Here is a 115,343-nt window from a genome sequence, read left to right on the forward strand (position 1 = left end):
TGTTCATTTGTGGCAAACATTTCCACCAGCTCAGCATCAGAATATAGCTGAACCGCTTCTATGTCCTGAGACTTTGCAGGTAAGGCAAATAAGACACCGCTTAGTGCGGCCGCGATTGTCGCTGCTTTATGCCACGTCATGTTCTACTCCGGTTCGCTTAATCAGTCACTACTGTTTGTTATCGGCACAAAGTCGCAAACCCTTAAAGGTTAAGTCATCAATGCGACAGATATTACCACTCAAATGGGAAGCCAGCTGTTCGCTGTCGCCGCCGGTGACAACAACGGTAAACGTCTCATCGTTAAATAACGAGGGAGAGAGTTTGGCCGCCTCGTAAACAACCCCGATTAAGCTAGCCTCAATGCCATGCAGCATGCCTTCGCGGGTACTGACCCCGGGCTCTAGTTTTGCCTGAGCACTCTGCTCGATGGGAACGTTACCTAACTGCGCAGTGCCCTGACCAAGCGCATTCAGCATTAACTGCCGACCGGGTACTATCCAGCCGCCTAAATGTTGCCCGTCGCGGGTTAGCCAGTCCACAGTCAATGCCGTACCGGCATCAATAATAAGCGCATGCCCGGTAATCGCTTTATGACAGCCTAACAAAGCCAACCAACGGTCAGCGCCTAACGCTTCAGGCTTCTCCCGGTACGCGTTCACTACCCCTAACTGAGTCGCGCGAGTACTTTGCCAGCGCACGTTAATTCCAAGTTCGGCCAGCGACTGATTCAATGTATCAACCACTTGCACAGACGCCACACTGACACCTAGGGCTTCTGTCGTCTTTTTAATTTGTTCACGGTTAATCACACCAAGCAAAATATCCTTTAACGAGCGACTCAAATCATTCAACCAATGTTGATGCTCAATAGCCCCCAGCCACTGAATAGAGTCAGTATGCTTGTCCCACCAAGCGAACTTACACCGTGTGTTACCAGCGTCAATGAGTAGCATCTAATGCCCCTACTGTTGTAATCGTAAACTAATTTCACCGCCGAAGTAGCGCTTCACGCCGGTCTCGTCCTGCACCAGCAAGGCACCGTTTTCATCGATACCACGGCAGGTTCCGAGACATTCACGCTGTCCCATAATGAGACGCACCGGCTTATCGAGAAATTGGTCATAAGCACGCCAGCGTTCCTGAAATACACTGAGTCCTGCCGAATCATATTCCGACAAGCACGCGAGAACCGAATCTCTAACCCTTGCCGCTATCAGGTTGCGGGACATGATAGTGGGTATTTCACTGCTTATATCGGTCCATGCCTGGTCAATATGTTGCGCCACACTTTCCGGCATTTTCAGGTTAATCCCAATGCCAATAATGCTGTGCGCAGATCCGTCCGCCAGTGTTTCTAAGTCGACTAAAATACCAGACACTTTTTTGCCTTTTATATAGACATCATTCGGCCACTTTAGGCCAACGCCCTCAATTCCCAGAGACTCAAAACACTCGGCTAAGGCTACGCCAACGGCCAGACTCAAGCCCATAGCACCGTGTATGCCCTCTGCCAGGGGCCAGTAAACACTGAAATATAAGTTACTTCCAAATGGCGATATCCAGCGCTTGCCGCGCCTTCCCCTGCCTGCTGTCTGAGCTTCTGCAAACACCGAATACCCGGCCGCTAACTTTTGTTCTTGCGCCAGCAGTTTGAGCTCATCATTACTTGAGTCGACAACCGAATAAACCGCAAAATCAGGTTCGTTAGTGAAGTGCTCAGTGGCTTGTTTTATCTTTTCTTTATCCAGCAGTTCCAGCTGTTGAGACAGTTTGTAACCTTTACCGCTAACCGAAAAAAGTTCGAGGCCGAGCTCTTCTAACTTATGAATATGCTGATTAACGGCGGCTCGGGAAATATTTAGCTGTTCACCCAACGACTGACCGGAGTGAAATTCGCCATCCGATAACTGCTGAATAAGCTGATCAAGCCGTTGTGACTGCTTCATGGCGTACGTTCCTTCTTATTTGAAGCATTTATAATTCGATGAGTCCCTGAGCACCCACGAGACGAACTTCCGGCTCAAGCTCCACGCCCGTTACATCATACACCCTATCTTGTATCTCTTGCGCTAACGCCAATAGCTCAGCGCCCTGCGCCTGACCATTATTAACCAGCACCAGAGCTTGCTTAGGGTTAACCCCAACATTGCCCACCGATAACGACTTTAAGCCCAGCTTGTCGATAAGCCACCCCGCTGCCAGCTTCACTGAGCTGTCAGAAACAGGATACGACACCACTCCCGGTAACTTTGATTCCAGAGCTTTTAGATGCTCTATCGACACCACAGGATTCTTAAAGAAACTTCCTGCATTCGGCGTCACCGTCGGGTCCGGTAACTTCTGGCGGCGAGTCTCAATGACTTTGTCGAAAATTGCCTGCGCAGTTACAGGTTCCGGAAGTTCATTTAATGGTGCGTAATGCGTCACTGGATGCCACTTTTTCGGCATTAGAAAACTGACTTCCGTGATAAACCAACGCCCTGGCGTTTGTTTGAAAATACTGTCGCGATAACCAAATTCACAGTCCGAAGGCGTAAAGTAAGCCCAATGGCGCTTTTCTACATCCCAGGCTGTCACCAGCTCAATAAACTGTGACACTTCCACGCCGTAAGCACCAATATTCTGCACGGGTGCAGCACCGACAGACCCTGGTATCAAAGCCAGGTTTTCCAGTCCGTTAATATCCATTGAGCGCAACTGCGACACCAGTTCATGCCAGTTTTCCCCGCCAGCAACTGTTACCCTTGTGTATTCGGGCAACTCGTCAACCTGAACACCTTTCAGGGCGTTATGGATAACCGTCCCCTGGAAGTCTTCAATAAACGCCGTGTTACTGCCTTCACCCAATAGATACCAAGGCTCTTGCGGTTCCAGTACCATAAGATTATCGGCGCTGGTCACCTCAACAAAGTTGCGACACTGTGCCGGCAAACGAAATGTGTGTAAGTTCGATAAATCCCTCAAGCGAGGCCTCACGTTAATGCCAATTACTTTCGCATGCTAATATATTTCAAAAAGGCTTTTAACGCAGCCGGTTTTACGGGTTTTGGTAAAAACTGCAGGCCTAATTTTCGTGCAGATTGTTTCACCGCGTCATCACTCATGGCTGTCACTAACGCGGTGGGCACTTTACGCTGCCACTGTTCCCACAAAGTTTCAGCCAACGACAGGCCGTCCCCGTCGCCTAACTGATAATCAACCAGTATGCCGTGCGGCGGCTCATCAGGGGTGCTCTTAGCGTAATCAACCGCCTTAGCAAAACTATTGAAGGTTACCGCTTCGCAGTCCCATTTATTCAGCAATGCACTCACCGCATTCAGGTTTTCATTGTCGTCGTCCACGACCAATAAGCGTAATGACGCATTGGGTCCCTCATCGAGTTTACGTTTGGGTTTATCAATGACTTGAGCCGCATTCCCCAAAGGCACTCTAACCGAAAACCGTGAACCTTTGCCTTCAACAGAGGTCACCTCCACGTCACAGCCCAGTTGCTCACCCATGCGCTGAGCCACACTTAAGCCTAATCCGACGCCTTCAACGTTCTGATTCTGAATACGATAGAACGCATCAAAAACCTTATTTTGCTGTTGCGCTGCTATGCCGGGACCGGTATCCCAAACCGATATTTCCAGCTCGCCCGATTTTTTACGAACACCCAGTAAAACGCTGCCTTTGGGAGTGTACTTAATCGCATTAGAAAGGAAGTTTTGCACAATACGACGCAAGTACGTTGGGTCTGTTAACACCGGACGGTCAACATAAAAGGCTCTGAAATCCAAATGCTTTTGATCGGCCAGCACCGCATACTCTTCCACCAAAGGCTTCAAAACTGAGCTTAGTTGCACATGCCGGAATTTAGGCTGCAACGCCCCCTGATCCATTTTGGCAATGGAAAGCAACGTCGAAAGCAAATGTTCGGTTGAGCCAAGCGCCGTATCGAGCTTACCCAATAACTGCTGGTTTTTATCAGACAGTTCTTTTTCATGTATCGCCGACAAATACAGGCGTGCCGCATTCAATGGCTGCAATATGTCGTGGCTGGCAAGTGCCAGAAAACGTGTTTTTGAGGCATTCGCGGCCTCGGCTTCCGCTTTGGCTTTCTTAAGTTCCTCTTCCACCTCGCGCCGCCGGTCAATTTCCGCCGTTAACTCTTGGTTTATTTCGCGGATTTCCTGTGTGCGTACGTCGACGCGTTGTTCAAGGTCGATATTAGCATCTTCAAGTGCCTGCTGGGTTTCAACGTGTTCAGTAATGTCCGTAAAGCTAGTTACAAAACCACCGGTTGGTAATGGGTTTCCAACCATTTCTATGACCCGGCCGTCGGCACGGCGACGAATGAAACGGTGAGCCGAGCCCAGTTGCATATAGCGCAGTCGCTTATTAACAAGTTCATCGACGTCACCCGGCCCGCATTCACCACGTTCAGCGTTGTACCGTATCAGCGTCGCTATAGGCTGCCCAGGCTTCACCATGCCTTCAGGGTAGTCGAATAAATCTAGATAGCGCTTATTCCAGGCAACCAAACGAAGCTCGGCATCGACAACACTAATGCCCTGTGCCAGATTCTCAAGCGAGCTGAATAGAATTGACTGTTGAGTTTGCAGCGCCTGCGTGGTGTCATCAAAAAAGTGCACCACTTCTTCTAAATTGAGCTGTTTGTCCCGTAATGCCGCATCGACCAAGGAGCGCGCTGTTGCAGACCCAAGAACACCCGCAATGGCCCGCTCTACGAAACTAATAAAGGACTTGTCTGCCAGCTCTTCTGGCAATAACTCTTTATCTTCTGGCTGCTGAAAATACTGCATAAGCTGTTGTGCACGTTGACCTCCTAAGAAGGTTTTCAGCAGCAGCATCATATCTGCGTTGGTTGCGTTATAGTCTTTATGCAGATGTTGCTGTTCCGGCAGTTGGGCTTTCGGTTTAACAAAAGCGGTTGCCTGAATACGATCCACCAGCCTAGGGCGTGCCAACAAAGAGAATGCAATGAAGCTAAACGCATTGAGCGCCAGCGATACCACAGTGCCTCTCGTTATAATTTCGACGTCGGTGAGCTCAGGGTATGAATACAGCGGTATTAACACCGCTAGCATCCAACCAATGGAGCCGGCTCCCAGTCCGGCGTAAACACCGCGGGCATGACTTTTTCGCCAATATAATGCACCCAGTAATGCCGGTAACAATTGCAACACCAGCGAGAATGCCAGCAAACCGATACTAACCAGGTTGGTCTGAGCCGCCCAGAAGTAGTAACACAGGAATGACAACACCATAGTAACCGCAATGGCTACTCGGCGAATTAACAGCAGTGCCCGATCATATTCTCGTTTACGCTGCTTTAACGGCAGCTTAGAGTCTCGTTGCAACAATATCGGCATGATAACGTCGTTGGTTATCATGGTACTTAACGTAACCGACGCAATAATCACCATCGCGGTAGCCGCAGAAATACCTCCGATAAAGATAATGAGCGACAACCACAGTTGGTCTTTAAGCAAAGGTAACTGCAATGAGAACGTTGAGCCGTCGCCGTTATTACCTAAGAAGAAACTGCCCGCAATGGCAATAGGAATAATAGCCGCAGCGGTCAGGCTAAGATAAAGAGGAAACCCCCAACGGGCAGTTTTTAAATGCTTAGTATCGACGTTATCGACCACCGCCACATGAAACTGACGAGGCAGACATAAAATAGCTCCCGCAGCCATTAGCGTTTGAACAATAAACTCGAACTCACCAAACTTAGAAATAGACCACTGAGGAGCTGTTACAGAAGTAAAATTACTAAGTAATGACGGTGAAAGGTTCTCAGCAATAAGTGTCCAGGCAAAGGTTGCTGCGGCTAACAAAGCGATAAGCTTTATCATAGACTCAACCGCTATCGCTAAAATCATGCCGCTGCGATATTCGGTCACCTCAACATGACGCGTACCAAACAACATAGCAAATATTGCCATAAGTGCGGCGGCGCCAAGCTCTTTAATCGAAAACTCTGACATTACGCCAGTACTCTCGGTCAATACAGAGAAACTGACACCTACCGCTTTCAGCTGCAGAGCAATGTATGGGATTATTGCAACAGCGGCAATGGCAGTCACCGCAACCGCCAGCCGTCTTCGTTTACCAAAACGAGACGAGATAAAATCAGCAATTGACGTGATGTTCTGTTGCTTACTGACAGACACCAGTTTCTCTAAAACTCGAATGCCGAAAATAAAGAGTAAAATGGGTCCCAGCAGAATGGGAAAAAACGCCCAACCTTCGGTGGCCGCATTACCCACAGCGCCATAGTAAGTCCAGGAGGTGCAATAAATGGCCAATGACATGGAGTAGATCATTGGCTTATGGCTGATTTTATTCGCCCAAGAGCCTAAACGGTCGCCCCAAGTTGCTACGGCAAACAGAAAAATGACATACGCCAGAGAGGCGAATACCAGCAACCAAGTCATAACTGTAAGCGTTCAGCGACCAGCACGGCTTGAGTACGGCTATAAACTCCGAGTTTACGGAAGATTGCCGTAATGTGAGCTTTGACAGTCGCTTCAGTAATATTCAACTGATAAGCGATTTGTTTGTTTAGCAGGCCTTCGTGTAAAAAATGAAGTACCCGGTACTGCTGAGGTGTCAGCTCAGACACTTTACGCGCCAGTTCCTGGTCTTCGTCAGATATGACATCCAGGCGCTCGCGGGACTCTTTAGGCACCCAGGTTTCACCTTGCAAAATGGTGTCTATCGCCTCTGCTATTTCCGCTGACGGCAGCGACTTAGGAATAAAGCCAAGCGCCCCAAAACCAATGCATTTAGCAACAATTGACGCGTCTTCACTGCCGGAAATGATAGCAACAGGTAATAACGGGTAGTCTTCACGCACCCGAATAAGGCCGTATAAATCGCCACTGCCGGGCATGTGCAAATCGAGCAGCAATAAGTCGACATCGTCGTCTTTGTTTAACGCCGCGAGTGTCGAGTCCAGGTCTTCGGCTTCGCGTAAGGTAAGCTCAGAAAAATGATTCGCGAGAGCGCCTTGCAGCGCCTCGCGAAACAGAGGGTGGTCATCTGCGATTAAAAATTTCGCCATGAGATTCCAAATTAAGTGACATTATTTATTCATTCGATTCTCTATCAATGAATCTACCACACTTGGATCAGCAAGCGTAGAGGTGTCACCGAGATTCTCATATTCGTTAGCGGCAATCTTACGCAGAATACGACGCATGATCTTACCTGAACGTGTTTTCGGCAAACCTTTCGTCCAGTGGATTAAGTCTGGCGTTGCAATTGGGCTTAATTCAGAGCGCACCCAATTACGCACTTCTTTGGTCAGCTCTTCCGTTACTTCCACACCTTCAACAGGTGTGACATAAACATAGATACCCTGACCTTTTAGGTCATGCGGATAACCTACTACAGCCGCTTCAGCTACCGATTTATGAGCAACCAACGCGCTTTCAATTTCAGCAGTACCTAGACGGTGTCCCGATACATTCAGAACGTCATCCATGCGACCAGTTATCCAGTAGTAACCATCGGCGTCACGACGCGCGCCATCACCACTGAAATAACGGTTCTTGAAAGTCGAAAAGTAGGTTTGCTCAAAACGCTCATGGTCGCCCCACAGAGTACGCATTTGACCAGGCCATGAGTCATTAATAACCAAACCTCCTTCGGCTTCGCCTTCCTGCACATTGCCTTCACTGTCAACCAATGCTGGCTGAATACCAAAGAAAGGACGTGTCGCAGAACCGGGTTTTAAATCGGTAGCACCCGGCAGTGGTGCAATTAAAATACCGCCGTTCTCGGTTTGCCACCAGGTATCCATAATTGGACATTTACCATTACCAATCGCGCGGTGGTACCACTCCCAGGCTTCCGGGTTAATTGGCTCACCAACACTACCCAGAATACGCAAACTTTCACGGGTCGACGTCTTCGCTGCTTCGTCACCTTTCGCCATTAAAGCACGGATTGCCGTTGGTGCGGTGTAAAGGATATTGACCTTGTGTTTATCAACAATTTCGCCAATACGGCCAACCCCGGGATACGTTGGCACACCTTCAAACATCAGTGTGGTTGCACCGTTTGCCAGCGGCCCGTAAACAATGTACGAGTGACCAGTAATCCAGCCGACATCGGCTGCACACCAGTAAACATCGTCATCGTGATAGTCGAAGACATACTCATGCGTCATTGACGCATACACCATGTAACCACCGGTAGTATGCACAACCCCTTTCGGTTTTCCGGTCGAGCCGGACGTATAAAGAATGAACAGCGGGTCTTCGGCGTTCATCACTTCTGCCTGGCATTCATCGCTGACATCGCCAATCAACTCATGCCACCAAACGTCACGACCTTCTGTCCAATCAACTTTGCCTTCAGTTACACGACATACAATGCTGTGCTCTAATGAAGGGCAAGCGCCATCAGACAAGGCTTTATCCACATTGGCTTTCAAACCAATAGTGCTGCCGCCACGGCGACCTTCGTCGGCGGTAATTATAGCTTTTGCCTGACAGTCGTTAATGCGATCGGCAATAGCATTTGGTGAGAAACCGCCAAAGATAACCGAGTGCACTGCACCAATGCGCGCGCAGGCAAGCATGGCATAAGCCGCTTCCGGTACCATAGGCATATAAATAGCGACCCGGTCACCTTTACCAATACCTAGTTTTTTCAGGCCATTAGCAAAACGAGATACCTCTTTATGTAACTCGCGGTAGGTGATGTGTTTGTCTACACTAGGGTCGTCGCCTTCCCAGATAATAGCTGTTTTGTCAGCTTTATCAGCGAGGTGACGGTCGACACAGTTATAACAAGCGTTTAAAGTGCCGTCCTCGTACCATTTGATGCTGACTTTACCCGGCTCAAACGTTGTATTTTTGACTTTGTTATAGGGTGTGAACCAAGTAATGCGCTTTCCGTGTTCACTCCAAAAGCCTTCGGGGTCATCAATGGATTGCTGGTACAGTTTTTTATAACCGTCATTGTCGATTTTAGCTTTTGATTTTATATGGTCTGGAACTGGATACAGTTGCGACATTACCTCTTCCTCCTTATTCGCAAGATGGTAACTGTTGTACGTTTTACGCGCGTTAAACACTATTAGACCATAGTCTAGATTGATAAAAATTGACCAATTAACGACACTTAACGGCAATATTTCAACAAACTTGGCTGACATGGGAGAACACACGATGGCCTCAAGTAAAACAAACAAGTTTAAGTATACGGCGGCAGCAGCGGCTGTACTTGGTGTGGCAAGCTTTGGTGCGCAGGCTCAGGAAACGGATTTTGACTTTGGCGGTTACGTAAAGCTGGATATGTTGGTGTCTGATTATGCCGACTATGAATCGGGCAAAAATACTAGCGATTTTGCCACCAGCAGCGGCAGCATTGCCCGCCAACAATATATTCCTAGTGTTACGCCGGTGGGCGGTGACGGCGATGACTTAATCACCGATTTCCATGCCCGCCAGTCACGGTTCTTCTTTACCACAAATACTGATCTGGATAATGGTGAAACACTGACCGGCCATATTGAAATGGACTTTCAGCTAACCCCAGACGGCGACGAGCGTATTTCTAACTCTTACAACCCGCGCTTGCGCCAGGCATTTTTAAAATATGGTAACTGGACTTTTGGCCAAACCTGGTCAAACTTTCAGGATCTGAATATTCTGGCTGAATCAGTCGATTTTATCGGTATCACCGACGGCATTATATTTAACCGTCAGGCACAGATCCGCTACACTTCGGGCGGCTTCAGCGCTTCCATTGAAAACCCCGAGACAACAGTTACAGAAACCCGGGCTAATGGCGCAACTGCGCTGGGCGACCGCATCGTTTCCAGTGATGGATTTATGCCAGATGTCACCTTCAAATACACGGGTAAGTCTGACAACTTGACTTGGCAGGCTTCTGCACTGCTACGCCAGCTGACTTATGACGTGACGCAAACAGGTGATGACGAAACGACTTTCGGTTACGGTGTGAGCTTTGGTGCTAAATACACCTTTGGCATGGACGACATTCGTGCATCCATTACCACCGGCTCGGGTTTAGGCCGCTACTTAGGTCTTAACACCTGGAACGGCGCCTATATCGATGCTAACGGCGAATTAGAAGCCATTGACTCAACCGGTATCTCATTTGCATACCGCCATTTCTGGACTGAGAAACTGCGTTCAAACGTTGTTTATTCACGAGGCTGGGCTGACAACGATGAAGCATTACTGGCTCTTGCTGGTGACATGACTGAATACACTCAGCGTCTGGCGTTTAACCTCATGTATTCACCGGCTTCAAACCTAACCTTTGGTGCCGAAATATCACAAGCCAATCGTGAAACCGAAGCCAATGTTGACGGCGACTTAAACCGTCTACAACTGATGGCGATGTACAAGTTTTAAACGGTATTCCCAACCAAAAACGCCGGTAGCCACAATGGGTTACCGGCGTTTTTTCTGTCTGGACACGCTCTAATCAGAGTCGCGCTTACTTCACAATCTCAATAAGCCGCTTACCAATATCCGTATTGTTCATGTACCCACGAAAATCTTCCGCATAAGGACCTTTAGCAAACACAGGCACATCGACAGCCGTATGGCCACTTGTTGTCCAACCTGTACCGGTAATATCACCGGTAATATAAACTAGCGCATCATGGATTGCGTCTGCTCGCTCTTTACCTTCTTGCTCAGCAGCCAGCGCCAGCTCGTCGATATAGTCCTGAGTCAGCTCGAAGTTCACTTTGTCAGCAACATACTCAGGCCATTTCTCCGCGTCCATGTCCAGAAGTTCACTGCGCATTGTCGCAATAGAGCTTTCAATGGCCATGACTCTATCTGAATACCATGCGTACTCGCCGTCACGCCCCAGAGTTAAACCGCCAGTGGAATGGTCAGCGGTCATCACGAGTAACGTATTGGGGTTGTCTTGCATAAAATCAGCGACAACGGTTAGTGCTTTATTGAGTGAATCCATCTCATGCACAGCACAGGCAATATCGTTAGCATGGCCACACCAGTCAATTTGACTGCCTTCAATCATCAGCGCAAACGGCTTGTCGTCACCTGACAATAAACGCAACGCATTGCTGGTCATTTGAGCCAACGAGCCTTTGCCTTCATCAACTGCATGCGGCAGACCTTTTGGTGCGAACAAGCCCATGACCGGCGCCTGCTCCACTTGATCTAACATTTGCATGTCCTGAACCACCTTCAGGCCATGTTGCTCGAGCAATTCGACCCAATTCTTGTCGTCGCGAATAAAATACTGCTGACCGCCGCCGAGCACGACATCATAAGACGCTTCGTCTTCTATGTACTGCTGCGCCATTAAGTCAGCAATTTGATTGTATTCATAGCGCGAGGGATGATGAGAGAAAAATGACGCTGGTGTCGCATGGTTAATTTGTGAAGTCGACACAGATCCTGTCATATAACCACTATTTTTAGCGTATTCCATGACCGTTTTTAAGGACGTTTTATCGTTATCCACGCCGATAGCACCGTTATACGACTTTTCGCCTGTCGCTAATGCCGTCGCGCCCGCAGCCGAATCGGTTACCCAGGTATCGTCTTCAGGGTAGGTCGTTGCGGCTCCGGTGAGATAGTGATCAAACTGCGTTTCTGTAATCTCTTTGGTGTCTAAGTCTGACATGGCATAGCGGTAAGCACTGATAAACTCGAAGCCCATACCGTCGCCAATCACATAAATAATATTGGGTTTCTGCTCTTCAGCTACTGCACTTGATGCACTCATTGCAAGCCCGATAGCTGCGGCCGTTAATGTTTTTTTCATACAACAACTCCGTCTGGTTCTGTAACGCTCTTTGTATGGCCTGATTATATCAAGCACTTAATGTCAGTGATATGACAACGAACCGCAATTTAATCGCGTCTCGCCGTGAATGAGCTGTCGGCCAGGCGCACATCCACTTGCTCGCCGCTGGCAACATCATCGGCCCGGCGCACCACCGTGCCATTGTCTTTACGAACAATGGCATAACCTCGCTCTAGCGTATTCAGCGGGCTGACCAGGTTCAATGACTGCATCAATTGTCCTTGCCGGGACTTTTTGTCTTTCAGTAAACGCGTCATGACTTGCGGCAAACGCTGCTGAAGCATTGTCAATTGCTGTTGGTATTGTGTCAGCCGTTTTTCCGGATGTACGGATTGCAAGCGCCTCACTAAATGCGTGTGCTGCTGACGCTGCCGCATAAGTTGCTGAGTCAGCGCCCGACTCGCACGCGCCTGTAACTCGTCAGCCAGTTGCGACTGTTGTTGCAGCATTCGTTGTGGATGCTGCTGTTGCAGGCGTGTTTGCAGAAATTGCCATTGTTGTTTGAGGCGTTGTATATGCCTTAACTGAGCCTGTTGCAGCCGCTGCATTAACGCCTGAGCACGCTGCAGTTGCTGTTGCTGGTCTTTCGTTACCAGCTCTGCCGCAGCCGATGGTGTGGGTGCTCGCACATCAGCGACAAAGTCTGCTATGGTGAAATCGATTTCGTGACCGACCGCACTAATCACCGGCATTGGAGCGGTAGCCAGCAGCCGTGCAAAACCTTCATCGTTAAAACACCATAAGTCTTCCAGTGAGCCACCGCCGCGCGACACCAGCAGCACATCCACTTCATTACGCTCAAACGCCATTTGCGCCATAGCTTGAAGCTGCGCTACTGCGGCTTCTCCCTGAACCGACGTTGGATAGATAATCACCTCAACGCTGGGATCCCGCCGTTTCATAACCGCTAATATGTCTTTTATTGCCGCCCCGGTTGGTGAGGTCAGCACACCCACTTTGCGAATGTGCTCCGGTAATGGCCGTTTGCGATCAGCCGCAAAGAGTCCTTCAGCACCGAGTTTTGCTTTCAACTGCTCGTAGCGCTGTTGCAATAAGCCCTGTCCGGCGTCTTCCAGGTGCTCGACAATAAGCTGATAGTCACCGCGCGGCTCGTACAGGGTCACTTTCGCTTTCACCAGGACTTGTGAACCGTTTTGCGGGCGCATGGCCGCTCGCTGATTAGCGCCTCGGAACATAGCACAACGTACTTGTGAGCGCTCATCTTTCAGCGTGAAATACCAATGCCCAGAGCCCGGCGCGGCAAAGTTAGAAATTTCACCCACCAGGCTTATTTGGCGAAAACCCTGCTCAAGTAACTGGCGGATTTCGCCATTCAGCTGACTGACCGAGTAAACCATCGACATATTCGACCTCCATTCAATGCGCTGATACTACCACAGAATTCAAAACAATAATTTCGTATTTGGACGTCTAAATGTCTTGACGGCTTTATATCCATTTATTATTGTCGCTGTATTGTCGTTTCAAATTGACGGAGGCCGCTATGGTTCTTCCTATTGCTCGTTCATTTCACACGCAAACGCCTTATGGCCGCTTAAAAGGATATCGGTATGGCTTTCCCGACGCCCCGGCTATTGTTGTACAAGGCGGTATCAGCGCAACCGGGAAGCTGTGGACACCGTCCGGCGATGGTTGGTGGCAATCGCTGCATAGACTTTTCGCAGACACTGACGATTACCAATTTATTAGCTTTGACTACCTCGGCGGGTTAGGCGGTTCAGACTGCCCGGACACTCCGTTGTCCGTGAAAGAGCACAGCAATGTCATTCACCATGCGGTGCAATCAATACTACCCGATGACCCTCTGCATGGCTGGATTGGCGGCTCATTCGGAGGTGTTTTGGGCCTCCAGTACGCACTGGATAACCCAGAGTCGCTTGAGCGGCTAAGCGTTATTGGCGCGGCTCATAAACCGTCGGTGCACTCGTCTTTATTGCGTTATTTCCAACAAGCACTTATACAACGCTGCAACGATTCACAATTGGGTATTGTATTAGCCAGAGCACTGGCCATGCTCAGCTACCGCAGTGCAAAAGAGTTTGAATCGCGCTTTAGTAGCAGCGATGACGCTTTCGAGTACCTGCTTTATAAAGGTGAACGACTGCTTAAAGAAAACGGTAACAGCTCACGCAACCTGTTCACTCATCTCACCCCCGTGTTGAACGAATACAGCATTAATCCTGAGCCTATCGAAACGCCAGTGCATTTAGTTGACTTCACCAGTGACGCCATTGCGCCGCCAAGCTTAATGGCTGAACTGGAAGCCTTGCTACCTAGCTGTACGTCACGGGTGTCGGTTGAAAGTGAATACGGCCACGACGGATTTATTAAAAACGTGCCTGAGTACGGCACCTCGTTAAAACACTTTTTATTTGAAACGCATTTGGAGACCACATGAAAGACGAGACGTTATCCATTCATCATGGCTACGACACCGACCCCACCACCAAGTCGGTCGCCACACCCATTTATCAAACGGCATCTTACGAGTTCGATAGCGCGCAGCACGGGGCTGATCTCTTCGACTTGGCGGTAGAAGGCAATATCTATTCACGCATTATGAACCCGACTAATGATGTGCTCGAAAAGCGGGTTGCCGCGCTTGAAGGTGGTGTTGCCGGGTTGGCGGTCGCTTCAGGTATGGCGGCCATTGAGTACACCCTAATTACTTTGGCAAGTCAGGGCGACAACATTGTTACCACCCCGCAGCTGTACGGAGGCACCTATACATTGTTTCGCCATATGTTGCCGTCGCTGGGTATCGAAGTACGCTTTGCCGAGTCAGACAATGCGAAGGACATTGACGCACTCATTGATGAGCGAACCAAAGCGGTTTACTGCGAAAGCATTGGTAACCCCGCGGGTAACATTGCCGACTTAGAAGCACTGGCGGAAGTTGCTCACACACATGGGGTACCGCTCGTCGTTGATAATACCGTCGCCACGCCGATTCTATGCAAGCCCATTGAACACGGCGCTGACATTGTCATCCACTCGTTGACGAAATACATTGGCGGGCATGGTAATTCCATCGGTGGGCTTATTGTTGACTCCGGGCGCTTTGACTGGCTGGCTCACAAAGAACGGTTTCCTCAATTCAGTCACCCCGAGCCGGCTTATCACGGTGTGATTTATACTGACGCCTTTGGGCCGGCTGCGTTTATCGCACGAGTCAGGACCGTCGCTTTGCGCAACACCGGTGCCTGTTTGTCGCCCTTTAATGCCTTTTTATTGTTGCAGGGGCTGGAGACTCTGGCTTTGCGGATTGAACGCCATTGCGAAAACGCAAAGGCTGTCGCCGACTATCTACTACAACATCCGAATGTTGAATGGGTGAATTACGCAGGTTTGGCTCAGCATCCACACTATGAACTTGCCGCCAAATATGTGACTGGCGGGTTACCTGCATCATTGCTTACCTTTGGCATAAAAAGCGGTTACGAGGCAGGAGTTAAGTTTTATGACAAGCTTGGCTTGTTTAAGCGGTTAGTGAATATCGGCGATGCAAAGTCGCTTGCCTGCCACCCTGCTTCTACCACTCACCGACAGCTGTCGGAACAGGAGCAAGCTGCTGTTGGAGTTAAACCAGAAGCCATCCGCTTGTGTGTCGGCATAGAGCACATTAGCGATATTATTGCTGACTTAGAGCAGGCATTAAGCATTTAATATACCGAAAAAAGAAAAGCCACCGGACGGTGGCTTTTTAAAGCGAATAAAACAACGCGTGCTCTTATGCGTCGTCTTTTTTCAAATGCACATCCATTTGTGGGAATGGAATACCAATGCCTTCCTCATCTAAGCGATCTTTAATGCGCTCCAGTAAATCCCAACGGGTTGGCCAGTAGTCTTCGTTTTTGACCCACGGACGCACGTTAAAGTCGACAGAAGAGTTACCCAGATTTGTCACCGTCACCACTGGCTCTGGGTCTTTCAGCACTCGCTCGTCATTGGTAATAACGTCCATTAATACTTGCTTGGTTTTCTGCAAGTTGGCGCTATAGCTCACACCAATGACCAAGTCGATACGACGCAGTTCTTCACGGTTGTAATTGGTAATTGGACCACCGATAATTTCCGAATTCGGCACGTAAATAACCTTGCGATCCGGCGTTTTCAGAATAGTCTGGAAAATATTGATTTGTTCGACCGTCCCGGAAACACCACCAGCATCAACATATTCGCCAGCACGGAACGGACGGAACATAATAAGCAATACGCCCGACGCAATGTTTGACAGAGACCCTTGCAGGGCAAGGCCAATAGCCAAACCTGCCGCACCTAAAATAGCTATAAAGGACGTGGTCTCGACCCCAACATGCGACAGTGCCATCATAATAGCGGCAATGAAGATAACGGTTTTTACAATAGCGCTGACAAAGCTAATAACTGCGCCATCTACTTCACGCTTTTGCATGCCTTTGGACATGACTCGGGTAACGCCATTCGCCACTATTCTACCAATAATCAAAATGGCAATCGCGATAATAAACTTAATCGAAAACTCGATAAGCATATCCTGATTGTCGTTTATCCACTGAACGATGCTGTCCATAACATTTCCTTATTTAACAATAACTAAACTATGATTTCCCAAAATAGCGCTTATTATGGCTATTCGCAAACGCATTTAAAGGCGGAACGAGTAACGCCCCTGCGCGTCTGGCCGCCCCATGTATTGAATAAGCTTTGCCAGGCCTTCTGGCGTTCGCGGTGTTGGTTTTACGGTACCGGACGCTTTAATGTCCTGACTATTGATACTCGCATCAACTTCCAGACTTAAATCGTTGTCGCCTTTCATGATTAATGCGACGGAGTTATCGTCATGACACCCCAGCTCGACCGGAAAGCTCCCTAGTGACTGCCATTGTCCATTGACCAGCACCTGAATATTATCGCCGCTGGCACTACCTTCTAAGTTATCGCACCAACGCACAGGCCCCGGTGCTGTCACCACGTATTCATTTACGTCTAATTCCCAGCGACCTCTCGTTTGCAATGGCAGTTTGGTTTGAGCGATATCTAATAACGCGCCTAAACTACCGCTAGCTTTTATGTCCTGCGCACCAACACGGGTCGAGCTAGCTAATAAACGTCCCTGCAACGAAAATGGATTATTCTGTTTTGGCACTTTGACATCAACAACCAAGTCACCAAGGAAAATCGATGATACTTGCCAGTCCCAGCTAAGATCGTTAATGACATTACCATCGACCACGACTTGTCCGGCAGCCCCTTGCCATAGGGTTCCAGACACTTGCGTCAATTGAATGTTATTCGGCAATGGCATCCAGTAAATAACGCGTGCCGGTAACAATACCAACAAGGTTATTAAATAAGCCAAAACAAGCCAGGGCAGCCAACGCTTCAATTTCATGAGACGTCTTTCACCAATAGTTTTCGTAATCGGACACTGCCTGGTTGTTCAAGCCGGGCAATATCAGCACCGGTTAGCTGTAAACCAAAGTCACTTTCCAGCGCATTCATAAACTGAAGCAGTTGATTAAATGGTACTGTGTCCACTGTGACCAGATACTCTTCACCTTGCGGCTGAATACGCGCCAGCTCAATGTCATACTGCGCCGCAGCCTGGTTAATACGCTGGCTGAGGGAGCCCTTCACGGTTGAGCTTTTGGCGCTTCTACCTTCCATGCTTTTATATCGCGCTATCGCCTGTTGCACCCATTGATACTGGTCTTGCTGAGATTTCAAACGGTTCTCCGCCTGTATCACTGACTGAGAACTTGGCAACCAAATAATGAAATATAAAAACGCAATGGCCAATACAATGGCTAATGCGCTTAGCAGGCGCTGCTCACGGCTATTAAACTGCTGCCAACGGTTATACGCAAGCTGACGATAAGGCTCAAAAATTGCTTTAAGTTTATCCATAACGTTACCCCTGAAGCTCTATAGTCAGTGCGCCGGAAACCTGACTTCCGCGGTTACTCATCGACCCAGCTTCTATGGCTACACCGTTATTTTGAGCCGCCCGTTGAAAAGCTTCCAATTGTGAAAAGCTCTCAGCTGTTGCCTGCAGTCGCAATTCATTATTTTGAAAACGCAGCAACTCAAGCTTAACCGACGGCTCGGCCTGAAATGCTGGCTGCAAGCTGTCGAGAGCAGCTAAAACGGAACGGTCTGAGCCTCCAGAGCCGCCAGCTCTATCGACTTTTTGCTGCAACTGTGCTCTTAAATTGACAATACGGGTTTCGTTTGGAAAAACATCACGGTAAAGCTGCTCAGACTTTGCCTGTAACGAAGCGCGCTGCTGCTCCAGTTGCCAGTATTTTATGCCGTTTAGCGCAACGGCCAACACAAATAATACGCTGGCAGCTATTGCTAGCGGCTTCCAGGGCAGGCTTGATGACTGCCGCTGCTTCTTAGCTCGGAAAGCGCCTTGCCGAAGGTTAATTTCGGCGTTGCTTTGCAGCGCTGCCACAGCAATTGTCATGGGAACTTCAATGTCGGCCGACTCTAATACGGTAGGAGGCTGAGGCCAATCCAGCGGCCCATAGTGAACAATTTTTTCCGGCGAGTCATACTCACTGCTTAGAATGGAGGCAAGTTCAGAAAATGCGGCTCGCTCCACCGCAAAGCCTTGCCAGACCGAGGTTCTTACCAGAACGCTATGACCCAATTCAATAGCGTGCCATTCATTCTCATGAGCCGGCAGCAGGAAAATATCAGGCAACCAACGGTTAGACTCAATTCCTGACTCTGACAGAACACCCAACCACTGTTGCATATGTGCTTTTTCTACAACGGCCACCGGTATTGTCGAGGCTTTTGTTTCCGGCCAGGCAAAATGCAGCGTTTCTATGTCTGCCGCAAGTTCTTCTTCCAACGCATACGGAATAACTTTGTCCAAATGCTTTTTACTCCCCGTCGGAAGGGTAACCTGAGTTAAAAAGACATCTTGACCCGGAACAGCAATAACCACATCACTGCGTGACGCTTTATCCGCCAACTGTGACAGCTCTTCGGTTGATTCCAGCTCGCCGCTGGCAATAAGCTCCTGTTGCTGGTTATGCCACAACAACCAGGGAATGCTTTCTGTTGTTCCAAAAGCAGGCAGTCGTATTATTAGCGTTTCCTGCATGTTTTATTCTCCCATCGCACGGTACAAGGTGGCTACTTCGCCGTTGTTAACGTGCAGTACTGAACGGGCTTTCATTTCAACATCGCCCCATTGTATGTATGCGGTTAGCTGAAAGTATTCACTTTCAACATCAAGTTCTGACAGTTCGCCGTTAAGCTCTGATTTCACATTGGCAATAGCTTCAACTTCATCGACCTCTTCATTCGACTCATAGCCTGCTTCCGGCCTGTTCGACAAGAAGGATTGCGCATCTTGTAACGACATTTTACCTTCTGTCACTGCTGTCAGTAATGCAGCTTGCTCTTCTTTAAGCGTATTCACGTTAATCATTAATGCCGTTTCATTCGGTATTACGCAGACATAAGGACGCAGTTTGCGAACGACTTCCCGATTGTATCCCCTAATCATGCGCAGCTCGCTAACGTCCAGTAGTAAGCTGTTTGCCGCTAAGTATGGCTTAGGCAGTCCCTGATAATCAGGATCTTCAGCACCATTTGAACCCGACAGCTGAGTGTCACCGTCTATCCAGTCAACCAGGCTATCGGTTAACCCCTGGGCCTGATATTCATCGAGTTCAACACCTTGCAATAGCGCTTTATACTGTCGCTTACGTCGTTCCAGCGTGCCAGGGTCTTCCTCATCCGTCACCATACTGTTCAAGTTAAAACAACTGGATAAGTCTCTCACACGAGCCGCTATCTGCCCACCTTCAACCGGGAACGGACCGGTTCGGCTGGCCCAGCTTTGTTGGTTATTCGCGACACCATCATTTTCGTTTAACTCGCGCTTTAACACCTCTTTTAAAACATCCTCAGCGCTTAACCACATCCAGTAACTTTGTTCAGCTTGCTGCAAGTTGCCCATGCGGGTTATTTGCATTTGCAGTTTACTACCGAGGTTCACTGCTATCACCGAAACCAGAGCAATAACCAGCATGACCGTTATGAGTGCGGCGCCTTTTTGACGAGAGTTTTTAGTCTGCATTCGACCCTCCCGAACTTTGCGCCTCCACTTGACCTGCACCAGCAACCAAAAATATACGCTTAATTTCGTCATATTGCTCGGTCTGCAAAGTCACCTCAATGGCTTTCGGTAAATCGCCTTCGCTACGCCACTCTGCGTTCCAGCCCTTATCCAATCCACGATTACCATCGCTTTGACCTGCTGCTCTATAAAAGCGAAACGACAAGTCTGTCACACCGCTCAACAACGTCTGCACAGTCGGCTCGTTACTCCTGTCATTCACAAACGAATAACTAACCCGTTGTAACTGGCCATCCATAACTCGATAAATAACCGGCTGTAACTCAGCTCGCGGCAAAACATCACCCGGGTTATCAAAGCCGCTGCGCACAAAAGCTAGAACGCCGCGCTCCGAATCAAAGTAGCCAACGTCATTACTTAAATACTGGTGCGTTACTTCAGTGTCATTGGGGCGCGTCGGCTTAGCGACTAACTGGCGAATGTCTTGTTGCATTAACAGTTGGCTAAATTGCAGTTGCTCCAGTGACTCACGCCGCTCGCTCGACTGCTGCTCGGTACTGACCATTTGGCTTAGCACCTGGTAACTGGCTATACCAATTACCGCAAATATGGCCATAGTCACCAACACTTCAACTAAGGTGAACCCCGACTGTCGGTTGCCGTTAACGTGCATTCCGGTCACCTCTAGCGGCTGAGTCAGGCTTTCTCAAGTAGCGCGTTAACCGATAATGCTCCCGCCCACCTTCCGTTTTTGACACTATCACTGTGACAGCGACCACGTTAGGAGTTACCGTTTCAACCACCTGCTGCTGCCAATGCCAGGTGGTGCCGGCTTGCTCTGCCGTACCTTTTTTATTGTCTTTTACCGGCCATTCCTGGGCCAGGGACACTTCTGCTATCCGATTTGACGCCACATACTGTGCAAAGGTTTTACTTTGTAAGTCACTTAAACTGGTCAGGTGACTACTGGCTGCTTGTAATGCAGCCAAAGCCGCTAACCCAAAAATAGATAGCGCGACCATGACTTCAATAAGTGTAAAACCTTTTACCCTCATTGCTCAGGCGCCTCATTTAAAACTACCAATTGCCAACTGTTTTCAGTTTTCACCCAACGCTCAGCCGCAATATCATTCGCATTTTCAATTTTTAAGGTAAAAGCTGTCATCTCGCCACTTGGCAAAATAAGTACATCCGGACGCTTTACTTCAGAGTCGTCCTGTTCTGAATCATCCCCGCTGCCAAAAACACCGTCGTTAAGTTCTTCATTTTGAGCCAGCTCAGCCATGTCCTGATTTAATAACTGCCAGCTTAATGGCCACTCAGTTTGCTGAGGTTTAAGCCCACGAGTGTTAAAAGATTGCCAGCTTTCCTCCTGCCAAACCAGAAACTCATAACCATTGTCGTTAAACGCAAGCGCGAGAGGTTGCTGCCGCACCATCGCATACTCACGTGCGTATTGAAGTTGCTGCTGTAGCGTTATTGCTGAGTCTTGAGCAGAGTTTTGCTGACGGTTACTGCCCGGTAACGTCAACATAACTGAGCTGGCAATAAGACCAAGAATGGCCATAACCAGCATCAGTTCAATCAGAGTGAATCCTTGTTGCTGGCGCCTATTGGTCACGGTCGTTGTTGCCAATCATCCAACTACCGAAGTCATCTTCAGTACCCGGTTGACCGTCTGGGCCTGCTGAAAAAATATCAATATCGTCGTACTGCCCCGGGTTCAACAACAGATAGTCGTTGCCGTAAGGGTCTTGTGGTAAACGACGAATATAGCCACCACTGCGATAGCTTCGCGGTTGCGGATCAATATTCGGTTCATTCACGAGCGCTTCTAAACCTTGCTCAGTGGTAGGAAACATACCGTTATCAAGGTGATACTGATCTAATGCACTCTCTAATGACACAATGTCGGCAACAACTTTTTGCTGCGCCGCTCTTTCCTGGTTACCCAGCACGTTAGGTAACACCATGGTTGCCAAAATACCAATAATGGCAATAACCACCATAACTTCAACGAGTGAAAAACCAGATTGATTACGTCTCATAATTAAAGTCCTACACTATTATTTAACTGCAATATGGGCTGAATTATCGACAAAACGATAAAAAAGACGATGCCCGCCATGGTGACAATCAGTACGGGTTCGAAGACCTTAAGGCTGACTGTGACTAAGTTCTCAAATTCTTTATCCTGGTTGTCGGCGCAGCGTTTCAGCATCTGCTCAAGCTCACCCGACTTCTCTCCGGCCGCTATCATATGCAGCATCATAGGCGGGAATAGCCCGGTTTCCTGCAATGCAGCCCTTAACGACGAACCTTCTCTTACCCTGTCAGCGGCTTCATCGACCGCTTCTCTTATCGCTAAATTACCAATAACCGATGAGGTAATCCGCAGACCATCGAGTAATGGCACCGCCGATGACGTTAAAATACTCAGCGTTCTGGCAAAGCGCGCAGTGCTAACCCCTCGTATGACTTTCCCCAACATAGGAAGTTTCAGCAAGCGGTAATGATACTTTAACCGGTTTGTGTCTTTTCGAAGCCACTGTCCAAATAACAACAGTAAAACAGCTAACCCAACAACCAGCCAGAGTCCCCAATTCTGCAAAAACTCACTAATGGCTATCATAGCCAACGTGGTGGGAGGTAGCTCTTGCCCCATAGTGGCAAAGTTCTCGACAATTTGAGGCACTATTGAAACCAAGAGAAATACGACAATACCGATAGCCACCAGAGTCAGCATAAGCGGATAAATAAGCGCCTGCGTCAACTGACTCTTCATGTGCTGCCGTTGTTCGGTGTAATCGGCCAGTTCTTCGAGAACCTGGTCCAGATGCCCAGACTTCTCACCCGCAGCCACCATTGCCGTATACAGCGAGTCAAACACCCCAGGGAATTCCGCCATTGCCTCAGCCAGACCATAACCTTCAACGACTTTGCTTCGTACTGACATAACCAGCTTTTTCATGCGTGGCTTTTCAGTTTGATCAGCAACGGCCAGTAACGCTTGCTCAATAGGCAAAGCAGAGCCTACTAAGGTCGAAAGCTGACGAGTAATAAGGGCAAGGTCCTGCGCTTTGACTTTTCGAAATGTGAAGCCCCAGCGATTCTGCGCACTCTGCTTCTTCTCTTTTTCCGCCGCAGCAGAAATAGCAACAGGCATAAGGCCTTGCTCACGAAGCATCTGCCGAACCTGACGTTCAGTATCGGCCTCAAGCACGCCTTTTTTCTTACGTCCATTATTGGCTATTGCCTGATACTCAAATGCTGCCACGTATTACTCCTCGCGAGTGACTCGCAAGACTTCCTCTAGTGTGGTTTTCCCTTCCAGCACCTTTTGCAGGCCGTCTTGTCGTATGCTTGGGGTTGACTGGCGTATGTACTTTTCAATCGCCTGTTCACCGTGACCGTTATGCACAAGTTCGCGCACATGATCATCGACCTGGAGAAGTTCGTGAATACCCGTTCGCCCTCTATAACCTGTATGGTTACATTCCTCACAGCCGCCTGCGCGGTAAACAATATGTTCCGAACTTTTACTCAGCCCTAATATCTGGCGCTCTTCCGCATCGGGTGTATGAGGCTGACGACAGCTACTACATAAAGTCCGAACTAAGCGCTGAGACAACACCGCCAATAAACTGGAGGACAGCAGGAATGGTTCAACCCCCATATCCTCAAGACGTGTGATAGCACCCGCAGCTGTATTGGTGTGTAACGTCGACAAAACCAAGTGCCCCGTCAATGATGCCTGCACGGCAATTTGAGCAGTCTCTACGTCTCGTATCTCACCGACCATGACAACGTCAGGATCTTGCCGCAGAATCGCTCGCAAACCACGCGCGAATGTCATATCAACACGCGGATTCACCTGTGTTTGTCCAATACCGTCGATAGCATACTCGATGGGATCTTCTACTGTCAGAATATTACGGTCTTTCGAATTAATTTCGCTCAGCCCGGCATACAAGGTCGTACTTTTACCGGAGCCGGTTGGGCCAGTCACAAGGATGATGCCATGCGGCTTATGAATCAGCTGCTGAAAGATATTACGGTTTTCCTGCGTCATTCCCAGCTGCATTAGGTTCAAACGTGCATTGTTTTTATCAAGCAAACGCAGAACAACGCGTTCACCATGGTTCGACGGCATAGTCGACACCCTTACGTCGACCGCTCTACCAGCGATAAGCAATGAAATACGACCGTCTTGCGGTATACGTTTTTCAGCAATATCCAGCTGTGCCATGACCTTAATTCGGGAAACTAATAGAGAAGACAACTTACGGTTCGGCTTCAATACTTCACGCAATACGCCATCAATACGGAAGCGAATCAGTAGTGACTTTTCGAACGTCTCTATGTGAATATCCGATGCCCCTTCTTTTATAGCCTCACTTAACATGGCGTTAATGAGTTTGATAATAGGTGCATCGTCTTCACTTTCTAATAGATCTTCGGTTTGCGGTAACTCGTCCGCCAGTGAGAACAAGTCAGACTCATTCCCAATGTCTTCCATCAGCTGTTTTGCCTCTGACGAGTCGCGCTGATATGCCTGCGTCAACAGGGTTTCAAAGTCGTTGGCGGGGTGTTCTTGCAAGGTGAACGGTTGACCCAGTTTGCGTCGCACTTCCCTAAGCGCCTGCGCGGAAACGCCTGCGCGGCAGTGCACAACCATTGGCTCCCCCGACTCCACCACGACGCCGAAGCGTTTGGCAAAACCAAAAGGTAACCGTGTTGTCGCAATAGCACTCGCGTCAGTCATTCTCTTTCTCTGGCTGTTTATTATCCAGGTACTCTTCGAAGCCGGGCGGCAAGGTTAACTCACTGTCCCATTCATTCATTACCGGAGACTCTTCCATTGGCATCAAGGAAATACCGCGTGAACGCTCGTCCAGTTGCAGTGCGCGCATATAGTTGTATTTTGCCGAGCTGATTTCTCGCATGCGCTTGCCATTGCGAACTATCGTGGGGCGAATAAATACCATTAAGTTGCGCTTTTGCTTTGACGTTGAGGTAGAGCTAAACAGTCTTCCTAACACAGGAATGTCGCCCAGCAGCGGTATCTTAGACACTGACTCCTGTACGTCTTCGTCGATAAGGCCGCCCAGAACAATGGTTTCGCCATCGTCCGCCATGACGGTTGTTTTCATTTCACGCTTATTAATAATAACGTCCACTGAGGTTGCGCCACTTAAGCTTGAGACTTCCTGCTCAATAGTCATTTGCACGGCGTCGCCTTCATTAATTTGTGGCGTCACTTTCAGCTTTATACCCACTTCAGTTCGGTCGACCGTCTGGAACGGGTTGTCATTGTTATCGCCAGTCGTTGACCCCGTAATGGTTGGCACTTCCTGACCGACCAAAAAGCTGGCTTCTTCGTTATCAACCGTAACAATGCTGGGTGTCGCTAAGATGTTTGAGTTGGTATCCTGAGTCACTGCTTGGACTACCGCTGCCCAGTCATTCTGAATAGTACCGAACATCATGCCGTTAACCGAGCCTAACAAGTTAGCTAGCAACGAGATATCGCCGGGTTCATCAGGGTTTTCAATAACACGATCATTTTCTGTAATAATTGTTGTGCCTTCACGGTCTCTAGCCTGATAAGCCCCAGCAGCCAAGCTACCGATAGGCACTTGACTACCGTCATTATATTGCACCATACCGCCGTCTTCGCTTATCCACTGGACACCAAAGTTGACGTTATCGCCTTCCATAATTTCGACAATAATAGCCTCAACCTGCACCTGGGCACGGCGAATATCCAGGTCGTGAATGACTTTCTCCAGAGAAGCCATCATGTCCTGCTGAGCCGTTATAACAACTGAGTTCGTCGGTTCATGCGGACTAATGCTCACAGAGTCGTTATTATTGCGTCGGCGAGTTGTGTTGGTATTTGACGTTTGCTGTTCGCTTTCTGCCTGTATTGAACGACTGACGTCATTCAACACTTCAACCACTTCGGGCGCTTTTGCGTATTTCAAATAAAATACACGCGTATTACCTTCCGACTTTAAGTCTTGGTCAAGTTGCTTAATAAGCTTAACAACTCGAGCTCTTGCCCGCGGCTCACCGCTGACAATAACCGAGTTACTGCGCTCGTCGGCAACGATTTTAGGAATCAGCAAAGGTGGTGTTCCATCGTTATTGCTTTTTTCATACAGTGACTGCGCAATACGCACAATTTCACTGGCCGACGCATACTCGAGGTGAATCATATCAACGTCTTGGTCACCTGCCCTGTCGACCCGCTCGATAATCTCGACCAAGCGCTGCACAGTCTCTGAGCGGCCGGTCATCATAATAACGTTTGAAGGGTCGTAGCTAACCACCATACCACCACCACTTTGATCATTAAGCTGGCGCAATAAAGGCGCTAATTCACGTACAGAAACATTTTCAACGGGAACAACGCGAGTGACCATTGCGTCGCCAGAGCCTTGGCTATCAGCGTCCATAACGGGTAATGACGATGTCTTAGCGTCGCGATCTCGAATGACTTTAAGTACGCCAGATTCCATCTCAACCACAGCAAAGCCGTAAACTTCTAGGACGTTAAGAAAGAACTGATAGTACTGCTCTTCATTCATCACGTCATAGCTACGCACATCAATTTTGCCACGCACATTTGGGTCGATAATAATGGTTTTGCCCAAGTTACGGCCAACCACCTGAATAAATTCGTTGATGTCGGTATTTTTAAAACTGGCCGCATATTCTTCTGCCGTTAATGGCGTACTCATTACGCTTACAGCCACCCCCAGGGCTCCGAGCCAATTTCTTAAGCCTCTTTTTGCCACTGACATATTAGTTTTCCTGTTTTTCCGGTAGCTCAAACGACAGCTCCATCCGTTCACCATCGCGCTCTATTTCGATTGATACTTGTTTTTGGTTAGCCAGCTCCTCACTGGCTAACACGGCTTGTTCCATATCGGTTAAGTCGTAGCCATTGATAGCGACCGCCAAGTCGCCATTTTGAAACCCTGCTTGCTGAAAAAGTTCGGGATTTTTTGCCGCCTTTAGTCGATAACCAACAAGCGACCCTCCTTCCATAGCCGGAGAAATGCTCACATACTCCATTATCGAGGACGGATTATCTGCTATGTTACGCAGCTCAGTTTCGACAAATTCTGTTCTGCTTTTATCATTTTCAGCAGAGCCTTCCGGCGAGCGTTCATCAGCGACCGTTTCGTCTACGGTCAACGATAATGCCGGACGGTCCTCACCAACATCTTCCATCACCAGCGTTTCGAGTCGGCCGTTATTGTCGAGGATAACGCGATCAGCGTATATCTCTTCAACCGTCACCCGAGAACTGCCAATGCTTTCGCCAATAATATAGGTGCGCTGTTGGCTACCCTGCTGAATAATAGCGGCAGAGCGCTCTGGATTAGAGCTTGCAGATACCCCGATAAGACGCACATTCAGTGTCGTTTTCGGCGCATTGCGCGAGTTTCTTGGCCCCTGCTTTTCTGACTGACCAAACAGGTGAAGCGCCTGAATACCACCAATGTCGATTGTATTAGCAGACGATGACGTCGAATTAAACTTCGGAACGGTCGGTGGGCTATTTTCCGGCTCATCGGGCGATAGTAACGACCAAGTAAACTCAGCAAGCAACACCGCAACACAAAACCACAGGAATGCGGTAAGCGCGAGCATAAGTCTGCGCCAATGGGCTGAATTCGTAAAATACTGTTGAAGTCTGGCAGTCACTTTATTCTTATTCTTGTTACACTGACAAAAGAGATTCATGCATTCTAGCGCAGCCAACATGAGTCAACAATCGCTTAACACAAACTTTATAACGAAATGATTGCGGTTTTATGACAAAGAAGCAAAAGCATACAACATCTGACACCGGTGTTCGCCTGGATAAATGGCTCTGGGCGGCACGTTTTTATAAAACCCGGGCACTTGCCAGAGAAATGGTCCAGTCAGGTAAAGTACACTACGACGGCCAACGCAGTAAACCCTCTAAAGTCGTTCAGGTCGGTGCCATTATTAAATTACGTCAGGGCTTCGATAGTAAGGAAGTCGAAGTACTGGAGTTAAGTGAGCAGCGGCGCGGCGCGCCCGAAGCGCAGCTTTTGTATCGAGAGACAGAAGAAAGTCTGGCAAAACGAGAAGAAAACGCTGAAGCAAGAAAGCTTAATGCATTGTATAATCCACACCCTGACGGACGTCCGGATAAAAAGCAGCGACGTCAGTTAATTCGTTTTAAAAAGGAGTGACCATGGAGTACCCAACGGATCAATTATCGCGTTATACATTTAACGACCATGACGTGCGCGGTGAGCTTGTCCAGCTAACCAGTAGCTATCAAACGTTAATCCGTGGTCATGACTACCCGGCTCCGGTTCAGGAAGTCTTAGGGCATATGATGGCCGCTGTTTCATTGCTGACTGCGACATTAAAATTTGAAGGGCACATTGCCGTTCAGCTGCAAGGCGATGGTCCTCTGAACTTTGTTGCCGTCAACGGTAACCATAAGCAAGAGCTACGTGGCATAGCTCGTTTACGAGCTGAGTTAAACGATACGGATCTGCGCTCGATGATTGGTAAGGGTCAATTAATTATCACATTAACGCCTGAGACTGGAGAGCGTTACCAGGGCGTTGTCAGTGGTGATGCTGACTCTATTGCCGAAATGCTTGAAAACTACTTTGAGCAATCAGAGCAATTGCACACCAAAGTCTGGCTTCATGCTGACGGTGAACACGCAGCGGGTATGTTGTTGCAAAGACTACCGTCTTCCGGGCAAGACCTTACGGGCTTCGAACACTTGGCAACACTCACTGACACTATTACCGCCAAAGAGCTTTACACCGTACCAGCAGAGGAGCTACTGCATCGTTTATATCATGAGGAAACCGTACACCTGTATCCGGCTCAGCCGGTCAGTTTTGTCTGCGGTTGCTCTCGCGACAAAACATTGGACGCATTAGCCTCGGTTAAGCCTGAAGAATTAAAAGAAATCTTAGAGAGAGACGGCGAAATCGTCATGACCTGTGATTACTGCCTGACTGAGTATGTTTTTAAACCCTCTGATTTTAATTAGGCTTCTTGCTTGATACAAAAAAGCCCGATATTTTCGGTATCGGGCTTATGTTTGTTTTTATTTACTTCTTCTTTTTCAAAAACTTCATTAGACGCTTTCGCTTGCGTTGCTGCGACAGCGTTAATTGGTTTTTCTTGCCGGCAAATGGGTTTTTCGGCTCTTTGAATTCAATTTTTATTGGTGTGCCCATTATGCCTAATGCTTTTCTAAAGTAGTTCATTAGGTAGCGTTTATAAGAGCCTGGTAAGTCAGTCACCTGGTTGCCGTGAATAACAATTCTTGGTGGATTATAGCCGCCAGCGTGAGCGTATTTTAACTTCACACGGCGTCCTCCGACCAACGGTGGTTGATGTTCCTCTTGTGCCATTTCCATTATTTTTGTCAGCTTAGAGGTACCTATACGCTGAGTTGCGCTCGTATAAGCTTCTTCGACCGACTCAAATAAATGACCAACGCCCGTTCCGTGTAGCGCAGAAATAAAATGCAAACGAGCAAAGTCGACAAAGCCTAAACGACGGTCAAGTTCACGTTTTATTTCTTCCTTATGATCACTTTCTAAGCCGTCCCACTTATTCACCGCAATAACGATAGAACGACCGGCATTAAGAGCGAACCCAATAAGGTTTAAATCCTGATCAGTAATCGTTTCTCGTGCGTCAATGACGATAAGAACGACGTTTGCATCTTCAATTGCCTGTAGGGTTTTCACCACAGAGAACTTCTCAATGGCTTCTCCAATACGACCTCGACGACGAACACCTGCTGTATCAATTAAGATGTACTCGCGATCATCACGTTGCATCGGAATATAGACCGAATCTCGGGTAGTGCCTGGCATATCGTAAACGACAACCCGCTCTTCACCCAGAATTCGGTTAGTCAGCGTTGATTTGCCTACGTTAGGTCGACCTACAATCGCCAACTTAAGAGGCAAGGCCTCATAATCGATTTCATCGTGTTCGAGATCTTCAGAGTCCTCTTTCGTCGATGCAATAACATCCGGGTAGTCATCAGCCAACGGCTTAAAGCAGGTTGTCAGCAACTGCTCAACGCCACGCCCATGAGCAGCAGCAATACCGTATAGCTCACCGAGGGAAAGAGAATAGAAGTCTGCCATCGCGGAAGTGGCATCAATGCCGTCAATTTTATTACAGACTAAATAAACTTTTTTGTCTTGTTTGCGCAGATGAGTCGCTATGGCTTGATCACCAACTGTGACACCGTCACGTGCATCCACCATAAACAAAACGACATCGGCTTCGTCGACAGCCAGTAGTGACTGCTTCGCCATCTCTTCATCGATACCCTCTTCATCGCCATGGATACCGCCGGTATCAACAACTATGAATTGATAGCCGTCGTAGTTTGCTTGTCCGTATTTTCTGTCTCGGGTTAACCCGGGAAAGTCCGCTACCAACGCATCGCGAGTGCGTGTTAACCGATTAAACAAGGTGGATTTCCCAACATTTGGGCGCCCCACGAGCGCAACAACTGGTAGCATTATCTATTAATTTCCTGAGTTTATATCAAGGGCGATTATCTCGCCATCACGTGTTTGTACATAAGCAACGTTGTCACTTACCACAGGCGCAGCATAAACGCCGTCACCACCAACATGGTAACGTCCTTTTATTTCACCTGAGTCGTCATCCAACCAATGTAAGTAACCTTCGAAATCACCGACCAGTATATGGCCACGGTGTCTTGCCGGAGCTGACAATTCACGACCAAACAAGCGTGTATTACTCCAACGCTCAATACCACCGCTTTGGTCAAGTGCGTAAATATGGCTATTTACGTCAGTTAAAAAGATTCGACCTGCTGTTACCAACATGTTTTCGAACGATTTATAATCGCGCTTCCAGCGGACTTCACCACTCATTAACTCAAGCGCGACCAATTCGCCGTTATAAGCTACCATATAAAGCGTGGTGCCTTGTGAGGCTGGCGCAGCGTCAACGTCGGCTAAGCGTTCGAGTTCAGTACTGCCACTAGCTTCCCCAATTGTTTGAGTCCACGCTTGCTGACCACTGTCGGCAATTAAAACCATACCATTGCCGTTACTATCGCCAACAATGACACCACCACTAATAATAGCCGGAGACGAAGCACCTCGAACCGACAACATTGGTGTTTGGTACTCATATTCCCACTGTTGTTCGCCCGTCGAAGCATCAAGACTAATCACTTTACCACCACCGGTGTGAACAACGACTCGCCCTTCACCAACGGCCGGGTCAGACATTACTTCGTTACCCACTTCGGTATGCCAAACCAGCTCACCGGTTTCCGCATCCAGAGCAACAACATCACCGTTCTCTGTACCTAAATATACATTGTCGTACTGTGCAACTAAGCCGCCTGAGATTCTCGCGGGGAATGGACTGGCAAATAAGCCTTCAAACCAACCCTCATCACGAGCCTCATCAAAGGTGATGAGGTTGCGTAAGTCAATTTGCCAAACTTTATCGCCATTGGTTTTGTCCATTGCACGAACAATACCTGCTCGGTCAGCCGCGTACACATTGCCGTATTCAACAACAGGGTTTAACCGAGAGAAATATTCACCAATACCACTGCCGACTGACTCGCTCCAAAGTACCTTTGGAGTGACTTCGGCATTAATCGGCTGCAAGGTCGCAAACTTTGGCTCTTCGTCTGAGCTAGAGCAACCAACAGCAATGAGCGCTGCTGATAATAACGCGACACTTTTTACCAGAGATTTAATAGACTGCATTATGATTTAGCCAAACTGTTGATTTTCATTTGCAGCGCAGGAGTCAGAGACTCATCCGCTTCTAAAGCGCGCTGATAGGCTGCACGAGCATCTTCGTTCTGACCTTTATCGGCCAATATGTCACCTTCAATTTCAGCTGCGTACCCTTGGTAAGCCTCGGGATAGGAGCCACGAACCAATTCAAGTGCGGTATCCGCCTGATCTTGAGCAACTAGAACACGCGCCAAGCGAATGCTTGCTAACGCTTTAATATTGTTGTCTTCGGCATTATCTACCACCAGCTGCAGTGACGTTATTGCCGTTGCAAGATCGTCTTTACTGACGGCTTCTTTCGCTAGCTGCAAAGCAACCAAGTGCGCATAGGTATTATCGGAGTTTTCAGATACAAAATTTTGAGCTTCTACCACCGCATTTTCGCTACCTTCAGACAACGCTGTGGTTAATTGTTCATACTTAGCTGAAGCCAGTTGCTGTTGTTCCATAGTGTGCTGATCATAAAAACGCCAGCCATAAAACAAACCAAAACCAATGACCGCACCAGCAACAATCCCCTTACCGTGCTCTTTCCAAAACTCTTTAATTCGTTCGACTTGTTGTTCTTCTGTATCCACCAGGCTACCCTCTTGTCAGTGGCTGCAAACGCTCTATAAGCGCTTGCCAGCTCAAGGTTTCTTGCTGCTCATCAGTACGCAACGGTTTAACCGTTACTTGCTGTTGAGCGATTTCATCGGCACCAATAATCAAGGCGACTTCAGCGCCCGATTTATCCGCTTTCTTCATTTGCTTTTTCATTGCGCCACCGCCGCAATGCGTCACCAGCCTCAAGTCCGGTAACTCGTTTCTCAGCTGTTCGGCAATACGTGGTGCATTAAGTTCCGCTTCTTCGCCTAAAGGCATTAAGTAAGCATCTACGGTGCGGCGTGGCGCGAGCTTATTTTGCTCCTGAAGTAAAAGCACCAGACGCTCCATACCCATAGCAAAACCGACCGCAGGCGTTGCCTTACCGCCTAGCTGTTCAACCAACCCGTCGTAACGGCCACCTGCACATACCGTACCCTGAGCGCCCAACGCTGTTGTCACCCATTCAAATACAGTTCGGTTGTAATAATCAAGCCCACGCACCAAACGCTCGTTTAAAGTGTACTTAACGCCCGCATTCTCTAACCGCATTGTCAGCTGTTTGAAGTGCTCCCGAGACTCGTCATCCCAGTAGTCAGACAACTTAGGTGCATTCTCAAGAAGCTTTTGTGTATTTGCGTCTTTACTATCAAGTATGCGTAATGGGTTTGTTTCCAGGCGACGCTGGCTGTCTTCATCCAACTCGCTTGCATAGTCACTTAAATAGTTCTTCAACGCATCGCGATAGTTCGCGCGTGCCTCGTTAGAGCCTAATGAGTTAAGTTGCAACTCTACCTGGTCAGCTATACCAAAAGCTTTCCATAAGCGTGCCGACAACAAAATCACCTCTGCGTCGGCGTCAGCACTATCAACGCCAAAAGTTTCGATACCGAACTGGTGGAATTGACGATAGCGCCCTTTTTGCGGTCGCTCGTAACGGAACATCGGTCCCATATACCAAAGCCGCTGAATTTGGTTATACAACAAACCGTGCTGATTACCGGCGCGGACGCAACTTGCCGTACCTTCCGGCCGCAACGTCACGCTCTCGCCGTTTCTGTCATCAAAGGTATACATTTCTTTTTCGACGATATCCGTTACTTCGCCGATAGAACGTTTGAAAAGCTGAGTGCTTTCCAGCACAGGCATACGGATTTCGCTATAGCCATAGCTGGCTGCGACATTGCGGATAATTGACTCAACTTGCTGCCAGGCTGGACTTTGATCGGGCAGCAAGTCGTTCATGCCACGAATTGCTTGTATTGTATTCGCCACGGAACCTTCTCGTTTTGGTTATCGCTACAAAAATAAGCGGCTATTATAAGGATTTTCGGGGTGCGGGTAAAATTAACCGTTAATTTCTTTTACGTCGATTTTATTAGCTTCTGCCGCTTTCACTTGCGCTCTAATTTGCGCTTCCAGCTCATCAACCAAATTCGAGTTGTCTAACCGCTGCTTTTGACGTTGACCATCGATATACAGGCCGCTTTTATTCTTGGCGCCAGCTAAACCTACTTTAGAAACTAACGCCTCACCTGGGCCATTCACAACACAACCAATAACGGACACGTCCATTGGGGTCGTAATATCTTCGAGACGTTGCTCTAACTGATTCACGGTATCAATAACATCGAATTCCTGACGCGAGCAGCTGGGGCAGGCAATAAAGTTAATTCCGCGCGAGCGAATGCGCAGAGACTTAAGAATGTCAAAGCCCACTTTAATTTCTTCGACCGGGTCTGCCGCAAGTGAGACTCTTAATGTGTCACCAATACCCTCGGCTAATAGCATGCCTAAACCAACGGCAGACTTAACGGAGCCACTACGTTTGCCGCCCGCTTCAGTGATGCCCAAATGCAATGGCTGATCAATTTTCTTCGCAAGCAGCCGGTATGACTCTACGGCTAAGAAAACATCAGATGCTTTAACGCTGACTTTAAAATCGTGAAAGTCGAGTCTGTCGAGAATATCGACGTGTCTCATCGCCGACTCCACTAAAGCCTCCGCGGTTGGCTCACCATACTTTTCCTGTATGTCTTTTTCTAACGAGCCACCATTAACACCAATTCGGATAGGAATATTTTTTTCTCGAGCCGCATCAACTACCGCACGAATGCGATCTTCTTTGCCAATGTTGCCTGGATTAATCCGCAGACAATCGGCACCGTACTCCGCAACTTTCAGCGCTATACGGTAATCAAAGTGAATATCCGTAACCAGCGGCACGGAACTACGCTGTTTTATTTCTCTGAATGCTTCAGCAGCGTCCATGGTTGGTACAGAAACCCGAACAATATCAGCGCCGGCGCTCGCTAAAGCTTCAATTTGCGCAACCGTCGCATCGACATCGGTTGTTTCCGTGTTCGTCATAGATTGCACGGCAATCGGCGCGCCATCACCAATAGGTACATTACCTACGTATAAACGGCGTGAAGGACGGCGCTTAATTGGACTTTCGTGCATCATATTACTTACTTAACCTCTACAACTATTCAGGTTCTATTATTTTAGTCATTACTCTGACATTGGCACAGTAAATCGTGCAACTCGTTCACGACGGAATTGGCTCATATCAACGTCATTACCATCAAAGGTAATGGCTGCCGCTTCTGGTTTGCACATTGTAATCGAAAACGGAGGCTCACCCGGAACCGCCATTGTATAACCAGCGGCTTTTACACCAACAGCCTGAGTTTCACCCTCTGCATCATCGACTTTCACCCAACATTCCTGGTTGAATTCGAAGACTAAACGACTGACAGCAGCGTCCTCAGCAACCTCTTCTTGAGCAGGCGCTTCTTCCACTTTCGGAGCAGTCTCAGTCACTTCCCTTACTGGCTCTGTGCTCTCTTCTGAAGCGCCTTCTGTCTGCGCAACTGAAGACTCTACCGTTGTTTCAGACGCACTTTGTTCAGAGCTTTGTTCAGTGTTTTTTTCCTTACTACTCTGTTCAGGACTCTGCTCAGAATTGCTGGACTCAAAGCTTGACTCGTTTATCGAGATATTTGTATCCGCTGACGATACGTCTGACTCTAGCACCGCTTCTTCAGTGTTAGGCTCTATCTCCGGTTGCCTAGGCTCTGAATCTATTTCAACCGCACTAACTTCAGCTTCATTATTGCTTTGTGTTGCACTTTCAACGGTTGATGACTGTGCTGGCTCGTCTGAACTCATGCCTGAGTCCTGCCACCACCAAATCACCAAACCTACGACAATAATAATGACAGCGTAGGTAATCAGCATTAGACGGTTATCGCTCTCCTGATGCTTCTTACGACGCGAGAAGCTCTGCATTTGTGTGCTTTGGACTTCCTGGTAACCTTTTGCTTTATAAGCAGCAAAAAGCTTCTCTTCATCAACGTCTAAAAGCCTAGCGTATGCACGCAAATAACCTTTTATGAAGGTAAGAGTAGAAAACGTTTCGTAATCATCCGCTTCCAAAAGCTCGATGATCTGTTTTCGCAAGCGCAGCTCATCAGCAACTTCTCGCTGACTCAGCCCTTTAGCCTCGCGCACTTCTCTTAGAATTTCACCTGGTCCCTGAACTGGCTGTTGTTTTGTTTCTTGTGCCGCGTCAGATTCCGTGGAATTATTCTCTTTATTTGATTCGTTTTCAGCAGTCATGATTGTTAGGGGGTTCCCTGTTAAGGCTGACTTGCGTAATGGCCTTTATTCTTCTCGCACTGAGTTCGGTTTTGTTGACTCTTTGCGTGATAGAGATATTGAGTATCAAGTGTTACTTTATCGAAATACCCCAGAGCTTTTTCCCATTCTCCAGCCATACACAATGCAACCGCATAGTTGTTATACAATGCACCGCTCATAGGTTGCCATGATAATGCCTGTTGGTAAAGTGACAAAGCAGAATCTGTCTCATTTGCCGCTAAATGCCACTGCGCCAGCGCAAATAAGGCATTTAACGAACGGGGGTTACGTTTCATTGCTGCTTGCAAGTGCGGCTTCGCGAGCTCGAGCCTCCCCTTGTTAAGGTAAGCTACGCCAAGCTGTAACCGTACGTCTTTATTTACAGGCAATGGGTCATTGGAACTGGCGGTACAACCCATCAACGCCAGTGCTATCAATAGCAAAGCGGCTCGCATTATCACACTCCTTGTGGTTGCGATTCAGTGTTTTTACGAAGTCTTTACGGCAATAGCGTCGCCGCCGCGCTGCATTTGCTGACGCTTAAGAATACGTTTAGTGCGGTCTATGACATCACCAACCAACTGACCGCAGGCGGCGTCAATGTCGTCACCACGCGTTTTACGAACCATAACGGTAAAGCCGTATTCCATAAGCACTTTAGCAAAGCGGTCAATACGCGAATTGCTTGAACGCCCGTAATCTGACCCCGGGAACGGATTAAACGGAATTAAGTTTATTTTACTCGGGGTATCTTTTAGTGTTTTTGCCAGCTCATGTGCTTGATCTGTTGAGTCATTCACATGGTCCAGCATGACGTATTCAACCGTGACTTTATGTTGAGCTTTAGACTGTTCAACATAGCGTCGGCTGGACGCCAGAAATTCTTCAATATCGTATTTTTTATTGATGGGTACTATTTCATTACGCAGCTCGTCGTTTGGTGCGTGCAGAGAAATAGCCAACATCACATCAATGCGTTCGCGCAGTTTTTCAAGCGCAGGAACCACACCCGATGTACTTAAGGTCACACGGCGCTTTGACAGGCCAAAACCAAAGTCATCCAGCATTAACTCCATTGCCGGAACAACATTGTTTAAGTTCAGCAGAGGTTCACCCATGCCCATCATGACAACGTTAGTAACAGGTTTAATACCCGTTTTACCGTAAGCACCCAGTAATTGGTTTACTCGCCATACCTGGCCAATAATTTCCGCGACCGTCAGGTTACGGTTAAAACCTTGTGCGCCGGTAGAGCAGAAAGTGCACTCAAGAGCACAACCGACCTGAGAGGACACACAAAGGGTTGCGCGATCGCGCTCCGGAATCCAGACCGTTTCTACGTCCTGGCCGTCAAACAGCGTCATTGCAAACTTGATAGTTCCGTCTGACGACTGCTGTTGTTCGCGAATTTCCGGAGCACGTATTTCTGCAACTTGCTTGAGCTTTTCACGCAATTTCTTGTTGATGTTTGACATTTCGTCGAAGTCATCAACACAAAAATGATACAGCCACTTCATAACCTGATCGGCACGAAATGGCTTCTCTCCCATCTCGCGGAAGAACTCTCTCATTCCTTCACGATTTAGGTCGAGTAAATTCACTTTTTTATCAATTGCGTTGGTCATAAAGCTCCGTTCTTAGCGTGTACGTGGGCAGATTTCTTCGTCGCTGAAGAAGTATGCGATTTCGCGCGCAGCTGTTTCAGTTGCGTCTGAACCGTGTACCGCATTTTCGTCGATAGTTTCAGCATAGTCGGCACGCAGGGTTCCTGCCAGTGCTTCAGCTGGGTTTGTTGCGCCCATAATTTCACGGTTTTTCAATACTGCATTCTCGCCTTCAAGTACTTGAACAACGATAGGGCCAGATGTCATGAATTCAACCAAAGCGCCAAAGAAAGGACGTTCTTTGTGTTCAGCATAGAAGCCTTCTGCTTGTTCTTTGCTTAAGTGCATCATTTTTGATGCAACAATACGAAGACCAGCAGACTCAAAACGGTTGTAGATAGCACCGATAAGGTTTTTAGCAACCGCATCAGGCTTGATGATTGATAAAGTGCGCTCTAAAGCCATGTGTATTCACTCCAATAAAGATAGGAAAAATTAGTCGCGCGGATTATACGTGAGAATACGCTCGAGATCGAATCCATAATGATTGTTTTTTCGTTCATTCTGATTTAGCATGGCAAAACAAATTAGCCATATAGACGTCTATTTAGCTTTCAAATAGACAAAGAGGAGTAAATCATGGCAGCGAACAAAGCTGAGCAAGCAACTCTCGGCGGCGGGTGTTTCTGGTGCGTGGAATCCGCTTTCTTACAAGTAAAAGGAATTGAATCGGTGAAATCCGGCTACACCGGCGGCCACACTGAAAACCCAACCTATGAACAGGTTTGTACCGGTGACACGGGTCATGCCGAAGTCGCGCAACTCACCTATGATCCTGAGCAAATCTCTTACCGCCAAATCTTAGAAATCTTTTTTACGCTGCACGACCCGACACAGGTGAACCGTCAAGGTAACGACGTTGGCACTCAATACCGTACGTCAATTTTTTACCACGACGAAGCACAAAAGCAGGAAGCCGAAAGCATTATTGCGGAGTTAGAAAACGATGGTGCCTTCGCTGACCCAATAGTCACCGAAGTGACCAAGCTGGATACCTTTTACCCAGCCGAGGACTATCACGAAAACTACTATGCAAGAAATCAGGAAAATCCGTATTGCCAAGCGGTTATTTCACCGAAACTGGCGAAGTTCCGGAAAACGTTTTCAGGATTATTAAAAAACTAACGCTGCGCCAGGGTCTTATAGGTCGTCAAAATGTGTTCAACCGCATGCTCAATATCAGCTGCGGTTGTGCTACGACCAAAACTAAAACGCAGTGAAGCATGAGCCAGCTCATCGCTGACACCAATAGCCCGCAGAACATACGAAGGCTCAACACTGGCCGATGTGCACGCCGAGCCTGAGGATACAGCCAAGTCTTTAAGCGACATGAGCAGCAACTCGCCTTCAACATTAGCGAATTGTAAGTTCACAATCTGAGGTACTCGTTGCGTATCGCTGCCATTAAGCTTAATGCCCTCGTCCGCCAGTAACGGCGACAAAAACTGCTGACGCATACTCTCAAAACGCTCAATGTCGCGGCTCAGGTTTTCAGCCGCAAGCTCTGCCGCCACACCCATACCTACAATTTGGTGCGTTGCCAGAGTACCTGAGCGCATTCCCCGCTCATGTCCACCGCCGTGCATTTGTGCGGCAATACGAACGCGCGGCTGGCGACGTACATACAACGCGCCAATGCCTTTCGGACCATACATTTTATGCGCAGAAATCGACATTAAATCGATAGGTACATTTGCCACGTCTATCGGTAATTTACCGGCGGCCTGTGCTGCGTCAACATGAAACAAGGTGCCATTCTCACGGCAAATAGCGCCAATAGTGTCTATATCCTGAATCACACCAATCTCGTTATTGACCCACATAACACTGGCCAGAATAGTGTCTTCACGCAGCGCTGAACGCAGCTCATCCAAGTCGATAAGACCGTCTTTTTTAACGTCTAAATAAGTGACTTCGAAGCCTTCTTTTTCAAGCTGTGCACAAGGGTCGAGCACGGCTTTGTGTTCAGTTTTCACCGAAACAATGTGCTTGCCTTTGTCGGCATGAAAATGCGCAACACCTTTCAAAGCCAGGTTATCCGACTCGGTTGCGCCTGAGGTAAAAACAATTTCGCGGGCATCGGCATGAATTAAGTCGGCGACTTGATGCCGTGCAATATCCACAAGCTCTTCGGCTTGCCAGCCATATTTATGAGAACGCGAGGCAGGGTTTCCAAACACCCCGTCCATGGTTAAGCAAGTTGCCATTTTTTCTGCCGCTTCAGGAGCTACTGGCGTAGTTGCGGCATAATCCATGTAGATGGGTTGTTTAGGCACGAAGGTCCTCCTGGTAAGTGCCGTTACAGTTGGCAGTTAACTTTTATGTCTTCATCCGATGCATGGCGCAAATGCTGGCGTTGCATAACGTCGCCTACATCAGAATTTTTCATTAGTTCAGCAAGGGTAATTCCGTCTAAAAAATCGGAAATACGGTCACTCAAACCTTCCCATAATGAATGCGTCAAACAGCGCTCGCCGCCTTGGCAGTTCGCTTTGCCCTGACACCGCGTTGCATCAATTGATTCATCGACTGCATGAATAACCGAACCCACCGATATGTCAGCCGGCTCACGTCCCAGTCGGTAACCACCGCCAGGACCCCGAACACTGTCAACCAAACCGTGCTTACGCAAACGTGCAAACAATTGCTCTAAATACGACAAGGAAATGCCCTGACGTTCTGAAATATCCGCCAGTGGAATGGGGCCTTTTGCTGAAAACAAAGCCACATCAAGCATTGCGGTTACCGCGTATCGGCCTTTTGATGTCAGACGCATAGCAATTTCCTCGGGAAGTGTTATTCGTAAGTTGAAATTCTACATTCCCGACTATTTTAGTCAAGTATTGTCGGCCGATTTATCCACAGACGCGAGCATTCCTCGCAAAATATTGATCTCGCTCTCTTCCGGTCGCGCCCGATTATAAAGGCGTCGCAATTTCGTCATGACCTGCCCCGGATGCTTCGGATTAATAAACCCCGTATTTGTCAGTGTGGCTTCTAAATGATCATAAAAACGTTCTAAATCATCCACTCGCGGGTACTCAGGAATGTCGGCTTCGACTTTCTCCTCCGCCTCAAGCCATTGCATGCGCACTTCGTAACAGACTGACTGAACGGCCATTGCTAAGTTCAGTGAACCATATTCCGGGTTGGTCGGAATATGCAGGTGAAAGTGACTTTGCTGCAGCTCTTCGTTTGTTAAACCACTACTTTCACGACCAAATACCAACGCAACTTTATGCTGAGTGGACTCTTGCAATACTTTCGCAGCCGACTCACGAGGGTCGAGCAACGGCCAGTCTAACGTTCGGTTCCGTGCACTTGTCGCAACCACAAGTCCACAATCTGAAATTGCATCGTGCAAGTTATCAACAATAGTCGCGTTAGCCAGAATATCCGTCGCGCCCGCAGCGAGTGCTGATGCATGACTGTCCGGCTCCTGCACAGGATCAACCAAGGCTAAGTCGGAGAGCCCCATGGTTTTCATAGCACGGGCGACTGACCCGATATTCCCGGTATGAGAGGTGTTCACCAACACAATGCGTATATTGTCGAGCATGAGTATTTCCTTTGCTTTGCGCGTTAACTTCTCGGCTTATTCTGCGAGGTTGTCGAAAAGTTTGGCATGATACCCCAACACTGGTATGATCCGCGACCGAAAATTGTTCTTTTACAGCACAGGTAATTGGTATGCATCCGATGTTAAATATTGCGGTGCGCGCAGCGCGTGCGGCCGGCAAAATTTTAGTTAAAAATTTCGATCAGGGACACCCCGTAGAAGCTGAATCAAAAGGCTTAAACGACTGGGTCACCGACATGGATAAAGCCGCTGAACAGGCTATTATCAATACAATTAAGAAGTCTTACCCCGATCACGGTATTATTGCAGAGGAAAGCGGTACTCAGGCTGGTAAAGAAAACGACTTCCAGTGGGTAATTGACCCGCTAGACGGCACGACCAATTACATGCGCGGTATTCCCCACTTTTGTATTTCTATTGCTTTACTTCACAAGGGCTCTGTTCAGCAGGCCGTTGTGTATGACCCTATGCGCGAAGAACTCTTCACTGCATCACGTGGCGCGGGCGCTCAGCTGAATGGTCGCCGTTTACGCATATCACCTAAAGTTGAATTGAAAGGTGCCATTTTATCAACGGGCTTCCCGTTCAAAATGAAGAGCCGATTACCTGAGTACCTGGAAATGTTCAGCAAGTTGTTCGAGCACTGTGCAGATGTGCGCAGAGCAGGTGCAGCAGCACTAGACTTGGCCTACGTTGCAGCCGGACGCCACGACGCATTCTGGGAAATGGGCTTAAAGCCCTGGGATATACTCGCCGGCGAATTACTGGTTCGCGAAGCTGGAGGCATTGTCAGTGACTTCCAGGGCGGCCATAACTATGTACAGTCAGGCAACATTGCCGCAGGTGCACCAAAAGCCCTCAAGCAAATGCTCGCACAAATTCGCTAAAGCAAAAACGCCGCTTGAAATGAATCACGCGGCGTTTCTTTTTAAAGTTCGATTTCTTCTAAGTCGAGGTCTAACGAGTAGTCCATTTCGGCAAGCTCTTCCCGCAGCCGATACTTTTCTTTTAGTTGTTCTATTTCGCGCCATTTACGTTTTGCAGCGCGACCCTTGCCAGACTTGTCATTTACCTTTTGCAGTTCTTCTGAATGATCCATGGTAAGACCTCCTGCTTTTTATACGACTTTATTCTTATGTTTTTTGCGATGGTGTTAGCGCACTTGTTAACAAAAACACCACAACTCATAAGTACCACACACTTTGATACTTTAAAAGCCTTTTGTTGCAGTTTTGTTAATTAAAAATGGCAAAGCTGTGAAGAATTAGGTGATCAACTCAACTTGGGGATAATGCGTTTTGAAAAATTCGCGGACAGAACCTAGCTGCTGAATGGGGAATAGATGGTCACTCGAGACTTGATAATTAAAAGGGAACTGTAAAATAGCGTATTCTTCGTCGTACTCGCTCACCGCTACGCGTTTCAGTTTTTTATTGGGGACTTGTTCCAACCCAACACGTAACTTGTCACCATTAACATCCAACAACGCCATGATATTTTTAACTTTGTTCTGCTCTCGATCTCCGGGGCTAATGAGCGACGCAGAGGCAACGATTACGGCTACGAACAAAACTGCAAATCCCTGGCCGATAAAGTGCAAGACCATAAAGTAACTAAGGTAAATGGTTAATAACCAAAGCCAGGCAGGAATGCCTTTGATTTTCCGGGTCAGCCTCGCCCTAAGGGGTTGTTCTTTATACATCCTTCAGCTCGTCATTTGCTTAAGTTCTATTAATTGTTGGACGACTTTCTCAACATTTGACGGTGCCCGTTTGGGCTGATAGTTCAAAATATACTCAACCAGCCCTTTACGTTCAAGAACGGGCACGCTGGGTGGTGAAGACAATTTAACTCGTGCGCTGCGGTGCGAGAAAAACACAACGCCGTCTATCCAGGTTGATGCTCGGTTTTTCTTCAAGTGCTCAGCTAAAACATGAACCTGTTTTTTTAGCTGTTTTATTGGATTGCGAACTTTAGCGGTATAACGGCCACCTTTGCGCCCTACTTTATGAGCTATCCAATTAGGAGACTGCTCATCTCCCGTTACTTTTGAGTTGTTGTTTTTCACTTCCACAACAAACACACCGTTAGGACCCACAACAATCAAATCCAGCTCAGTAAAGCCGCGTTTTGCTCGCGAGTTGGGTACATCAACTTGGTTAAACAAAACATAGCTATCAGGGAGCTTCTCTAAAAGCTTCAGTGTTTTTAGTTCGCCCTTGGCACCTGAGCGCTTAGTGGATGCCGCCCCAATAACACTGAATAAGTAGGCTAGCCCAACAATCCACCAGAAATTTGGCAAGTTATACATTAAAAAACCCGCAATAGGCGCGCCAATAATAGCGACCCATACGCGGGCTTTATTCACTTCCTGAGAAAGACGATTTTTAGTTATGTACTGCGTGTCGGCCATGACAATTTGACTGCTTTTCCTTGCTAATGATGGCTCTATTAAACCACCAAAGGAGTCAGTCGTCAGCTTTAATTCTTACTATCCGCTGGCTATGTTGGGGTAAAACAACTCATCTGCAAAACCTTGTTCTATCGTCGTTAATGCCGAGGAAAGCCCATTACCACGGACCTGTCCGAATAGTTCAGTAGCTTCCCCTTTAGCGATAAGTGTTTTTTGAGTTGTTGTATAGCATTTATTGCATTTTCAGGGTCTAACACCTGCATGCCATTTTGCCTAGCACCAACTTCTGCTAACACTTGTTCATCATAGCCTTGTACCAGTGACCAGGAACGAGCGTAGTCACTGATAACCTGCGCAACGGCTTCACCTTCCTCAGATACTAAACCTTGATTGCTAAGAGTACGACTGAGTAGATTCAGGGCTTGCTCAAATTCAATGCCTCGTTCTTTTAGTCGCAATTCATTTAAAGTATAGCCCCGCACTAAATGCTCCTGAAGTATACGAGTAGCCCACTTCCGGAACTGCACTCCTCGTGCAGACTTAACCCGATAACCAACAGATATGATAACGTCTAGATTATAAAAGTTTGTAGGCTTTGTAGAAAAATCGGAATTTCCGAATTTTCTTATCGATTCATTTTCTTCAAGCTCCCCGTCTTTGAATACGTTCTTTATGTGCTCGTTTATCGTCGATTTTGCTTTATCAAACAACTCAGCCATCTGCTCTTGGGAAAGCCAGACAGTTTCTTTGTCTAAGGCCACTTCCAATTGCGCTTGCCCATCCTGGCTTTCAAATATCTGAACTTGCGTATTTTTCATGTTTTACCCCTCATCCCTGAGTATCCTGCTCTCAAATAAATGCTCTAGCATAGTCAGGATTTCTGGTTTTAGCCATACTGGTTTTATAAAACCATCAAAGCAGTCAGTCGTCAGCTTTAATCCATTACTGCTTTTGCCTTATCGCCTCAATCAGTTCGTTTTTACTCATTTGACTGCGGTTATTAATATTGAGCTGTTGCGCCCTATTATATAACTCACCTTTGGTGCGCTCTTCCAGCTGGGTACTGGGGTTACCGGTACCCTGAGTGGTGGTGTTATCGGTAACCCCTTCCTCTCGCCGCTGCTTGTTCACAGTACGACTGGCTATTTCCTTGGCTTCGTCTTCACTCTTCCCGTCATCCAGTTGCGACTGCTTAATATGCTGATACATTCGCTCGTCTTTACCACGCCAAACGTCTGGCATAATAACCTCCTTAATCAATTGAACACTGCGCGCAGCGCTCTTTACCTGTCAGTAATTTGGAAATACGGTTGCGGTTACGTGCGAAAAATAAATAGGCTTTATCCGCAAACCAGCTAATAACCGGCCAGCGCAGAGGGGCAATCATCCAGCCTTTACCTACTAACGACCAAGCCGCGTGGGTAACATCTAAGCCATAGATCATTTCACCGGAGCTGACTTGCCCGTGTAAATACTGGTTAGCCTTAGCAACATTAACTTGAGGGTACCGTTGGTTAAAGTCCGGTTCATTTATATTTTCGAACGTTATTTGTCGTTTCTCATCAAGCTTTCTTAAATGTCTCATTTCCTTAACGCACAATGGGCATCCACCATCAAAGAAAATAATAAGTTTCGAACTGTGCTCTGACATTAGGACCACCTTTTGCAAACTTCGCTTTCTTATACGCCGTTTTCGAGAATTTGACTCATAACGTCATGCGAAAATCGGTTTGCTTAGCTCATAATACGACATCGCCACGCTGAAAACTGTAGCAACCGATGCTAGTCTCTTTATGACACCTGGCGCAAACGCGCTGCAACTCAACCCAAAATAAGAGGCAAGGATGCCAACACTCTCTAAAATTCGTTTCATTTACTTAGCGGCACTTTTTATCGCTGCCTTTTGTACCTTCCCCGCAGCCGCGTTGCAGACAGCAACGCAAACCCAACTGGCAAAAGTTTATGAAGACAACACGAGCATTCCCGTTAGCGACTACTTGGTCAGCGAAAAGTATGACGGTATACGAGCCATTTGGACGGGTTCCGAACTACTGACTCGGCAAGGGAACCCAATATCTGCTCCTGACTGGTTTACTGCACCACTACCTGACGTCTGGCTTGATGGTGAGCTATGGACAAAGCGTCAGAACTTTGAGGACTTGAGCTCTATTGTCAGAACGCAAATACCAGAAGAAGAACGTTGGCGCGAAGTCCAATATATGGTGTTTGATATGCCTGACGCTCAGCTGCCTTTCGAAGAACGATACAAAAACTATTCGAACTTAATTACGCAAATAAACACTGAACATATTAAAGCGGTTAAGCAGCAACGGTTTCATTCCAACCATGAGTTAAGCAAACACCTGCAAGCTATGGTTGAGAATGGGGCAGAAGGCCTGATGCTGCACTTAGCAACAGCGCATCATCAGTCGGGCAGGAGCGACGCTTTATTGAAGTTAAAACCCTATTTCGACGATGAGGCCAAAGTTATCGCGCATTTACCCGGCAAAGGCAAATACACCGACATGCTCGGTGCGCTGCGTGTGCGCAACCAACAAGGCATTGAATTTTCTATTGGCACCGGATTCACCGACGCCGAACGCGCTAACCCGCCACCTGTCGGCAGTATCATTACCTACAAGTACCACGGCTACACCAATAATGGCGTGCCACGCTTTGCCAGCTTTTTACGAATTAGGAAAGGCGTGGAAGGTGAATAAGCTTTTAGAAAAGATGAGTATGAACAAAATACAAAGAAACCACCAATTGACAATGTTGCGCAACACGATACACTGATATCTCATGATCAAAACATTTAGACACAAAGGACTGAAGCTCTACTTTGAAACTGGAAGTACTCGCGGAATTCAAGCAAATCATGCTGCGAGGTTACGTATGCAGTTAGCCGCATTAAATACTGCTATGAAAGTTTCAGATCTCGATATCCCGGGATACAGGCTTCATCCGTTAAAAGGTGTTCGAAAAGATATTTGGTCGATAGCGGTGAGTGGCAATTGGCGTTTAACCTTCGAGTTTCGTGATGGTCACGTATATCTGCTTAACTACGAGGATTATCACTAATGTCTATTATGCATAACCCTGTCCATCCTGGTGAATTTATTCTAGTAACCTATATGCAGCCTTTTGGCTTGAGCTGTCGGTATTTAGCGGCAAAACTTAATGTTTCCCCTTCCACTTTAAACAGAGTTTTGAAGTGCCAAAGTGGCATAAGCCCTGAAATGGCGTTACGTTTATCAAAAGCTTTGGGCAGAAGCCCGGAGAGTTGGCTAGCTATGCAGGATGCATACGACTTATGGCATGCTGGAAAAAACTTAAGTTTAGATAAGGTTCAGAAGCTTGATCTTACCGTTGCATAGCAAAATCGTTTTCCAAAAAGCCCTAAGCGAGGCATACAATGAACTCAACCAAAATTAATTACATTGAACTACCAGCGCGGAGCCTTGAAGCTACCAAGCGCTTTTTCAACAGGCCTTTGGCTGGGAGTTTGTTGACTATGGTCCGGAATACGCGGCGATTCAGAATGCAGGGCTCGATGGTGGGTTTTACCAATCTGATTTAGTTGCCCAAACATCCACTGGCAGCGCTCTGGTAGTCTTGTATAGCAAAGATCTTGAGCAAAGCCTGAAAAGCGTTGAGGACGCGGGTGGTAAAATCATTAAGCCTATATTTGATTTTCCCGGTGGTCGACGCTTTCAATTTAATTGCCCTAGCGGCAACGAATACGCAGTATGGTCAGAATAATCAAAATAAAATAAGGAAGAAGGCATGTCTAAGTTTACGGAATACAAAGTCATTCATATAGCCGAAGGTGGCTGCGGCACTCTGCTACTGGGTTCTAGTGGTCTGCCGTTAAAGAAAATTGAGTCTACTTTGAACCAGGAAGCAGCCGACGGCTGGCAACTAGTGTTTCAGGTACTTGAGCAAAAGCGCTTTTGGCTGTTCTGGACACGTGAAGCGGCAATTTTAACTCTGGGCCGATAAAACCGACCATGGTAAAGCGGCTCATTTTAGCGTCAATTCGTTGGTATCAGCGTCGTGGCGGTTCGCGCCACTTCTTTAATACCGAATGCAATTTTGAGCCGTCCTGTTCGCACTATACTTATCAGGCCATTAGCCAACACGGTACCTGGCGCGGTATAAAGCTTGGTGTCGCGCGCATGAAGCGTTGTAACGACCCTGACTGCGTTCATAAAAAACATGATCCAGTTCCTTAAATGAGGTAGCCCTTATGTCTTACGGAATGTCTTCTGAACAGTTGCGCGATGAAGAAGAAGCTCTGCGTAACCAAATACGCGAGCTGACACCTGAACAGCGAAAAGAATACTACCGCCTTGAAGGTCAGAAAATTAAAGACCCTGACACTTACGCGGTACTGAACTGGTTCATTATGGCCGGTTTACATCACTTTTATTTAGGCAACGCGCAGCGCGGGGTTATTAATCTGTGTGTCATGCTGGTTGGTCTGGTTTTCTTACCTTTCTTACCTATCGTCGGGGTTATTATTCTTGTCGGCATTGTCATTATTGAGCTGCCGCAATTGTTTAAGTCACAACAAATTGTTCATGCTTACAACAATAACGTTATGCGCGAGCTCATTCATAAAGTTAAGTCAGATAACGCCTGAACGGCTCTTCATAAGAAAACGCGCCAATGTCGTGGTAGTTCACGTGCTTAATGGCGGTAAGCGCTTGGTCACAAAGTGGCGCCGTAACCTAGCGGGTAGTCAAAGTGCGTGCGCTGACGAAAGCCACTTCGGAAGTCGACAACTTCCTGCGACAAATTCAGATAAGTACTCTCACCAAGCAGCTGTGTCGCCTTTGTAGCGAACTTCACTGGTATTAATCACCAGTCCAGCTCCTTGTCCTCCGCAGGTTTCACGTGCCTTTTACCGCTCGTCCGTTTCTTCTGCTTAGTGCTACTTTTGAGCAGTTGCACAGGAGAAACGCCCTCGTCCGGGAATGCGGCCAGTAAATTGTCGATATGACCCAAAGCCTGGAGAATAGCGACATAAGTCGGTAAGGTGCTTTTACCACCCTCAGCGGATTTAACCGCATTCAGTGAGACATTAGCTAAGGTAGCTAAGTCCTCCTGAATTAAGTCCTGATTCAACCGATACTGCCTGACTCGCTGACCAGTGATTGCTGAAACACGATCAGAATCCATATAAAGAACCTTAAATAGACTTTAAACTGATAATTAGGGTTTAGCAGACTATTTAAGGGTCGTAATTAAATTAATTTAAAAGCCTTTATATGAGCTGCATGAATCGCCCTCTTCAAAATCTATGCAGTAACTGACAAATATCTTCCCCGTCCGGCATGTAAATTTGATGATTTGATTCATTTCCGTTTAAACCACCTTTGTGGCACGATATCGAAAGGCTTTTTAATACACTTCACAGTGCTCGCACTAGCATGAATCGCCAAGATAATACTTACATGCGTTGATACTAAGGATTGGTCAAATGATACGCAAGAAGCATCCAGATGTACTTAGAGTGGTTGAATACGTTTTAGACAAGGCGTCGCAGAATGAAACGTTCAGCGTGCAGTCAGCAACTAACAGCAAAGAGCTGAATGGAATAAGCCGATATCATCTCGCCCGGATCATGCGTGATATCTGCCTCGACCCAGAAGATGATGGCAGCCTTGCGAGATATACCACAGTAGATAATAACAATACCGATAATATTTTTTGTCATTGGCAGTTAAATGCAAATGCGTACTTCAGCTACTTGTCATATAAATCAGTTCAAACCGCCAAGATAGCTTTATGGGTCTCATCGGCTGCTTTAGCGGTTGCAATCGCAGGTTTAGCTTTTAATAGCATTGGCGCATTTAGCTGAAAGTATCCGTTGAAACAAATAAGACTAAATTTCTGCCGTAAGAATAAGAAGTAATGGCAGAACTGAAAGCCACCAATAGAACTAGACTCTAAAATTATTAAGCACTACTCAACAATCGAACTATCCGTACTTTTTCATTCGACACTACCGAGCAAAATTAAGGACAGGAGATAAGGATAATGACACAACAAGAGGTAAGCTGGAAAGGAAAACACGTTTACAAAGTTCGAGATCAGCGATCACCTGTCTTAATTGATGAACCTGAATCAGAAATATTAAGATCTGAAGTAGAGCCTTGGTTAACAGCCCTATTTCAAAGCGAACATTTAGGCTTATTGCTCGGGGCTGGCCTACCTACAGCATTGCATTTTTTGGCCAAAGGCGATGCTGGTGCGGGGATGGAGAGAATGCCTTTGTCAGCTTTTAGCGACCAAATAGGTAAAGCCACCACCGAAAGTGCAAAACGTGCGGGAAGAGGAAATGCCAACATTGAAGACCAAATCAGGGTATGTAACGAGCTGATTCGGGGGCTGGAAATCTATGTCACTACCGATGTTTATGGCTCTGGCAAGATTCGAAAGGAGCTTCAAAAACTAAAATCTGAAGTTGCGCATGGATTAGCTTCGTTTGCAAACAACGTACTTCGCAGCGAGCACAATGTTATTAATGCGGCAAACTCTGAAGTCGCAGCCGAGTATCTAATGAACTTTTTAGTGAGCTTTTCAAGTCGATCTGCTACCAGAGAGCGATTAAACCTTTTCACGACAAATTATGACCGTCTGATAGAATATGGAGCTGAACTCGCTGGAGTCAGACTAATAGACAGGTTTGTTGGCACGATAAACCCTGTATTTAGGTCATCTCGGGTTGAGGTCGACATGCACTACAATCCTCCGGGAATAAGAGGTGAACCAAGATACCTCGAAGGCATAGTGCATTTCACAAAACTTCATGGTTCGTTAGATTGGGCAGCCAAAGACAACGTGATAAAAAGGTTTGCACTGCCCTATGGAGCATCTGACATAACCCAATATACTAGGGACAATCAAATAAATTTAATGGTCTACCCTAATTCTTCAAAAGATAGAGAAACTTCAGAATACCCCTACGTTGAAATGTTTAGAGACCTTGCTGCATCTATCTGTCGAGCCAATTCTACCTTAGTCGTATACGGTTACAGCTTCGGAGATGAGCACATAAATCGCGTGCTAGTGGATATGCTGTCTATTCCATCCACACATTTAGTGATAATTAGCTACGATGACGATAGCGGTAGAGTTCAGAACTTCTATGCTCAGGCGAAACGCCCCGCACAGATTTCTCTCTTAATAGGCAAACATTTCGGTGATCTTCAAACTCTCGTTGACAATTACCTCCCAAAGCCTGCCATAGATAGAACCACTATAAAAATGGCCGACTTGCTCAAGTCTCGAGGCTTAGCTCAGTTCGATAGTAAACATAATGAGAGTGAGGACAAAGCATGAACATTTCACCGATAGAACACTCAGCATCACTACGTATCGGATCAGTTGAATTTGTCTCTCCCGATGAAATAAAAGTTGGGCTCGATTTGGACGCTCCAGACGGTATCGCCGCTAATGCTGGGACACCTCGGGCCTTTCCCAGAATTAACAGTTATGTACTCATTGCAACCGAGTCAGGATTTATCGTGTCTCAAGTGGAATGGATAGCTGTCGAGAAGTCACCATTCCCAAAGCGCAAAGGCTTTCAGGATTACGGGTTAATAGATTTACCTTTTCCATTAAGAAAAATGAAAGTCAGTCCGCTAGGGTTACTAAAGTCTGATGGAAAAAATTTTAAATTTAGACGAGGGGTTCAAGCTTTTCCAAGCGTTGGTGAACCCGTTTTAATACCTACAGATACTCAGTTGAGAGCCATCGTAGAATCAGGCGATAATAGACGAGTAAAAATTGGCACGAGCCCAATTGCAGCGAACGCTGATGTATGTATTGACCCAGATCGTCTGTTCGGACGACATTTAGCTATTTTAGGTAACACAGGAAGTGGTAAATCTTGTTCTGTTGCTGGCCTCATACAATGGTCACTTGAGTCAGCAAAGGCGAAAGTTGAACAAGATAATCAGAAGCCCAATGCAAGGTTTATAGTACTCGATCCCAACGGAGAATACTCAAAGGCTTTTGGCGATCAGGCGCGAGTATTTAAGGTTGGAGATGAAGTAACCCCTTTACAAGTGCCACTCTGGTTTTGGAATAGCGCCGAGTGGATTTCATTTACACAAGCTAGTCCTAAAGCTCAAGCGCCTCTACTGAAAAGAGCACTTCGGGCTATGAGAAATGAACAGTTCGAATTGTCTGAAGAAATAGATATTTCGGTGCGGAAGTTCTTAAGCACAATATTGATTAGTTCTAAACATGAACGGTCAACAGGAGCCCCTTGGGGCTCTTTTCCTAAGCCCAAAGGATTCTATGAAAAAATTTGTAAATGGACAACAAGTGTAGAGTCGCTAAAAGGCTTATTGGAAGGGACAGATACTAGGCTGGATGATTTACTAACTACACTTGATAATTATCAACAAGCGAGATCAGGTCGACACCCGACATACGAGTCCGACTTAAATGAAGTTAATCAACTAATCGACTCTATAACGACTGCATTTAATGAATTTGGTGGTTCTGAAAAAGATTTGCTTCCCAAGAGTGAAGATACCCCCTGTATTTTTGATGGTGATGTTTTCGTTTCTTATCTGGAGTCCCTTGCACAAGAAACTGGGAATGAACAATTCGTAGAATTTTTGTTAACCCGCATAAGAACCATGCTTGCGGATACTCGTATGAGCGAAATTATTGGGGATAACGAGAGCATATCGCTTGCGGATTGGCTTAATACTTATATCGGTGAAGATAATGCACAAAATGGATGTGTTACAGTAATAGACCTCTCGTTGGTTCCGGCTGATATCACGCACATAATTACCGCTGTAATCGCTAGAATGACATTTGAAGCCCTTCAAAGATATCGTAAAGTAAATAATGAGACACTGCCGACAGTTCTAGTGATGGAAGAGGCACACACGTTTGTCAAAAGATATAAGGAAGATACCGAAAATCAAAATGCAGCAACCGTTTGCTGTCAGGTATTCGAAAAAGTAGCCCGTGAAGGTAGAAAGTTTGGACTTGGATTGGTTTTGTCATCTCAGCGCCCCTCTGAGTTATCGCCAACGGTATTATCTCAATGCAATAGCTTCCTTCTACATAGAATAAGTAATGACCGAGATCAGGAATTGGTACATCGACTAGTACCGGATAACTTACGGGGCCTCTTAAGAGAGCTACCATCTCTGCCCTCGCAGCAAGCAATTCTTCTGGGCTGGGCATCTGAACTACCAATAGTAGTCAAAATGAATGATTTAGATAAACACCAACGGCCTCATTCTGACGACCCTGATTATTGGGACGTTTGGTCTCGCCTAAAAGATAGATCTATCGACTGGGCAGGAATTGCTAACGACTGGCAGCACGTCGACGATGATTGGGATTCTTAATTCCACATCGGAAAGTAAAAAGCCCACACAAGGTGGGCTTCACTTTTAAACGGCTTATTTACGGTAAACGACTTATTTATTCCCATTAAACGACTTATTTCATGGAAATAACCACCAAAAAGCTTACCGGTACTCTTCAATGCTCGGACACGAGCACATCAGGTTACGGTCACCAAATACGTCGTCAATGCGGTTAACGGTTGGCCAGAACTTGTCGTAACCAACGGCTTCAACCGGGTAGGTTGCTGTTTGACGGTCGTATGGGCGGTCCCATTCGGCGTCGGTAATGTCGGCCAGTGTATGCGGTGCATTTACCAGTGGGTTGTTGTCTTTTGGCCAGTCACCAGATGCGACTTTATCGGCTTCGGCTTTAATGCTCACCAAGGCTTCAATAAAGCGGTCCAGCTCAGCTTTAGACTCAGACTCGGTCGGCTCAACCATAATGGTACCCGCTACCGGGAAGCTCATGGTTGGCGAGTGGAAGCCATAGTCCTGCAGGCGCTTAGCCACATCAATTTCGGCAATACCGGCGGCGTCTTTCATTGGACGCAAGTCGATAATGCACTCGTGCGCGACACGGTTGTTGCGGCCACGATACAGAATTTTGAAGTGCTTACTCAGCTTCTCAGCAACGTAGTTGGCGTTCAAAATAGCGGTTTCTGACGCTTCACGTAAGCCTCGTCCGCCCATCATGGCAATGTACATCCATGAAATGGTCAGAATGCTGGCACTACCAAACTGAGCAGCAGATACCGCGCCGTTGCCTGCTTTAGGGCCTTGGATATTAATCACCGAGTGGTTTGGCAAAAACTCAGCTAAGTGCTGCTTCACACCAATAGGACCCATACCAGGGCCGCCGCCACCGTGCGGAATACAGAAAGTTTTGTGCAAGTTCAGGTGCGACACGTCCGAGCCTATGTAACCCGGTGAGGTTACGCCAACCTGTGCGTTCATGTTGGCACCGTCCATGTAAACCTGACCGCCGTAGCTGTGAACCAGGTCGCAAATTTCCTTGATGCCTTCTTCGTACACACCGTGCGTTGACGGGTAAGTCACCATAATGCACGACAGGTTATCGCCCGCTTCTTCTGCTTTGGCTTTTAAGTCGTCCATATCCACGTTGCCGTGCTTGTCACAGTCAACCACCACCACTTTCATGTTGATCATTTGCGCAGAAGCCGGGTTAGTACCGTGCGCAGAACTTGGAATTAAGCAGATATTGCGGTGCCCTTCGTTGCGACTCTCATGGTACTTCTGAATAGCCAGCAAGCCAGCGTATTCGCCTTGCGCACCCGAGTTCGGTTGCATAGACATGGCGTCATAACCGGTAATATCCAATAGCCACTCAGACAAGGTGCCGACCAATTCCTGGTAGCCTTGTGCCTGTTCTACCGGGCAGAACGGATGCAACTGACCAAACTCAGGCCAGGTGACCGGAATCATTTCAGCGGTCGCATTCAGTTTCATGGTGCACGAGCCCAATGAAATCATGGAATGGTTCAATGCTAAATCTTTGTTTTCCAGTTTCTTAATGTAACGCAGCATTTCGGTTTCTGAGTGATACTCGTTGAATACCGGGTGCTGTAAGTAGTCTGACTGACGTACCAACGCCGCAGGAATCGACTCGACATCTCCGCCCGCAACACGGCTGTCCAAGACGTCAATGTCCAGACCGTGGTTATCACCAAATAACACGTTAAACAGCGTTTCAACATCGTCACGCGTTTTCGCTTCGTCCAGGCTGACGCCAAATACGCCCTCGCCGTCAACGCGCAGGTTAATGCCAGCAGCTTTAGAGCGCGCTAACACGTCGGTCGCGTTGTCTTTCATTTCGAACGTTAAGGTGTCAAACCAATGGCTGTTGACCAGCTTCACGCCTTTGTCCTGCATACCTAAGGCGACAATGTCAGTCAGGCGGTGAATGCGGTTGGCAATACGGCGCAGACCTTGTGGACCGTGATACACAGCATAGAAGGACGCCATGTTCGCCAGCAAAACTTGCGCGGTACAGATGTTTGAGTTCGCTTTTTCACGGCGTATGTGCTGCTCACGCGTTTGCATAGCCATACGCAATGCCGGACGTCCGCGAGAGTCTTTAGAAACCCCAATAATACGACCTGGCAACGAACGCTTAAACTTGTCACGAGTTGCGAAGAACGCTGCATGAGGACCACCGTAGCCCATCGGCACACCGAAACGCTGAGCGTTACCGAAGACCATGTCCGCACCCATTTCGCCCGGTGACTTCAGCATTAACAGGCTCATTAAGTCAGAAGCAACGGCGACAATGGCTTTTTTCTCCTGCAACTCACCAATTAATTGTTCGATGTTGTGCAGCTGACCTTGTTTGTCCGGATATTGCAGTAACGCACCGAAGACATCATGGTCGGACGCTTCGCGCGCAGGACCAACAATAATGTCAAAGCCGTAATACTCGGCACGAGTTTTCACTACGTCGATGGTTTGCGGGTAAACATTGTCCGCAATAAAGAACGCATTGGCCTTTTTATTCTTCGACACGCGCTTGGCCATAGCCATTGCTTCGGCGGCGGCAGTGGCTTCGTCCAACAATGAGGCGCTGGCTAAATCCAAGCCGGTTAAGTCCATGGTCATTTGCTGGAAGTTAAGCAGCGCTTCTAAACGGCCCTGCGCAATTTCCGGCTGATACGGGGTATACGCGGTATACCAACCCGGGTTTTCCAACACGTTACGTAAAATAACGTTCGGTACAACGGTGTCGTAGTAACCCATACCAATGTACGAGGTGAAAATTTCGTTTTTCTGAGCAATGGTTTTCAGGCGAGCTAACGCCTCACGTTCCGTTTGCGGCTCACCAACTTGCAAGAACGGTTCGCGCAATATCGCGCCAGGCACCGTGTCTTTGGTTAAAGCTTCTAAAGAATCCACACCCAGCTCTGCCAACATGGCTTTTTGCTCTTCAGCACTTGGGCCAATGTGGCGACCGATGAACTCATCGTGGTGTTCTAATTGCGTCAGGGTAGTACTGCTCATTTAACTCAGCCTCGTACATTTATCGATAGTAAGAAACAACGAACCCCGGTTAATTTCCGGGGCTCAGGACGCTTAGTCATTGGTACAAAGTCCAATGGCTTAGTCTTCGTCTATTGAAGCCTCGTAAGCGTTTGCGTCCAATAAATTTTCAAGTTCACTGCTGTCATCCGCTTTAATACGGAATAACCAGCCGTCGCCATAAGAGTCATTGTTGACTGTTTCCGGCGCGTCTTCTAAGTCTTCGTTAATAGCGACAATTTCACCCGTCATTGGTGCGTAAATATCTGATGCCGCTTTTACAGATTCAGCGACAGCAATGTCGTCGCCTGTTTCAACTTTGTCACCAACATCTGGCAACTCAACGAAAACCATGTCTCCTAACAGCTCTTGCGCATGTTCAGAGATACCAACGGTAAAGGTGCCATCACCTTCGTCGCGCACCCACTCGTGAGTTGATGCGTATTTCAGATCGGCTGGAATATTGCTCATAATGACTTCCTGTAGTTCAAAATCGTTTATTGTGATGAAACAGAATTATAAAACAGATTGACCGTTTCGCACGAAGCCCGGTTTGACGACCTTCACCGGTACTTGTTTCTTACGCATTTCAACGTCTGCGGTATCACCCACTGAAGCAGGAACACGCGCCAATGCGACCGAGAAACCAAGTGTAGGCGAGAATGTACCAGAAGTGATGATACCTTCGCCACCCTCAACGGTCACTTTTTGACCGTGACGAAGCACGCCTTTTTCTTCCATCACCAACCCTACCAGCTTGTCGTGCCCTTCGGCTTTCTTCTGTTCTAATGCTTTACGGCCAATAAAATCTCGGTCTGCCGGCTCAAATGCCACACTCCAGCCCATGTTAGCTTCCAGCGGCGTGATATTCTCGTCCATGTCCTGACCATACAGGTTCATGCCGGCTTCCAGACGCAGAGTATCTCGGGCGCCCAAACCACACGGAGCAACGCCGGCTTCCATCAGCTGCCCCCATAGCATTTCGACCTGCTCAGCAGATACTGCAATTTCGTAGCCTTTTTCGCCGGTATAGCCCGTGGTAGCAATGAAGTAATCGCCAACGTCTTTACCCACAAAAGGTTTCATGCCGTCAATTTCGGCGTATTGTTCGCTTGAAAGTACTTTCTGAATTTTCTCAGCCGCGTTAGGACCTTGCAGCGCAAGCATGCCCATATCGTCACGTTCTTTCGTGGTGACATCAAAATCGGCAGCGACTTTTTCAATCCATGCTAAGTCACGGTCACGAGTGGCTGAGTTCACAACCATACGGTAAGACGTTTCTGAGAAGTGATACACGATAAGGTCATCAATAACACCGCCGTTTTCGTTCAGCATGCTGGTGTATTGTGCTTTACCTTCGGTTTTTAGCTTGGCCACATCGTTAGCAAGCAGGTAACGCAAAAACGCCTGAGCTTGTGGGCCTTCGACGTCAACAATGGTCATGTGAGACACGTCGAAAACACCGCAGTCACGGCGTACCGCGTGGTGCTCTTCAATCTGAGAACCATAGTTCAGCGGCATATCCCAGCCGTGAAAGTCGACCATTTTGGCACCAGCTTTTACGTGTGCATCGTACAGTGGCGTTTTGCTACCCATAACGCGTTCCTTATCTGTTCACTTTATGTGCGTGTTTATGGGCGCAAATTATAGGCGTGATTGACTTAAACTTAAAATCAATAATGCTTATAATGGTATTAATTTTTTAAATATCAAATACTAAGTTTATAAAGTGAGCCAATGAAGCATTTATCCTTAGAGGCCCTACGTAGTTTCAGTGCTGTTATAGAGCTGGGCAGTATGACGCTTGCCGGCGAGCGCATGGGGCGTTCCCAACCCGCTATTAGTCTGCAACTGAAAAAACTGGAGCAGCAACTCGGCGTTGAGCTTCTAACCCGAGAAGGCAACGGCTTTGCGCTGACTCCTGACGGCGATGTACTATTCGATTACGCACAGAGAATGTTGGCACTGAATGATCAAGCCTGGGCGCAGTTTGAACCTCAACAAGTCAGTGGTAAAGTTCGGTTAGGTATCACCAGTGAGTTCGCCTCCAGCTTGTTACCCAAAGTTCTGGGCCAGTTTGCCCAGGTATACCCGCAGGTTACGTTGCAGGTAACCTCTGCGCTAAGTAAAGACTTACTGTCAGGACTAGGACAACAGTTCGATATTATTCTGGCACTGCGCGAGCAAACCAATAAAAGCGACGTTTTAATTCAACGCGAAGAGTTAGTTTGGGTAGGGTCTTCAGCGTTAATAGAGCAAACCAGTCTACCGTTGGTTGTCGCACCGGAAGGCTGTATCTATCGGCGTCGCGCCGAGCAAAGTTTGCAACGCATACGCCAGCCTTATCGAATTACCTACACCAACACAGACTTTTCCGGGCTGACAGCTGCTTTAAACAGCGGGCTTGGCTTAACTGTTCTGGCGAAAAGCACGGTGCCTGACAATGTATCTATTATTGACACACTCGCTAACGGGCAAAGTTTACCAACGCCGGGCTCTGTTAATGTCATTATGCGGCTGGCAGGTGGTGCTTCCAGCGCGGCTTCTCAACTGGCAGATTACTTAAAAGCGAGAATTTAGCCGCGCTCAACAACCACGTCTACAGGCTCTTTCAAATAGGCGTTGCCATGGCGACGGAGGCTGGCTTTTAAGTCATCCTCGGAATTAAGGCCGGTGTCAGTGCGCCCGTCCTGGTAATGCACGGAAAAAGGCTGGTTGAATGGCCTTGTGCGAACAACGTCGTACAGCTCTTTCATTGTGCAGCAGGTGACTGTTTGGGCGGTATTCACTTGGTTACTGGACATAACTCACCTCGTTCATCGAGTCGGTACAGGTTTATCCAGTCGTGCTGGAACAGTTGATTAAAGTCACTAGCACCTGTCAGTGCTTTTTGAATGATGTCTTCGGTAGCTTCAACAATAACTTGCAAGCGCATAGGTCGGTGCACAAAGTCTTTTCCGTCGTGAACAGACTGCCAGGCTAAGCCTTGCCGCAAGTCGCCACCGTTACCCTCAAACACGCCAATGTCGTTAGCCACACGGTTATGCAGTAGCTTGTTGCCGCTGCCTAACTGTTTCGGGTCAGTGACAGAGCAGTAGTACTGCCAGTTTATCCAGTTAGCGACCAGGCCCGGTGCGCTAAATAATTGACTCAACAAAGCACCGTTCAGGTCATTGTCGCTGTAGTAGTCGTGCAAAAAGTTGCTGCCTGAGGTGTCGGCGGATGCTAAACGTTCAGAGCGCCCGAAGAATAATGTATTGTTGTCAGCAAGCCCCCACTCCGGACGTAATTCAGCCCAGTGACTGGAGCGCTTTTTACGGGCTTTAAACGGTTCGCTGCTGTTATTTACAAGTGACTCACTGGCGGCATTAAAGGTTCGTTTTACCTCTCCCGGCACGGCGTCGGACAGCCAGACAATGCGGTCTGTTACCGTTTCATGCAGGGCTGAATAGAACCTCGTTTTCGCTGGAATATCGAAGCCTCGCTCACGTAAATGCTCGCGAATAGTGGTGTCATTGAGCAAACCTGTTAACACGCGAGCACTCAAAGCCCCTGTCTGACCACCGCACGCACCACAGTTAAGACCGGCACGCTGCGCGTTATTGCTGTGGTGCGAACCGTGCCCAACCAATACGACATGCTGACCAAATGCCTGAAATTGCATACCAGCTAAGACTTGTTCACAAATAGCAACTAATGCGTCGGTCGACACCTCTCCATCGTCGTTACACACCGTCGCTTTGGCATGTGCATCGGCGGTTGCTATCTTGCCGGGTACACCCGTCAATAAAGACTTGAGTTTACTCAAACCCAGGGCTTCAACCCCACTAAACATAGACACCGGTGTGTTAAATAAATTTGCCAGCAGCGAGGTCACGCTTTGCTTTTGTTCCGGTGCTTGTATGTAATAAGACGGCTGCAGCAATCCCGGTACATGCGGGGTGCTGCCACTTCTGGTTTTTAACGCCAGTGGCACACCGAAAAATCCGGCAAAACCTTTGGTCTGAGTGTTTATGCTAAGTGCCTGCCCCGCTTTTTCCAGCGCTCGGCGGTAACGCTCTGAGCGCACATCAATACAAAATACCGCCTGAATTTCAGGTGCTTTTGACGGCTTAGCATCCTCTGCGCTGGTAAATTTGAGACGAGTCGCCTGTGAGCGTTCGTATGCGCCCTGCCACTTCCAAAGTAGTTCGTTGTATTGTTGAGCGTACCCCACCCAGCCTAAGCAGTGCTCAAGCTGTTCGTTGAAGCTGCTTTTTAACTGCTCATGCACGGATGTATTCGTACGCTCAGCCAAGTGCCACAGCAGATACTCCCAGGCTAAACGAATACACAGCAGATCAAACACCCACTGGCTGTCCTGACGAGCGTCCTGATAGGAAAGTGCAGCCGCCCAACCCCACAAGTCACTGATAAGTGCCTGGCAATAACACTGCAACGCATAATCCGATGCGTCAGTCAGAAAACTCGCCTGACATACTTTAATTAGCTCGTGAGGGTCATCGGGAAGTTCCGCAAACAGCTCGTTCAGGTCAGCCTCGTCCATCAGCGTTTCAATACCACGGTCAGCCCTCGAAATGGTCAGCCAATGACTGTATAAAGAGCTGTCGCTGCCCTCTTCCTGAAAGCGCTTGGGGAACTGCATAAACAAGCCACAAGTCTGGCTAATTTGCAGAACAACCTCTTCGTTCCAGCGCATTTTACGGCTGCGCTGTTGATATTTATCGACTAGACGACTGAGGTTCTGCCACTGCGGGATGGGCGTGATAATACTAACGCGCTGTTGCAGTTGCTCGACCATTTTGTCGGTCACGTGCTGTTTGTCTATGTCATTCTGTTGCCACTTTTGCCAATAAAATTCAGGGCTCATCAGTAAGCGGCTGCCGGCGCTGTATCGCCAGTGCGCAGCAACGTCCTCTACCGGTTTATTGCGGTACTGCCAGAATGGGTTCACGGCTATCCATTGAGATAGCGGCCACTGAGGAGCAACAGACTGGCTCACTTGCTCTGCTATGGACACAAAACGGCTGACTGAAATCATGATAGCCCCTCTTTTTTACTGCGGCGCTGATAATACTCAATGGGGTGACTTGGCCATAGCCACAGCACAAAGCGGGTAAGCCACTCGTCCAGGTACAAACCAGCGTTCAGGGTAATAAACCAACGTTGACTTAAGCTGTGCGACGGCGTGTGGTGCACCAGCCAATAGGTAAAAGCAAATGCGTTGAAAAGTAGCGCAATAAAAGGCTCCAGCCAGACGCTAGTAAGCTGTTGAGGCTCTATTATTTGTTGCGCCAGCGCTCCAAGAACAAGATATGTCGCGATAGTAAGCACTGACACACCGAGTCGCAGTAGCGGTTGATAAAGGTTCATCCATATTGTAGTAAGCGCCATGGCGAGTAATGCCGACGGCAGCCATTTCGGATCGTTGAGCCACCACCAACACGCCGCCGCAACAATGACCTGAAACGCGATAAAAATTAAACCGACACGCCATAATGAGCGAGCTTGCGGCTGTTTTATTATGGCAACTTCGCTGACCGACAGAAATGCGTGCGCTTTGTAGACCGAGTGTGCGATTAAATGCAGTAATGCTAAGTCATAATAGCCCAGACCAATTTCCAGCAGCATGAGTCCCATTTGTGCGCAGGTAGACCAGGCTAAACGGACTTTGATGCTAATGCGTGTAGCCATAATAAGAGCGGCGAAACAGCAGGATGCAGCAGAAACTATGCAGAGTAACCAAACTGCGGGGGCGCTATTGCTCCAAATAGGTGTTGTTGTGAGTAGCAAAAAGCCACCAAGGTTAATGATACCGGCGTGCAGTAACGCGGATACCGGTGTCGGCGCTTCTACCACTTGAATGAGCCAACCATGCAATGGCAGCTGGGCGCATTTTATAAGTGCTGCCATGACCAGACAAAGCCCGGCAATGTGTTGAATGAGCTCAAGCTCGGTGTTGGTTGCGGTGACGCTTTGTAAAATGGTGTCGAGTTGTAAGCTGCCGGTGTGCAGGTACATAAGTAACAACCCGGTGCCGAGAAAGGACTCCGAACAGCGAGCCAAAATGAATTTTTTATGCGCGGCAAGCACGGCGCGGTCACGTTCTGGATAAAACATGAGCAGGCTGTGCAATTGGAGACTGATTGCCATCCAGGCGGCGAAAAAAACGATGATGTTATTGCTGACAATGAGGACAAGAACGGCTGCCAGGCAGCCAATAAGTTTGGCGATAAAAGCACGGCGGCGCGGATCGAGCCTGAAGTTGGTTCTGGCATAGTTAGTGACCACAAACGCCAAAACACCGACGAGTACGAGTAACACTGGGCGTATGCCTGAAAATGTAAGCCATTCTGTCAATAACACGTCGTTGGTACCTCGTTTGGAGGGCTTTATGTTGTAACGAATTATCGATGGTTTATTGATGTTAAGTAAAATAGATATATATTATTATTTCGTTCTGTTTTTATGAATAATGGTTTGCGATATGAACTACAAACATTTGTTTTATTTTTGGCACGTGGCGGAAAGCGGTCACTTGACGCAGACGGCGCAAAAGCTGCATGTGTCGCAGTCGGCGTTATCGGCGCAAATTAAGCAGTTAGAAGAGTGGTTTGGTACACCCTTGTTTGAGCGTCAGGGGCGCCAGCTAGTGCTGACTGAGGCCGGTTATATTGCACGCCAATACGCCAGTCGAATTTTTCACGAAGGCGAAAGTTTGATAAAGCAGCTGAAGCATGGCCAGGCCGGTGATGATGTGGTCATTCGTATTGGTCATGCATCGACGATGTCGCGCAACTTCGTTGAGGCCTTTATTAATGATTTAGTGCATCAGCAGAAGGTAAATTACCGATTGCACTCGATGACGCCCGACCAGTTGTTTAATGAATTAGCGAATCATCAAATTGATATTGCTTTGGCAAATACGAACGTGCGCGGCAGTGACAAACAACTTTGGCAAAGTCGGTTATTAGCCCGGCAGCCGGTCTCGGTTATTGGTCCTGTCGGCCGGGATATTGAACGGCTAACGTCAGAGGCTTTGGTGGGGCAAAATTGGGTGCTTCCTCCTGAGAATATGCCGCTTCGCTCAGCATTTGACATGCTCAGCGCGGAGTACAATTGGCAACCTCGAGTGCTGGCGGAAGCTGATGATATGGCAATGCTTCGTCTGCTCGCCCGCGACACGGGCGCATTAGCAGTCATTCCAGACGTTGTTGTACGTGACGAGCTAACCGGCGGCCAGCTGAAGCGCTACCTGACGTTACCTAACGTCTTCGAGCACTTCTACGCTATTACCCTGAAACGCCCCTTCGAACACCCCATGGTCGCTCAACTGCTGCAGCGATTTGGGTGATTCGAAGGGCACTCCTTAACCGAGGTGTTTGCGGGCGTTGCGGAACATGCGCATCCATGGGCTGTCTTCGCCCCACTCGTCGGGGTGCCAGCTGTTAGCGACGGTACGGAAGACCCGTTCAGGGTGCGGCATCATTGCGGTAACGCGACCGTCTTCGCTGGTGACTGCGGTGATACCTTGTGGTGACCCATTCGGGTTTGCCGGATATTGCTCGGCCACTTCGCCCCAGTTGTCGATGTAACGCAGTGCAACTTGAGCGTTTTGCTCTAACTGGCTTTGTTGCTGTGCATTAGCAAACTCGGCGCGCCCTTCACCGTGTGACACGGCAATTGGCATACGAGAACCGGCCATGTCACCAAGGAACACCGACGCAGATTTTTGTACTTCCACCAAGCTGAAGCGCGCTTCAAAACGTTCGCTGCGGTTGGTTACAAAGCGTGGCCAGTGGTCGGTACCCGGAATGAGTGACTTTAACGTCGACAACATTTGGCAGCCGTTACATACGCCCAGCGCTAGCGTGTCGTTACGCCCAAAGAAGGCTTCAAACTGTTCGCGAGCACGGTCATTAAACAGAATAGACTTTGCCCACCCCTCACCGGCGCCTAACACGTCACCGTATGAGAAGCCGCCGCAAGCTGCCAGCGCTTGCATGTCTTCTAACGACACGCGACCGGCTAAAATGTCACTCATATGAACATCTACCGCTTCGAAACCGGCACGGTCAAAAGCAGCCGCCATTTCATAATGCGAGTTCACACCCTGCTCGCGCAGAATCGCCACTTTAGGCGCCACACCTTTGGCAATATAAGGCGCCGCAATGTCTTCAGAAGGATCGAAGGTTAAATCAGCCTGTAACCCGGGGTTATCAGCACGCTGTTTCAGACGGAACTCTTCATCGGCACACACAGGGTTGTCACGCAGACGCTGCATTTGATGCGTGGTCTCAGCCCACACCGTGCGCCAATGCGTGCGACTTTGTGCCAGTACTTTCTGACCATCGCGGGTAAAGACAATTGCGTCTTCATTGGTTGGCTCACCAATGCGTTTTACACAGTCGCCTAAACCGGCTGCTGCATAGGCATCCATGACGTTTTGATACTGCTCGTCGCTCACTTGAATAACCGCGCCCAGCTCTTCGTTAAAGAGCGCCGCCAGGTTATCCGTACTTGAGTCATCAGAGCTCAGCTCGTCGAGAGTGACATTCACACCACAATTACCGGCAAATGCCATTTCAGCCACAGTGCCAAACAAACCGCCGTCGGAGCGGTCGTGGTAAGCCAGTAAACGCCCTTCGGTCACCAACTGCTGCGTGGTGTTGAAAAACGCTTTGAATAAATCAGTGTCGTCGAGATCTGGCGTCTCTTTACCCAGTTGCTGATAAACTTGCGCCAATGCCGAGCCACCCAGACGGTTCTTTCCACGACCTAAATCAATAAGCACCAGATGCGACTGACCTTTGTCGGTGCGCAACTGCGGCGTTAATGTTGCGCGAATATCATTAACGCGGCCAAAGGCTGTAATAATTAAGCTTAACGGTGCTGTAACGGCCTTGTCTTCGCCGTCTTCCTGCCACTGGGTTTTCATCGACATGGAGTCTTTACCCACCGGAATGGTAATGCCCAGTTCAGGACACAACTCTTCACCCACCGCTTTTACCGCTTCGTATAGCCCGGCGTCCTCACCCGGGTGACCCGCTGCTGACATCCAGTTCGCCGACAACTTAATGCGTTTCAAGTCGCCGATGTCAGCCGCAGCAATATTTGTTAGTGATTCAGCCACCGCCATACGTGCTGAAGCGCCAAAGTTCAATAAAGCCAGCGGTGTGCGTTCGCCCATGGCCATGGCTTCACCGTGATAGCTGTCATAACTCGCGGCGGTTACCGCAACATCCGCTACCGGAATTTGCCAGGGGCCTACCATTTGGTCACGAGCGACCAAGCCAGTAACACTGCGGTCACCAATGGTAATTAAGAAGGTTTTCTCAGCAATAGCCGGTAATCGCAATAAGCGGTCTGCAGCGTCATTAATATCGACACCTTCTAAGTGCAAATCGACACCGTTAGCTTGTTTAGTCTCGACGTCGCGATGCATTTTCGGCGGCTTGCCGAGTAGAATATCCAGCGACAGGTCGATAGGTTGATTTGAAAACTTAGCGTCATTGAGCAGCACTGTAAGCTCTTCGGTAGCTTCGCCAATGACCGCGTACTCAGCACGTTCACGTTCACAAATAGCTTCAAAACGCGCAAGGTTTTCCGGCGCAATGGCAATAACGTAGCGCTCTTGCGACTCGTTACACCAAATTTCCAGTGGCGTCATACCCGGTTCGTCATTCGGAATGTCACGCAGCTCAAACTTACCGCCACGACCACCGTCGCTGACGAGTTCCGGCATAGCGTTCGACAAACCACCAGCGCCCACATCATGAATAAACGCGATAGGGTTTTCGGCGCCTAGCTGCCAGCAGCGATCAATCACTTCCTGGCAACGGCGTTCCATTTCCGGATTTTCACGTTGAACAGAAGCAAAGTCTAAGTCTTCGGTCGACTCACCTGATGCCATTGAAGAGGCTGCGCCACCGCCCAAGCCAATGTTCATTGCCGGGCCGCCTAGCACAACTAACTTCGCACCTACCGGAATGTCGCCTTTTTGGACGTGCGTTTCACGGATGTTACCCATACCACCGGCTATCATGATGGGCTTGTGGTACCCGCGCATTTCCCGACCATTATGGCTGTCGACGGTTTGTTCGTAGGTACGGAAATAACCAGTTAAAGCCGGACGACCAAATTCGTTGTTGAACGCAGCCCCGCCCAGCGGGCCTTCCAGCATGATATCTAACGCAGAGACAATACGCGCCGGCTTACCGTAGTTTTCTTCCCACGGCTGCTTGAAACCCGGAATGTTCAGGTTAGAAACACTAAAACCAACAAGCCCTGCTTTAGGTTTCGAGCCCACGCCGGTAGCGCCCTCGTCACGAATTTCACCACCAGAGCCTGTCGCGGCCCCGGGGTAAGGAGAAATAGCCGTTGGGTGGTTGTGCGTTTCCACTTTCATGAGAATGTGCACCGGTTCGTGGCTATAGCCATAGCTCATGCTGTCCGGTTGCGGATAAAAGCGACCGGCTTCGTGACCTTCCATAACCGCAGCATTGTCTTTGTATGCTGACAGTACGTAGTCCGGTGTCGTTTCAAAGGTGTTTTTAATCATTTTGAACAGCGATTTCGGCTGTTCTTTACCGTCGATAGTCCAGTCGGCATTGAAAATTTTGTGACGGCAATGCTCTGAGTTTGCCTGAGCAAACATATAAAGCTCGATGTCGTTTGGGTTACGCTCAAGCTTTTCAAAATTCTCGACAAGGTAATCAATTTCGTCGTCGGCTAATGCCAGGCCCAAACCGATGTTGGCTTGCGCTAAGGCTTCGCGACCGCCCGCTAAAATATCCACTGATGACAGCGGTTGCGGTTCTTGGGTGCGGAATAATTGGGATGCGTCATCCATGTCGTACAGCACACTTTCAGTCATGCGGTCGTGCAACAGTGCTGCGGCTTGTTTTAATTCTGCCGCCGATAAATCGCCTTTTAGGTAGTACGCTGTGCCGCGCTCGACTCTGTGTATGCTTTTTAAACCGCAGTTGTGGGCAATGTCAGTGGCTTTTGAAGCCCACGGAGAGATAGTGCCTATACGCGGAGTAACCAGAATAAGTGCGCCTTCTGGCTCATGCGCCGGTAGTTCCGGGCCATATTTAAGCAGTTGCACCAGGACCGAGCGATGCTCTTCAGTTAGGTCATTATGCAAATCAACAAAGTGTTGATACTCGGCGTAGAGCTCTTCAACCGGTAAACCGGCTTGTTTCAGTTGCTCGAGTTGCTTCGTTGTTTTAAAGGCTGATAAGGCTGGTGCACCGCGGTAGATTTCCACAAGCAAGGTCTCCAAAGCTGGGCGATTTTTGCTGGCGGATTATACAGTAAAATACCGGGGGTTGCACCTCGTTACTCGACCTTAGGTCGGCCTTCTTTTTGAACAATGCGGAACCATTTTTCACGGCGTTCAATGATGCGCTGGCGGCGCTTGCGAATGACGGCACGGCGGCGGGAGTTGTTTTCGCGTCTGAGGCGGTTGGCTCGCATAGACTTAGGCCTTTATTGCGTTGAAAGACCTTTTCAGCTTACCTTGCCGCCCCAGTTTTTTGCAATAATTTTATGCAGACGGTTTCTTAATAACTAAGGTACCCGCCATGATGTCATGTAAACCTTGCTTTTTATCGGTGAAGGCAATCATGATGAAACCAATCATCAAGATAAGTGCAGACACAATTTTCCCCCAATAACGGCCATTGGCGCGGCCGAAGCCAATTTGCTGGCCATTCAGGTCGGTGACTTGTAAGCCCAGAATTTTCTTGCCTGGTGTCGCCATCCAACCGGAGATTTCGAAAATAGTGAAATATAGCCATTGGCCAATAATGCCGATAGCGTAACCAATGCCGCCAGCCACCATTTCAATATCACCCATGGGTGAGCCTGCCGCGCCCATGAAAATGCCGACGAAAATTCCGATAATAACGCCAATAATAGTTAAACCTAGCTGCGTAATAATGGTGTCGATAATAGCTGCCGCCAAGCGCAGCCAGAAACCGCCGTGATTAAATTCCATTTGTTGCTCCTTGTTGTTAATTTTGCGTTAAGATGCCTTAAGTGAACGCTCAAGTCAATACGCTTGCGTCGTATAGGCTAATATGGAAAGATCCGCCGCCAACAAAGGAAAGGGTGTGTTATGAACGAGCTCGACAGTGATGTTTGGTACGTTATTCGGACGAAACCTAAACAGGAAGAACGCGCTGCATTAAATCTTGAAAATCAGGGTTTTGAAGTATTTGCGCCTAAGTTAACGGTGAAAAAAATTCGCCGCGGCGTGCGCACGTCTGTTGTTGAGCCTATGTTCCCGAATTATTTATTTGTGAAGCTAGACGATATTATCGAGCAGTTTTATAAAATACGCAGTACCTATGGTGTGGCTGGCGTATTGAGGTTTGGTAACAATATTCCCAAAATTCCACAGCAGTGGGTCGACGAAATGAAAGGCGTTGACGAGCTGACAGATGAACAGGCCCCGAAAGTGGGTGATAGCGTCGAAATTCAGCAAGGGCCGTTCCGTGGCTTCCTTGCCAAAATTGTTCAGCTTGACGGCGAGTCACGATGCTTCGTCATGCTCGAGTGGATGCAAAAAGAAGTTAAAGCCAACTTCAGTTACAAAGAGCTTCAGTTTAAGTAACGCTTTTGCGTCGCACCAACCAAGCTATTGGAACCAACAGCAGTAACCAGGCAGCATTACCGCCGCTACTTCCTGACGAAGCTTCAGTGACAGTAAAGCTGGTTGTTGCTGTTTCGCTGTTACCTTCTGTATCACTCGCTGTCAGTCGGTATTCATAATCGCCGGTTGACAGACTACCTAATGACGCGGAGGCAGTATCACCTTCATAATTGACGTTAGAAACACTGGTTTCACTACCGTCACTGTTTAGCCTAACTACCTCAATGCTGGATGCATCTAAGTTTCCGTCAGCATCAGTCACCGTTGCAGTTAGCGACACAGTTTGTCCAGCGATAGTATTGCTTGCTCGGAAGCTTCGTATAGTGGGCGCAATGGCTCTTGGTTCCACTGTCAAAGACACGTTAATGCTGCCACTACCGTCGCTAAAGTTCACTTGTAGCGGTACGGACAACGCCTGGTCGACGGCCGGTGTTTCACCAGTTAATTGAATATGACGCTCGCCTTCAACGGCCGGCTCAACTTCTGCTGCGGTAAAGTTTTGAATAACGCCGTCGGTGTCGTCCACCGTAATAGCAACGTCCTCCGGTACATTATAAACGCTAATCGCAGAGTCCAGCGTCATAACCTCTCCAACACGTTCACCCTGGCTGACAAATGCTTGTGCGGCACCACCTGTCATGCTGTCAGGATCAATCCATAAACCGCTGGAAACGGAGAAGTCCGGTGCCTCAGTATTCACTACTTTTAACGGCAGATGATATGGGTTGTGAACATTGTCTTTGTCCAGGCCGGCACTAATATCAGCCAGTGACTGTTTAAGGGTTACTGTCATTGTTCGAGTAGTACCTGAGCCGGTTACTTCCCAGCTGAACCATTCAGCCGCATTGTCGATGCCGACTTGCTGACTGACGGCGGTGCCACTGGCCGTTACCGGAAGCGCAAACTGAATGGCAGAGTTGTCAGTGGTTTCATCAGAAAGCTCAATCGTAACCTGTGCCTGATCACCGGCTTCAACCAGGCTGAGAACATTATTATTCAATAAGAGGTAGTTCGCTGATGCGTCGGTGTAGTCACCACTAAAGCTGGCATTGCTAACAAAGCGCCAGCGGGCCGCGTCAGGATTGAGCTGATCAATGGCGATAACACACAGATTGTCAAAACCACCACCTGCTGGCGTCACAGCACCATTGGTGTTAACTGCCTGACTAGACGCTGTGTCTAAGAGCTGCTGTTGGAATATCTCTGACAGTTCTTCACACGCATTAGAGTAAATGGCGTAGTTGTCCGCACCCTCAACTCTCGGCCAGGTAAGTGTTACCTCATCATTTTCTGAACGAGTGACTTGCATACCCGCCACATTAGTTCTTGAGCTATTGTTCGACCAAATAACGCTGCTGCGCTGGGCGGCTAAGCTGGCATTGGCGGCGTCAATTTCAGACTCGGCTTTTCCTAACGGTAAGCCATAGTTGATGTCGACGAGGTCCGGGCTTGAAAATGCGGCTTCACTGAAACATTCACCAGAGCTAAATTCACTGCGGCAAACCGAGCCGTATGACATAGTTGTGAAAAAGCGACCCTCGCCTTCAATGTAGCCATAAGGGATATGATTATCAAACTGTTTGCCGTCCCCACCACTCGAGTTATCAGCTAAAGTATAACGATCGTGTTTTAAGCCAAAATTGTGCCCGACTTCATGGGCAACGGTGCCGCTCCCCATGCAATCTATAGCGGTATAGCCAGCATTTGAGCCGCCACTGACAAAGTTCACTCGGTTATCACTGGTGTTAAAGTCGGACGCCCTGAACGCAATACCACATAGGTCGGGGTTTTCAGCACCGACAAAATGCACCACGTCAGCTTTGTAGCGATCTATCAGTCTTATTACCCGCTGATCATCGATAAGCTCATCCAGTATGGTATCCGGGGTTTCATTAGGAAAGTCGGTTGTGCTCTCCGGTCTGAAAGGCTCCAAGCCAGCCACAGTCATAGAGATAGGAAGGTTTGATCGCTCAAATATCTGGTTACTTGTATCTACCGCACTTTGGACAGCCAGCTCTAAATCGTAATTGTTCTCCTCGGCGTACCCTAACAACCGGTCATCATAGATAAACAAAACATCGAGTGAGTTATCAAATAACTGAACTTCATCCGCTGGAGCGGCCGATTTTTTGATGGAGTAAGACTTCTGAGGCAGAGCTTGTGCCTTCACGCTCGTTGGAGTCTTTCTCTCAATTCGAGGTTGTTTAGGCTCTGCCGGCGGTAAGCTGGTGGTTTCTACTACCGTTTTTCCCTTTACCGTGCGAATAATCACGGAGCCCGCTTTTGGGTGAGTGATTGAAATGAGCTGGTTGTCACCTCGTCGGTGCATAAAACCGAGGTGCTGGGTATCACCACTGGCCGTTTCAAAGGTCAGACGGTAGCTGCTTTGTGAAGAAAGCCGCTCTGCGAGGGTCGCTTCAATGGTTTCGTCGTTGACGTCGAGTTGAATCGCGTCTCCCAGGCTTTGAGCCCAGGTAAATATTGGTGTTAGAGCGACGAGTACGGCAGCAGCTATTTTTTTCATGTTATTGACCCTTTTAATATCGCACCTGACGTAAGTAACGTCAGGCTACAGCCACACCGAGGTAGGTTTAGTCATCACAACCTACCCTGCTCGTCTAAATACTTAAGGGTGTCGTAAAAGCGGCGAATGTTACCAACGTAAGTGACAGGCTCGTCGCCGCGCGCGAAGCCAAACCGTGTTTGTCGATAAAATTGCTTCTGGCGCAATAAAGGCAAGCGCTTTTTCACGTCGACCCAGCGGTCTGGATTGCCGCCCTGCTTTTCGGTCAGAATGCGTGCATCTTCCAAATGCCCGAAGCCAATATTATACGCCGCTAATGCAAACCAGGTACGGTCTGGCTGAGGAATTCGATCAGGCACCCGCTCTAACATACGCTCTAAATAACGTGCGCCACCGCGGATACTCTGCTCTGCATTAAGCCTGCTTCTCACGCCCATGGCTTTTGCTGTCGGTAGTGTCAGCATCATCATGCCACGCACGCCGGTTGGTGACACCGCCCGCGGGTTCCACAAAGACTCTTGATAAGAAATAGCCGCCAGTAAACGCCAATCAAGAGTCCCGGAATGCTCTTTAAATAATTCTTTGTATTTAGGCAATATGGCATCTACTGCCTCTATAAATAGACTGGTCGTTACATAGTTAAATTGTTTTACGTGCCCAAAATGCTGCTCTTTAATGTGCGCTAACCGTCCACTACTACGAATTTCCCCAAAGTACTCGATGACGGCTGCATACAGAGAATCATCATTGCTTTGTGGTAATGCCCAGCCAATATCCTGATCATGTTTAACCGTAAAGGCCACGCTCAAATCCGGATGAAAGCGCCGCTGAATATCTAGCGCCGTGCTGTCCGTAATGGTGTAATCGATTTCTTCATTGATAACCATGCGTAATAATTCAACGGCATCATGGTCTGACGTTGCACGCCACTTTAGCGTAGGGATACTGTTCCCTAAGCTTTTCAGAAACTCGTGGTGTGAACTACCTTCGACCACAACAATTTCACCGTCAGTAATTTGTTGTAAGTCTCGCGGACGCTGACGAGCTCCCTGTTTGAACACTACTTTTTGGCTAATAACGTCGTAAGGGGGACTAAAACGAAACAACTGTGCCCGCGTCGACGTTCTATCGATACCCGCAGCTACAATATCGACTTCCCCGCGTCGCAACATAGTAAATAAGTCATTTATGTCGAACCGCGGCACCATTTCCAGTTCGACGCCTAAACGATCAGCAAAGCGTTTCGCTAAATCATACTCAAAGCCCTGCTCCCGATCATGGTCGAAATAATAACTGGTTGGATTCATCAAGGTTCCAACTCGAAGTACCTGACGCTCCTGCACAACCGTCATAGCATCTGGTCGGGTTTGTGGGGTACAGGCCGTCAATGTTGTGACGGCCAGAAACAAAGTTACTAAAAAATAAACTGCAGACTTCGGCATATTAGAGTGATTCCAGCGCCCAATTCACGTAAAGCTCCGTACCTGTTTTAAGCGCATCTTCGTCCGCATAAAAGTAGGGCGAATGGTTGCTGGGCTCTTTGCTCATGTCTCGCTCAGGTGGTGTTACTCCCAAGAAGACAAACATACCGGGTACTTCCAGTGCGTAGTAAGAGAAGTCTTCCGCTCCTGTCACTAAAGGCACTTCTTTGACTTTGTCTGCGCCAGCTACAGCTTTAGTTACCGGAAGCATCTGCTCTACGAGGTCGTCATCATTACTCGTTACCGGATAGCCTAAATCAACATGTACATGAGCTTCTGCGCCATTAGCCTCCGCTGTTTTCTCAGCAGTGTGCTTTAACTTCGCGTGAATATCACTGCGAATGTCCATGTCGAAGTTACGGATAGTACCAATAAGCGTCACATCGTCGGGAATAATGTTGTTACGAACACCGCCTTCAACAATGCCAAAGGAGAGAACCGCTGGTGCTTTGGTAATGTTCGTTTGGCGACTAATAATAGTCTGTGCGTTATTGATGATTTGCGCAGAAGTTACGATTGGATCAACACCGCCCCATGGAGTTGAGCCATGAGTTTGTTTACCTTTAACAGTAATTTCAAATTTATCAGACGAAGCCATTAATGGCCCCTTACGATAACCCACATGACCGGTCGGAAAGCCAGCCCAAACGTGAATTCCGAACACTTTCTCCGGTTTGTTTTCAGCAATAAGATCACCAAATAAACCTTCTTTTAGCATGAGCTCCGCACCGCCTTCTTCACCTTCTGGTGCGCCTTCTTCTGCTGGCTGGAAGATAAACATAACGTTACCTTCCAACTGGTCTTTCATTTCTGCCAGTTTGGTCGCTGCGCCCATGAGCATAGCAACGTGAGTATCGTGACCACAGGCATGCATAACGCCAACCTCTTTGCCCCGGTATTCAGAGGTAACTGTTGACTTGAACGGCACATCGGTTTTTTCAGTTACCGGCAAAGCGTCCATGTCGGCACGGAGTGCGATAGTGGGTCCTGGTTTGCTACCTTTTAACAGCCCAACGACACCGGTATGAGCAACGCCTGTCGCCACTTCCATACCCAATGATCGTAAATGTTTTTCCACCATTTTGGCAGTTTCAAACTCCCGGTTACTGAGCTCTGGATTCGCATGGATATGACGGCGCCACTCAATGACTTGCTGCTCTAAGTCATTGCCGACAGTCACTGGCGACTGCTGCGCCATAGCCTGACCGGGAAAGGCAAAGGCTCCCAAAGTGGCACTACTGGCCAACAGTAAACTGATAGCAAGCTTTTTCATAAATGCTCTCCTGTGCTCCCAAATTGAACTCGTTAAACCGGGAGGAATTGTTGTTCTGGTACTGGCTAATATCCTGCGCTAAAATCGCCGCCATGACAACCGATGAAATTTATATGCAGCGAGCATTAGAGCTTGCCGAAAAAGCGCAACAAGCGGACGAAGTACCGGTTGGTGCGGTGCTGGTGCTAAACGACGAGATTATTGGCGAGGGCTATAATCAGGTTATTAGCCTATCTGACCCGTCCGCCCATGCAGAAGCACAAGCCATTCGTGCCGCTGGGCAGTCTATTGAAAACTATCGGTTAGTCGACTCCACTCTGTACGTCACCCTAGAACCCTGTGCCATGTGCGCCGGGCTCATTACTCATGCTCGGGTTAAGCGCTTAGTGTTTGGCGCCAGCGACCCGCGAACCGGGGCTACCGGCACCGCTATTGAAGTGCTGAACCATGCGTCGATGAATCACAAAGTAGAGGTTGAAAGCGGCGTCTTGGCGGACGAATGTGGCGACATTTTGCGGCGTTTTTTCCGGGCACGCCGCAAGTCGTCGACCAAGCCAGCCAGTTCTTAGCCGACTCGCACTAAATAAAACCCGGACTACATCAGTAGCCCGGTTGCCGCATAAGCCAGAGTCGCGCCAACACCTGCAATTAAAGCGTACGGCAATTGCGTCCTGACGTGATCGATATGCTCAACGCCTGAGGCCATAGACGCAATAATGGTGGTATCCGATATCGGCGATGCGTGGTCGCCGAAAATACCTCCCGAAATGGCGGCAGCAATAAACGGCGCGGGTGGCAAACCAAGTGTCATTGCCAAAGGAATAGCCAACGGCAACATTATGGCAAAAGTGCCCCAGCTTGAGCCTATGGAAAAACCGGTAATTGCCGACAGCACAAAAATAAGCGGTAACAACATCCATAGCGCCACCGAACCGTCCAGAACAGACGCCAGGAACTCACCTGTGCCCAAGTCGCGTGTCAGCCCGCCAAGCGCTATCGACAACCATAAAATGACAGCCAACGGCAAAATATTCCAGGCACCTTTTAGTATGTACTCGACGATATCTTTAATGTTGACCGACTGCGTCAGCAAGGTACCGATACTCGCAATGCCCAACGCTATATATATGGCGATAAAGACACTCAGCGTACCGTCACCTTCGACCAAGACGCCGTTCCCGGTTATCAGCAACATAACCGGTACCATAACGACTAAGGAAATAAGGCTGGTCAGTACCACTGTGGTACCTTTGCCGAAAGTCGCTGTTTCGTCAGGGCCATCCCCCCAGGGATTTTTAGAGACTTGATCGGGCACGGCATTTTTCTCAAACGCTTTCATAGGACCAATATTCCAGTCGAATAAGGCCACGAACAACGCCAGCAAAACCGCAAATATGGCATAGAAATTAAATGCGATAGACTGAATAAACACCATGAGTGGCTGATCAACGCCCTGCTTTGAAATAAGCGTTAAGTTAAATGCTCCCCAAGCGTTCAGCGGAATAAGAATACAAATGGCTGCGCAGGTTGAGTCGACAATGTAGGCAAGTTTTTCGCGAGAAATGCCCAGTCGATCATAAATAGGCCGCGAGGTAGTGCCTGAAATCATGATAGTCACGTTGGACTCAATAAAAACAATGACACCGAGAAACCAGGTCATAAAACGCGCTCGGCGCTTGCTTTCTATCCACTGCTTACGCTCGAGCTTCAATACGAATTGCTTAAAAGTCCCGCCTTTTTCAAGTACGCCAAATAGTGCGCCAATGCCCAGCGTGAAAAACCACACCAACATGTTGCCCGGGTCAATAAGTGTTTCCCAGGTACTGTCGAGCGTGCCATAAGCAATATTTGCCGGAGCAGGCCAGAACAGTAGAACATTCGCCAGAATAATGCCGCCAATAAGGGCTAACAACACTTTTCGGGTAACAATGGCAAAGACAATTGCCAGCAGGGAAGGTAAAAGGCTCGTCCAGCTCAGTTCCATGTGGGTACGTTCGTTTGTGTTTGATATAGGGAGGTTAAAATAATAAACCGCCGCGGGCAATACCAGCGGCGGTTTATTCGTTTGCTCTTATCCTGATCCGTAGCCTGATGCTATTGCATCAGGTACGGTTTTGAGCATTGTTCCTGACGTAATAACGTCAGGCTACAGTAAGTCCAATTAGAACTTGTATTCAACACCTAAACGGACAGACCATAGTGACGGTGCGCCCGCACGAGCTTGTACGTTGCTCACATCACGGAATGAGTTGTACTGGTATTGACCAGCATCATTGATCTCAACGTCAGCAATAGTGACTGCTCGAGGGAAGCTTGCTTCATAAAGCACACCCCAGTCGTCGTTAATCATGTTGCCTAAGTTTTCAATCACGAAGAATGCTGAAGCTTTATGTCCTTCCATGAAGCCAGGCAGTTCTTGCTCTAAGCGCAAGTCAACCTTCGTCCACCATTTACTGTTGAACTCGTTGCGTGGTGCGATACCACCAGCGTACTTGTTCAAGCCAGACTCTTCTAAGAACTCAAAGAAGTCAGCAGTCGCAAACGGCGTACCGTCGTCTGAACCAACAGCGAAGTTCGGATCATCGATACCGGTAGGAACATACAGCAAGCTACGTCCTTGATATGCAATATCACCAAACGCACCGTCAGTCATCGTGTAAGAGAACGGACGACCTTTGTTGCGAGTTGCAAATAGCGTAACGGTTGTATCATAGCCATCAAAGAACTCTTTAGTGTAGTTAGCTTTGAACGTAAAGCGATGTGGAATTTCATAGTTTGACGTTGCCACACCTGGGTTTTGAGCATTTGCGGTTGCCAGGCTAGTGTAGTTTGAGAACGACACTGAGCTAGTCATTGGGTTAACGTCTTCTGCTTTATTGTAAGCGTAACCTAATGTCCAATCTAACCCGAAATCATGCGACTTGTTTAACGCTAAAGATAACGTAGTTTGAGAGCCTGAGTCACCATCCACATTTGTCAGCATAAAGTCGTCGCCTTGATCACGACCGTCAGTTGACATTTCATTGAAAATTGGACGGCCATCCGGCGCTGTATCAACTTGCTCAAGACCTAAGTTATAAATAACGGCTGCATCTTTCTTATCCGTATATAGGAAATCTGCCATCAAAATATAGTCATCAGGCAATGTGAAAGTTGCACCTAAAGCATATTTCCATTCTTTAGGTAGTTCGAAGTCAGGATCCATTGTATTAATCGGACCTTGGCCACCTGCATTAGCAACTTCATCAAACATTTCCTGAGGAATATCGTAAATTGGGTTTCCTTCACCAGTATGCGGCACATCGAACAATGACTGTCCTGAGAAGTCGCGGAATGCTTCGTATTGAGTCACACCGTTGTTCGAGTAGTTATTAGAAATCCAAACGTTCGGGTTACCACCTGAGTACAACCCAATACCACCACGTACTTCAATATCAGGATTCACGAACCAGTTAAAGCCAAAACGCGGCTGCAGTAAGTCCTGATCGCCCATGTTTTGCTGGTTTGAGAAACCATAAAGCTCTTCATTTAACGGGTTGTAAGTTGGGTAGTCATCACTTGTGTACCAGTCATAACGTAAACCGTAAGTGAACGTGATATCCATTGGCGCATAATAATACTCGTCCTGGATATAAGCGGTATTCACTGCATAAGCAAACTCAGCAGCAGCGTCTTGCGGGTTGTTTGTACCTGCTGCACTTTCATAAATTGCTGCGTAAGGTGTTCCTGCCTCAAAGTCATCGATAGAACCAAAGCGATACTCACCTTCGGCTTCCTGTACGAACAAGTTGAAAACATCGTACTCTTCACGCTCGATACCGGCAGAAATAACATGGTCACCTAGCAAGTACGTACCTTTCATTTTAAAGAAAGTGGTATCGTACTTCAGTTTGTTCGCGTGACGAGAGTCGTCAGCGCCTAAGTAAACTGTTGCATCGTTCACACCAATTTGTACTTCACCAAAATCGGTTCCGCCAAGAGGGTTAACTCGCGCATCAAGCTCTGAGTAACCAACACGTACTTCACTTGAGAAGTTATCACTCCAGTCTGAATATAGCTCACCGACATAAGAGGTAAACTTAGAACCGCGCTCGTAGAAGTGGTTAGAGAACTCAAGCTCATCGGAATCACCGTCAGATTCAGCAATCGAGTAACCGTCATTGTAGTTGTAGGTCAATGACGCACGATGAGCATCACTTATATACCAATCTAACTTGGCCAAGAACTTTTCGTCTTCAACAGGCAAGCTTGATGGGAAGCCACCTGGATTATACCCATAGATATCCTGAGCAATAGTAGCAATTCGCTCTACATCGGCATTCGTTACACCCACAACTTCAGTAGCCGCACCAGACCCTTCTGGACCGCGATCAAAGGTATCTGACCCTTCAAGCTTCTCGTAAGAAGTGAAGAAAAACAGTTTATCTTCGAGGATTGCGCCACCCAGGTTAAAGCCGTAGCGCTTTTCGCTAAAGTCACCAACGTTAATTTTGTCGCCTTCTAGCTCGTCGCCTTGCAATGAGTCATTGGTGTAGTCATAGAAAACACCGCCGAACATCTCATTGTCACCGGTTTTGGTAACAGCGTTGATATTACAAGCTGTGAAACCACCGTACTGAACATCAAATGGAGCAAACTCAACAGCAACCTGCTCAATAGCATCATAAGAGAACGGCATACGTTCGGTTGGGTATCCGCTGCTGTTTAAGCCGAAGTTGTCGTTCATACGAACGCCGTCAACCGTTAAGCTGTTAAAACGCGGGTTAGCACCACCACACTGAATATCGCCGGCGTTGGTTTCATTAATATAAATACGCGGGTCAATACGAACAACATCTTTCAAGTCACGGTTTGCCGACGGCGCATTTTCTAAGTCCTGCAAGTTAAAATTAGCCGCTGGACTATTACTACCGTAAAGCGCGTTACTGGTCATGGTTCCTGTTACACTCAGGGTTTCCATAACTTCACGTTCTAGACGCACATTCACATTCTGAGAGTCACCTAGAGTTAGGTAGACATCCTCAACAACTTGGTTTCTACCTTCAGGACCTTCTACAACGATAGTGTATGGGCCACCTACTGGCATACCGCGTGACGAGAATGTGCCTTGTTCGTTTGAACGTAAGGTTTTCACACTCCCTGTTCGTTCGTCGCGAATTTGGACGGTAGCACCAGATACCATTTGGCCTGATTCAGTTGTTACAACACCACGAATGCTGGATGATGTTTCCTGAGCAATAGCAGCACCGCTAAGGCCCATAGCAATAGCAGCCGCAAGAGCTGTACGCTTGAAAGTAGAGTTAAACATAGTTTTGTTCTTCCCGGTTTTGGTTTTGGGTTTTTAAGCACAAATAAGGGTATAGCTTATTTGTGACAATTCTGTGAAAGAAAAAGGAAAAAATTAACGAAGCGAAAGCTTTGGAGAAGGAGGACAGAGAATAATAAAAAGAAGAAAAATAAGACGTTCGTTTATTATTCGATGATGCCCCACGGCATAACAGCTGATTCATCACAGGAAAGCTCATGACTTGATAAGCCTCGAGACTGTGGTTGGTGGTCGGAGCTGTTGGGTATGCCGTTTGATTCATTACGCTTCTAAGACATTTATGTGTCAGATATGTGACATATTTTAATCAAAATATTCGCCCTTGCCTAGCGCTTTGGGAACCTTTATTCTTCTTAATTGTCTTAGGCGTTTCTCAAACAGGCATTCCCATGGGCTTTATGCGGTTTTCAATATACTCAACATTTGTACTTTTTATGGTCACTTCTCTTTCTGCGTTCGCAGGTTCTGGCAAAAGCGCCCCAGAAACAGTTCGTATTGCAACCTTTAATGTCAGTATGGACGCGTCTAATTATTTGCCGGAAAACGAACTCCCTACGCTGAAGAGCTCTCCTCTTCCTGGTGTTCTGGAGCAAAACCATGAGCAAATTCGTGGTATTGCAGAAATACTTCAACGCGTACGTCCCGATGTGGTCCTGCTGAACGAGTTTGACTACGTTGATAAAGCCGTAGGTATTGATGTTTTCCGCAGTGATTATTTAGAAGTGTCTCAAAACGGCCAGGCAGCTATTGATTATCCTTATGCCTACACCGCCCCTGTTAACACGGGGGTGCCTTCGCCTTTTGATTTAAACCGCGATGGCAAAGCCAGCGGCTCTGGTGACGACGCTTGGGCTTTTGGTTGGTACCCGGGTCAATACGGCATGGTTATTTTGTCAAAATACCCTCTGGCAGCTGAGGACGCGCGTACCTTCCAGCATTTCCTATGGAAAGATATGCCGGGCCGCCACATTCCTTATGTACATGACTCAGACAAGCAGCCAACGTCTGAGCCCTGGTTCTCTGAAGACGCTATGGCTCAGTATCCGTTGAGCTCGAAATCTCACTGGGATGTGCCGGTAAACATTGGGGACCGTGTTATTCACCTATTAGCGGCGCACCCGGTACCGCCTGTCTTTGACGGTCCTGAGAACCGTAACGGAATGCGCAACTATGATGAAATCCGCTTGTTTGCTGATTATTTAACACCTGGTCGCGATAACTATCTTTATGACGATAACGGTGTTCGTGGCGGGCTAGGTGAAGACGCTAGCTTTGTAATTCTGGGAGACATGAATGCACAAGCAGGCGCAGGTGGTGTTGACGGTGCAATTGAGCAGCTCCTCGAGCACCCGCGCGTCAACGACGTTAAGCCACAAAGCGAGGGTGGTAAATTGCATTCGCCGGATATTGAGGGTTCTCAATTTCACACAGCGGCTTGGCGCAAACGTGTTGACTATGCCCTACCGTCTGATGACTTAATTGTCAAAAATGCAGGTGTGTTCTGGCCCGTTAACGATGAGCCCGGTGCCGAAATGATGCGAAAGCGCGAGGCCTCTTCTGACCACCGTTTGGTGTGGATAGATATTGTGAAGTAAACAAACGTCCATTACGCCCATTTAATGGGCTGTCGTCCGTGTTGCTGCAGATAATCGTTGGTTTTTTTGAAGTGGTTAGCGTCAAAAAAGCCACGATGTGCAGATAAGGGCGATGGGTGTGGCGCGGTCAGAATGTAATGCTTAGTGCCATCAATCAGCGGGATCTTTTTCTGAGCATGTGAACCCCATAATAAAAACACGACATGCTCTGTCGCTTCCGACACTTTTTTAATAACGGTATCGGTGAAGGTTTCCCAACCCCAGCTTGCATGACTGTGCGCTTTTCCCTGCTCTACCGTAAGTACGGTATTCAGCAACAACACACCCTGCTCGGCCCAGCTGGTTAAATCACCATGCTGCGGTAAGACAGTATCGGGGTAGTCTATGGCTATGGCTTTAAACATATTGCGCAGAGACGGCGGGAACTTCACGCCTTCTTTAACAGAAAAGCTCAGCCCATGCGCCTGCCCTGGCCCGTGATAAGGGTCCTGCCCCAAAATAACCACTTTCACCTGCTCGGGCTCGGTCAGTTTCAACGCATTGAACACCTCTTCCTTAGGTGGGTAAACGACCGTCTGCTGACGTGCCTGCTCAACACGTTGCCACAACTCTTTGAAGTACGGCTTTTGCTTTTCTTCGGCGAGTAAGTCACTCCAGGGCATAAGTTCCACTCTTTACCTGTTAGTTTTTTATAAAAGGTATAATTATCAAATTTAACTTATTATTGTTGTCTGATTCTCTGCAACTGTTGCTGATAAAACTGAATGACCTCATTACATTTAGCGTCAGGATGAAAGCTCTCCATATCATAATCAACGGGACTAGTATTTTTCGCTGCCTGTTGCATTATCTCAGCTAGCTGTTCGGCATTCCCAATATCACTGAGAGGATAAGGAAAGTAACTTTTCAAATACTGAGCCCCATGTGAAGCAGAAGACACAATTGGAAGTTGTGCGTGCATAGCTTCTAAAAATACCAAGCCGAAAGGCTCACTTTTAGCAGCACTAACAAATACATCAAAACAAGCAAGCCAATCGTGAGGCTTGTTTGAAAAGCCGGGCATAACAATACTACTTTCAGCTTTCTCCCGTATTGCTTTCCAATTTTTGCCATCGCCAACAATAACTAAACGGCTATTTGGCACATCTGCTAAATGAAATGCCTCGATGAGAGTTTCATGACCTTTGCTATCAACAACTCTTCCTAAGGTTCCAAACACAATTTCATCATTAGCTATACCGTACTGTGCTCTTAGTTGTTCACGAGCATCTTTACTGGCAGGAACAGCTTGACTCCAGTTATCAATCTGGGCGCTGTTCTTCTTCAGCGCTGAAGGGATAGCTTCCAGTTGCCATGGTGCAATGGCGATCAGAGCATCAAGGTGACGGTGTTGTTGCGGTTTGTAGTGAATATGTAAGGTAGCAATCCTTAAACACTTTCCTGATAGGCCTTTTAACGCTTTACAGGCCGCACTGAGGTGAGCATGGGCAACGTCTGGCTCAATTTCCCTAATAACTTGACGAGCACGGCGACTTGCGAATAAACGGCTACCATCAATAACCTTAACACTAATATTATCGGCAATATGCTGGATAATTGCATTGTCTCGATTTTCTGTTCCCCGCTTATGCAAAACAACCGTAACATCATGGCCTGTATCGGCCTGCATATTAGCCAGTTCTATCGCATGACGTTCACTACCAGCAAAGCTATGAGTCAGAATAATATGTGCAATTTTCATCTAATCAGCCTATTCCCTTTTGACTTCAGACTAACGATGTCGCAATTTTGAGTGATAAAAGAAGACGATATGCTCTTTCAAACGCACCCAGAAGCGCTTTTGCTTCTCTTTGCGCTGCTCCACTTGCTGGATATCACTATTGAAGCCTAGGTTATGGCCCGCAACATGAGGTGTCAGACCTAGAATCTCGATAGGTACTTCCCAGTGCCATTGAAAATCAACATCTACAGGTCTGAAAAAAGTAGAGCGAGCTGCCAATAACTTTTTTGCAGCCTCGTAACTAATTACTTGAGCTCCAGCTCCAGAAGGAGGTTTATCGTAGCTTACCAGGCTAAATCCTAACTTTTTTTCCAGCTCGGTTTCCTTCCGAGGCTTAAATGGATTGCCTAGTTTAATAAAAGACCAATTACGTTCCAGCTTTACCAAGACATCATGAACTTTCGCAAAGTCAGGCGTTAACTTTTGATCATCCTCAAGTACGATTGCGTAATCGAGTTCTTCATCAACAATTCGTTGCCAACAGCGAATGTGACTTAAGTAACAACCTATCTCTCCCCAGGTTAAATCGTAGTGATAACGCTTTTTTGCTTTACCCTGATCAAAACAAGCTTTTTCCGCTTCTGTTAGTTTCGTTCCATCAACAGCACTAACACGTTCAAATGGCATACCCAATGAATCAAGCTGTGCTTTTGCATCAGCCAACCGGTGCGGAGAGCGCTCTAAATTAATTAAAAAAGTTTTATATTTCATTAAATATTATCTAATGTGTGTCGTTTTAGATGAAGAGTCTTATTACTGATTCAGTTTCGCATATTATTAAATGCAAGACCTGTTATGCAGAGTAACAATGGCGCTATTAAACACTGTTTTTAAATATGAAGCAATTAACACTAAAGCTCACTACTGGATTTCCCAGAGTGAGCTTTGAATTGAAGACTTCAACTCTCATCAGAGAATTATTTATCTTTATACTTCTCAAACCAATGTAAGATATAAGCAACTTTATTCATCAGGTTGCTTGGTCTTGCATAAATGCCATGACCTGAGTCCTGAATGCGCACCATAGCAGTGTCGACGCCTTTCAATTTCAACGCCTGATAATACTGTTCGGTTTCCGACATGGGCGTCCTGTAGTCATTCTCACCGGTTAATAGCATGGTTGGCGTTGTCACATTGCCAACGTAACTAATTGGCGAGCGTTCCATGTAATGTTCCATATTCTCCCATGGTAAACCCGGGAACCAATACTGGTAGAAGAAGTTATACATGTCTGCAGTCAGTACGAAGCTGTACCAATTAATGACCGGCTTAGCCACAACAGCGGCTTTAAAACGGTCAGTGTGTCCCACTATCCAGGCGGTTAGTACACCGCCGCCACTACCGCCTGTGACAAATAACTCGTCTTCGTCAATAAAGCCTTTTTCAATCACAGCATCAACACCATCCATGAGATCGTTATAGTCGTCGCTTGGATAGTTATGATGAATTCCATTGGCGAAATCAGCCCCATAGCTAGTACTGCCACGAGGGTTGGTATACAGCACGACATAACCGGCAGCTGCAAAGAGCTGAACTTCAGCGGCAAAACGCGGACCATAATTAGTATGTGGACCGCCATGAATTTCCAGCATCAATGGGTATTTTTTGTCTTTATCGAAGTTTGGCGGATACGCAATCCACCCCTGTAAGTCTTTACCATCGACGCTCGACTTATAGCGAATTTCTTCTACTTTTGCGAGTTGCTTGTGAGCCAAGGCGTCCTCATTCAGGCGAGTTACTTGTTGGACAGTATCGTCTTCCCATAACGCTAATTCAGCTGGGCGCATTGGGTTTGAAATGGTAAAAGCAATTTTGTCCCCTTTTGCAACACTGAAGTCGCCTCCACCATAAGGTCGGCTGTAGGAAAGGCCGCCCACACGGTCAGTTAAGTGCGTGTGCTCGCCGCTTAAGTCCGTACGTGCAAGCTGCCCGACTCCGTTGTCGTCATAAGTGAAATAGATACCACGGCTGTCAGAGTCCCACTCGAAGCCTGTAACGCTGCGATCTAAGTCTGGCGTTAGCACTTCCATATCAGTACCATCGGTATTCATGACGTAGAGCTTAGTAATCTGATAGCTCATTTTTTCATCGTCATAACCGGTGTACGCGATTTTCTCGCCGTTTGGTGACACTTTAGGTGAACTGTCTGGTCCATTTCTGTCAGTGATTGGTGATATCTCTTTGCTAGCAACAGTTAGCTGATAAATTTCACTATTTACAGGGTTAAGGAATGCGTCGTCTCGACGATTAGCCGAAAAGAAAATATGCTTTCCGTCAGCCGACCAGGCCAAGTTACCGCCATGGTTGAACTCGTCTTCGGTTAATTGACGTGGCGAGCCCCCCGTAGCAGGCACGACATAAACTTGCTGATATCCGTCTTCTGCATAGCCGCCACCGTCATAACGGTAATTGCCTTTATCGATATATTTCGGTGGTGTTGTCCAATTCGCCCCCTCGGGTTTTCCCGGCAAGCTTACCGGAGCAGGTTCGGGCTTTGGTGTAAACATTGAAAATGCGATTTGGCTTCCATCGGGTGACCAACTCAGTCCTGACGGCGCTTTCGTTAATTGAGTAATGGCTGCGCTTTCGCCAGAATCCACCCAGTAGATATGAATTTGAGGGCTACCGGTTTCCGTTGACACATAGGCTAGACGCTTGCCGTCAGGCGACCACACTGGTTGGCTTTCACTGCCTTGTTCACCGGTTAACGGGCGTATATCTCCGTCCGGTAGTACACTCCATAAGCGCCCAACTTTACGGTCGTTTTGTATGTCCATAGACTGGCGGACAAATACGCCCCACTCACCACTTGGATGAATGGTCGGTGACGATGCGTACTCCAGAGTGAATACGTCTTCTAATTCTAACTTTTCTTGGGCTATTGAGGCACTTGATACTGCCAGCGCCGCTGCCGCTATTACCCATTTTTTCATTGTTGTTCCCCCAAATAAAAAAACCGCCTCATAGAGACGGTTTTATCGCGATTCAAAACATGAATCAATGTATTAGAACGCGTATGAGAAGCTAACGGACGCAAAATCACGGTCAGCTAACGGATCTAAGTCACTGTCTGAGTACATAGTGTAACCAAGAGTCACTTTATAAGTTGACAGGTAGTCAGCCATTAAATTAAGACCCAGTGATTTACGGTCTTCAATAAAGTTACTGTTTGGCGAATGACCATTTACGTCATGGTTAAACTGGACTGTTGGATTTAACCCCCAACCTTGCCATACGTTTGAGTATTCAAACTGGAAACGCGTGCGATAGCCCCAAGATGTTGAAGTGACGAAGCCATCGCAGTTACCTACTTGTGCCTGAAATGCTCCGGCTACTTGATCCTGCCCAGCTTGAGAAGCTGCTCCAATATATGGATCCATGTCCGCTTGCGTGAAACACTTGCCAAATAAAGGCAGACGACCATAACGTTGCTCTTGAATGCCCGGCATGTCGTGAACACTGTTCATCGCTACCTCACCGACAAAGGTCATACGATCTGAACCTAAGAAACGGTCGAAGAAACGAACGAAACTAATTTGTGCTTGACTTACGTCTAAGCGGTCATAACCATTTGCCTTTTCACCAAAAGGCGTTGTAGTTACTCGATCAGCAAAAGTGCTTGGAGCATTCGGTCGTAGGCCTGCAGTTAAAATTTCCGTCGTATTAATTTGCACCGGCATACCGTCGCGGTAGCTGTATTCACCAGACACTGACCACATGCCAAGGTTTGTACTGAAGCTTAAACCGTAAACTTCGGTATCTTCAGGGTACTCCAATACTAACTTAGGACCGTCGATGGGATAACCGTCTGATGTCGACCAAGAAAAGCTCAGATCCAAAGGGCTAACACCTTGCAAGCTAGGTGATGGATCTTCACTCCAATTATAAGCTGAAATAATTGGCGTGTTGTTATGCAAGTTCAGATAATAAACACCGAATTCAGCACCTAAGTCCATGGAGTAGTAACGTAAATTTACGCCCCATTGGCCGCTGTCAGAAGCCTCCAACATTGGGTTACTACCAATGTAAGCTCCTGCTTCAAATGACTGACGATCACTTAAGTAACTATTAGGGTCTCCTGGTGTACCTTGCACAGGGTCAGCCGGGATCAATTGAGGATTCAGCGTCACCAAACCACAACCGGGACCACCAATAATATCAACGCTTGAGAAGTAGGTACCACAACCGTCCAGTTTAGTGTTATCCCACTCGTATTGATAGAAGGCTTCAAAGTTCATTACGTCGGTTAAACCGATGTTAGTGCTTATCATACCGACTGGTAATAGCGCTTCTTTAATTTCCGCGCCCGGACGGCGAGCGGCGTTGACGTCTAACGGGTTAATGTCGTTAATGCCGTTGAAAACGAAGGTACTTTCACCCCAGCTTAATACCTGACGACCCACACGGACGTTTGCAGGCATATCACCGATATCAAAGTTTGCATAAACAAATGCGTCTAGCAACTCAACTCCATGCCCCTGCGAATAATCGTCAAAAGCATCATCATTTAGTTTCTTATTCGGGAAGTAGCCATTGGGACTGTGACCATGAGGCATTTCCTCTTCAGAAATCACATAGTCGTACCAATAGTTAAAGCGCACAAAAGCACCATGGCTATCGCCGTCAATGCTTAAATCGTGAACACCTTTGAAAACTGATGATACTAAGTCGCCTTTGTCAAAGTTCAAGTTGCCGTCATCACCGACACTTGAGCCTGCGGTTCCGCCTGCGCGGTTGCCTGGATGAATCAGGTGGTTGGCCTGATCTTCCATACGCCATGACGCACCGTAGGACAAAATAGAGTCGAATTTAATTTCATAGTCGCCGACTTCGAAGTCAGCAGCCTGGCCTGTAGCCGCAAAGCTCAGTGCAATGGCCGTAGCCAGAGGAAGTTTTTTTAGCATAGTTGTTCTTCTTTTCATTGTGAGCCACCTAATCCTTTAAACTTGTTTGGCGGTTATAGATGAATCATGTCCGATGAGTTAAAAATATGCAAGTGTATGAACACGAAAAGATAACAAGTTGTTGGAAAAAGTGCGGGAAAATGTCGTTACCAGCGTCTAAATTGACGCTGGTAACGAGTCTTCAAAAGTGTTTTTTAACTTTTCTTTGAGTTCGGGAAGAACATCAAATAAGTCGGCTACCAAACCGTAATCCGCCACCTGGAAGATAGGTGCTTCTTCGTCTTTGTTGATAGCAACGATGACTTTGGAGTCTTTCATACCGGCTAAGTGCTGGATAGCACCACTGATACCGACAGCCACATAAAGCTGTGGCGCAACAATTTTACCGGTTTGACCCACCTGCATGTCGTTGGGTACGAAACCAGCGTCAACAGCGGCACGTGATGCACCAACCGCCGCACCTAATTTATCAGCAATGTCTTCCAGCATGTGGAAGTTGTCGCCGTTTTGCATACCACGACCACCAGAAATTACGATTTCCGCCGCTGTAAGATCTGGACGCTCAGACTCTGCCAGCTGCTCGCCAACAAATTCCGATTTGTCGTTGTTAAATACGGAATCGATACTTTCAACGTCACCACTACCACCTTCTGCTGCAACCGCATCAAATGCTGTTGCACGAACGGTAATGACTTTAATGTTGTCTTCTGACTGCACAGTGGCAATGGCGTTACCGGCATAGATAGGACGCTTAAAGGTGTCATCGCTTTCTACCGAAATAATGTCAGATACCTGCGCTACGTCTAATAAAGCAGCAACGCGCGGCATGAAGTTTTTGCCGGTAGTTGTTGCCGGAGCCAGAATGTGACTGTAGTTTTTGCCTAAATCAGCAACCAGTTCGCTGATGTTTTCGGCCAACTGATGCTCGTAAGCCTCGTTGTCTGCCAGCATGACTTTCTTCACGCCGTCGGCTTTTGCTACATTTTCAGCAACGGTTGAGCACCCTTTACCGGCAACCAGTACCTCGATGTCGCCACCGATTTTCTGTGCAGCGGCTAACGTTTTCAGTGTTGAAGGGTCAACCGCGTTATTGTCGTGTTCTGCTACCACTAAGATGCTCATAATACTTTCGCCTCGTTTTTCAGTTTGTCGACCAGCTCATCTACGTCAGCTACTTTCACACCGGCGCTACGTTCAGCAGGCGTTTCAACTTTCAGCAGCTTAATAGTGCGCTTAACTTCCACACCCAGTTCGTCCGGGCTTGTGGTTTCCAGCGGCTTACGCTTGGCTTTCATGATGTTTGGCAGCGACGCGTAACGCGGTTCGTTCAAACGCAGGTCAGTAGTGACAATAGCCGGCAGGTTCAATTTAACGGTTTGCAGACCACCGTCAATTTCACGGGTGACGTTCACAAAGCCGTCGCCAACTTCCACTTTAGACGCGAAAGTACCTTGTGGCATACCGGTTAAGGCGCCCAGCATTTGACCGGTCTGGTTGTTGTCTGAGTCGATAGACTGTTTACCCAGAATGACCATGTCCGGTCCTTCTTTCTCTACCACACCTTTTAGAATTTTAGCGGCAGATAAAGAGTCTGGCATGTCGTCGGTTTCAACCTGAATAGCACGGTCAGCACCTAGTGCCAGTGCAGTACGTAACTGCTCCTGTACCGCTTTAGGGCCAATAGAAACTACAACGACTTCGTCTGCTGTGCCAGCTTCTTTCAAACGCACGGCTTCTTCTACGGCAATTTCGCAGAATGGGTTAAGTGCCATTTTGACGTTCGCCAAATCGACATCGGACTGATCTGGTTTAACACGCACCTTGACGTTGTAGTCAATGACGCGCTTAACCGCGACAAGTATCTTCATGTTGTACTTCCTTTTGCTGGAATGTTCTTAATGTTGGTGTTTATTATGCTGCCATTATCCTAGACTGGCGTCGATCTCACAAGTTGTGGGAGAATAAAACTCTATTACCGTAAGGGAGAGTTTACATGGCCAGCTGGGAACAGCTTTTTCGTCACTTAGTTCAACAAGCCAAAAGTCTACCAGAATATCCGGCAGAATGTCGTGATGACGATCATCTGGTGGGTGGCTGCGAGGCTAAGGTATGGCTGTGGCTGGATACTTCTGATGTAGAGGCGGTAGTGATTCGTTTCGATTCTGAATCGCGCATTGTGCGCGGACTACTGGCGCTACTGCAACAACGGCTGGACGGCTGTTCGGTAGCAGAAATAGCCGCCTTTGACATTGACGCCTTTTACCGCGCCGAAGGTTTAGATAATGCCCTAAGCCCCTCGCGCAGCAACGGCCTGTACCAGGTCGCCAAAACATTGAAGCAGCGGGTTGTAAATGAGCGCTGAGGTTATAGGAGCTACTGCGGAGGACGCCCGTGAATACATCCCTGTAGGGCTTGGGCAGCGCCATCCATGGCGCTGCACACCTCCGCAGTAGCTCCCATAACCGTCGATCGCGCTCATCGGCAAATTACACTTTTTTCAACAAAACAGCGGTGGCTTGCATTGCGAAGCTGCAGGTGACGACCATAGCGGCGCCGAAGCCGGAGCTGCAGTCCATGCGCATGGAGCCGGAGCCGGGTTTTTGTAGTGTAACTTCGCCTTCCTGCTCACCGGAAATAATGGGATAACGCAGCTGCTCTTCGGAATAGACACAGTCAACGCCCCATTTACGTTTGGGGTTCTTGGAAAAGCCGTAGTCGCGACGCAGTTGTGAGCGTACTTTGGCTAGTAGTGGGTCCTGCTTGGCTTTGGCTAAATCACCGATGCGGATCATGCCCGGGTCTATCTGCCCACCGGCACCGCCACACACCACTAAGCGTAACTTGTGACGTTTGCACCAGGCTACCAGCGCCGCTTTGGTGTTAACGCTGTCTATGGCGTCTAGCACCGCATCGGCACCGGTTAAGTATTCTTCAAAGTTTTCGGGCAGCAAAAAGTCATCAATAACTTTAACTTCGCAGTTCGGGTTAATGCTTTTCACCCGCTGTGCCAGCACTTCTGTTTTGAGTTGCCCAATGGTTTCATCCGTAGCCGGTAACTGACGGTTGATATTGGTGGTGCATACGTCGTCTAAATCAATGAGGGTCAGCTTGCCTATGCCGGTGCGCGCCAGTGCTTCCACCGCCCAGGAACCTACACCGCCAAGCCCGGCGACTACTATATGTAACTGCTGAAAATGGTTGAGCGCCTGCTGTCCGTAAACACGGCTGACACCACCAAAGCGTTGATCGGGTACTTCACTCATGACTGGGTTGTTCACTCACATCGTAGATAATAATGCCCACCTGATGCACTTCACCACGCGGGTTCTTAAGCGGAATTAGGGTCACGTTTTGGTACATCCACTCGCTCTGACCGCTTATAGGCCGGCTGTGGCGAAAGCGAAACACATAAGGACGCTGTTGCCAGGTAATAAACACCCGCGAATTCAATTGCCGCACGCGGTCTATTTTACGTTGGAACCAGACCTGGTCGATACCCGGACAACAGCGGAATAAATTTTTATCGCGCACTTCGCTGGGTCGCAGACCGCTGTGGTTCTGCATAAACTCATTCCACATCTGGATGTTGTTGTCGTTATCGACCACCACAATACCCACGTCAATGGCGCCCAGTATGCTTAGCTTGCTGTGCAGCTCGTCCATGTCGTCTATCATTGGTCATCCTCTTCGCTTTGCAGCCAGTGCGCTAACTGCTGGTCGAGAATTTTTACGGCATCGGCCGGGAACAACAGTAAGAGATCAAACGCCAGCTTATGTTCTGGCAACTGATAGCCAATTTCTATGGCCAGAATTTTCTGCCAGCGTTGCTCACCATGCTTCAGTAATTCCTGCATGGACTGGTTTTCGCCAAGCAACACCGGCTGCGACGCCGCAAACTCCACATGCAACTGCTGGCCTAAACCGTTTAAACAGGCAGAGGATAAAATAGAGGCGACGTCCATTAACGATTCAATGCGTTGCTGCTTCACCGAGCCACTGTCACCCAGTTTTGCACCCAGCAGCTTACCTATGTCGTCAATAGCCGCTTCATTAAACAGGGTTAGCGCCTCACCCAATATACCGCTGCCGGAAAACCCCTGACTGACTGCCGCCACTTGCTGCTTGGCGTCGATGGACTCTATGGCCATGTGCAGTTCAGAAGGTGCAATGAAGTTAACGTTAGGCACCGGCAACTCAATGAACGTGTCCAGCACCCGGGCTAAGTGATCACCCGCCTGGCCCATAGCCACGTTCGAAACCTCGCGGTACACATCCAGCGGATTCGCCGGTGCGTGGGTTTGTTCGTCGGCGACTTTCAGTTGACCACCCGCGGGCTGATAAAGACCGAATTGCTGCAACAAAGTCTGCACCTCTTCGGCCTTCATGGGCTTTTTCACAAACGCCATGGCACCCAATGCCTGCACCCGTTTTTGTGCCTCAGGCTGAATATCGCCGGACACCACAATCACCAGGCTTTCGAGTTGTTCGTCTTTGATTGCCTGCAGGGTTTCGTAGCCGTCTTTTACCGGCATATTCAAATCCAGAAACAGGATTTCCGCACGCCCTTCACGCACACAAGTAAGCGCTTGCTCACCGTGCTCCGCTTGGTGCACTTCGGCATCCCAGTCATCGGGTAGCGTGCGCAGCAACTGTTTACGCGCCATTTTCGAGTCATCGCACAGGGTGACTTTTAGCGTCATAGTGTCAGATTTCCGCCCGTTGGTTAATACCGTTATTCTAGCGCAGGCAGTAGCCTGATGCCATTGCATCAGGTACGATATAAAACATTACGCACAACACAATTTATATAAAAAATGAAACAATACTTAGAGCTGTGCCAACGCATTGTCGACGAAGGTGTTTGGGTTAAAAACGAACGTACAGGCATTAACTGCCTAACGGTTATAAACGCCGACTTAGAGTACGACGTTGCCAACAACCAATTCCCGCTGATTACCACTCGCAAAAGCTATTACAAATCAGCTATTGCTGAGCTTTTGGGTTATTTGCGTGGCTACGACAGCGCGGCTCAGTTTCGTGATATTGGCTGCAAAACCTGGGACGCGAATGCCAATGAAAACCAGGCCTGGCTGAACAACCCTAACCGCAAAGGCGAAGATGATATGGGGCGCGTTTACGGAGTACAGGGGCGTTCATGGCAAAAACCGGACGGCAGCCACTTAGATCAGTTGAGAAAAGTGGTTAATAACCTATCAAAAGGAATTGATGATCGCGGTGAAATAGTCACTTTCTATAACCCGGGGGAATTTGAGTTAGGCTGTTTGCGTCCCTGTATGCATACCCACAACTTTTCGCTGTTAGGCGACACGCTTTACTTAACCTCGTACCAGCGCAGCTGCGACGTACCGCTGGGGCTCAACTTTAACCAAATTCAGTGCTTTGTTCTGCTGGCTCTGGTAGCACAAATTACCGGGCACAAGCCGGGCAAGGCCTATCACAAGATAGTGAACGCTCACATCTATGAGAACCAGTTAGAACTCATGCGTGATGTACAGCTGAAGCGGGAACCGTTTCCGTCGCCGCAGCTGCATATTAATCCTGAGATAAAATCTTTAGAAGACATTGAAACCTGGGTCAACAAAGATGACTTCACGGTCAGCGGTTACCAGTGCCACGAGCCAATAAAGTACCCATTTGCTGTGTAGGTGAGGTTGCCTGAGGCCTAGGAGGAAGCGGCTGTTAAGTCACATGTTTCGCTTGAACGTTAAGGGGTTCTATGCCAGAGACGCTGCAAGTTCATCCATGAACGCTTGACGAAGGCCATCCATGGCCTTCGACACTCTGGCATAGACCCCCTCAACACTCGTAACGCTTACATGCGCCTCAACAGCCGTTGTTTGGCCCCCTAGGCAAGGAACATTCGGTATATTATTTTAAACGCGACGCTTTGCGCGAACCATCAGAAGAACACCTAAAATAATCATTGGTAGAGTCAGCCACTGACCCATTGACATGCCTAAAGACAACAGGCCTAAGTGCGCATCCGGTTCGCGGAAAAATTCGACAATAAAGCGAGCAATACCGTAGCCCAATAGGAATAAACCGCTTACCGCTCCAACGCCGCGAGGTTTTCGTTGGAACCATAAGATAACTAAAAACAGCAGCAAACCTTCTAATAGCGCTTCGTAAAGCTGCGACGGATGCCTTGGCACTGGGCCACCACTGGGGAAGTACATTGCCCAGGGTACTTCTGCCGCACGGCCCCATAGCTCGCCATTGATAAAGTTACCTATACGTCCGAAGAATAAGCCCATGGGCACTAGCGGTGTCACAAAGTCCCCCACTTGAAGGAAGTCGCGCTTTTTCTTCTTTGCGTATAAAAACATTGCCGCTATAACACCCAATAAGCCACCATGAAAAGACATGCCACCTTCGTGGATATAGAAAATATAGAGGGGGTCGGCAAGGAAGTAGTCAAAATGGTAGAACAAGGTATAACCGACACGTCCTCCAACGAAAACACCGATGAAACACCAGAACAGTAAGTCACTAAACTGTTCTTTGCTCCAGTTTTCATCTGTTTTAGTTTGGCGAACGCCCCAGAAATAGGCGAACGCAAAGGCGACAAGGTAGCTGATACCGTACCAATGCACATCAATAGGGCCAATGCTAAAGGCCACTGGATCTATCGCTGGAAACTGCCAGTATTCGTTCGAAGGCACTGAGGACACTCCCTTGTTCTATTTAAAAATGAGTTGTACAGCAACAATAATTAGAAAGGCTGCAAACACTCTCTGCAGCTGCTTAACCGGTAACTTATGGGCGAGTTTAGCACCTAATGGCGCCATTAAAACCGACGCTACGGAAATACCTATCCAAGCCGGAATATGAATTAACCCGAAAGCGCCTGTGGCTTTTCCTGATAGCCAGCCGTTAGCAATGAACATAACGACGGAACTACAACCAATAATAAAACTACCGAGCGACGATATTGCAATAGCCTGACGCACAGGCAGTCGCATTTTCGTTAAAAAAGGCACAGTTAAGGCCCCACCACCAATTCCAACTAAGCCCGATATGGTGCCAATAATATAACTCCCTAAGGCGACCAACCGTTTTGACACCGATGTCATCGGCTCACCTGTTTTCTGCGGCATAACCATACGCGCAGCCAAGGCTATTAATACAATGGAAAAAATACGTTTCAGCCAGTCCGGGTCGATAACGGTAACCAGGTACGCTCCGGTCATTGCGCCGATAGACAAGCCAGGCAAAACACGAACTAACCAAAACTTTTCCATTAAGCCGTGCTTAGCATGAGAACGCGAAGCGCTGGCGGTTGTCATACAAACGGTCGCCAGACTGGTTGCAATGGCAGAAGGTACAACCAATTCAGGAGGGACGCCTATTATCGGCAACAAATAAATAAGCAGCGGCACAATAACCAAACCACCACCAATACCAAGCATGCCGGCTAGCAAGCCAGCTACTGTACCGCCCCCCAAGCATAAAAGCCAAGTGCTTAGTAGCATAGTTACTTACCCGCTCGCACGAAGCCACCCAAGCCCATGCTTTCCATTTTGTCCGCTATCATACTGCGTATTTGCTCCGGGTTACGTGCCTGTAACGCTTTTGCCAGCATGACATTGAGCGTACTTGAACGCACGTTGCGGAGAATCCAGCGTACTCTGTCAACGTTATAACTGTTCATACTTAGCTGTCGGTAGCCCATTGCGACGAGTAGTAGCGCACCACCAGGGTCTCCGGCTAATTCACCACATACGCTAACAGGCTTACCCAGTTCCTCACAGCGCCGGGCAATCTCATCCAAACTCGCCAGAACTGCCGGGTGGTAGGCGTCATAAAGGCTGGCAACGCGTCGATTATTGCGGTCTACAGCTAGTAAGTACTGTGTTAAATCGTTACTACCTACTGAGAAAAAGTCGACTTTACTGGCCATGGCCGGTAATTGATAAATAGCTGCAGGGACTTCTATCATCACTCCTAATTGCGGCTGGAATAGATTTACGCCAACTTCACACCCCTGCTCTTCTGCAACCTCGAAGTACGCCTGTTTAATGAGCCGTGATGCTTCGTCTACCTCACTGGTGCTAGTGATCATAGGCAATAAAATACGTAGATTACTTTTACCAATACTAGCTCTTAGCATTGCCCGAATTTGTATCAGAAAAATCTCAGGGTGATCGAGCGTCAATCGTATACCGCGCCAACCTAAGAAAGGGTTGTCTTCCTGCAGCGGAAAATACGGTAAAGGTTTATCGCCGCCTACATCGAGTGTCCGCATAACCACCGGACGATCAGGAAACTGTTCAAGCACCTCCTGATACATTTCCGTTTGCTCGTCTTCTGTCGGTAGCTGGTCGCGCATCATAAACGGAATTTCAGAGCGATAAAGCCCAACACCGTCAATATTCAAGGACTGTAAATAATCGTGAGCAACATCCAAGCCCAGATTTAGATGTAAGCTAACCCGCTGACCGTCTTGAGTTTCGGCTGGCAAATGGCTGTGCTCAGAGACAATATCCTTGAGTTCCTGTTCTTCTTCGGCCAACTGATGAAACTGACTAAGCACCTGTGGCGGCGGGTCAATATAGACTTCACCGGTATAACCGTCGACTGCAAGCTGGCGGTCAGAGAAAAAATGGAGATCAATATCATCAATACCCAATACCGCCGGAATACCCATACTGCGCGCCATAATGGCTGCGTGCGAGTTACTGGAGCCATTTAATGAAATAATACCGGCGATATGGTCCTGCGGTAACTCTGCAAGCATAGAAGCCGTGACTTCATCCGCCACCAATATGAAACAATCCGGCAGCGGTTTACGTTGCCGTTGACGGTTCTGCAGGTGCATAAGCACACGCTGACCAATGTCTCGAACGTCTGTCGCTCGCTCCTTAAGGTAGGAGTCCTCTAGTGCTTCAAACTGCGAGACGAACTGTTCAACCACGTATTTTAATGCGGTCTGCGCACGCCAGCCTTCTTTAATCATGTTTTCGACGGCATCACCAAGGCTGGCTGCATCGAGCATGCCTTGATACACATCGAAAATAGCCAGCGTATCATCAGGAACCTGCCCGGCCATGCGTCGGGACAGTTCTTTTAAGTCAGCTCGTGTGCGCGCAACGGCTTGCCGAAACTTACGTATTTCATGAACCGGTTTATCGGAGCGTTTTGGAGTGACTTCATCCAGTCTTGCTTCAGGCCGGGACACATAAGCATCACCAATAGCCACACCGGGAGACCCTGGAAGCCCTCGAAGACTGTGAACCCACGGAGAGTGGTCACTCATTAACAGGCCTTTCGCATCGGCATGAGCAATGACCACCGCTAACTGCGCCGCCAACGTTACAATGAAAGCTTCTTCTTCGCGGGTAAACTGCCTGGCAACGCTTTGGTGAACAACCACGATACCCAATACTTTTCTGCGGTGAATAATAGGCGCAGCCAATAACCCACGATAAATATTTTCGTTGGTGTCGACTAGCTTTTTATTGGCAGGATGCTGACTGGCGTCTGCGATATTCAGTGGTTCTTCCCGCTGTGCAGCGAGACTGATTATACCTTCACCGAAGTCGACGCGAATTGACGAGCCGTCTTCTGTTCGCAGGCCATCACTGGCGGCCATAACGAATTGACGTTGATCGTTATCAGCAATAAACACACTGCAACTGTCTGTTTCTAGCGCTTCGCGTACCTGACCGACCATGGTATTTAGTGCCATGTTAAAGTCAGGCGCTTTATTCACGCCTTCAACAATTCTTTGCAGTGTGACTAACATCATTATCTTCTACGTCGGTGGTGACGCCCTCCGGACGAGCGAAATGGCATAGCATGCGGGGCAAATTCTTTCATAACCCGGCGATACACATCGCGTTTAAACGATACGACTTGTCGTACAGGGTACCAGTAACTTACCCAGCGCCAGCCATCAAATTCGGGATGACCTGAATGCAAGACATCGACGTCTTCTTCCCGACACTTCAGGCGCAGTAAAAACCACTTTTGTTTTTGTCCAACACACATGGGCCGTTGTTCACGCCGAATCAGTCGTTTTGGCAACCGATAACGCAACCAGTGACGGCTGGTGTACAGAATTTCGACCTGCTCAGGCTTTAAACCGACCTCTTCATAAAGTTCTCGGTACATTGCCTGTTCAGGAGTCTCGCCGTCGTGAATGCCTCCTTGTGGAAACTGCCAGCTCTGCTGGTTAATTCGACGAGCCCAAAATACCTGCCCATGCCCGTTACAGATGACGATTCCTACGTTGGGTCGGAATCCTTCAGCATCTATCACGCGAGCATCCTCAATTATTCTCTGTTACAGTGGATTCTTCCATAAAGCCCGGTTTCGGGCAAATACTCATTTTGGATTTGCGCAGATTTACGACATGACAGACAAGCCTTCTCGCCCTACATCCGTTGACGAACTGTTTGAACGCGCAGCCGCACTTGCTGGTAAGCGCTTTTCGGAATTAGCCGAACAGGTGGGTTTAACTGCCCCAGAAAACCTACGCCGGGACAAAGGCTGGGTGGGACAACTTCTGGAACTGCACCTTGGCGCTACTGCAGGCTCTAAGCCCACTCAGGACTTCCCTGAGTTAGGCGTTGAATTAAAAACGCTACCGGTCACTCCCGAAGGAGAACCATTGGAAACGACTTTTGTTTGCAGCGCCCCTCTGACGAGTATTGAGGGCGTACAGTGGGCTACATCGAACGTGCGCAACAAACTTCAGCATGTACTCTGGCTACCTATTGATGGCCGCCGTGAGGTACCCGTTCCTGACCGAGTGGTTGGCAGCGCTTTTCTTTGGGCACCCAATGAAAAAGAAGAAGCCCAACTGCGTGCCGACTGGGAAGAGCACATGGATAGAATAGCCTTAGGCCAAGTCGAAAGTATTACTGCACGACAAGGTGAAGTTATGCAAATAAGGCCCAAAGCTGCTGACGGCTCTGTTCTAACTGACGCCATTGGCCCTGAAGGCACTATCATTAAAGTCCGTCCCCGCGGGTTCTACCTCAAAAAAGACTTCACCCGAGCCATCCTTCAGCGTGTTTTTGCTTAATCAGAGGCGCACCTCGACGTAGATACCTGATACTATTGCATCAGGTGCGATCTTAACGGCTCGCCTGCAAACGCTGGAGGTGAGCTTTAAATTCGTAGATATCTCTATCGAGTGCATTAGCACTAACATAAAGGTCGTAACCAAGAAGCTCGCGCATTTGTTCCATTCGCTTGCCAAAAACGCCAATAAGTCCTTTATAAACTTTACCATTGGGGCTTGTATAACTGTCTGGAATGTCGAAGTATGGCGTATAGTCCTCCCGGTCGGGAGCTTGGTGCCTTAGTGCCATTGTCAAGAGTTGGCGCTGCTCAAACAATAGTGCGGAAGCTAAGCGCGGCGATATCTCGTCTAACACCTCTTCTACGTTATGTAGACGGAAACCGATAAAGGGCGCATCTTCAAGATCGAGTACTCGGTTTACTCTGGGTACGTCAAAGCGAATGATATTTTCCCACCGAATATGCCACTCTCCGCGCCGGTGTAGATATTGAATACCTTCTGGGGTAATTACCAGTGAGACTGGAGGTTCTATTAACTTTCCTATGCCAAGCAACATGAATATGCCCGAAGCCGCTCCGAGAACAACTGAAACGCCAATCGGAATGTCATCCCTAATCAGATGCAGAAAGACTAGTAGCATCAATATAAGCAGCGCGATACCGCAAAAGCTTATGGCATTGCGTCTGGCTTGTGGGCTTACGTTGAATTGCATGGCGTTCCTTTATTCCTGCAAACTGGTTTATCTAGCCCGACGTGATTTACGTCAGGTGCGATTTTAAATTCACAGGCTAATGATGGTTCACCATCGCACCTGATGCAATAGCAATCAGGCTACGTCGTTACCGGAACACGACGGGTTGTATGGCTTCTAGCATCGGCTTTTGAAAGAAGTAACCTTGCATAAGAGAGACACCAGCATCTTGCAAGTACTTAAACTCGTTTTCGGTCTCTATGCCTTCGGCAATAATTCGTATGCCAAGCTGCTCTGCAATATCCAAAATACCTTTAACCAGTACCTGATTCACTTTATTAGAATCGATATTACGAATAAGCTTCATATCTATCTTAATGATGTCAGGCTGAAAATCAGACAAGAGGTTCAATCCAGAGTGACCAGCACCAAAGTCATCAATAGCAGTCATAAATCCCTCTTTGCGATAGGCTTCAAAAACATCCACCAGAAAGTCCTGGCTGACCACTTTTTCCTGTTCGGTTACCTCAAAAATAATATTACTTTTTTCGAATCCTGTTTTACGCGCAGTAGATAGCGTTTTAGCCAGGCAAGTTTCAGGCTCATAAATCGCATTTGGCATAAAGTTAATGCTGAGCTTTGACGGCAACTCAATTCTTGAGGCTGTTTCTATCGCTTTAACACGGCAGCTTTGATCAAAGGTATATTTTGTATCTTCCGTGATTCGCCCTAATACTTCTCCGGCGCCTTCACCATTTTCTCCGCGCACGAGCGCTTCGTAGGCAAACACATTTTTTTGACTGGCATCAACAATGGGTTGAAAAGCCATTTTAATACCGAAGTTTAGTGGCGTTCGGCAATCGCATCCTGGACATGCAGACATAAAGTTTCCTTGCTTACTTTTTCATCGTCTTCAAACGAAAAAATTCTTTCAAATGATCACTAAAAAAATTGCCTTTTTTGAAAAATACTGTATTAAGCATTCAGCGTTAATTACAAGGTAGCACAATGACAACAATTGGTTGGAGAGAATGGGGACACCTCCCCGCACTCGGCATTAGTAACATTCACATGAAAGTCGATACTGGCGCAAAAACGTCGTGTTTGCACGCTTTTCAACTCGAACCGTTTATGAAAGAAGGCGAGGAATGGCTGCGCATTTTCGTTCACCCTAAACAAGAATCACTGGAAGAGCACATTTGCGAAGCAAGAGTATATGACAAAAGAGAAGTGACCGACTCTGGAGGCCATACTGAAGTACGCTACGTGATAAAAACTCGTTTCGTGCTCGGCTCATTTGACCAGGAGGTCGAACTGACCTTAACTAACAGAGACACTATGAAATTCAGAATGTTATTGGGACGCCAGGCCATGCGAGGTCATTTTCTGGTCAACCCTGATGCCTCTCACTTACTTGGAGATGTAAAATGAGAATAGCGATTTTATCGCGAAACTCTTCGCTGTATTCGACTCGCAGACTGGTTGAGGCTGCGCGCGCCCGCGGTCATGAAATTGACGTACTCAATCCGCTGAGCTGCTACATGAACATTAATGCTCGGGAGTCATCAATTCATAAGCACGGCAAAGAGCTTCCCCACTATGACTGCGTTATTCCGCGCATTGGTGCTTCGGTAACCTTCTACGGAACCGCCGTATTGCGCCAATTCGAGATGATGGGCACTTACCCGTTAAACGAGTCGGTCGCTATTTCACGCAGCCGCGACAAGTTACGCTCATTGCAACTGCTTTCGCGTAAAGGTATTGGTTTGCCAACCACCGGTTTCGCGAGCCAACCTCAGGACATTCCTGATCTTATTGATATGGTTGGTGGCGCACCTTTGGTAATTAAGTTACTTGAAGGGACCCAGGGCATTGGTGTCGTGCTGGCAGAAACGCGTCAGGCAGCCGAGAGCGTTATCGAAGCCTTCATGGGTCTACAGTCCAACATCATGGTACAGGAATACATCAAAGAAGCCGGTGGTGCCGACATTCGTTGTTTTGTTATTGGCGACAAAGTGATAGCCGCCATGAAACGCCAGGCCAAACCCGGAGAATTCCGTTCGAACCTTCACCGTGGAGGTAGCGCATCCTTAGTAAAACTGACTCCGGCAGAGCGAGCAACCGCAGTTAAAGCGGCAAAAACTATGGGGTTGAATGTGGCCGGCGTCGATATCTTACGCTCGAATCACGGCCCATTAGTGATGGAAGTGAATTCATCGCCAGGCCTTGAAGGCATTGAGCAGGCAACAGAAAAAGATGTTGCGGCGCAAATTATTACATTCTTAGAAAAGAATGCAAAGGCGCATAAAACACGTACGAAAGGAAAAGGCTAAAATGAAGGGCTTTGAGCTTGCCGGACAAAGTATTGAACCCGGTTCACATCAGCATATTACGTTGCCGGCGGTTCGCCTTTATAACGATGCGCCGCTGGACTTACGTATTGATGTATTCCACGGTACCAAGCCGGGGCCGGTTTTATTGGTATCCGCCGCTATTCACGGCGACGAGCTCAACGGCATAGAAATATGCCGCCGCTTAATTAACGAAACCGACGCCCGCAACCTTGCCGGAACGCTGGTCGTCGTGCCTATAGTGAATTTATTTGGGTTTATCCAACAGTCTCGTTACCTACCCGACAGGCGTGATTTAAATCGCTGTTTCCCGGGATCTGAACGGGGTGCATTAGGCAGTCGTATGGCCTTTTTATTCAGTGAAGAGCTGGTAAAAAAATCCACCCATATTATTGACTTACATACCGGCGCTATTCACCGCAGTAACCTACCGCAAATTCGCGCCGACGTTGATAACGACAAGTCTCTCGAAATGGCTAAATCATTCAGTACGCCTGTTATTTTGCATTCAAAAGAGAGAGATGGCTCACTCCGGGCTTTGGCGACTGAATTAGGTATTCCGCTCATTCTTTATGAAGCAGGCGAAGCGTTGCGCTTTGACGAGGCTTCAATAAGTGCCGGGGTTATTGGTGTTCAAAATGTCATGAAGCACCTCAAAATGCTTAAAGGCCGTCGTCAAGGACGACGTATTACACCAGTTATATCACACCGTTCCACTTGGGTTCGCGCCGAGCGAGATGGTTTAATACTACCGAAAGTAGAATTGGGACAAACCATTCAGAAAGGTCAAATACTGGCGTTAAGTGTGAACCCTCACGGCGGTGCAGACGACCCTATTGAGTCACCGGTTCGCGGCATTATTATTGGCTGCAGCAATATTCCGGTTGCGAACGAAGGTGAAGCGTTGTTCAATGTGGCTCAATTTGACAAAGATGTCATATCCGATGCCACAGAAAGTGTGGATTCATTTACCGAGGTGTATGAGAACAAGCCCTTATGACGATGGAGCTGTCAACAGTCGACTTTGAGAAAGGTCTGCACCACTGCGACGATGTACCGTCGCTTTATCGTGAAGTCCTTCACTGCTACTTGGAGGAGTTTTCGCCGCTGCTAGACGAAGACGCCCTGCTTGCCAGCGACGATGAAGCAAAAATTAACATACACACACTAAAAAGTTTAACGGCAACAATTGGTGCGTATGCGTTTAGTGAGTTTGTTGGACAAGTATTCATTAAGTGGTCCAGTTTAACTGACAGTGAAAAGCGCCAAGAGATTAGACAACTGAATCACTTCCTTTTTGAAGTGAATCAAAAAGTCCAACACTATTGCAACGAAAACCTGCAAACTGACTAAAAACAATACAAAAACTCATCAAAGTTCGTTAAGATTGGTCGATAAAATTATAACAACAATTAGACAGTAGGCGCGCAATGTCCAGTCCGGTCAGTTTCCGGGTTTCTGAACGCGATGTATACATAAGTATTGATGCCGGTACATCGCCGTCAGAGGTTAAAGCAGAAGCATTACAGAAAGCCTGGCAGGCTTCTGAGTTTTCGGCTGCCAAACTGTTAGATCCCCAAATGTTGACGCAAACGGCGACTAAATACGCGCAACACTACTCCAAAGACAGCAATAAAAGCATTCCCTTTCAAGTCACTATTGCCGAAATTTTTGACGCTGAGCTTAAGTTGCAAGTCACTGACGACACTATGAGAGTGACAGCCACTGCCATTGTTGGCTTTGGCGGTAAGCCTTTAACGCAAGAGATGATCATTGCGGCGCTTCGGGAAAAAGATATTACCTCGGGCATTCAACGTAAAGGCATAGAAGCTCTGGTAGAGCATACCAACGAAGCGCCTCCCGGGGCGGAAATGTCAGTAACTGTCGCTAAAGGAAAGCATCCGATTAACGGCAGTAATGCACGTTTTAAACCTCTCGTTGACGATGCACGCAAAAGAGTCTTGCGGCCGCAACTTCGCGAAGACGGTACTGCCGATATGCGTGACTTAGGTGCGCAAGTCACTGTTGACCCCGGCCAGCCGCTGCTGCAGAAAATACCATTGAGTAAAGGTCGACCGGGTTTCACCGTGTTTGGCCAGGAACTCGAGGCAATGGATGGAGAAGATCGTGACTTTGCCCCCGGTGAGGGCACGAAAATAAGCGATGATGATCCGAATGTTATTATCGCTGACCGCACCGGTTTACCCAGTTTTAATGGTAATAGCGTACAAGTCGACGACGTTATGCAGTTAAATAACGTTGATGTTTCCACAGGTCACGTCAAGTTCAAAGGCAGCGTGATAGTCACCGGTAACGTGAGCGAAGGAATGAAAGTAACCTGCAGCGGCGATATTACCGTTGGTGGTTATGTCGACTCTGCAGAGCTCTATGCCGACGGTAACATTACCGTTCAAAAAGGCTGTATTGGTCGACTTCTAAATACCTCAGAAACTGGCGAACACGATGAAGATGCTGACGACTGGATTCCCGAAGTATCGACAAAATTGGTTGCCGGCGGCTCAGTCTGGTGTGCTTACGCTCAATATTCGTTTTTTGATGCGAAAAACGGTGTGCATACCAATAAGCAGCTCACGCATTGCCATGTCGTTACAAAAGGTCCTTTAGCAATTGGCGGGGAAGGTAAAGCCGCCAGGGGTAAACTCATTGGTGGCACCATAGAAACCTGTGATCACATTTACTGCGGTCAATTAGGCGCGCCAGCAGGCACGAAAACTCGAATTTACTGGTCATTACCACCGGCAGACCCTCAGTCAGTTAGCCATTTAAACCATTTGCGCAGCTCACTTGCTAAGCTTATTGCTCGAGCTAAAACGTTGCAGCAAGGCTTGGAACGCTGTAAGTTACTTGAAGATGAGGCCAAACGGGTGCAATACCAGCAAAAACTGCATGGTGAGCTGAAGAAAATAAAGTCTCGAATTACTACTACGCGCACTAGCATTGATTCCGTGCTGGAGGCCTTTGAGAACCACCCTACTCTGCGCACAATGGTTAGTCGCGAAGTATTCCCCGGTATACTCTTCATCTTTAAAGAAAAAAGCCTGCGCATTAAAGAGCACCGCAATGGTACAATGTTCTTACTTGAAGACAAACAACTGCGCGTAGACAGTCTACTGTAACGATTCAATATAATGTCATCTGCTATTTTCTCTTTATTAGAACGCCAACACGAGCAGCCCTGGCGCGATGCTCCTTTACTGATAATTAACCCTCTGGACGACGCTTTAGCAACACTCAAGAATGCAGAAGCCTGGTGCTTTCATGCGGGCACGGCGAGCCAATGGCAAGCAAAAGGTAGCATCGCCTATTGTCAGGCTTCAGCTCCTGACATAAGCCAGTACACACAAGTCATGCTGGTGGTTGCCAAAGAAAAAGCGCTGAATCACTATATTCTAGAGCAACTCACTGCTTTACCTACGGACGCGATTGTCTGGCTGGTTGGAGAGAAGCGCTCCGGCGTTCAGTCCCTCGCTAAAAAATTGCCTGAGAGCTTTTCAAAAGCGCGTAAGGTCGCATCGGGAAATCATTGCCAATTATTTAGCTCGAGCCACATTAAAGCAGCGACTGACCCCAGGCCTTTAACGGATTACGCAACCCATGTCCATTATGAGTTAAATGGGCACACTGAAAGTTTCACCACATTACCAGGCGTATTCAGTCAAACTCATATTGACCCTGCCACCCTATTGCTATTGAACACCCTGAGCGAAAAACCACTGGGGCAAGTGTTAGACTTTGCTTGTGGTGCCGGTGTGATAACCAGCGCATTACGTCAGTCAGCAGAGCATTTAACCGCCTGTGATGTTAACCCTATGGCTATCGCTGCCAGCACTATGACGTTTGCTCAGCAGGGTATTGAAGTTGATTTGCGCTTAGCCGACGGTTTACCTGATAATTTAGGGGTGTATGACACTATTGTCAGTAACCCACCATTTCACACAGGCCAAAAAACGGACTATACCATTGCTCGTAAATTTTTGAGTAGTGCTCGCAAACATTTGAAGAAAAATGGCGCTTTGTATATCGTTGCGAATCGCTTTTTACCTTGGCCAGAGGTTATCGAAGAACACTTTGGGCACTGTGAAACTCTTGTTGATGATGGCCGCTACCGAGTTTACGAAGCCATTCGTCGATAAAATAAGCGTTTTATAGTTTAGGCGATTACTCTTTTGTTAACGATTTGCTAACATAAATAAACATAAACAATAATTAAGTTGAGCTGTTAACTGAATGCATACGATTTCACTGAAGCGCATACTCATTTATCTGGTGCTACTGGTCACCAGTTTTGCGCTGCTCATTGGCTTTACAATAAATATTGTCAGTCAGGTTGGACAGTTCGAAAAGTCGCTTCAGGAACAAGCACTCTCTTACACGCGAATTATCGCCAGTAATGCTGCACGAACTATCGTATTCGACGACTCCGCTTCTGAAAAACAGAGGCTGGGCACTTTTCAGAATACGCCTTTTATTGAGCATATTCATGTTTATAAAATGGATGAAACAAGTGGGCAACTGACTTTTTTCTCCAGTTATAACAAGCAAGGCTTAGCGCCTATTCCGGCTCGCTTTTCAAAGTTAGAGCGCTTAACTTCGCCTAAGGTTAACGACTCCGATATAGAGGTGTCTCAACCGGTCACCCTGGACGGTGAGGTTATAGGTTATGTCTACCTAAGAGGCTCCCTCGAGCAAGTTCGATTGTTCATGTGGCGCTCGATAGCGGTAGCTATTGTAGTAGCCCTAGTGACATTACTCGCATGCTGGCTAGCAACCCTAAGACTGCGTAAAGCCATCGTTCAACCTCTCGACTCCGTCGTTGATGTTGTCTCTCAAGTTGCCCGGGACAAAAACTATTCACTGCGTTTGCCCTCGTCACAATTAGCTGAGTTTGACATGATGGCACAAGCCTTCAACACCATGCTTGATCGGGTACAGCAACACATTACTCGCCAGCGCCGCGCTGAAGAAGAAGCCAGCCAGTTAAATACCCAACTAGAGCAACAAGTCACACAACGTACTCAAGCGCTGAAAGAGTCAAATAGTGAACTTTTGAAAACCTTAGAGCAATTGCACCAATATCAAGGACAGCTAGTAGAATCGGAAAAAATGGCGTCACTAGGTGACATGGTCGCCGGTATTGCTCACGAAGTGAATACACCAATTGGGCTGTCGGTTACAGCATCCACGCTACTGCAAGACAAACTTGCCATCATGCAAGAGAAGTTTGATGCTAAACGTATTTCCACCAATGAATTTGAGCGCTTCCTGAATGATTGTGACGAAAATCTGCAGATTATTTACCGCAACTTAAACAGAGCTGCCGACTTAGTCACCAGCTTCAAGCAAGTTGCTGTAGACCAGTCATCGGAAGTCGACCGTGACATTGAAATAAACAGTTTCATGAATGACGTACTGATGTCCGTGAAACCACGTCGTTTAAACCCTGAACGCTTCCCCATTAATATTCACTGCGAAGGTGACATACAGGTACGGGCGAAAGCAGGTCCACTAAATCAAATACTCATGAACCTTATTATTAATTCTATGGTTCATGCGTTCGACGGCCGTGACCAGGGACAAGTAGATATAAGGTTTCAGTTAATGAACGATAACGAACTGGAAATTGTCTACACCGATAACGGCTGTGGCGTTGACGCTGACATTAGCCGTAAGATATTTGATCCTTTTGTGACAACAAAGCGTGGTTCCGGCGGCAGTGGTTTGGGTTTGCATTTAGTTTACAACCTTGTCACGCAGGTGCTGGGTGGAAACATCCACTTTTTCAGTGAAGAGAATAACGGCGTTGAATTTATTATTCGCTTTCCGGTCACCGTGCTCAGCAATGCTTGAAAAATTTGAAACAAAAGTCATAATGTAACGTCATAACTTTTATAATTTGACGCTAACTTTCACGTCAAGCGACGAACTTTCCGGGAAAATCAACGCTTATGAATGCCAGAATACTGATTGTTGAAGATGAAGTCGTTACCCGCCAGACTCTAACTCGTTTATTCCAACAGGAAGGCTATGAAGTATTTGACGCGGCGGACGGTCTGCAAATGGAAAACATTATGCACCAGGAACGTGTGGATGTTGTCATTATGGACGTCAATTTACCGGGAAAAAATGGCCTGGAGCTTGCCGAGTCACTGCGTGAAAGAGACAATATTGGTCTAATTTTCCTAACGGGCCGCGATAGCGAAGATGATCGTCTACTTGCTCTTGAGCTCGGTGCTGACGACTACCTTATTAAGCCTTACAACCCGAAAGAGTTAACCATTCGAGTTCGTAACTTATGCCGTCGTATTGAAGCATCGCGCTCAAGCAATCCAGTGGAAAGTAACAGCGTTGAATTCCGTTTCCACGGCTGGCGTTTGAATAGTGACAGTCGCTGCCTGTACTCACCAGACAACCAAATGTTCCGTTTGCCGAAAAGTGAGTACCGTGCGCTAGAGCTGTTTTTAACTCATCCGGGTCGTATTTTAGATCGTGAGACTCTGGTCAAGCGTATGTTAGACCGAGAATTACGCCCTAATGACCGTACCGTTGACGTTGCTATTCGTCGCATTCGCCGTCATTTCGAGTCACACCCGGAAACGCCAAACCTAATAACCACCATCCATGGTGAAGGCTATCGGTTTATTGGTGAGGTTGATCAGCAAGCTCAGTGATGAGTGGCTAACCAAGCGTCAATTTGTTGCCGATGCGGGATAACCGCGTCGGCCCACTCTATCAGCCAGCGCTCTACCTGCGGCCATTCCCATTTTTCTTTCTCTACTCGCTTCATCATTTCAGCAAGTTCAGTAAGACCAACAGAACTGCATGCACCTTTTACTTTATGCGCTTGTTTGCGGAGCTCTTCTTCTTTTCGCTCTTTGGCGGCTGTATGAATAAGCTTCGCGTACTCCTGAATGACACCGTCAAAGGTTGCTAATGTTGCTTTCAGGCCGTCAACCCCCAGTGAGTCAACGTACTGCTGCAATAATTCGGTATCGATAACCGATTTTTCTGACATTTTGTTACTCCGTCAATCCAAAACTCTATCCTCGGCGTAATTACTGTTTTAGTCAACTCCCCGGCCTGTTTGTCAGGGAGAATCGATTAGGGCAATCGGTGTCACCCGATGGAATTCTGCGCTATAATGCCCGACTTTAAGACTGAGCCAAATTGATAGAGATCAACTCGGCCCTGACAATATTCACAAAATTTTTGGAGTTCACAACGAATGCCAACAGTTATGCCCGACGTAGCCAACCAAACACAGGCCCAGACAGAGGGAACCCTGGATTGGGTTGGCATGAGCAATATTGAAGTTCCATTGATGGTGGCAGCGGCCGGTGCTTCTGAACGCCCTGTATCAGCTCATGTGGAAGCTTTTGTAAACTTAAAAGACCCGAAGACCAAAGGCATTCACATGTCGCGTCTTTATTTACTGTTGGACGAGTTATCAACCAACGGCGAGCTCAGTCACGAATCATTAAAGCAGTTACTGAATGACTTCATTGAGAGTCACAAAGACATCAGTAACCAAGCGTTTATTAAGTTCGACTTCGACTATCATCTGCGTCGTAAATCGTTAATAAGCAAAAAGCAGGGCTGGAAGGCCTACCCGGTAAGTTTAACCGGTCGTTATGACGCGGGCACTCTGAACCTCGAGCTTTCTGTTGATGTCCCTTACTCATCAACTTGTCCGTGCTCTGCAGCGCTTGCTCGCCAACTAATACAGGACGCGTTTAGCGAGAAATTCGCCGGGCAGGACACTGTCGACGCAGCAACGATGCACGAATGGCTTGGCTCTACCGAAGGTATTGTGGCAACTCCTCACAGCCAGCGTTCAGTTGCTGAAGTCAAAGTTCAGCTTAGTGAAAATGTCACCGACTTCCCAATTGTCGAGTTAATAGACGCTGTGGAAGGTGCTTTAAAAACCCCAGTTCAGGCTGCGGTTAAACGTGAAGACGAGCAGGAATTTGCTCGCTTGAATGGGCAAAACCTCATGTTCTGCGAAGACGCTTCTCGTCGCCTGCAGCACACACTGAACCAGATGCCGAATTTCCGCGATTTCTGGTTGCGCGTGAACCATTATGAGTCTCTGCACGCACACGACGCGGTCAGTGTTACCACTAAAGGTGTTCCCGGCGGCTATAAAGCCTAAAGAATTAAGCTGTGTCATAAAGTATGGCACAGCTTTTGCTTCATACCTCATGTAGCGTCAATTTTCTGATGAGGTGTGAAAATGGAAATTATCCTGTTGTTGTTTGTTGTAGTTCTTATTGCGGTCGCTGTTATTGCAAGCCGTATGTCGGAGAACTATGTGCCCTACCCTTATAAACTCAAAGACGTATCATTATGCACGGCCCAGGAAGACCAGTTTTTGACACTTCTGGAAAAGTCTGTCGGTAATGAGTTTCGTATTTTCACAAAAGTACGCTTAAGCGACATTGTTACAGTTCGCTCTGGACTATCGGCTTCGGCACGCAAAGATGCCCAGCAAAAAGCCAGTCAACGAATTCTGGACTATGTTCTGTGTGATATCGACACTATGCAAGTGAAGGCAGCTATTGAGCTTGAACCGAATCAGTCATCGTTGCAGCAACAAAAACGCAATTTGTTCCTGAAAAACACGCTAGCTGCAGCGGGATTACCCTTCCTTCGCTTTAAAGCCAAGCCAGGATACCGAGTTGCCGAATTACATGACTATATTCATGGAAAAATTCGCCAGGCTGAACATGTTCGAGCTGCAGTTCCGACCAATAAAGATAAGAATAACCAGCCAATTGCCGCTTAAGCCTTGCCGTGGCAATATGACGGCATGACCGTCGAACTGTTTAAAGAATTACTATTTTCACCTTTTGGTCTCGCTCTGCTGGCTTTGTTGGCAGAGCGATGGTTCCCCTGGCCTGAGCAATGGCACCCTTTTGCCGTGTTGCGGCTAATGGCCGCCTACATGAGCGGCAAAGTGAACAAGCCAGACCGCCCTTCCAGCCAGCAAAAAATTGCCGGTTTTTTAGCATTACTAACTATGCTTTTACTGGTTCTATTACCCGCCGCTATCGTTTTCGCCGGCGCTGAAGTGTCTTTAGCCATAGGTTGGCTGATTCTTTTAGTCAGCCTGCGCCAGCAAACAGTCCGGCAAGCCACTCATCTGGCCGAACAGCATTTATCAAAAGGTCGCAAAAATGCGGCACGCGCTTGGTTAACGCGGGTTACCTGGCGCGATTGCGACTTACTTAGTGAACACGGTATTGCTAAAACCAGTATTGAGTTACGGGCGACTAGCATTCTAGAAAGTCGCTTTGCTCCCCTGGTATTCTGGTGTCTCGGCGGACCGTTAGCCGCCTTTGGTGTACGTGTTTTGGCCGAACTTAAAGAGGTTTGGCCCACCGCGCAGGCTCGCTATCGTAACTTTGGTCAGGCAACCGCTTGGTTGTACGCTATTACGCATTTTTTACCCTCATTTGCTCTGTCATTATTCGCTCGGGCAGTCGGGCTATTTCGTCGCAATACCCCGAAAATTGAACCACTCAAGCGTAACCCGGTGTTTCCGACAATATTGCTCAGCTGGCTACAAAGTTTCAGTTATTGTCATAAGGTGACTCTCGGCGGACCTATACAAGCCGCCGGAATTCGTATTAGTCGCCAGCGTTTTGGCGGCCGTCCGGCAGAGTTGTTACTGCCTCAAGCGGCTCGCTGGCAAAAGCTTTGGCAAGGTTTCTTCATTACTTGCCTGCTAATTGGACTTTTTACGTTGTTCATTTATCGACCCTGACTGACTCATCGGGTATACTACGCGCCCTAATAAGGCAACCATTTGAAATTATGAAAACCATTGATGTAATCGGCATTGGCAATGCGCTGGTGGATCAGGAATTTGAAGTCACAGACGACTTCCTGCAAAAGCACAACCTTAAAAAAGGCATGATGGAGTTAATTGACGAAGACGCTCAAAATACTCTTATTGCCGAACTCTCTGAACTTGGCGAATTAAAAAAGCAGTGTGGTGGTGGCTCAGCCGCTAACTCTCTGGTTGCTTTTGCTCAGTTCGGCGGCAATGCTTACTACTGCTGCAAAGTCGCTGACGACGAAGCAGGTATGTTCTATCGTCAGGATTTAGAGCAAGTCGGTATCGAAACCAGCCTTAAAAATCAGCAAAACCCTGGCACCACAGGCCGTTGCCTGGTTATGGTTACCCCTGACGCAGAACGCACCATGCGCACGCACTTGGGTATTACGGCTGACTTATCAACCACCGAAATCGATGATCACGCCATTGCTGCTGCCAACTACTTATACATTGAGGGATACCTGATTACATCAGATATTGCTCGCGGTGCTATTCAACATGCGAAGAAAGTTGCTCGCGAGAACAACACCAAGTTGGTAATGACCTGTTCAGACCCAGCTATGGTCAAGTTCTTCCGCGATGGCATTGACGAAATTCTAGACGGTGGTGTCGATTTAATGTTCTGTAACCGCGAGGAAGCCGAATTATTGACGGGGAAAGAAGATCCTCAAGCGGCATTGAGCGTATTACTAGACAAAGCTGACACCGTCGCCATTACGCTGGGCAAAGACGGCGCTATTATTGCCAACAAAGAACGCCAAGTTCATATACCCGGCGTTCCAGTTAAAGCAATAGATACCAACGGTGCCGGCGATATGTTTGCAGGTGCTATGCTGTATGGATTAACTCAGGGAATGTCTCTGGAGAACGCTGGGCGCTTAGCAAGTCATGCTGCCGCTAAACTGGTCACCGAGTTTGGTGCCCGCTTAGATAAAACGCGCCAACAGCAGTTAATTGAACGCGTTATGAACGCTGAAACTGCATAGAATTCACGAAAATTACTGAAAAGAGAGTCGTTATGAGTGTAGAAAATTCGCAAGACTACAAAGTCGCTGATATAAGCCTCGCAGAATGGGGCCGTAAAGAAATTGCTATTGCTGAGTCGGAAATGCCGGCGTTGATGACGATTCGTCGTAAATACGCAGCGAGCAAACCTTTAGCAGGCGCACGCATTATCGGCTGTATTCACATGACTATTCAGACGGCTGTGTTAATCGAAACACTGCTGGAGCTGGGCGCAGAGGTGCGTTGGTCTTCGTGCAATATTTTCTCTACTCAGGACCACGCTGCTGCCGCTATGGCTGCCGCTGGCGTACCTGTTTTCGCCTGGAAAGGTGAAACCGAAGAAGAGTATGAATGGTGTCTTAAGCAAACTTGTCATAAAGACGGCGAACTTTGGGATGCGAACATGATTCTGGACGACGGCGGCGACTTAACGCTGATGATCCACGACGAGTTCCCTCAAATGCTGGAAAAAATTCACGGCATTACCGAAGAAACCACCACCGGCGTTCACCGCCTGCTCGATATGCTGGAAAAGGGGACACTGCGAGTTCCCGCGATTAACGTGAATGACTCCGTTACTAAGTCTAAAAATGATAACAAATACGGTTGCCGCCATTCACTGAATGATGCTATCAAGCGCTCGACCGACCACCTATTGTCTGGTAAAAAAGCACTGGTTGTAGGTTATGGCGACGTAGGTAAAGGTTCTGCCGCAAGTCTGCGTCAGGAAGGCATGATTGTTAAAGTGAGTGAGATTGACCCAATTTGTGCTATGCAAGCGTGCATGGACGGCTTTGAAGTGGTTTCTCCTTACATTGACGGTAACAACAAAGGTAACGGCGAGAACATTAACAAAGACTTGCTGGGCAATACCGACCTGATTGTCACCACAACCGGTAATATGGATGTGTGCGATCGTTATATGCTGGCTGCGCTTAAGCCTACGGCTCTGGTTTGTAACATTGGTCATTTCGATAACGAAATTGACACCGCCTTCATGCGAAAAAACTGGCGTTGGGAAGAAATAAAGCCACAAGTTCACAAAATCTACCGCTCAGACGATGACAGCGACTATCTCATTCTCTTGGCAGAAGGTCGTTTGGTGAACCTGGGTAACGCAACCGGCCACCCAAGCCGCGTTATGGACGGCTCTTTCGCAAACCAAGTGCTGGCTCAAATTCACTTGTTCGAGCAGAAGTTCGCTGATATGGACATTAAGCAGCAGGAAGAGTACCTGCGCGTGGAAGTTCTGCCTAAGCAACTGGATGAAGAAGTCGCTCGCTACATGGTTCAGGGCTTTGGTGGTGTCATTACTCAGCTAACACCAGAGCAAGCCGACTACATTCACGTCGAGGTTGAGGGTCCATTCAAGACTGACGAGTATCGCTACTAATGAGCGAAGTCATATATCGTCAAATAACGGCTGCCGATGAGGCGGCCGTTATTGATCTAGCCAACGAAGTTCATGGCGACAACTACTTATCGCCAGAGAGCTTTCAGCATTACTTACAAGCAGGTACCGTTGAAGATGTGCAGTTGAACTGGCTGGCTCTGAAAGACGGACAAATGCTAGGTGTTCGCCTGACACTGGCGCCTGGTCAATGGCCCATAGATAGTTTTTGTACTCCATCCGAGTGGCCTTTCCCCGCAGAAGAACTATGCTACTTTAAATGCGCTGCTGTCTCAGAAAAAGCACGCGGTTTAGGCATTGGTAAAACCTTACTGCAACGCAGTATTGACAGCGCAAAAGAACTTGGCTGCAAAGGCGGTCTTGCACACATTTGGATGCAAAGCCCAAAAAACAGCGCCTACGAGTACTTCACGCGCTGCGGTGGCAAAATGATTAAACAGCACGAAAAACGCTGGTATAAAGCCTCAGTAGAAGACGGCTACTACTGCCCAGTGTGTGACGGCACCTGTTACTGCAACGCCGGCGAAATGCTGCTGAAATTCGATACGTAAGGCTCCGAACAGCGAGCGCTGAGGTTGCAAGGGGCTGGGACAGACTGCTCACTTGTTTCGCTTGAGCATTGAAGGCTTTTGTGGCGGAGACGCAACGAGCTCATCCATGAGGGCTTGACGAAGGCCATCCATGGCCTTCGACACTCCACCACAAAAACCTTCAATACTCGTAACGCTCACAAGTGAACAACCTGCCCCTTATGCTTCTCCATAACAGCTAAGTTTGCTTTTATCTGAGGCGTGAGATAGTTGAGCGCACCCGACGGTTACATAGGACTATTGTGGAGGTGTGCAGCGCCATGGATGGCGCTGCTCAAGCCCTACAAGGACGTATTCACGGGCGTCCTCCATAATAGTCCTTGTAACCTCAGCGCTCACTACCTTCTTCCTCTGCTATAGGTGGTGATTATGTATGATCCTTTGGTTAATGCGCCTCCGGGGCCTCATGATGCGCCTGGAGCTAGTTATTGGCAGCTGCATACTCAGGCTGAATTTCCGCAATGCACTGATACTCCAGAGGATGTGGACTTTGCGGTAATTGGCGGCGGTTATACGGGTCTTAACGCGGCTCGGACGTTGGCTGAAAACGGACATTCTGTTGCTGTCTTTGAAGCAAATAACCTGGCTTGGGGCTGTTCATCACGCAATGCTGGCTTTGTCATGAAAAGTACGGGCAGGCTAGGACTTTCAGCTTGGGCTGAGCGTTTTGGTGAGGACGTTGCTAAGGGTATAGCCCAAGAGCATGGGTTAGGTTTGAGGCTTATTGAAAAAACCATTGAAGAGTGTCCTGAGCATTGC

At 47.9% G+C, this 115,343-nt stretch carries 112 protein-coding genes and 1 pseudogene (2 of these 113 only partly in view); 40 read left to right on the plus strand and 73 right to left on the minus strand.

What is annotated here, in order from left to right; translation table 11 throughout:
• The 7 genes in view from CWI73_RS05410 to acs are tightly spaced (at most 28 nt apart) and all read right to left on the minus strand, a layout consistent with a single transcriptional unit that may run on beyond the window.
• On the minus strand, nt 1-140 hold the start of the coding sequence (locus tag CWI73_RS05410; protein ID WP_126751875.1) for a tetratricopeptide repeat protein. 493 nt of this gene lie to the left of the window's left edge; the window shows 140 of its 633 coding nt (coding positions 1-140); the start codon lies at nt 138-140; its stop codon lies beyond the left edge, outside the window.
• A gap of 28 nt (nt 141-168) precedes the next feature.
• The gene (locus CWI73_RS05415) at nt 169-954 is read right to left on the minus strand and encodes a type III pantothenate kinase (RefSeq protein ID WP_126751876.1); all 786 of its coding nucleotides are present in this window, start codon (nt 952-954) and stop codon (nt 169-171) included.
• 9 nt (nt 955-963) lie between these two features.
• On the minus strand, nt 964-1,947 hold the full coding sequence (gene birA, locus CWI73_RS05420) for a bifunctional biotin--[acetyl-CoA-carboxylase] ligase/biotin operon repressor BirA (protein ID WP_126751877.1): 984 nt from the start codon (nt 1,945-1,947) through the stop codon (nt 964-966).
• Nucleotides 1,948-1,975: 28 nt separating this feature from the next.
• Nucleotides 1,976-2,965, minus strand: coding sequence for a UDP-N-acetylmuramate dehydrogenase (murB, locus tag CWI73_RS05425; RefSeq protein ID WP_126751878.1), 990 nt, complete (start codon nt 2,963-2,965; stop codon nt 1,976-1,978).
• Between the two features lie 23 nt (nt 2,966-2,988).
• Nucleotides 2,989-6,444, minus strand: a complete 3,456-nt coding sequence (locus CWI73_RS05430) for a hybrid sensor histidine kinase/response regulator (RefSeq protein WP_126751879.1) — start codon at nt 6,442-6,444, stop codon at nt 2,989-2,991.
• A complete protein-coding gene (locus CWI73_RS05435; RefSeq protein WP_126751880.1) occupies nt 6,441-7,073 on the minus strand; it encodes a response regulator transcription factor in 633 nt (210 codons plus the stop codon). The genes CWI73_RS05430 and CWI73_RS05435 overlap by 4 nt, the downstream gene beginning before the upstream one ends.
• Before the next feature lie 21 nt (nt 7,074-7,094).
• Nucleotides 7,095-9,035, minus strand: a complete 1,941-nt coding sequence (gene acs / locus CWI73_RS05440) for an acetate--CoA ligase (protein WP_126751881.1) — start codon at nt 9,033-9,035, stop codon at nt 7,095-7,097.
• A 154-nt stretch (nt 9,036-9,189) separates the two neighbouring features.
• On the opposite strand from acs, the gene CWI73_RS05445 reads away from it, so the two are divergent.
• Nucleotides 9,190-10,404 carry a DcaP family trimeric outer membrane transporter gene (locus CWI73_RS05445; protein ID WP_126751882.1) on the plus strand — a complete coding sequence of 405 codons (1,215 nt, stop codon included), beginning with the start codon at nt 9,190-9,192 and terminating at the stop codon, nt 10,402-10,404.
• Nucleotides 10,405-10,489: 85 nt separating this feature from the next.
• Here CWI73_RS05445 and CWI73_RS05450 read toward each other — a convergent pair whose 3' ends face one another.
• Both CWI73_RS05450 and xseA read right to left on the minus strand, forming a co-directional pair.
• Nucleotides 10,490-11,797, minus strand: a complete 1,308-nt coding sequence (locus CWI73_RS05450) for an alkaline phosphatase (protein WP_126751883.1) — start codon at nt 11,795-11,797, stop codon at nt 10,490-10,492.
• Between the two features lie 89 nt (nt 11,798-11,886).
• Entirely contained in the window at nt 11,887-13,197 is a 1,311-nt protein-coding gene (gene xseA / locus CWI73_RS05455) for an exodeoxyribonuclease VII large subunit (protein WP_126752040.1), read from the minus strand.
• A gap of 146 nt (nt 13,198-13,343) precedes the next feature.
• Between xseA and CWI73_RS05460 the strand changes: the two genes are divergently transcribed.
• Both CWI73_RS05460 and CWI73_RS05465 read left to right on the plus strand, forming a co-directional pair.
• A complete protein-coding gene (locus CWI73_RS05460) occupies nt 13,344-14,258 on the plus strand; it encodes an alpha/beta fold hydrolase (RefSeq protein WP_126751884.1) in 915 nt (304 codons plus the stop codon).
• Entirely contained in the window at nt 14,255-15,526 is a 1,272-nt protein-coding gene (locus CWI73_RS05465) for an O-acetylhomoserine aminocarboxypropyltransferase/cysteine synthase family protein (protein ID WP_126751885.1), read from the plus strand. The genes CWI73_RS05460 and CWI73_RS05465 overlap by 4 nt, the downstream gene beginning before the upstream one ends.
• Nucleotides 15,527-15,590: 64 nt before the next feature.
• On the opposite strand, the gene CWI73_RS05470 is transcribed toward CWI73_RS05465, so the two are convergent.
• From CWI73_RS05470 to gspC, 13 genes are all read right to left on the minus strand, one after another.
• On the minus strand, nt 15,591-16,412 hold the full coding sequence (locus CWI73_RS05470; protein ID WP_126751886.1) for a mechanosensitive ion channel domain-containing protein: 822 nt from the start codon (nt 16,410-16,412) through the stop codon (nt 15,591-15,593).
• Nucleotides 16,413-16,487: 75 nt separating this feature from the next.
• A complete protein-coding gene (locus tag CWI73_RS05475) occupies nt 16,488-17,234 on the minus strand; it encodes a type II secretion system protein N (RefSeq protein ID WP_126751887.1) in 747 nt (248 codons plus the stop codon).
• Nucleotides 17,231-17,749, minus strand: coding sequence for a type II secretion system protein GspM (gene gspM / locus CWI73_RS05480; RefSeq protein ID WP_053953967.1), 519 nt, complete (start codon nt 17,747-17,749; stop codon nt 17,231-17,233). The genes CWI73_RS05475 and gspM overlap by 4 nt, the downstream gene beginning before the upstream one ends.
• Nucleotides 17,750-17,753: 4 nt before the next feature.
• Nucleotides 17,754-18,959 (minus strand): type II secretion system protein GspL, encoded by a 1,206-nt coding sequence (gspL, locus tag CWI73_RS05485; RefSeq protein ID WP_126751888.1) that lies wholly within the window; start codon nt 18,957-18,959, stop codon nt 17,754-17,756.
• Nucleotides 18,960-18,962: 3 nt separating this feature from the next.
• Entirely contained in the window at nt 18,963-19,943 is a 981-nt protein-coding gene (gene gspK / locus CWI73_RS05490) for a type II secretion system minor pseudopilin GspK (protein WP_126751889.1), read from the minus strand.
• Nucleotides 19,933-20,616, minus strand: a complete 684-nt coding sequence (gene gspJ / locus CWI73_RS05495; RefSeq protein ID WP_126751890.1) for a type II secretion system minor pseudopilin GspJ — start codon at nt 20,614-20,616, stop codon at nt 19,933-19,935. Before gspJ ends, gspK begins: the two co-directional genes overlap by 11 nt.
• Nucleotides 20,606-20,998 (minus strand): type II secretion system minor pseudopilin GspI, encoded by a 393-nt coding sequence (gspI, locus tag CWI73_RS05500; protein ID WP_126751891.1) that lies wholly within the window; start codon nt 20,996-20,998, stop codon nt 20,606-20,608. The genes gspJ and gspI overlap by 11 nt, the downstream gene beginning before the upstream one ends.
• Entirely contained in the window at nt 20,995-21,579 is a 585-nt protein-coding gene (gene gspH, locus CWI73_RS05505; RefSeq protein WP_241968837.1) for a type II secretion system minor pseudopilin GspH, read from the minus strand. Before gspH ends, gspI begins: the two co-directional genes overlap by 4 nt.
• Nucleotides 21,554-21,991, minus strand: coding sequence for a type II secretion system major pseudopilin GspG (gene gspG / locus CWI73_RS05510; protein WP_126751892.1), 438 nt, complete (start codon nt 21,989-21,991; stop codon nt 21,554-21,556). Before gspG ends, gspH begins: the two co-directional genes overlap by 26 nt.
• Nucleotides 21,992-21,993: 2 nt before the next feature.
• Nucleotides 21,994-23,220 (minus strand): type II secretion system inner membrane protein GspF, encoded by a 1,227-nt coding sequence (gspF, locus tag CWI73_RS05515; RefSeq protein ID WP_126751893.1) that lies wholly within the window; start codon nt 23,218-23,220, stop codon nt 21,994-21,996.
• A gap of 3 nt (nt 23,221-23,223) precedes the next feature.
• Nucleotides 23,224-24,708, minus strand: coding sequence for a type II secretion system ATPase GspE (gene gspE / locus CWI73_RS05520; RefSeq protein ID WP_126751894.1), 1,485 nt, complete (start codon nt 24,706-24,708; stop codon nt 23,224-23,226).
• Nucleotides 24,701-26,752, minus strand: coding sequence for a type II secretion system secretin GspD (gspD, locus tag CWI73_RS05525; protein ID WP_126751895.1), 2,052 nt, complete (start codon nt 26,750-26,752; stop codon nt 24,701-24,703). The genes gspE and gspD overlap by 8 nt, the downstream gene beginning before the upstream one ends.
• A gap of 1 nt (nt 26,753) precedes the next feature.
• Nucleotides 26,754-27,608, minus strand: a complete 855-nt coding sequence (gspC, locus tag CWI73_RS05530; RefSeq protein WP_241968838.1) for a type II secretion system protein GspC — start codon at nt 27,606-27,608, stop codon at nt 26,754-26,756.
• A gap of 164 nt (nt 27,609-27,772) precedes the next feature.
• Between gspC and hslR the strand changes: the two genes are divergently transcribed.
• Both hslR and hslO read left to right on the plus strand, forming a co-directional pair.
• Complete coding sequence (gene hslR / locus CWI73_RS05535; RefSeq protein ID WP_126751896.1) at nt 27,773-28,180, plus strand: ribosome-associated heat shock protein Hsp15; 408 nt, start codon at nt 27,773-27,775, stop codon at nt 28,178-28,180.
• Between the two features lie 2 nt (nt 28,181-28,182).
• Complete coding sequence (gene hslO / locus CWI73_RS05540) at nt 28,183-29,007, plus strand: Hsp33 family molecular chaperone HslO (RefSeq protein ID WP_126751897.1); 825 nt, start codon at nt 28,183-28,185, stop codon at nt 29,005-29,007.
• Between the two features lie 61 nt (nt 29,008-29,068).
• On the opposite strand, the gene der is transcribed toward hslO, so the two are convergent.
• The 9 genes from der to ndk all read right to left on the minus strand — a co-directional run bounded on the left by der (nt 29,069) and on the right by ndk (nt 38,076).
• Nucleotides 29,069-30,508 carry a ribosome biogenesis GTPase Der gene (der, locus tag CWI73_RS05545; RefSeq protein ID WP_126751898.1) on the minus strand — a complete coding sequence of 480 codons (1,440 nt, stop codon included), beginning with the start codon at nt 30,506-30,508 and terminating at the stop codon, nt 29,069-29,071.
• A 6-nt stretch (nt 30,509-30,514) separates the two neighbouring features.
• The gene (gene bamB, locus CWI73_RS05550; protein WP_126751899.1) at nt 30,515-31,744 is read right to left on the minus strand and encodes an outer membrane protein assembly factor BamB; all 1,230 of its coding nucleotides are present in this window, start codon (nt 31,742-31,744) and stop codon (nt 30,515-30,517) included.
• On the minus strand, nt 31,744-32,355 hold the full coding sequence (locus tag CWI73_RS05555) for a YfgM family protein (protein WP_241968839.1): 612 nt from the start codon (nt 32,353-32,355) through the stop codon (nt 31,744-31,746). The genes bamB and CWI73_RS05555 overlap by 1 nt, the downstream gene beginning before the upstream one ends.
• A gap of 4 nt (nt 32,356-32,359) precedes the next feature.
• On the minus strand, nt 32,360-33,637 hold the full coding sequence (gene hisS, locus CWI73_RS05560) for a histidine--tRNA ligase (RefSeq protein WP_126751901.1): 1,278 nt from the start codon (nt 33,635-33,637) through the stop codon (nt 32,360-32,362).
• Nucleotides 33,638-33,709: 72 nt separating this feature from the next.
• Nucleotides 33,710-34,828, minus strand: a complete 1,119-nt coding sequence (ispG, locus tag CWI73_RS05565) for a flavodoxin-dependent (E)-4-hydroxy-3-methylbut-2-enyl-diphosphate synthase (protein WP_053953952.1) — start codon at nt 34,826-34,828, stop codon at nt 33,710-33,712.
• A gap of 48 nt (nt 34,829-34,876) precedes the next feature.
• A complete protein-coding gene (locus CWI73_RS05570) occupies nt 34,877-35,986 on the minus strand; it encodes a RodZ domain-containing protein (RefSeq protein ID WP_126751902.1) in 1,110 nt (369 codons plus the stop codon).
• Between the two features lie 20 nt (nt 35,987-36,006).
• Complete coding sequence (locus tag CWI73_RS05575; RefSeq protein WP_126751903.1) at nt 36,007-36,462, minus strand: tetratricopeptide repeat protein; 456 nt, start codon at nt 36,460-36,462, stop codon at nt 36,007-36,009.
• Between the two features lie 33 nt (nt 36,463-36,495).
• Nucleotides 36,496-37,632 carry a dual-specificity RNA methyltransferase RlmN gene (gene rlmN, locus CWI73_RS05580; protein ID WP_053953949.1) on the minus strand — a complete coding sequence of 379 codons (1,137 nt, stop codon included), beginning with the start codon at nt 37,630-37,632 and terminating at the stop codon, nt 36,496-36,498.
• Between the two features lie 12 nt (nt 37,633-37,644).
• Complete coding sequence (gene ndk / locus CWI73_RS05585; protein ID WP_053953948.1) at nt 37,645-38,076, minus strand: nucleoside-diphosphate kinase; 432 nt, start codon at nt 38,074-38,076, stop codon at nt 37,645-37,647.
• Nucleotides 38,077-38,250: 174 nt separating this feature from the next.
• On the opposite strand from ndk, the gene msrA reads away from it, so the two are divergent.
• On the plus strand, nt 38,251-38,796 hold the full coding sequence (msrA, locus tag CWI73_RS05590) for a peptide-methionine (S)-S-oxide reductase MsrA (RefSeq protein ID WP_126751904.1): 546 nt from the start codon (nt 38,251-38,253) through the stop codon (nt 38,794-38,796).
• Here msrA and CWI73_RS05595 read toward each other — a convergent pair.
• Genes CWI73_RS05595 through trmJ form a run of 3 tightly spaced genes read right to left on the minus strand, consistent with a single transcriptional unit; the run spans nt 38,793 to nt 41,230 of the window.
• Nucleotides 38,793-39,926, minus strand: a complete 1,134-nt coding sequence (locus tag CWI73_RS05595; RefSeq protein WP_198675159.1) for an IscS subfamily cysteine desulfurase — start codon at nt 39,924-39,926, stop codon at nt 38,793-38,795. The two genes, msrA and CWI73_RS05595, sit on opposite strands and share 4 nt — an antisense overlap.
• A gap of 44 nt (nt 39,927-39,970) precedes the next feature.
• Nucleotides 39,971-40,447 carry a Fe-S cluster assembly transcriptional regulator IscR gene (gene iscR, locus CWI73_RS05600; RefSeq protein ID WP_088767585.1) on the minus strand — a complete coding sequence of 159 codons (477 nt, stop codon included), beginning with the start codon at nt 40,445-40,447 and terminating at the stop codon, nt 39,971-39,973.
• Nucleotides 40,448-40,507: 60 nt separating this feature from the next.
• A complete protein-coding gene (gene trmJ / locus CWI73_RS05605) occupies nt 40,508-41,230 on the minus strand; it encodes a tRNA (cytosine(32)/uridine(32)-2'-O)-methyltransferase TrmJ (protein WP_126751906.1) in 723 nt (240 codons plus the stop codon).
• A gap of 131 nt (nt 41,231-41,361) precedes the next feature.
• Here trmJ and suhB point away from each other — a divergent pair, with 131 nt between their 5' ends.
• Nucleotides 41,362-42,138 (plus strand): inositol-1-monophosphatase, encoded by a 777-nt coding sequence (gene suhB, locus CWI73_RS05610; RefSeq protein ID WP_053953944.1) that lies wholly within the window; start codon nt 41,362-41,364, stop codon nt 42,136-42,138.
• Nucleotides 42,139-42,179: 41 nt separating this feature from the next.
• Here suhB and CWI73_RS05615 read toward each other — a convergent pair whose 3' ends face one another.
• The 6 genes from CWI73_RS05615 to CWI73_RS05640 form a co-directional block, all read right to left on the minus strand.
• Nucleotides 42,180-42,350 carry a DUF3545 family protein gene (locus CWI73_RS05615; protein WP_074668965.1) on the minus strand — a complete coding sequence of 57 codons (171 nt, stop codon included), beginning with the start codon at nt 42,348-42,350 and terminating at the stop codon, nt 42,180-42,182.
• Nucleotides 42,351-42,515: 165 nt separating this feature from the next.
• Nucleotides 42,516-42,953, minus strand: a complete 438-nt coding sequence (locus CWI73_RS05620) for a hypothetical protein (protein WP_126751907.1) — start codon at nt 42,951-42,953, stop codon at nt 42,516-42,518.
• A gap of 3 nt (nt 42,954-42,956) precedes the next feature.
• A complete protein-coding gene (locus tag CWI73_RS05625) occupies nt 42,957-43,664 on the minus strand; it encodes a nuclease-related domain-containing protein (protein WP_126751908.1) in 708 nt (235 codons plus the stop codon).
• A 137-nt stretch (nt 43,665-43,801) separates the two neighbouring features.
• Complete coding sequence (locus tag CWI73_RS05630; RefSeq protein WP_241968840.1) at nt 43,802-44,482, minus strand: virulence RhuM family protein; 681 nt, start codon at nt 44,480-44,482, stop codon at nt 43,802-43,804.
• Between the two features lie 124 nt (nt 44,483-44,606).
• Nucleotides 44,607-44,906 (minus strand): Rho termination factor N-terminal domain-containing protein, encoded by a 300-nt coding sequence (locus CWI73_RS05635; RefSeq protein WP_126751909.1) that lies wholly within the window; start codon nt 44,904-44,906, stop codon nt 44,607-44,609.
• A 10-nt stretch (nt 44,907-44,916) separates the two neighbouring features.
• Nucleotides 44,917-45,315, minus strand: coding sequence for a thiol-disulfide oxidoreductase DCC family protein (locus tag CWI73_RS05640; protein WP_126751910.1), 399 nt, complete (start codon nt 45,313-45,315; stop codon nt 44,917-44,919).
• Between the two features lie 193 nt (nt 45,316-45,508).
• On the opposite strand from CWI73_RS05640, the gene CWI73_RS05645 reads away from it, so the two are divergent.
• The 7 genes and pseudogenes from CWI73_RS05645 to CWI73_RS05675 all read left to right on the plus strand — a co-directional run bounded on the left by CWI73_RS05645 (nt 45,509) and on the right by CWI73_RS05675 (nt 48,309).
• Nucleotides 45,509-46,384: a DNA ligase gene (locus tag CWI73_RS05645; protein ID WP_126751911.1), complete on the plus strand. Its 876-nt coding sequence runs from the start codon at nt 45,509-45,511 to the stop codon at nt 46,382-46,384.
• A gap of 82 nt (nt 46,385-46,466) precedes the next feature.
• Entirely contained in the window at nt 46,467-46,745 is a 279-nt protein-coding gene (locus CWI73_RS05650; protein WP_126751912.1) for a type II toxin-antitoxin system RelE/ParE family toxin, read from the plus strand.
• Nucleotides 46,745-47,041: a HigA family addiction module antitoxin gene (locus CWI73_RS05655; RefSeq protein ID WP_126751913.1), complete on the plus strand. Its 297-nt coding sequence runs from the start codon at nt 46,745-46,747 to the stop codon at nt 47,039-47,041. The genes CWI73_RS05650 and CWI73_RS05655 overlap by 1 nt, the downstream gene beginning before the upstream one ends.
• A gap of 38 nt (nt 47,042-47,079) precedes the next feature.
• Nucleotides 47,080-47,426, plus strand: a pseudogene (locus tag CWI73_RS12585) (VOC family protein).
• Between the two features lie 24 nt (nt 47,427-47,450).
• Nucleotides 47,451-47,666, plus strand: a complete 216-nt coding sequence (locus CWI73_RS05665) for a DUF4177 domain-containing protein (RefSeq protein ID WP_126751914.1) — start codon at nt 47,451-47,453, stop codon at nt 47,664-47,666.
• 8 nt (nt 47,667-47,674) lie between these two features.
• Complete coding sequence (yidD, locus tag CWI73_RS05670; protein ID WP_126751915.1) at nt 47,675-47,899, plus strand: membrane protein insertion efficiency factor YidD; 225 nt, start codon at nt 47,675-47,677, stop codon at nt 47,897-47,899.
• Between the two features lie 14 nt (nt 47,900-47,913).
• Nucleotides 47,914-48,309 carry a TM2 domain-containing protein gene (locus tag CWI73_RS05675; RefSeq protein WP_241968841.1) on the plus strand — a complete coding sequence of 132 codons (396 nt, stop codon included), beginning with the start codon at nt 47,914-47,916 and terminating at the stop codon, nt 48,307-48,309.
• A 68-nt stretch (nt 48,310-48,377) separates the two neighbouring features.
• Here the strand turns inward: CWI73_RS05675 and CWI73_RS12500 are convergent, their stop codons facing one another.
• Nucleotides 48,378-48,518 carry a hypothetical protein gene (locus tag CWI73_RS12500; protein WP_157980628.1) on the minus strand — a complete coding sequence of 47 codons (141 nt, stop codon included), beginning with the start codon at nt 48,516-48,518 and terminating at the stop codon, nt 48,378-48,380.
• A 9-nt stretch (nt 48,519-48,527) separates the two neighbouring features.
• Entirely contained in the window at nt 48,528-48,848 is a 321-nt protein-coding gene (locus CWI73_RS05680; protein ID WP_126751916.1) for a helix-turn-helix domain-containing protein, read from the minus strand.
• 301 nt (nt 48,849-49,149) lie between these two features.
• On the opposite strand from CWI73_RS05680, the gene CWI73_RS05685 reads away from it, so the two are divergent.
• From CWI73_RS05685 to CWI73_RS05695, 3 genes are all read left to right on the plus strand, one after another.
• Nucleotides 49,150-49,530 carry a hypothetical protein gene (locus CWI73_RS05685; RefSeq protein WP_126751917.1) on the plus strand — a complete coding sequence of 127 codons (381 nt, stop codon included), beginning with the start codon at nt 49,150-49,152 and terminating at the stop codon, nt 49,528-49,530.
• A 179-nt stretch (nt 49,531-49,709) separates the two neighbouring features.
• Nucleotides 49,710-51,014 carry an SIR2 family protein gene (locus CWI73_RS05690; RefSeq protein WP_126751918.1) on the plus strand — a complete coding sequence of 435 codons (1,305 nt, stop codon included), beginning with the start codon at nt 49,710-49,712 and terminating at the stop codon, nt 51,012-51,014.
• The gene (locus CWI73_RS05695; RefSeq protein WP_126751919.1) at nt 51,011-53,053 is read left to right on the plus strand and encodes an ATP-binding protein; all 2,043 of its coding nucleotides are present in this window, start codon (nt 51,011-51,013) and stop codon (nt 53,051-53,053) included. The genes CWI73_RS05690 and CWI73_RS05695 overlap by 4 nt, the downstream gene beginning before the upstream one ends.
• A 123-nt stretch (nt 53,054-53,176) precedes the next feature.
• Here the strand turns inward: CWI73_RS05695 and gcvP are convergent, their stop codons facing one another.
• The 3 genes from gcvP to gcvT form a co-directional block, all read right to left on the minus strand.
• A complete protein-coding gene (gene gcvP / locus CWI73_RS05700; protein WP_126751920.1) occupies nt 53,177-56,065 on the minus strand; it encodes an aminomethyl-transferring glycine dehydrogenase in 2,889 nt (962 codons plus the stop codon).
• Between the two features lie 99 nt (nt 56,066-56,164).
• Nucleotides 56,165-56,554, minus strand: coding sequence for a glycine cleavage system protein GcvH (gene gcvH / locus CWI73_RS05705; RefSeq protein ID WP_058576034.1), 390 nt, complete (start codon nt 56,552-56,554; stop codon nt 56,165-56,167).
• Between the two features lie 45 nt (nt 56,555-56,599).
• Entirely contained in the window at nt 56,600-57,679 is a 1,080-nt protein-coding gene (gene gcvT, locus CWI73_RS05710) for a glycine cleavage system aminomethyltransferase GcvT (protein WP_126751921.1), read from the minus strand.
• A 141-nt stretch (nt 57,680-57,820) separates the two neighbouring features.
• On the opposite strand from gcvT, the gene CWI73_RS05715 reads away from it, so the two are divergent.
• Entirely contained in the window at nt 57,821-58,663 is an 843-nt protein-coding gene (locus tag CWI73_RS05715; RefSeq protein WP_058576032.1) for a LysR family transcriptional regulator, read from the plus strand.
• On the opposite strand, the gene CWI73_RS05720 is transcribed toward CWI73_RS05715, so the two are convergent.
• Genes CWI73_RS05720 through CWI73_RS05730 form a run of 3 tightly spaced genes read right to left on the minus strand, consistent with a single transcriptional unit; the run spans nt 58,660 to nt 62,449 of the window.
• Nucleotides 58,660-58,887, minus strand: coding sequence for a hypothetical protein (locus CWI73_RS05720; protein ID WP_126751922.1), 228 nt, complete (start codon nt 58,885-58,887; stop codon nt 58,660-58,662). The genes CWI73_RS05715 and CWI73_RS05720 overlap by 4 nt on opposite strands.
• Nucleotides 58,869-61,124 carry a putative inorganic carbon transporter subunit DabA gene (locus CWI73_RS05725; protein WP_126751923.1) on the minus strand — a complete coding sequence of 752 codons (2,256 nt, stop codon included), beginning with the start codon at nt 61,122-61,124 and terminating at the stop codon, nt 58,869-58,871. Before CWI73_RS05725 ends, CWI73_RS05720 begins: the two co-directional genes overlap by 19 nt.
• A complete protein-coding gene (locus CWI73_RS05730) occupies nt 61,121-62,449 on the minus strand; it encodes an NADH-quinone oxidoreductase subunit L (protein WP_338033527.1) in 1,329 nt (442 codons plus the stop codon). The genes CWI73_RS05725 and CWI73_RS05730 overlap by 4 nt, the downstream gene beginning before the upstream one ends.
• 121 nt (nt 62,450-62,570) lie before the next feature.
• On the opposite strand from CWI73_RS05730, the gene CWI73_RS05735 reads away from it, so the two are divergent.
• Nucleotides 62,571-63,437, plus strand: coding sequence for a LysR family transcriptional regulator (locus CWI73_RS05735; protein WP_126751925.1), 867 nt, complete (start codon nt 62,571-62,573; stop codon nt 63,435-63,437).
• A 15-nt stretch (nt 63,438-63,452) separates the two neighbouring features.
• Here CWI73_RS05735 and purL read toward each other — a convergent pair whose 3' ends face one another.
• From purL to CWI73_RS05745, 3 genes are all read right to left on the minus strand, one after another.
• The gene (purL, locus tag CWI73_RS05740) at nt 63,453-67,355 is read right to left on the minus strand and encodes a phosphoribosylformylglycinamidine synthase (protein ID WP_126751926.1); all 3,903 of its coding nucleotides are present in this window, start codon (nt 67,353-67,355) and stop codon (nt 63,453-63,455) included.
• 71 nt (nt 67,356-67,426) lie between these two features.
• Entirely contained in the window at nt 67,427-67,564 is a 138-nt protein-coding gene (locus tag CWI73_RS12505) for a hypothetical protein (RefSeq protein ID WP_157980629.1), read from the minus strand.
• Nucleotides 67,565-67,634: 70 nt separating this feature from the next.
• Complete coding sequence (locus CWI73_RS05745) at nt 67,635-68,087, minus strand: RDD family protein (protein WP_058576027.1); 453 nt, start codon at nt 68,085-68,087, stop codon at nt 67,635-67,637.
• A 120-nt stretch (nt 68,088-68,207) separates the two neighbouring features.
• Here CWI73_RS05745 and rfaH point away from each other — a divergent pair, with 120 nt between their 5' ends.
• Nucleotides 68,208-68,705 (plus strand): transcription/translation regulatory transformer protein RfaH, encoded by a 498-nt coding sequence (rfaH, locus tag CWI73_RS05750; RefSeq protein WP_053954460.1) that lies wholly within the window; start codon nt 68,208-68,210, stop codon nt 68,703-68,705.
• Here rfaH and CWI73_RS05755 read toward each other — a convergent pair.
• The 3 genes from CWI73_RS05755 to CWI73_RS05765 form a co-directional block, all read right to left on the minus strand.
• Nucleotides 68,698-71,268: a zinc-dependent metalloprotease family protein gene (locus CWI73_RS05755; protein WP_126751927.1), complete on the minus strand. Its 2,571-nt coding sequence runs from the start codon at nt 71,266-71,268 to the stop codon at nt 68,698-68,700. The two genes, rfaH and CWI73_RS05755, sit on opposite strands and share 8 nt — an antisense overlap.
• 74 nt (nt 71,269-71,342) lie before the next feature.
• Nucleotides 71,343-72,710 (minus strand): membrane-bound lytic murein transglycosylase MltF, encoded by a 1,368-nt coding sequence (mltF, locus tag CWI73_RS05760; RefSeq protein WP_126751928.1) that lies wholly within the window; start codon nt 72,708-72,710, stop codon nt 71,343-71,345.
• A 1-nt stretch (nt 72,711) separates the two neighbouring features.
• Nucleotides 72,712-74,022, minus strand: a complete 1,311-nt coding sequence (locus tag CWI73_RS05765) for an amidohydrolase (RefSeq protein ID WP_126751929.1) — start codon at nt 74,020-74,022, stop codon at nt 72,712-72,714.
• A gap of 92 nt (nt 74,023-74,114) precedes the next feature.
• On the opposite strand from CWI73_RS05765, the gene tadA reads away from it, so the two are divergent.
• The gene (gene tadA, locus CWI73_RS05770; protein ID WP_126752044.1) at nt 74,115-74,591 is read left to right on the plus strand and encodes a tRNA adenosine(34) deaminase TadA; all 477 of its coding nucleotides are present in this window, start codon (nt 74,115-74,117) and stop codon (nt 74,589-74,591) included.
• Nucleotides 74,592-74,617: 26 nt separating this feature from the next.
• Here tadA and CWI73_RS05775 read toward each other — a convergent pair whose 3' ends face one another.
• Together CWI73_RS05775 and CWI73_RS05780 are read right to left on the minus strand one after the other, a co-directional pair.
• Nucleotides 74,618-76,006, minus strand: coding sequence for a Na+/H+ antiporter NhaC family protein (locus CWI73_RS05775; RefSeq protein WP_126751930.1), 1,389 nt, complete (start codon nt 76,004-76,006; stop codon nt 74,618-74,620).
• Nucleotides 76,007-76,183: 177 nt separating this feature from the next.
• Nucleotides 76,184-79,330 (minus strand): TonB-dependent receptor, encoded by a 3,147-nt coding sequence (locus CWI73_RS05780; protein WP_126751931.1) that lies wholly within the window; start codon nt 79,328-79,330, stop codon nt 76,184-76,186.
• Nucleotides 79,331-79,782: 452 nt separating this feature from the next.
• On the opposite strand from CWI73_RS05780, the gene CWI73_RS05785 reads away from it, so the two are divergent.
• Nucleotides 79,783-80,943, plus strand: coding sequence for an endonuclease/exonuclease/phosphatase family protein (locus tag CWI73_RS05785; protein ID WP_241968844.1), 1,161 nt, complete (start codon nt 79,783-79,785; stop codon nt 80,941-80,943).
• An 11-nt stretch (nt 80,944-80,954) separates the two neighbouring features.
• Here the strand turns inward: CWI73_RS05785 and ung are convergent, their stop codons facing one another.
• The 7 genes from ung to CWI73_RS05820 all read right to left on the minus strand — a co-directional run bounded on the left by ung (nt 80,955) and on the right by CWI73_RS05820 (nt 89,495).
• The gene (ung, locus tag CWI73_RS05790) at nt 80,955-81,605 is read right to left on the minus strand and encodes a uracil-DNA glycosylase (protein ID WP_126751932.1); all 651 of its coding nucleotides are present in this window, start codon (nt 81,603-81,605) and stop codon (nt 80,955-80,957) included.
• 59 nt (nt 81,606-81,664) lie between these two features.
• Nucleotides 81,665-82,684: a glycosyltransferase gene (locus CWI73_RS05795; RefSeq protein WP_126751933.1), complete on the minus strand. Its 1,020-nt coding sequence runs from the start codon at nt 82,682-82,684 to the stop codon at nt 81,665-81,667.
• A gap of 30 nt (nt 82,685-82,714) precedes the next feature.
• Complete coding sequence (locus tag CWI73_RS05800) at nt 82,715-83,434, minus strand: glycosyltransferase family 25 protein (protein ID WP_126751934.1); 720 nt, start codon at nt 83,432-83,434, stop codon at nt 82,715-82,717.
• 206 nt (nt 83,435-83,640) lie between these two features.
• The gene (locus CWI73_RS05805; RefSeq protein WP_126751935.1) at nt 83,641-85,656 is read right to left on the minus strand and encodes a S9 family peptidase; all 2,016 of its coding nucleotides are present in this window, start codon (nt 85,654-85,656) and stop codon (nt 83,641-83,643) included.
• Between the two features lie 72 nt (nt 85,657-85,728).
• A complete protein-coding gene (locus CWI73_RS05810) occupies nt 85,729-87,645 on the minus strand; it encodes a DUF1302 domain-containing protein (protein ID WP_241968845.1) in 1,917 nt (638 codons plus the stop codon).
• A gap of 138 nt (nt 87,646-87,783) precedes the next feature.
• A complete protein-coding gene (locus CWI73_RS05815) occupies nt 87,784-88,749 on the minus strand; it encodes an electron transfer flavoprotein subunit alpha/FixB family protein (protein ID WP_126751936.1) in 966 nt (321 codons plus the stop codon).
• Nucleotides 88,746-89,495: an electron transfer flavoprotein subunit beta/FixA family protein gene (locus tag CWI73_RS05820; protein ID WP_053954537.1), complete on the minus strand. Its 750-nt coding sequence runs from the start codon at nt 89,493-89,495 to the stop codon at nt 88,746-88,748. The genes CWI73_RS05815 and CWI73_RS05820 overlap by 4 nt, the downstream gene beginning before the upstream one ends.
• Nucleotides 89,496-89,620: 125 nt before the next feature.
• Between CWI73_RS05820 and CWI73_RS05825 the strand changes: the two genes are divergently transcribed.
• The gene (locus CWI73_RS05825) at nt 89,621-89,989 is read left to right on the plus strand and encodes a SufE family protein (RefSeq protein ID WP_126751937.1); all 369 of its coding nucleotides are present in this window, start codon (nt 89,621-89,623) and stop codon (nt 89,987-89,989) included.
• A 124-nt stretch (nt 89,990-90,113) separates the two neighbouring features.
• On the opposite strand, the gene tcdA is transcribed toward CWI73_RS05825, so the two are convergent.
• Genes tcdA through CWI73_RS05840 form a run of 3 tightly spaced genes read right to left on the minus strand, consistent with a single transcriptional unit; the run spans nt 90,114 to nt 92,327 of the window.
• Entirely contained in the window at nt 90,114-90,890 is a 777-nt protein-coding gene (tcdA, locus tag CWI73_RS05830) for a tRNA cyclic N6-threonylcarbamoyladenosine(37) synthase TcdA (RefSeq protein WP_126751938.1), read from the minus strand.
• Nucleotides 90,883-91,302 carry a PAS domain-containing protein gene (locus CWI73_RS05835; protein ID WP_053954532.1) on the minus strand — a complete coding sequence of 140 codons (420 nt, stop codon included), beginning with the start codon at nt 91,300-91,302 and terminating at the stop codon, nt 90,883-90,885. The genes tcdA and CWI73_RS05835 overlap by 8 nt, the downstream gene beginning before the upstream one ends.
• Nucleotides 91,299-92,327, minus strand: a complete 1,029-nt coding sequence (locus CWI73_RS05840; protein WP_126751939.1) for a response regulator — start codon at nt 92,325-92,327, stop codon at nt 91,299-91,301. The genes CWI73_RS05835 and CWI73_RS05840 overlap by 4 nt, the downstream gene beginning before the upstream one ends.
• A gap of 114 nt (nt 92,328-92,441) precedes the next feature.
• On the opposite strand from CWI73_RS05840, the gene CWI73_RS05845 reads away from it, so the two are divergent.
• The gene (locus CWI73_RS05845; RefSeq protein WP_126751940.1) at nt 92,442-93,293 is read left to right on the plus strand and encodes a thymidylate synthase; all 852 of its coding nucleotides are present in this window, start codon (nt 92,442-92,444) and stop codon (nt 93,291-93,293) included.
• 228 nt (nt 93,294-93,521) lie between these two features.
• On the opposite strand, the gene lgt is transcribed toward CWI73_RS05845, so the two are convergent.
• From lgt to rppH, 4 genes are read right to left on the minus strand one after another with little or no spacing between them, the layout of a single operon-like run.
• Complete coding sequence (gene lgt, locus CWI73_RS05850; protein ID WP_126751941.1) at nt 93,522-94,310, minus strand: prolipoprotein diacylglyceryl transferase; 789 nt, start codon at nt 94,308-94,310, stop codon at nt 93,522-93,524.
• Nucleotides 94,311-94,328: 18 nt separating this feature from the next.
• Complete coding sequence (locus CWI73_RS05855; RefSeq protein ID WP_126751942.1) at nt 94,329-95,120, minus strand: sulfite exporter TauE/SafE family protein; 792 nt, start codon at nt 95,118-95,120, stop codon at nt 94,329-94,331.
• Between the two features lie 2 nt (nt 95,121-95,122).
• Nucleotides 95,123-97,393, minus strand: a complete 2,271-nt coding sequence (gene ptsP / locus CWI73_RS05860; protein WP_198675160.1) for a phosphoenolpyruvate--protein phosphotransferase — start codon at nt 97,391-97,393, stop codon at nt 95,123-95,125.
• Between the two features lie 2 nt (nt 97,394-97,395).
• The gene (gene rppH / locus CWI73_RS05865) at nt 97,396-97,908 is read right to left on the minus strand and encodes an RNA pyrophosphohydrolase (protein WP_053954528.1); all 513 of its coding nucleotides are present in this window, start codon (nt 97,906-97,908) and stop codon (nt 97,396-97,398) included.
• Nucleotides 97,909-98,002: 94 nt separating this feature from the next.
• On the opposite strand from rppH, the gene mutH reads away from it, so the two are divergent.
• Nucleotides 98,003-98,677: a DNA mismatch repair endonuclease MutH gene (gene mutH / locus CWI73_RS05870; RefSeq protein WP_126751944.1), complete on the plus strand. Its 675-nt coding sequence runs from the start codon at nt 98,003-98,005 to the stop codon at nt 98,675-98,677.
• Between the two features lie 52 nt (nt 98,678-98,729).
• On the opposite strand, the gene CWI73_RS05875 is transcribed toward mutH, so the two are convergent.
• Nucleotides 98,730-99,389, minus strand: coding sequence for a DUF2982 domain-containing protein (locus CWI73_RS05875; RefSeq protein ID WP_126751945.1), 660 nt, complete (start codon nt 99,387-99,389; stop codon nt 98,730-98,732).
• A 127-nt stretch (nt 99,390-99,516) separates the two neighbouring features.
• Nucleotides 99,517-100,251 (minus strand): EAL domain-containing protein, encoded by a 735-nt coding sequence (locus tag CWI73_RS05880; protein ID WP_126751946.1) that lies wholly within the window; start codon nt 100,249-100,251, stop codon nt 99,517-99,519.
• Nucleotides 100,252-100,376: 125 nt separating this feature from the next.
• Here CWI73_RS05880 and CWI73_RS05885 point away from each other — a divergent pair, with 125 nt between their 5' ends.
• The 8 genes from CWI73_RS05885 (at nt 100,377) to arcA (ending at nt 108,408) form a co-directional block, all read left to right on the plus strand.
• Nucleotides 100,377-100,799: an ATP-dependent zinc protease family protein gene (locus tag CWI73_RS05885; protein WP_126751947.1), complete on the plus strand. Its 423-nt coding sequence runs from the start codon at nt 100,377-100,379 to the stop codon at nt 100,797-100,799.
• Nucleotides 100,796-101,701 (plus strand): 30S ribosomal protein S6--L-glutamate ligase, encoded by a 906-nt coding sequence (rimK, locus tag CWI73_RS05890; RefSeq protein ID WP_126751948.1) that lies wholly within the window; start codon nt 100,796-100,798, stop codon nt 101,699-101,701. Before CWI73_RS05885 ends, rimK begins: the two co-directional genes overlap by 4 nt.
• A gap of 1 nt (nt 101,702) precedes the next feature.
• A complete protein-coding gene (locus CWI73_RS05895) occupies nt 101,703-102,719 on the plus strand; it encodes a succinylglutamate desuccinylase/aspartoacylase family protein (protein WP_126751949.1) in 1,017 nt (338 codons plus the stop codon).
• Nucleotides 102,716-103,072 (plus strand): Hpt domain-containing protein, encoded by a 357-nt coding sequence (locus CWI73_RS05900; protein ID WP_126751950.1) that lies wholly within the window; start codon nt 102,716-102,718, stop codon nt 103,070-103,072. Before CWI73_RS05895 ends, CWI73_RS05900 begins: the two co-directional genes overlap by 4 nt.
• A 77-nt stretch (nt 103,073-103,149) precedes the next feature.
• Complete coding sequence (locus CWI73_RS05905; RefSeq protein ID WP_126751951.1) at nt 103,150-104,856, plus strand: DUF342 domain-containing protein; 1,707 nt, start codon at nt 103,150-103,152, stop codon at nt 104,854-104,856.
• A 12-nt stretch (nt 104,857-104,868) separates the two neighbouring features.
• The gene (locus CWI73_RS05910) at nt 104,869-105,873 is read left to right on the plus strand and encodes a class I SAM-dependent methyltransferase (RefSeq protein WP_126751952.1); all 1,005 of its coding nucleotides are present in this window, start codon (nt 104,869-104,871) and stop codon (nt 105,871-105,873) included.
• 94 nt (nt 105,874-105,967) lie between these two features.
• Nucleotides 105,968-107,587, plus strand: a complete 1,620-nt coding sequence (locus CWI73_RS05915) for an ATP-binding protein (protein ID WP_126751953.1) — start codon at nt 105,968-105,970, stop codon at nt 107,585-107,587.
• Nucleotides 107,588-107,685: 98 nt separating this feature from the next.
• Nucleotides 107,686-108,408 carry a two-component system response regulator ArcA gene (arcA, locus tag CWI73_RS05920; RefSeq protein WP_198675155.1) on the plus strand — a complete coding sequence of 241 codons (723 nt, stop codon included), beginning with the start codon at nt 107,686-107,688 and terminating at the stop codon, nt 108,406-108,408.
• Here the strand turns inward: arcA and CWI73_RS05925 are convergent.
• Nucleotides 108,402-108,752 carry an Hpt domain-containing protein gene (locus tag CWI73_RS05925; RefSeq protein ID WP_053954516.1) on the minus strand — a complete coding sequence of 117 codons (351 nt, stop codon included), beginning with the start codon at nt 108,750-108,752 and terminating at the stop codon, nt 108,402-108,404. The two genes, arcA and CWI73_RS05925, sit on opposite strands and share 7 nt — an antisense overlap.
• 210 nt (nt 108,753-108,962) lie before the next feature.
• Between CWI73_RS05925 and folE2 the strand changes: the two genes are divergently transcribed.
• The 7 genes from folE2 to CWI73_RS05960 form a co-directional block, all read left to right on the plus strand.
• A complete protein-coding gene (gene folE2 / locus CWI73_RS05930; protein ID WP_126751954.1) occupies nt 108,963-109,889 on the plus strand; it encodes a GTP cyclohydrolase FolE2 in 927 nt (308 codons plus the stop codon).
• 81 nt (nt 109,890-109,970) lie between these two features.
• Nucleotides 109,971-110,522, plus strand: coding sequence for a DUF2726 domain-containing protein (locus CWI73_RS05935; protein WP_058575993.1), 552 nt, complete (start codon nt 109,971-109,973; stop codon nt 110,520-110,522).
• A 24-nt stretch (nt 110,523-110,546) separates the two neighbouring features.
• Nucleotides 110,547-111,503, plus strand: coding sequence for a cobalamin biosynthesis protein CobD/CbiB (locus CWI73_RS05940; protein ID WP_126751955.1), 957 nt, complete (start codon nt 110,547-110,549; stop codon nt 111,501-111,503).
• Between the two features lie 50 nt (nt 111,504-111,553).
• Complete coding sequence (locus tag CWI73_RS05945) at nt 111,554-112,564, plus strand: adenosine kinase (protein ID WP_126751956.1); 1,011 nt, start codon at nt 111,554-111,556, stop codon at nt 112,562-112,564.
• 32 nt (nt 112,565-112,596) lie between these two features.
• On the plus strand, nt 112,597-113,976 hold the full coding sequence (gene ahcY, locus CWI73_RS05950; RefSeq protein ID WP_126751957.1) for an adenosylhomocysteinase: 1,380 nt from the start codon (nt 112,597-112,599) through the stop codon (nt 113,974-113,976).
• Nucleotides 113,976-114,545, plus strand: a complete 570-nt coding sequence (locus CWI73_RS05955; RefSeq protein WP_126751958.1) for a GNAT family N-acetyltransferase — start codon at nt 113,976-113,978, stop codon at nt 114,543-114,545. The genes ahcY and CWI73_RS05955 overlap by 1 nt, the downstream gene beginning before the upstream one ends.
• Nucleotides 114,546-114,953: 408 nt before the next feature.
• Nucleotides 114,954-115,343, plus strand: the 5' end (the start) of a protein-coding gene (locus tag CWI73_RS05960) for an NAD(P)/FAD-dependent oxidoreductase (RefSeq protein WP_126751959.1). It continues 930 nt past the right edge of the window; 390 of the gene's 1,320 nt are visible here — the first part of the coding sequence; its start codon is at nt 114,954-114,956; its stop codon lies beyond the right edge, outside the window.

This window comes from Idiomarina piscisalsi (genome assembly GCF_003987095.1).
In the GTDB taxonomy this organism is placed as follows: Bacteria; Pseudomonadota; Gammaproteobacteria; order Enterobacterales; family Alteromonadaceae; genus Idiomarina; species Idiomarina piscisalsi.

Bases quoted from the DNA above. Each gene is read 5' to 3' on its own strand.
- CWI73_RS05895 (WP_126751949.1), top strand. From the start codon at position 101,703: ATGAAGGGCTTTGAGCTTGCCGGACAAAGTATTGAACCCGGTTCACAT.
- CWI73_RS05650 (WP_126751912.1), top strand. From the start codon at position 46,467: ATGATCAAAACATTTAGACACAAAGGACTGAAGCTCTACTTTGAAACT.
- CWI73_RS05720 (WP_126751922.1), bottom strand. From the start codon at position 58,887: ATGTCCAGTAACCAAGTGAATACCGCCCAAACAGTCACCTGCTGCACA.
- suhB (WP_053953944.1), top strand. From the start codon at position 41,362: ATGCATCCGATGTTAAATATTGCGGTGCGCGCAGCGCGTGCGGCCGGC.
- CWI73_RS05715 (WP_058576032.1), top strand. From the start codon at position 57,821: ATGAAGCATTTATCCTTAGAGGCCCTACGTAGTTTCAGTGCTGTTATA.
- CWI73_RS05460 (WP_126751884.1), top strand. From the start codon at position 13,344: ATGGTTCTTCCTATTGCTCGTTCATTTCACACGCAAACGCCTTATGGC.
- CWI73_RS05875 (WP_126751945.1), bottom strand. From the start codon at position 99,389: ATGCAATTCAACGTAAGCCCACAAGCCAGACGCAATGCCATAAGCTTT.
- CWI73_RS05815 (WP_126751936.1), bottom strand. From the start codon at position 88,749: ATGAGCATCTTAGTGGTAGCAGAACACGACAATAACGCGGTTGACCCT.
- CWI73_RS05625 (WP_126751908.1), bottom strand. From the start codon at position 43,664: ATGGCCGACACGCAGTACATAACTAAAAATCGTCTTTCTCAGGAAGTG.
- CWI73_RS12505 (WP_157980629.1), bottom strand. From the start codon at position 67,564: ATGCGAGCCAACCGCCTCAGACGCGAAAACAACTCCCGCCGCCGTGCC.
- CWI73_RS05840 (WP_126751939.1), bottom strand. From the start codon at position 92,327: ATGACGCTAAAAGTCACCCTGTGCGATGACTCGAAAATGGCGCGTAAA.
- gcvP (WP_126751920.1), bottom strand. From the start codon at position 56,065: ATGAGCAGTACTACCCTGACGCAATTAGAACACCACGATGAGTTCATC.
- CWI73_RS05595 (WP_198675159.1), bottom strand. From the start codon at position 39,926: ATGGATTATGCCGCAACTACGCCAGTAGCTCCTGAAGCGGCAGAAAAA.
- gspK (WP_126751889.1), bottom strand. From the start codon at position 19,943: ATGCAGACTAAAAACTCTCGTCAAAAAGGCGCCGCACTCATAACGGTC.
- CWI73_RS05570 (WP_126751902.1), bottom strand. From the start codon at position 35,986: ATGACTGCTGAAAACGAATCAAATAAAGAGAATAATTCCACGGAATCT.
- yidD (WP_126751915.1), top strand. From the start codon at position 47,675: ATGGTAAAGCGGCTCATTTTAGCGTCAATTCGTTGGTATCAGCGTCGT.
- gspD (WP_126751895.1), bottom strand. From the start codon at position 26,752: ATGTCAGTGGCAAAAAGAGGCTTAAGAAATTGGCTCGGAGCCCTGGGG.
- mltF (WP_126751928.1), bottom strand. From the start codon at position 72,710: ATGCCGAAGTCTGCAGTTTATTTTTTAGTAACTTTGTTTCTGGCCGTC.
- CWI73_RS05945 (WP_126751956.1), top strand. From the start codon at position 111,554: ATGAAAACCATTGATGTAATCGGCATTGGCAATGCGCTGGTGGATCAG.
- CWI73_RS05775 (WP_126751930.1), bottom strand. From the start codon at position 76,006: ATGGAACTGAGCTGGACGAGCCTTTTACCTTCCCTGCTGGCAATTGTC.
- CWI73_RS05905 (WP_126751951.1), top strand. From the start codon at position 103,150: ATGTCCAGTCCGGTCAGTTTCCGGGTTTCTGAACGCGATGTATACATA.
- CWI73_RS05450 (WP_126751883.1), bottom strand. From the start codon at position 11,797: ATGAAAAAAACATTAACGGCCGCAGCTATCGGGCTTGCAATGAGTGCA.
- ispG (WP_053953952.1), bottom strand. From the start codon at position 34,828: ATGATGCACGAAAGTCCAATTAAGCGCCGTCCTTCACGCCGTTTATAC.
- CWI73_RS05795 (WP_126751933.1), bottom strand. From the start codon at position 82,684: ATGAAAATTGCACATATTATTCTGACTCATAGCTTTGCTGGTAGTGAA.
- CWI73_RS05780 (WP_126751931.1), bottom strand. From the start codon at position 79,330: ATGTTTAACTCTACTTTCAAGCGTACAGCTCTTGCGGCTGCTATTGCT.
- CWI73_RS05435 (WP_126751880.1), bottom strand. From the start codon at position 7,073: ATGGCGAAATTTTTAATCGCAGATGACCACCCTCTGTTTCGCGAGGCG.
- hslO (WP_126751897.1), top strand. From the start codon at position 28,183: ATGGAGTACCCAACGGATCAATTATCGCGTTATACATTTAACGACCAT.
- rfaH (WP_053954460.1), top strand. From the start codon at position 68,208: ATGAACGAGCTCGACAGTGATGTTTGGTACGTTATTCGGACGAAACCT.
- CWI73_RS05465 (WP_126751885.1), top strand. From the start codon at position 14,255: ATGAAAGACGAGACGTTATCCATTCATCATGGCTACGACACCGACCCC.
- ung (WP_126751932.1), bottom strand. From the start codon at position 81,605: ATGCCCTGGAGTGACTTACTCGCCGAAGAAAAGCAAAAGCCGTACTTC.
- bamB (WP_126751899.1), bottom strand. From the start codon at position 31,744: ATGCAGTCTATTAAATCTCTGGTAAAAAGTGTCGCGTTATTATCAGCA.
- ndk (WP_053953948.1), bottom strand. From the start codon at position 38,076: ATGGCTTTAGAGCGCACTTTATCAATCATCAAGCCTGATGCGGTTGCT.
- CWI73_RS05620 (WP_126751907.1), bottom strand. From the start codon at position 42,953: ATGTATAAAGAACAACCCCTTAGGGCGAGGCTGACCCGGAAAATCAAA.
- CWI73_RS05655 (WP_126751913.1), top strand. From the start codon at position 46,745: ATGTCTATTATGCATAACCCTGTCCATCCTGGTGAATTTATTCTAGTA.
- CWI73_RS05820 (WP_053954537.1), bottom strand. From the start codon at position 89,495: ATGAAGATACTTGTCGCGGTTAAGCGCGTCATTGACTACAACGTCAAG.
- tcdA (WP_126751938.1), bottom strand. From the start codon at position 90,890: ATGAGTGAAGTACCCGATCAACGCTTTGGTGGTGTCAGCCGTGTTTAC.
- ahcY (WP_126751957.1), top strand. From the start codon at position 112,597: ATGAGTGTAGAAAATTCGCAAGACTACAAAGTCGCTGATATAAGCCTC.
- CWI73_RS05735 (WP_126751925.1), top strand. From the start codon at position 62,571: ATGAACTACAAACATTTGTTTTATTTTTGGCACGTGGCGGAAAGCGGT.
- CWI73_RS05800 (WP_126751934.1), bottom strand. From the start codon at position 83,434: ATGAAATATAAAACTTTTTTAATTAATTTAGAGCGCTCTCCGCACCGG.
- folE2 (WP_126751954.1), top strand. From the start codon at position 108,963: ATGCCAACAGTTATGCCCGACGTAGCCAACCAAACACAGGCCCAGACA.
- rlmN (WP_053953949.1), bottom strand. From the start codon at position 37,632: ATGACCAACGCAATTGATAAAAAAGTGAATTTACTCGACCTAAATCGT.
- CWI73_RS05925 (WP_053954516.1), bottom strand. From the start codon at position 108,752: ATGTCAGAAAAATCGGTTATCGATACCGAATTATTGCAGCAGTACGTT.
- ptsP (WP_198675160.1), bottom strand. From the start codon at position 97,393: ATGTTAGTCACACTGCAAAGAATTGTTGAAGGCGTGAATAAAGCGCCT.
- CWI73_RS05765 (WP_126751929.1), bottom strand. From the start codon at position 74,022: ATGAAAAAGCTTGCTATCAGTTTACTGTTGGCCAGTAGTGCCACTTTG.
- tadA (WP_126752044.1), top strand. From the start codon at position 74,115: ATGACAACCGATGAAATTTATATGCAGCGAGCATTAGAGCTTGCCGAA.
- CWI73_RS05635 (WP_126751909.1), bottom strand. From the start codon at position 44,906: ATGCCAGACGTTTGGCGTGGTAAAGACGAGCGAATGTATCAGCATATT.
- CWI73_RS05900 (WP_126751950.1), top strand. From the start codon at position 102,716: ATGACGATGGAGCTGTCAACAGTCGACTTTGAGAAAGGTCTGCACCAC.
- CWI73_RS05805 (WP_126751935.1), bottom strand. From the start codon at position 85,656: ATGAAAAAATGGGTAATAGCGGCAGCGGCGCTGGCAGTATCAAGTGCC.
- CWI73_RS05680 (WP_126751916.1), bottom strand. From the start codon at position 48,848: ATGGATTCTGATCGTGTTTCAGCAATCACTGGTCAGCGAGTCAGGCAG.
- CWI73_RS05690 (WP_126751918.1), top strand. From the start codon at position 49,710: ATGACACAACAAGAGGTAAGCTGGAAAGGAAAACACGTTTACAAAGTT.
- mutH (WP_126751944.1), top strand. From the start codon at position 98,003: ATGACAGACAAGCCTTCTCGCCCTACATCCGTTGACGAACTGTTTGAA.
- CWI73_RS05855 (WP_126751942.1), bottom strand. From the start codon at position 95,120: ATGCTACTAAGCACTTGGCTTTTATGCTTGGGGGGCGGTACAGTAGCT.
- gspM (WP_053953967.1), bottom strand. From the start codon at position 17,749: ATGGATAAACTTAAAGCAATTTTTGAGCCTTATCGTCAGCTTGCGTAT.
- CWI73_RS05445 (WP_126751882.1), top strand. From the start codon at position 9,190: ATGGCCTCAAGTAAAACAAACAAGTTTAAGTATACGGCGGCAGCAGCG.
- CWI73_RS05880 (WP_126751946.1), bottom strand. From the start codon at position 100,251: ATGTCTGCATGTCCAGGATGCGATTGCCGAACGCCACTAAACTTCGGT.
- CWI73_RS05430 (WP_126751879.1), bottom strand. From the start codon at position 6,444: ATGACTTGGTTGCTGGTATTCGCCTCTCTGGCGTATGTCATTTTTCTG.
- acs (WP_126751881.1), bottom strand. From the start codon at position 9,035: ATGTCGCAACTGTATCCAGTTCCAGACCATATAAAATCAAAAGCTAAA.
- CWI73_RS05615 (WP_074668965.1), bottom strand. From the start codon at position 42,350: ATGGATCATTCAGAAGAACTGCAAAAGGTAAATGACAAGTCTGGCAAG.
- iscR (WP_088767585.1), bottom strand. From the start codon at position 40,447: ATGCGTCTGACATCAAAAGGCCGATACGCGGTAACCGCAATGCTTGAT.
- CWI73_RS05785 (WP_241968844.1), top strand. From the start codon at position 79,783: ATGGTCACTTCTCTTTCTGCGTTCGCAGGTTCTGGCAAAAGCGCCCCA.
- gspL (WP_126751888.1), bottom strand. From the start codon at position 18,959: ATGCAGGAAACGCTAATAATACGACTGCCTGCTTTTGGAACAACAGAA.
- gspC (WP_241968838.1), bottom strand. From the start codon at position 27,608: ATGCTCGCGCTTACCGCATTCCTGTGGTTTTGTGTTGCGGTGTTGCTT.
- CWI73_RS05915 (WP_126751953.1), top strand. From the start codon at position 105,968: ATGCATACGATTTCACTGAAGCGCATACTCATTTATCTGGTGCTACTG.
- CWI73_RS05755 (WP_126751927.1), bottom strand. From the start codon at position 71,268: ATGAAAAAAATAGCTGCTGCCGTACTCGTCGCTCTAACACCAATATTT.
- rimK (WP_126751948.1), top strand. From the start codon at position 100,796: ATGAGAATAGCGATTTTATCGCGAAACTCTTCGCTGTATTCGACTCGC.
- CWI73_RS05940 (WP_126751955.1), top strand. From the start codon at position 110,547: ATGACCGTCGAACTGTTTAAAGAATTACTATTTTCACCTTTTGGTCTC.
- CWI73_RS05665 (WP_126751914.1), top strand. From the start codon at position 47,451: ATGTCTAAGTTTACGGAATACAAAGTCATTCATATAGCCGAAGGTGGC.
- CWI73_RS05470 (WP_126751886.1), bottom strand. From the start codon at position 16,412: ATGGACAGCATCGTTCAGTGGATAAACGACAATCAGGATATGCTTATC.
- gspG (WP_126751892.1), bottom strand. From the start codon at position 21,991: ATGAGACGTAATCAATCTGGTTTTTCACTCGTTGAAGTTATGGTGGTT.
- gspI (WP_126751891.1), bottom strand. From the start codon at position 20,998: ATGAGGGTAAAAGGTTTTACACTTATTGAAGTCATGGTCGCGCTATCT.
- CWI73_RS05725 (WP_126751923.1), bottom strand. From the start codon at position 61,124: ATGATTTCAGTCAGCCGTTTTGTGTCCATAGCAGAGCAAGTGAGCCAG.
- CWI73_RS05745 (WP_058576027.1), bottom strand. From the start codon at position 68,087: ATGGAATTTAATCACGGCGGTTTCTGGCTGCGCTTGGCGGCAGCTATT.
- xseA (WP_126752040.1), bottom strand. From the start codon at position 13,197: ATGGTTTACTCGGTCAGTCAGCTGAATGGCGAAATCCGCCAGTTACTT.
- CWI73_RS05685 (WP_126751917.1), top strand. From the start codon at position 49,150: ATGATACGCAAGAAGCATCCAGATGTACTTAGAGTGGTTGAATACGTT.
- CWI73_RS05810 (WP_241968845.1), bottom strand. From the start codon at position 87,645: ATGAAAAGAAGAACAACTATGCTAAAAAAACTTCCTCTGGCTACGGCC.
- CWI73_RS05825 (WP_126751937.1), top strand. From the start codon at position 89,621: ATGGCCAGCTGGGAACAGCTTTTTCGTCACTTAGTTCAACAAGCCAAA.
- CWI73_RS05640 (WP_126751910.1), bottom strand. From the start codon at position 45,315: ATGTCAGAGCACAGTTCGAAACTTATTATTTTCTTTGATGGTGGATGC.
- birA (WP_126751877.1), bottom strand. From the start codon at position 1,947: ATGAAGCAGTCACAACGGCTTGATCAGCTTATTCAGCAGTTATCGGAT.
- CWI73_RS05475 (WP_126751887.1), bottom strand. From the start codon at position 17,234: ATGAAATTGAAGCGTTGGCTGCCCTGGCTTGTTTTGGCTTATTTAATA.
- CWI73_RS05695 (WP_126751919.1), top strand. From the start codon at position 51,011: ATGAACATTTCACCGATAGAACACTCAGCATCACTACGTATCGGATCA.
- CWI73_RS05835 (WP_053954532.1), bottom strand. From the start codon at position 91,302: ATGATAGACGACATGGACGAGCTGCACAGCAAGCTAAGCATACTGGGC.
- CWI73_RS05645 (WP_126751911.1), top strand. From the start codon at position 45,509: ATGCCAACACTCTCTAAAATTCGTTTCATTTACTTAGCGGCACTTTTT.
- gcvH (WP_058576034.1), bottom strand. From the start codon at position 56,554: ATGAGCAATATTCCAGCCGATCTGAAATACGCATCAACTCACGAGTGG.
- trmJ (WP_126751906.1), bottom strand. From the start codon at position 41,230: ATGCTCGACAATATACGCATTGTGTTGGTGAACACCTCTCATACCGGG.
- gcvT (WP_126751921.1), bottom strand. From the start codon at position 57,679: ATGGGTAGCAAAACGCCACTGTACGATGCACACGTAAAAGCTGGTGCC.
- CWI73_RS05955 (WP_126751958.1), top strand. From the start codon at position 113,976: ATGAGCGAAGTCATATATCGTCAAATAACGGCTGCCGATGAGGCGGCC.
- CWI73_RS05845 (WP_126751940.1), top strand. From the start codon at position 92,442: ATGAAACAATACTTAGAGCTGTGCCAACGCATTGTCGACGAAGGTGTT.
- CWI73_RS05910 (WP_126751952.1), top strand. From the start codon at position 104,869: ATGTCATCTGCTATTTTCTCTTTATTAGAACGCCAACACGAGCAGCCC.
- gspE (WP_126751894.1), bottom strand. From the start codon at position 24,708: ATGACTGACGCGAGTGCTATTGCGACAACACGGTTACCTTTTGGTTTT.
- CWI73_RS05675 (WP_241968841.1), top strand. From the start codon at position 47,914: ATGTCTTACGGAATGTCTTCTGAACAGTTGCGCGATGAAGAAGAAGCT.
- msrA (WP_126751904.1), top strand. From the start codon at position 38,251: ATGGCAGCGAACAAAGCTGAGCAAGCAACTCTCGGCGGCGGGTGTTTC.
- CWI73_RS05935 (WP_058575993.1), top strand. From the start codon at position 109,971: ATGGAAATTATCCTGTTGTTGTTTGTTGTAGTTCTTATTGCGGTCGCT.
- CWI73_RS05575 (WP_126751903.1), bottom strand. From the start codon at position 36,462: ATGCGAGCCGCTTTGCTATTGATAGCACTGGCGTTGATGGGTTGTACC.
- CWI73_RS05630 (WP_241968840.1), bottom strand. From the start codon at position 44,482: ATGAAAAATACGCAAGTTCAGATATTTGAAAGCCAGGATGGGCAAGCG.
- gspJ (WP_126751890.1), bottom strand. From the start codon at position 20,616: ATGCACGTTAACGGCAACCGACAGTCGGGGTTCACCTTAGTTGAAGTG.
- arcA (WP_198675155.1), top strand. From the start codon at position 107,686: ATGAATGCCAGAATACTGATTGTTGAAGATGAAGTCGTTACCCGCCAG.
- hslR (WP_126751896.1), top strand. From the start codon at position 27,773: ATGACAAAGAAGCAAAAGCATACAACATCTGACACCGGTGTTCGCCTG.
- CWI73_RS05885 (WP_126751947.1), top strand. From the start codon at position 100,377: ATGACAACAATTGGTTGGAGAGAATGGGGACACCTCCCCGCACTCGGC.
- der (WP_126751898.1), bottom strand. From the start codon at position 30,508: ATGCTACCAGTTGTTGCGCTCGTGGGGCGCCCAAATGTTGGGAAATCC.
- CWI73_RS05415 (WP_126751876.1), bottom strand. From the start codon at position 954: ATGCTACTCATTGACGCTGGTAACACACGGTGTAAGTTCGCTTGGTGG.